General features: G+C 59.6%; 105 protein-coding genes and 2 tRNA genes (1 of these 107 only partly in view). 49 read left to right on the plus strand and 58 right to left on the minus strand.

All coding sequences use genetic code 11. From position 1 onward, the window contains the following. The 3 genes from QWI18_RS04310 to QWI18_RS04320 form a co-directional block, all read right to left on the minus strand. Positions 1-536, minus strand: the 5' portion of a protein-coding gene (locus tag QWI18_RS04310) for a hypothetical protein (protein WP_192130721.1). The gene continues 199 nt to the left of window position 1, outside the view; only the first 536 of its 735 coding nucleotides appear in the window; its start codon is at positions 534-536; the stop codon falls past the left edge of the window. Positions 537-774: 238 nt separating this feature from the next. Further along, entirely contained in the window at positions 775-1,902 is a 1,128-nt protein-coding gene (locus QWI18_RS04315) for a hypothetical protein (protein ID WP_192130722.1), read from the minus strand. A 128-nt stretch (positions 1,903-2,030) separates the two neighbouring features. Next, positions 2,031-2,834: a hypothetical protein gene (locus QWI18_RS04320; protein ID WP_296307749.1), complete on the minus strand. Its 804-nt coding sequence runs from the start codon at positions 2,832-2,834 to the stop codon at positions 2,031-2,033. A gap of 242 nt (positions 2,835-3,076) precedes the next feature. On the opposite strand from QWI18_RS04320, the gene QWI18_RS04325 reads away from it, so the two are divergent. Next, positions 3,077-5,008, plus strand: coding sequence for an ATP-dependent DNA helicase RecQ (locus QWI18_RS04325; protein ID WP_369318276.1), 1,932 nt, complete (start codon positions 3,077-3,079; stop codon positions 5,006-5,008). A 54-nt stretch (positions 5,009-5,062) separates the two neighbouring features. After that, positions 5,063-5,491, plus strand: coding sequence for a thioesterase family protein (locus QWI18_RS04330; RefSeq protein WP_065987427.1), 429 nt, complete (start codon positions 5,063-5,065; stop codon positions 5,489-5,491). 70 nt (positions 5,492-5,561) lie between these two features. Here the strand turns inward: QWI18_RS04330 and QWI18_RS04335 are convergent, their stop codons facing one another. The 5 genes from QWI18_RS04335 to QWI18_RS04355 all read right to left on the minus strand — a co-directional run bounded on the left by QWI18_RS04335 (position 5,562) and on the right by QWI18_RS04355 (position 11,601). Next, complete coding sequence (locus tag QWI18_RS04335) at positions 5,562-6,023, minus strand: glycine zipper domain-containing protein (RefSeq protein ID WP_065987426.1); 462 nt, start codon at positions 6,021-6,023, stop codon at positions 5,562-5,564. Positions 6,024-6,345: 322 nt separating this feature from the next. Further along, a complete protein-coding gene (locus QWI18_RS04340) occupies positions 6,346-6,933 on the minus strand; it encodes a hypothetical protein (RefSeq protein WP_369318277.1) in 588 nt (195 codons plus the stop codon). A gap of 513 nt (positions 6,934-7,446) precedes the next feature. After that, complete coding sequence (locus QWI18_RS04345; protein ID WP_369318358.1) at positions 7,447-9,777, minus strand: FdhF/YdeP family oxidoreductase; 2,331 nt, start codon at positions 9,775-9,777, stop codon at positions 7,447-7,449. 2 nt (positions 9,778-9,779) lie between these two features. After that, complete coding sequence (fdhD, locus tag QWI18_RS04350; RefSeq protein ID WP_065987424.1) at positions 9,780-10,619, minus strand: formate dehydrogenase accessory sulfurtransferase FdhD; 840 nt, start codon at positions 10,617-10,619, stop codon at positions 9,780-9,782. A gap of 94 nt (positions 10,620-10,713) precedes the next feature. Further along, positions 10,714-11,601 carry a LysR family transcriptional regulator gene (locus QWI18_RS04355; protein WP_296313504.1) on the minus strand — a complete coding sequence of 296 codons (888 nt, stop codon included), beginning with the start codon at positions 11,599-11,601 and terminating at the stop codon, positions 10,714-10,716. A gap of 171 nt (positions 11,602-11,772) precedes the next feature. Between QWI18_RS04355 and lysM the strand changes: the two genes are divergently transcribed. Continuing rightward, positions 11,773-12,219, plus strand: a complete 447-nt coding sequence (gene lysM / locus QWI18_RS04360; RefSeq protein WP_192130727.1) for a peptidoglycan-binding protein LysM — start codon at positions 11,773-11,775, stop codon at positions 12,217-12,219. A gap of 132 nt (positions 12,220-12,351) precedes the next feature. Here lysM and yrfG read toward each other — a convergent pair whose 3' ends face one another. Then, the gene (gene yrfG, locus QWI18_RS04365) at positions 12,352-13,014 is read right to left on the minus strand and encodes a GMP/IMP nucleotidase (RefSeq protein WP_369318278.1); all 663 of its coding nucleotides are present in this window, start codon (positions 13,012-13,014) and stop codon (positions 12,352-12,354) included. 96 nt (positions 13,015-13,110) lie between these two features. Here yrfG and nudE point away from each other — a divergent pair, with 96 nt between their 5' ends. Together nudE and cysQ are read left to right on the plus strand one after the other, a co-directional pair. Next, positions 13,111-13,677, plus strand: coding sequence for an ADP compounds hydrolase NudE (nudE, locus tag QWI18_RS04370; protein ID WP_074889934.1), 567 nt, complete (start codon positions 13,111-13,113; stop codon positions 13,675-13,677). Further along, positions 13,674-14,516, plus strand: coding sequence for a 3'(2'),5'-bisphosphate nucleotidase CysQ (gene cysQ, locus QWI18_RS04375; RefSeq protein WP_369318279.1), 843 nt, complete (start codon positions 13,674-13,676; stop codon positions 14,514-14,516). The genes nudE and cysQ overlap by 4 nt, the downstream gene beginning before the upstream one ends. Positions 14,517-14,680: 164 nt before the next feature. Here cysQ and QWI18_RS04380 read toward each other — a convergent pair whose 3' ends face one another. The 7 genes from QWI18_RS04380 to rfbB all read right to left on the minus strand — a co-directional run bounded on the left by QWI18_RS04380 (position 14,681) and on the right by rfbB (position 21,789). Continuing rightward, positions 14,681-15,148 carry a YiiD C-terminal domain-containing protein gene (locus QWI18_RS04380; protein ID WP_065987418.1) on the minus strand — a complete coding sequence of 156 codons (468 nt, stop codon included), beginning with the start codon at positions 15,146-15,148 and terminating at the stop codon, positions 14,681-14,683. Continuing rightward, on the minus strand, positions 15,141-16,517 hold the full coding sequence (locus QWI18_RS04385; protein ID WP_065987417.1) for a sigma-54 dependent transcriptional regulator: 1,377 nt from the start codon (positions 16,515-16,517) through the stop codon (positions 15,141-15,143). Before QWI18_RS04385 ends, QWI18_RS04380 begins: the two co-directional genes overlap by 8 nt. Then, positions 16,514-18,328: an ATP-binding protein gene (locus QWI18_RS04390; protein WP_296308832.1), complete on the minus strand. Its 1,815-nt coding sequence runs from the start codon at positions 18,326-18,328 to the stop codon at positions 16,514-16,516. The genes QWI18_RS04385 and QWI18_RS04390 overlap by 4 nt, the downstream gene beginning before the upstream one ends. 89 nt (positions 18,329-18,417) lie before the next feature. Further along, on the minus strand, positions 18,418-19,299 hold the full coding sequence (rfbD, locus tag QWI18_RS04395; RefSeq protein WP_369318280.1) for a dTDP-4-dehydrorhamnose reductase: 882 nt from the start codon (positions 19,297-19,299) through the stop codon (positions 18,418-18,420). Continuing rightward, positions 19,296-19,841 (minus strand): dTDP-4-dehydrorhamnose 3,5-epimerase, encoded by a 546-nt coding sequence (rfbC, locus tag QWI18_RS04400; RefSeq protein WP_192130733.1) that lies wholly within the window; start codon positions 19,839-19,841, stop codon positions 19,296-19,298. The genes rfbD and rfbC overlap by 4 nt, the downstream gene beginning before the upstream one ends. Next, positions 19,838-20,713, minus strand: a complete 876-nt coding sequence (gene rfbA / locus QWI18_RS04405; RefSeq protein WP_192130734.1) for a glucose-1-phosphate thymidylyltransferase RfbA — start codon at positions 20,711-20,713, stop codon at positions 19,838-19,840. Before rfbA ends, rfbC begins: the two co-directional genes overlap by 4 nt. Next, a complete protein-coding gene (rfbB, locus tag QWI18_RS04410; RefSeq protein ID WP_369318281.1) occupies positions 20,710-21,789 on the minus strand; it encodes a dTDP-glucose 4,6-dehydratase in 1,080 nt (359 codons plus the stop codon). The genes rfbA and rfbB overlap by 4 nt, the downstream gene beginning before the upstream one ends. Positions 21,790-22,085: 296 nt before the next feature. Here rfbB and QWI18_RS04415 point away from each other — a divergent pair, with 296 nt between their 5' ends. The 6 genes from QWI18_RS04415 to QWI18_RS04440 all read left to right on the plus strand — a co-directional run bounded on the left by QWI18_RS04415 (position 22,086) and on the right by QWI18_RS04440 (position 30,303). Next, positions 22,086-25,001 carry an aminotransferase gene (locus QWI18_RS04415; RefSeq protein ID WP_369318282.1) on the plus strand — a complete coding sequence of 972 codons (2,916 nt, stop codon included), beginning with the start codon at positions 22,086-22,088 and terminating at the stop codon, positions 24,999-25,001. Positions 25,002-25,171: 170 nt separating this feature from the next. Beyond that, positions 25,172-26,278, plus strand: coding sequence for an agmatine deiminase (gene aguA / locus QWI18_RS04420; protein ID WP_369318283.1), 1,107 nt, complete (start codon positions 25,172-25,174; stop codon positions 26,276-26,278). A 180-nt stretch (positions 26,279-26,458) separates the two neighbouring features. Next, on the plus strand, positions 26,459-26,689 hold the full coding sequence (locus tag QWI18_RS04425) for a hypothetical protein (protein ID WP_083233037.1): 231 nt from the start codon (positions 26,459-26,461) through the stop codon (positions 26,687-26,689). 242 nt (positions 26,690-26,931) lie between these two features. Continuing rightward, positions 26,932-28,200 (plus strand): OprD family porin, encoded by a 1,269-nt coding sequence (locus QWI18_RS04430; RefSeq protein ID WP_369318284.1) that lies wholly within the window; start codon positions 26,932-26,934, stop codon positions 28,198-28,200. Positions 28,201-28,343: 143 nt separating this feature from the next. Next, entirely contained in the window at positions 28,344-29,120 is a 777-nt protein-coding gene (locus QWI18_RS04435; RefSeq protein ID WP_369318285.1) for a helix-turn-helix transcriptional regulator, read from the plus strand. 223 nt (positions 29,121-29,343) lie between these two features. Continuing rightward, positions 29,344-30,303, plus strand: coding sequence for a zinc-binding alcohol dehydrogenase family protein (locus QWI18_RS04440; RefSeq protein ID WP_369318286.1), 960 nt, complete (start codon positions 29,344-29,346; stop codon positions 30,301-30,303). Between the two features lie 35 nt (positions 30,304-30,338). Here QWI18_RS04440 and QWI18_RS04445 read toward each other — a convergent pair whose 3' ends face one another. The 14 genes from QWI18_RS04445 to QWI18_RS04510 all read right to left on the minus strand — a co-directional run bounded on the left by QWI18_RS04445 (position 30,339) and on the right by QWI18_RS04510 (position 44,620). Beyond that, positions 30,339-30,995 carry a substrate-binding periplasmic protein gene (locus QWI18_RS04445; RefSeq protein ID WP_369318287.1) on the minus strand — a complete coding sequence of 219 codons (657 nt, stop codon included), beginning with the start codon at positions 30,993-30,995 and terminating at the stop codon, positions 30,339-30,341. A gap of 235 nt (positions 30,996-31,230) precedes the next feature. Next, entirely contained in the window at positions 31,231-31,551 is a 321-nt protein-coding gene (locus QWI18_RS04450) for a hypothetical protein (protein ID WP_065987406.1), read from the minus strand. A 171-nt stretch (positions 31,552-31,722) separates the two neighbouring features. After that, on the minus strand, positions 31,723-32,214 hold the full coding sequence (locus QWI18_RS04455; protein ID WP_369318288.1) for an AAA family ATPase: 492 nt from the start codon (positions 32,212-32,214) through the stop codon (positions 31,723-31,725). Positions 32,215-32,837: 623 nt separating this feature from the next. After that, on the minus strand, positions 32,838-33,911 hold the full coding sequence (locus QWI18_RS04460) for a hypothetical protein (RefSeq protein ID WP_369318289.1): 1,074 nt from the start codon (positions 33,909-33,911) through the stop codon (positions 32,838-32,840). Position 33,912: 1 nt separating this feature from the next. Further along, on the minus strand, positions 33,913-35,514 hold the full coding sequence (locus QWI18_RS04465) for a restriction system-associated AAA family ATPase (RefSeq protein ID WP_369318290.1): 1,602 nt from the start codon (positions 35,512-35,514) through the stop codon (positions 33,913-33,915). Then, positions 35,514-37,127, minus strand: coding sequence for a restriction endonuclease subunit S (locus QWI18_RS04470; RefSeq protein ID WP_369318291.1), 1,614 nt, complete (start codon positions 37,125-37,127; stop codon positions 35,514-35,516). The genes QWI18_RS04465 and QWI18_RS04470 overlap by 1 nt, the downstream gene beginning before the upstream one ends. Then, positions 37,124-38,653, minus strand: a complete 1,530-nt coding sequence (locus QWI18_RS04475; protein ID WP_369318292.1) for an N-6 DNA methylase — start codon at positions 38,651-38,653, stop codon at positions 37,124-37,126. The genes QWI18_RS04470 and QWI18_RS04475 overlap by 4 nt, the downstream gene beginning before the upstream one ends. Positions 38,654-39,130: 477 nt before the next feature. Continuing rightward, a complete protein-coding gene (locus QWI18_RS04480) occupies positions 39,131-39,421 on the minus strand; it encodes a hypothetical protein (protein ID WP_369318293.1) in 291 nt (96 codons plus the stop codon). A gap of 464 nt (positions 39,422-39,885) precedes the next feature. Then, positions 39,886-39,961 (minus strand) — tRNA-Thr (locus tag QWI18_RS04485). Positions 39,962-40,256: 295 nt separating this feature from the next. Beyond that, positions 40,257-41,462, minus strand: coding sequence for a methyltransferase (locus QWI18_RS04490; protein ID WP_369318294.1), 1,206 nt, complete (start codon positions 41,460-41,462; stop codon positions 40,257-40,259). 157 nt (positions 41,463-41,619) lie between these two features. Then, positions 41,620-42,309, minus strand: a complete 690-nt coding sequence (locus QWI18_RS04495) for an ABC transporter permease (protein WP_369318295.1) — start codon at positions 42,307-42,309, stop codon at positions 41,620-41,622. Continuing rightward, positions 42,306-43,001, minus strand: a complete 696-nt coding sequence (locus tag QWI18_RS04500; RefSeq protein WP_065987400.1) for an ABC transporter permease — start codon at positions 42,999-43,001, stop codon at positions 42,306-42,308. The genes QWI18_RS04495 and QWI18_RS04500 overlap by 4 nt, the downstream gene beginning before the upstream one ends. 67 nt (positions 43,002-43,068) lie before the next feature. Continuing rightward, positions 43,069-43,833: an ABC transporter substrate-binding protein gene (locus tag QWI18_RS04505; protein WP_065987399.1), complete on the minus strand. Its 765-nt coding sequence runs from the start codon at positions 43,831-43,833 to the stop codon at positions 43,069-43,071. Positions 43,834-43,846: 13 nt separating this feature from the next. Further along, positions 43,847-44,620 (minus strand): ABC transporter ATP-binding protein, encoded by a 774-nt coding sequence (locus tag QWI18_RS04510; RefSeq protein ID WP_192131027.1) that lies wholly within the window; start codon positions 44,618-44,620, stop codon positions 43,847-43,849. Between the two features lie 495 nt (positions 44,621-45,115). On the opposite strand from QWI18_RS04510, the gene gabP reads away from it, so the two are divergent. Next, positions 45,116-46,507 carry a GABA permease gene (gene gabP, locus QWI18_RS04515; protein ID WP_065987397.1) on the plus strand — a complete coding sequence of 464 codons (1,392 nt, stop codon included), beginning with the start codon at positions 45,116-45,118 and terminating at the stop codon, positions 46,505-46,507. Between the two features lie 106 nt (positions 46,508-46,613). Here gabP and QWI18_RS04520 read toward each other — a convergent pair whose 3' ends face one another. The 9 genes from QWI18_RS04520 to QWI18_RS04560 all read right to left on the minus strand — a co-directional run bounded on the left by QWI18_RS04520 (position 46,614) and on the right by QWI18_RS04560 (position 53,862). Next, positions 46,614-47,156, minus strand: a complete 543-nt coding sequence (locus QWI18_RS04520; protein WP_369318296.1) for a cytochrome b — start codon at positions 47,154-47,156, stop codon at positions 46,614-46,616. Positions 47,157-47,246: 90 nt separating this feature from the next. Next, on the minus strand, positions 47,247-47,741 hold the full coding sequence (locus QWI18_RS04525) for a hypothetical protein (RefSeq protein WP_369318297.1): 495 nt from the start codon (positions 47,739-47,741) through the stop codon (positions 47,247-47,249). 64 nt (positions 47,742-47,805) lie between these two features. Then, positions 47,806-48,465 (minus strand): hypothetical protein, encoded by a 660-nt coding sequence (locus QWI18_RS04530; protein WP_369318298.1) that lies wholly within the window; start codon positions 48,463-48,465, stop codon positions 47,806-47,808. Between the two features lie 140 nt (positions 48,466-48,605). Continuing rightward, positions 48,606-49,013, minus strand: a complete 408-nt coding sequence (locus tag QWI18_RS04535) for a hypothetical protein (protein ID WP_369318299.1) — start codon at positions 49,011-49,013, stop codon at positions 48,606-48,608. Continuing rightward, entirely contained in the window at positions 49,010-49,597 is a 588-nt protein-coding gene (locus QWI18_RS04540) for a DUF433 domain-containing protein (protein WP_369318359.1), read from the minus strand. Before QWI18_RS04540 ends, QWI18_RS04535 begins: the two co-directional genes overlap by 4 nt. A gap of 387 nt (positions 49,598-49,984) precedes the next feature. Next, a tRNA-Phe gene (locus QWI18_RS04545) sits at positions 49,985-50,060 on the minus strand. A gap of 102 nt (positions 50,061-50,162) precedes the next feature. Further along, positions 50,163-50,435, minus strand: a complete 273-nt coding sequence (locus tag QWI18_RS04550) for an oxidative damage protection protein (protein WP_192130801.1) — start codon at positions 50,433-50,435, stop codon at positions 50,163-50,165. Then, a complete protein-coding gene (gene mutY / locus QWI18_RS04555) occupies positions 50,432-51,499 on the minus strand; it encodes an A/G-specific adenine glycosylase (protein ID WP_192130803.1) in 1,068 nt (355 codons plus the stop codon). The genes QWI18_RS04550 and mutY overlap by 4 nt, the downstream gene beginning before the upstream one ends. A gap of 134 nt (positions 51,500-51,633) precedes the next feature. Continuing rightward, on the minus strand, positions 51,634-53,862 hold the full coding sequence (locus QWI18_RS04560; protein WP_296306434.1) for an AsmA family protein: 2,229 nt from the start codon (positions 53,860-53,862) through the stop codon (positions 51,634-51,636). A gap of 330 nt (positions 53,863-54,192) precedes the next feature. On the opposite strand from QWI18_RS04560, the gene QWI18_RS04565 reads away from it, so the two are divergent. From QWI18_RS04565 to hisF, 6 genes are all read left to right on the plus strand, one after another. Continuing rightward, the gene (locus QWI18_RS04565; RefSeq protein ID WP_065987389.1) at positions 54,193-55,854 is read left to right on the plus strand and encodes an OFA family MFS transporter; all 1,662 of its coding nucleotides are present in this window, start codon (positions 54,193-54,195) and stop codon (positions 55,852-55,854) included. Between the two features lie 287 nt (positions 55,855-56,141). Then, a complete protein-coding gene (gene hisB / locus QWI18_RS04570) occupies positions 56,142-56,735 on the plus strand; it encodes an imidazoleglycerol-phosphate dehydratase HisB (RefSeq protein ID WP_065987388.1) in 594 nt (197 codons plus the stop codon). Then, entirely contained in the window at positions 56,735-57,373 is a 639-nt protein-coding gene (hisH, locus tag QWI18_RS04575; RefSeq protein WP_369318300.1) for an imidazole glycerol phosphate synthase subunit HisH, read from the plus strand. Before hisB ends, hisH begins: the two co-directional genes overlap by 1 nt. Further along, positions 57,373-57,633 (plus strand): DUF2164 domain-containing protein, encoded by a 261-nt coding sequence (locus QWI18_RS04580; protein ID WP_037016295.1) that lies wholly within the window; start codon positions 57,373-57,375, stop codon positions 57,631-57,633. The genes hisH and QWI18_RS04580 overlap by 1 nt, the downstream gene beginning before the upstream one ends. A gap of 91 nt (positions 57,634-57,724) precedes the next feature. Then, positions 57,725-58,474 carry a 1-(5-phosphoribosyl)-5-[(5-phosphoribosylamino)methylideneamino]imidazole-4-carboxamide isomerase gene (hisA, locus tag QWI18_RS04585; protein WP_065987386.1) on the plus strand — a complete coding sequence of 250 codons (750 nt, stop codon included), beginning with the start codon at positions 57,725-57,727 and terminating at the stop codon, positions 58,472-58,474. A gap of 77 nt (positions 58,475-58,551) precedes the next feature. Next, positions 58,552-59,322, plus strand: a complete 771-nt coding sequence (gene hisF, locus QWI18_RS04590; RefSeq protein WP_065987385.1) for an imidazole glycerol phosphate synthase subunit HisF — start codon at positions 58,552-58,554, stop codon at positions 59,320-59,322. Between the two features lie 76 nt (positions 59,323-59,398). Here the strand turns inward: hisF and QWI18_RS04595 are convergent, their stop codons facing one another. Continuing rightward, positions 59,399-60,916 carry a serine protease gene (locus QWI18_RS04595; RefSeq protein ID WP_369318301.1) on the minus strand — a complete coding sequence of 506 codons (1,518 nt, stop codon included), beginning with the start codon at positions 60,914-60,916 and terminating at the stop codon, positions 59,399-59,401. Positions 60,917-61,115: 199 nt separating this feature from the next. Here QWI18_RS04595 and QWI18_RS04600 point away from each other — a divergent pair, with 199 nt between their 5' ends. Continuing rightward, the gene (locus QWI18_RS04600; protein WP_296306447.1) at positions 61,116-61,898 is read left to right on the plus strand and encodes an ABC transporter substrate-binding protein; all 783 of its coding nucleotides are present in this window, start codon (positions 61,116-61,118) and stop codon (positions 61,896-61,898) included. A gap of 34 nt (positions 61,899-61,932) precedes the next feature. On the opposite strand, the gene QWI18_RS04605 is transcribed toward QWI18_RS04600, so the two are convergent. The 4 genes from QWI18_RS04605 to gpmI form a co-directional block, all read right to left on the minus strand. After that, positions 61,933-62,733: a divergent polysaccharide deacetylase family protein gene (locus QWI18_RS04605; protein ID WP_296306449.1), complete on the minus strand. Its 801-nt coding sequence runs from the start codon at positions 62,731-62,733 to the stop codon at positions 61,933-61,935. A gap of 1 nt (position 62,734) precedes the next feature. After that, a complete protein-coding gene (locus tag QWI18_RS04610; protein ID WP_065987381.1) occupies positions 62,735-64,066 on the minus strand; it encodes a S41 family peptidase in 1,332 nt (443 codons plus the stop codon). Between the two features lie 30 nt (positions 64,067-64,096). Beyond that, positions 64,097-65,419 (minus strand): murein hydrolase activator EnvC, encoded by a 1,323-nt coding sequence (locus tag QWI18_RS04615; RefSeq protein ID WP_065987380.1) that lies wholly within the window; start codon positions 65,417-65,419, stop codon positions 64,097-64,099. Between the two features lie 138 nt (positions 65,420-65,557). Next, positions 65,558-67,093, minus strand: a complete 1,536-nt coding sequence (gene gpmI, locus QWI18_RS04620) for a 2,3-bisphosphoglycerate-independent phosphoglycerate mutase (protein WP_065987379.1) — start codon at positions 67,091-67,093, stop codon at positions 65,558-65,560. A gap of 161 nt (positions 67,094-67,254) precedes the next feature. Here gpmI and QWI18_RS04625 point away from each other — a divergent pair, with 161 nt between their 5' ends. From QWI18_RS04625 to secB, 3 genes are all read left to right on the plus strand, one after another. Next, positions 67,255-67,668: a rhodanese-like domain-containing protein gene (locus QWI18_RS04625; protein ID WP_065987378.1), complete on the plus strand. Its 414-nt coding sequence runs from the start codon at positions 67,255-67,257 to the stop codon at positions 67,666-67,668. Position 67,669: 1 nt separating this feature from the next. Continuing rightward, positions 67,670-67,924, plus strand: a complete 255-nt coding sequence (grxC, locus tag QWI18_RS04630) for a glutaredoxin 3 (RefSeq protein ID WP_065987377.1) — start codon at positions 67,670-67,672, stop codon at positions 67,922-67,924. Between the two features lie 76 nt (positions 67,925-68,000). Beyond that, positions 68,001-68,495 (plus strand): protein-export chaperone SecB, encoded by a 495-nt coding sequence (gene secB / locus QWI18_RS04635; RefSeq protein ID WP_065987376.1) that lies wholly within the window; start codon positions 68,001-68,003, stop codon positions 68,493-68,495. Positions 68,496-68,572: 77 nt separating this feature from the next. Here secB and QWI18_RS04640 read toward each other — a convergent pair whose 3' ends face one another. After that, positions 68,573-69,028: a tRNA (cytidine(34)-2'-O)-methyltransferase gene (locus QWI18_RS04640; protein ID WP_037016260.1), complete on the minus strand. Its 456-nt coding sequence runs from the start codon at positions 69,026-69,028 to the stop codon at positions 68,573-68,575. On the opposite strand from QWI18_RS04640, the gene QWI18_RS04645 reads away from it, so the two are divergent. Further along, on the plus strand, positions 69,027-69,467 hold the full coding sequence (locus QWI18_RS04645; RefSeq protein WP_192130818.1) for a hypothetical protein: 441 nt from the start codon (positions 69,027-69,029) through the stop codon (positions 69,465-69,467). The two genes, QWI18_RS04640 and QWI18_RS04645, sit on opposite strands and share 2 nt — an antisense overlap. 362 nt (positions 69,468-69,829) lie before the next feature. On the opposite strand, the gene tauD is transcribed toward QWI18_RS04645, so the two are convergent. From tauD to tauA, 4 genes are all read right to left on the minus strand, one after another. Continuing rightward, entirely contained in the window at positions 69,830-70,663 is an 834-nt protein-coding gene (gene tauD / locus QWI18_RS04650) for a taurine dioxygenase (protein WP_296311080.1), read from the minus strand. A gap of 68 nt (positions 70,664-70,731) precedes the next feature. Further along, positions 70,732-71,577 carry a taurine ABC transporter permease TauC gene (tauC, locus tag QWI18_RS04655; protein ID WP_369318302.1) on the minus strand — a complete coding sequence of 282 codons (846 nt, stop codon included), beginning with the start codon at positions 71,575-71,577 and terminating at the stop codon, positions 70,732-70,734. Then, a complete protein-coding gene (gene tauB / locus QWI18_RS04660) occupies positions 71,574-72,365 on the minus strand; it encodes a taurine ABC transporter ATP-binding subunit (RefSeq protein ID WP_369318303.1) in 792 nt (263 codons plus the stop codon). Before tauB ends, tauC begins: the two co-directional genes overlap by 4 nt. A gap of 81 nt (positions 72,366-72,446) precedes the next feature. Continuing rightward, complete coding sequence (gene tauA / locus QWI18_RS04665; protein ID WP_369318304.1) at positions 72,447-73,424, minus strand: taurine ABC transporter substrate-binding protein; 978 nt, start codon at positions 73,422-73,424, stop codon at positions 72,447-72,449. Positions 73,425-74,220: 796 nt separating this feature from the next. Between tauA and QWI18_RS04670 the strand changes: the two genes are divergently transcribed. The 6 genes from QWI18_RS04670 to QWI18_RS04695 all read left to right on the plus strand — a co-directional run bounded on the left by QWI18_RS04670 (position 74,221) and on the right by QWI18_RS04695 (position 79,626). Further along, the gene (locus tag QWI18_RS04670; protein ID WP_065987368.1) at positions 74,221-75,603 is read left to right on the plus strand and encodes an OprD family porin; all 1,383 of its coding nucleotides are present in this window, start codon (positions 74,221-74,223) and stop codon (positions 75,601-75,603) included. 142 nt (positions 75,604-75,745) lie between these two features. Then, positions 75,746-76,384 (plus strand): peroxiredoxin, encoded by a 639-nt coding sequence (locus QWI18_RS04675; protein ID WP_065987367.1) that lies wholly within the window; start codon positions 75,746-75,748, stop codon positions 76,382-76,384. Positions 76,385-76,772: 388 nt separating this feature from the next. Then, complete coding sequence (locus tag QWI18_RS04680) at positions 76,773-77,738, plus strand: sulfonate ABC transporter substrate-binding protein (RefSeq protein WP_065987366.1); 966 nt, start codon at positions 76,773-76,775, stop codon at positions 77,736-77,738. A gap of 26 nt (positions 77,739-77,764) precedes the next feature. After that, positions 77,765-78,553, plus strand: coding sequence for an aliphatic sulfonate ABC transporter permease SsuC (gene ssuC, locus QWI18_RS04685; RefSeq protein WP_122533999.1), 789 nt, complete (start codon positions 77,765-77,767; stop codon positions 78,551-78,553). After that, complete coding sequence (gene ssuB, locus QWI18_RS04690; protein ID WP_369318305.1) at positions 78,550-79,359, plus strand: aliphatic sulfonates ABC transporter ATP-binding protein; 810 nt, start codon at positions 78,550-78,552, stop codon at positions 79,357-79,359. The genes ssuC and ssuB overlap by 4 nt, the downstream gene beginning before the upstream one ends. Before the next feature lie 51 nt (positions 79,360-79,410). Beyond that, positions 79,411-79,626, plus strand: coding sequence for a molybdopterin-binding protein (locus QWI18_RS04695; RefSeq protein WP_037016233.1), 216 nt, complete (start codon positions 79,411-79,413; stop codon positions 79,624-79,626). 50 nt (positions 79,627-79,676) lie between these two features. Here the strand turns inward: QWI18_RS04695 and QWI18_RS04700 are convergent, their stop codons facing one another. Together QWI18_RS04700 and QWI18_RS04705 are read right to left on the minus strand one after the other, a co-directional pair. Beyond that, positions 79,677-80,315 (minus strand): TetR/AcrR family transcriptional regulator, encoded by a 639-nt coding sequence (locus tag QWI18_RS04700; protein WP_296313786.1) that lies wholly within the window; start codon positions 80,313-80,315, stop codon positions 79,677-79,679. 158 nt (positions 80,316-80,473) lie between these two features. Next, positions 80,474-81,850, minus strand: coding sequence for a glutamine synthetase family protein (locus QWI18_RS04705; RefSeq protein ID WP_065987362.1), 1,377 nt, complete (start codon positions 81,848-81,850; stop codon positions 80,474-80,476). A 651-nt stretch (positions 81,851-82,501) separates the two neighbouring features. On the opposite strand from QWI18_RS04705, the gene QWI18_RS04710 reads away from it, so the two are divergent. The 7 genes from QWI18_RS04710 (at position 82,502) to QWI18_RS04740 (ending at position 90,841) form a co-directional block, all read left to right on the plus strand. Then, positions 82,502-83,860 (plus strand): glutamine synthetase family protein, encoded by a 1,359-nt coding sequence (locus QWI18_RS04710; protein ID WP_037016227.1) that lies wholly within the window; start codon positions 82,502-82,504, stop codon positions 83,858-83,860. A gap of 71 nt (positions 83,861-83,931) precedes the next feature. Then, a complete protein-coding gene (locus QWI18_RS04715) occupies positions 83,932-85,296 on the plus strand; it encodes an aspartate aminotransferase family protein (protein ID WP_065987361.1) in 1,365 nt (454 codons plus the stop codon). 73 nt (positions 85,297-85,369) lie between these two features. Next, on the plus strand, positions 85,370-86,467 hold the full coding sequence (locus QWI18_RS04720) for a polyamine ABC transporter substrate-binding protein (protein WP_065987360.1): 1,098 nt from the start codon (positions 85,370-85,372) through the stop codon (positions 86,465-86,467). A gap of 276 nt (positions 86,468-86,743) precedes the next feature. Then, positions 86,744-87,838: a polyamine ABC transporter substrate-binding protein gene (locus tag QWI18_RS04725; RefSeq protein ID WP_065987359.1), complete on the plus strand. Its 1,095-nt coding sequence runs from the start codon at positions 86,744-86,746 to the stop codon at positions 87,836-87,838. Positions 87,839-87,894: 56 nt separating this feature from the next. Then, positions 87,895-89,037 carry a polyamine ABC transporter ATP-binding protein gene (potA, locus tag QWI18_RS04730; protein WP_065987358.1) on the plus strand — a complete coding sequence of 381 codons (1,143 nt, stop codon included), beginning with the start codon at positions 87,895-87,897 and terminating at the stop codon, positions 89,035-89,037. Next, positions 89,034-89,954 (plus strand): ABC transporter permease subunit, encoded by a 921-nt coding sequence (locus QWI18_RS04735; protein WP_065987357.1) that lies wholly within the window; start codon positions 89,034-89,036, stop codon positions 89,952-89,954. Before potA ends, QWI18_RS04735 begins: the two co-directional genes overlap by 4 nt. Then, the gene (locus QWI18_RS04740; protein WP_065987356.1) at positions 89,951-90,841 is read left to right on the plus strand and encodes an ABC transporter permease subunit; all 891 of its coding nucleotides are present in this window, start codon (positions 89,951-89,953) and stop codon (positions 90,839-90,841) included. The genes QWI18_RS04735 and QWI18_RS04740 overlap by 4 nt, the downstream gene beginning before the upstream one ends. A gap of 588 nt (positions 90,842-91,429) precedes the next feature. On the opposite strand, the gene QWI18_RS04745 is transcribed toward QWI18_RS04740, so the two are convergent. Then, a complete protein-coding gene (locus QWI18_RS04745; RefSeq protein WP_369318306.1) occupies positions 91,430-93,847 on the minus strand; it encodes a penicillin acylase family protein in 2,418 nt (805 codons plus the stop codon). Between the two features lie 165 nt (positions 93,848-94,012). On the opposite strand from QWI18_RS04745, the gene QWI18_RS04750 reads away from it, so the two are divergent. Then, positions 94,013-94,954: an alpha/beta hydrolase gene (locus QWI18_RS04750; protein ID WP_192130836.1), complete on the plus strand. Its 942-nt coding sequence runs from the start codon at positions 94,013-94,015 to the stop codon at positions 94,952-94,954. Between the two features lie 134 nt (positions 94,955-95,088). On the opposite strand, the gene QWI18_RS04755 is transcribed toward QWI18_RS04750, so the two are convergent. Further along, positions 95,089-95,829, minus strand: coding sequence for a DUF2059 domain-containing protein (locus QWI18_RS04755; protein WP_065987353.1), 741 nt, complete (start codon positions 95,827-95,829; stop codon positions 95,089-95,091). A gap of 195 nt (positions 95,830-96,024) precedes the next feature. Between QWI18_RS04755 and QWI18_RS04760 the strand changes: the two genes are divergently transcribed. Both QWI18_RS04760 and QWI18_RS04765 read left to right on the plus strand, forming a co-directional pair. Then, a complete protein-coding gene (locus QWI18_RS04760) occupies positions 96,025-96,663 on the plus strand; it encodes a 2OG-Fe(II) oxygenase (RefSeq protein WP_065987352.1) in 639 nt (212 codons plus the stop codon). 254 nt (positions 96,664-96,917) lie between these two features. Next, positions 96,918-97,280: a DUF4399 domain-containing protein gene (locus QWI18_RS04765; RefSeq protein ID WP_244656915.1), complete on the plus strand. Its 363-nt coding sequence runs from the start codon at positions 96,918-96,920 to the stop codon at positions 97,278-97,280. 104 nt (positions 97,281-97,384) lie between these two features. Here QWI18_RS04765 and serA read toward each other — a convergent pair whose 3' ends face one another. Then, on the minus strand, positions 97,385-98,614 hold the full coding sequence (serA, locus tag QWI18_RS04770) for a phosphoglycerate dehydrogenase (protein ID WP_065987350.1): 1,230 nt from the start codon (positions 98,612-98,614) through the stop codon (positions 97,385-97,387). A gap of 170 nt (positions 98,615-98,784) precedes the next feature. On the opposite strand from serA, the gene QWI18_RS04775 reads away from it, so the two are divergent. The 4 genes from QWI18_RS04775 (at position 98,785) to QWI18_RS04790 (ending at position 102,833) form a co-directional block, all read left to right on the plus strand. Next, positions 98,785-100,179, plus strand: coding sequence for an FAD-binding oxidoreductase (locus tag QWI18_RS04775; protein ID WP_192131029.1), 1,395 nt, complete (start codon positions 98,785-98,787; stop codon positions 100,177-100,179). A gap of 38 nt (positions 100,180-100,217) precedes the next feature. Beyond that, positions 100,218-100,886 carry a fumarylacetoacetate hydrolase family protein gene (locus tag QWI18_RS04780; RefSeq protein WP_065987348.1) on the plus strand — a complete coding sequence of 223 codons (669 nt, stop codon included), beginning with the start codon at positions 100,218-100,220 and terminating at the stop codon, positions 100,884-100,886. Then, positions 100,883-101,782 (plus strand): SdiA-regulated domain-containing protein, encoded by a 900-nt coding sequence (locus tag QWI18_RS04785; protein ID WP_192130842.1) that lies wholly within the window; start codon positions 100,883-100,885, stop codon positions 101,780-101,782. The genes QWI18_RS04780 and QWI18_RS04785 overlap by 4 nt, the downstream gene beginning before the upstream one ends. A 139-nt stretch (positions 101,783-101,921) precedes the next feature. Next, positions 101,922-102,833: an SdiA-regulated domain-containing protein gene (locus QWI18_RS04790; protein WP_296311403.1), complete on the plus strand. Its 912-nt coding sequence runs from the start codon at positions 101,922-101,924 to the stop codon at positions 102,831-102,833. Between the two features lie 107 nt (positions 102,834-102,940). Here the strand turns inward: QWI18_RS04790 and rpiA are convergent, their stop codons facing one another. Further along, positions 102,941-103,612, minus strand: a complete 672-nt coding sequence (rpiA, locus tag QWI18_RS04795) for a ribose-5-phosphate isomerase RpiA (protein ID WP_192130844.1) — start codon at positions 103,610-103,612, stop codon at positions 102,941-102,943. Positions 103,613-103,766: 154 nt separating this feature from the next. Here rpiA and ilvA point away from each other — a divergent pair, with 154 nt between their 5' ends. Together ilvA and QWI18_RS04805 are read left to right on the plus strand one after the other, a co-directional pair. Then, positions 103,767-105,281 (plus strand): threonine ammonia-lyase, biosynthetic, encoded by a 1,515-nt coding sequence (ilvA, locus tag QWI18_RS04800; protein WP_192130846.1) that lies wholly within the window; start codon positions 103,767-103,769, stop codon positions 105,279-105,281. A gap of 63 nt (positions 105,282-105,344) precedes the next feature. Beyond that, a complete protein-coding gene (locus tag QWI18_RS04805) occupies positions 105,345-105,773 on the plus strand; it encodes a DUF2269 family protein (protein WP_369318307.1) in 429 nt (142 codons plus the stop codon). Positions 105,774-105,855: 82 nt separating this feature from the next. On the opposite strand, the gene QWI18_RS04810 is transcribed toward QWI18_RS04805, so the two are convergent. Beyond that, complete coding sequence (locus tag QWI18_RS04810) at positions 105,856-106,512, minus strand: HAD family phosphatase (RefSeq protein WP_192130848.1); 657 nt, start codon at positions 106,510-106,512, stop codon at positions 105,856-105,858. Positions 106,513-106,678: 166 nt separating this feature from the next. Between QWI18_RS04810 and QWI18_RS04815 the strand changes: the two genes are divergently transcribed. Together QWI18_RS04815 and ptsP are read left to right on the plus strand one after the other, a co-directional pair. Beyond that, positions 106,679-107,158 (plus strand): RNA pyrophosphohydrolase, encoded by a 480-nt coding sequence (locus QWI18_RS04815; RefSeq protein WP_062379340.1) that lies wholly within the window; start codon positions 106,679-106,681, stop codon positions 107,156-107,158. A gap of 21 nt (positions 107,159-107,179) precedes the next feature. After that, on the plus strand, positions 107,180-109,459 hold the full coding sequence (ptsP, locus tag QWI18_RS04820; RefSeq protein WP_065986723.1) for a phosphoenolpyruvate--protein phosphotransferase: 2,280 nt from the start codon (positions 107,180-107,182) through the stop codon (positions 109,457-109,459). A gap of 190 nt (positions 109,460-109,649) precedes the next feature. On the opposite strand, the gene QWI18_RS04825 is transcribed toward ptsP, so the two are convergent. Beyond that, the gene (locus QWI18_RS04825) at positions 109,650-110,396 is read right to left on the minus strand and encodes an NRDE family protein (protein ID WP_369318308.1); all 747 of its coding nucleotides are present in this window, start codon (positions 110,394-110,396) and stop codon (positions 109,650-109,652) included. A gap of 266 nt (positions 110,397-110,662) precedes the next feature. Here QWI18_RS04825 and lgt point away from each other — a divergent pair, with 266 nt between their 5' ends. Then, positions 110,663-111,469, plus strand: coding sequence for a prolipoprotein diacylglyceryl transferase (gene lgt / locus QWI18_RS04830; RefSeq protein ID WP_065986720.1), 807 nt, complete (start codon positions 110,663-110,665; stop codon positions 111,467-111,469). 73 nt (positions 111,470-111,542) lie between these two features. After that, positions 111,543-112,376 carry a thymidylate synthase gene (locus QWI18_RS04835; protein ID WP_065986719.1) on the plus strand — a complete coding sequence of 278 codons (834 nt, stop codon included), beginning with the start codon at positions 111,543-111,545 and terminating at the stop codon, positions 112,374-112,376. A 474-nt stretch (positions 112,377-112,850) separates the two neighbouring features. On the opposite strand, the gene cadR is transcribed toward QWI18_RS04835, so the two are convergent. Next, entirely contained in the window at positions 112,851-113,309 is a 459-nt protein-coding gene (gene cadR, locus QWI18_RS04840) for a Cd(II)/Pb(II)-responsive transcriptional regulator (protein WP_192130852.1), read from the minus strand. Positions 113,310-113,322 lie beyond the last annotated feature (13 nt).

Consider the following 113,322-nt stretch of genomic DNA (forward strand, 5'->3'; position numbering starts at 1 on the left):
CCGATCAACCGATAGCGGTCGAGCAGTTTGTTGGGGGAGGTGAGTTTCTCGATTTTGCTGAAGACGAGCTGGACGTTGCTGTTGCCCCCACCCTTGTCCGTGTCGAAATACTGATAGTACGAACCGGTGTCGTAGGACGCGCTGTTTTCATCGTGGGCCACTTCGACGCGGCCACCCTGAAACATGATCGCTTTCTTCTCTTGATCAGGGTTGTCGAAAGAGAACCCGAGGATAGGGCCGATGCTCACCTCATTGCGGTCGCCTTCGGCTTCCTGATCCGCGCTGAGTGTCAGCCAGTTGGAGCCGGGCAGTTTGCCGGGCAGGAAGCCAACGGCTACTTGATCGCCTTTTGCCTCGTAGTGCAGGTTGAGCGCGCCACTGACGTCGACAATCATGCTCTTCTGAAGGGTCGACGCACTTGCGGTCGCCGTCCCGGCTGTCTTGGCTTCATCGCCGCAGCCCGAAAGAAGAGCGGCGGTGACTGCGAGTAACAGCGGTAGCAGGCGTGTATGGGTTCGCGGGGCTGCTTGAGGCATGTTGTTCCGTCCGTAATCGCTGCGGTTGTCTCTGACTCTAGCCTCCTATGACCGCAGAATGCGCCGGCGGGTCAATGAGGCGATGACAAAAAACGGAACGAAGAAACCGCCCTCAGTGGGGGCGGTTTCTTGGGGAATTCTTTTTCGCCAGCGCAGCGCTCAGCCAGGAGGGCGTTGGCGTTGATCCGTGCAGTCAGAAACCTGAACGGCGGGACGCGTTATGGCTGTGGATCGAACCTCAAGAGATATCTTTGTACGCGCTGGCTCCTTTCGCGAGGTTCGCCGCCAGTCCTTCCGCAGGTTTAAACGGCGTTCCCGCTACCATGCTGAAACCGGTTCCCTTGTCGGCATAACTGACATACCGCTCTGTTTTGTGGTCTTCAACCAAAACAGTGTATGAGTGGCTTCGCATCTTGATGAACTTGGCTTCATGCATAACGATACTTTGGTGCAGTTTGCCAATGTCGATGGCCGACAAGTTGAGTTTTCTTTGTAACTTCGTTCCCCATCGGGTCAGACACACTTCGGCGTAATGCCGCACCAACTTACCAGGCTCTGTCAGGTCACCTGGCCCACTCGCTCCCGAGAGCGACGCGTTACCCACCAGCGTCGCGTGACGTCCGGCCATGGGATAGATGCTGACTTTGGTCTTGGGAGCTGTTTTAGGAATGATGCAGGAAAATCCTTTAGAGCGTTCGTCGCGGGCGTAGAACGCCACATATTCTTTGACGTTGCTGCCGAGAGAAACTTTTTCAAGCTGATAATTAAAGGGGCCGGGCACCGGGTCCACCGCAAATATGTTGACCGGTATATGACGCGTGGCCGGATTAGCCAGCAGCGCATTGGCGAGCATGTGACAACTGACGCCGCCACGACTCCAGCCCACCAGATTGATTTGCTTTGGGATCAAGCCGCCTTTTCTCAGGTTCTTGATCAGCTGTTGCTGGAGTTCCTGCGGGCTGATGCGATTGCCGTAGTCGTACTGCCGCCAGAACCACGAGCCGTGCGCCTGGGCGTCGGGAATAGGCACATCGGCTCGCTTGAGGCGCTGGTAATCGGCTTCCGACAGCTTGGTTCTTTGCCAGTCGAATTTGCCCTGAATGATGTTGACGGCATGCTGCACATTCTCGTGCCAGCCTTTGCCGAAAGCGGGGCCAGTCCACCCGAATGCTTTGGGTTCGGTGAACAGCTCATCGGCCTGCATATTGCCGCTACCCGGCCCGTCAATGACGATCCACTCGGCGAACTCGTGACCGTCGATGTTATTGGCCAGCGTCGCGACCAGCTCACCGTTCCAGTAGTTCTTGTGCAGATGGTCGTATTTAGTCGAGCCCGTGCCGCAAAAGAAAATTGTAAAAGTTGTCATGTTTATAACCTCGTTGTTGGATAGGAATCACGAGGTTAGAAGACTGATTGTGGACGCGTCCGCTGTTGTTGTTACTTCATGTTCAGTGGAGCGCTAATGACTATCTGGTGACGTAAATTGTTTTTCCATCACGCTGAATAATCCCGGGCCGCTGTGCAGTACTGCTCTTGCGCCAGTTTGTTCTTGTCGCTCTTATCTTTGGCGACGCGTTTGCTCCAGTCGCTGCACATGTCTTTGAAGTAGGGTACGGCGGCGCGACGGCATTCACGGTGTTCGACACTGTCGGCCAGGAAGTTCATGCAGACACTGCTGGTTTCAATATGGTTGTTGGAAATGCGATAGCGGGCTTCATAGCGATTTCGCCCGTCTATTTCACGGATGAACACACCTGCTACTTCATAGCGCCGCGCGGGCTCGGTTTTGGGTTTGGCGGCGGCGGCCTTGTAGGTCGCCATGTAACGATCTGAAACCATGCCTTGGGGTCGAGTGGCTTGGGAGTCGTTGGCCTGAGCTTCACCGAAGCGGCAATTGATGACATCCCGGTCGATCACGTTGCCGTCTTTCAGGCAGGCGTCGAGCGGCCGCGCCGTGGCGGGTTGGGAGACTTCAACTTTGGGGGCGATATAAACCACTTGTTCGACGTTGCGCACCTGAGCGACGGGCTCTGGGTCAGTCTCACTGACCACCTCTGCGATGGGCGGCGCAGGAATGACCGTTGCTGCAGGCTTGGGCGTGCGAAACATTTGCGTGATCAGAAAGATAATCGCGATCAGCAGCGCGAGGCAGATCAGAACGCTACTCAGCGGCCAGTTGCCGTTGCCGGATGCGGCAGCTCGCCGGGCAGGATGCGAGCCGAGCACAACGTCGAATTGGCCGGGGGCCAGCCGTTGCATGGTAAGCCCGTCATCCTCGGGCTGTGGCGTGGATTGCATTGCCTCTCCTTGGCGAATCGTGTGTTGTCGACCGGTTTGCAGTCAATCGGGGTGGCTGACGTACAGCGCTTGAATACGCGTCGCGCGAGATTAATCCTCGGCATGACGTTTTGCCAGCATGGCGCGCGGTATTTGTCCGCGCTGTATCCTGTCCGATATTTCTGTAATGGTTTAGGTGTATTGCGCCCGGACCCACCGCGCTATGGTTCACGCCCTTGCGACGGTCAAAGGAGTGGCAGCACATGCATCAAACCCTTGAGCAGGTTTTCGGTTATCGGCAGTTTCGCGCCGGACAAGAGGCCGCCATCAGTGCCGTGTTGGCAGGGCGCTCCGCCGCAGCGATCTTTCCCACGGGGTCCGGTAAATCCCTCTGCTACCAGCTGCCGGCATTGCTGCTGCCGCATCTGACGCTGGTGGTATCACCGCTGTTGGCGCTGATTCAGGACCAACTGGCTTTCCTTCAGCGACACGGCATTGCGGCGGCGAGCATCGACTCCGCGCAAAGTCGTGATGACGTCGCCGACGTCATGGCCAGGGCGCGCTCCGGCGAGTTGAAAATCCTGATGATCTCCGTCGAGCGCCTGAAGAACGAGCGCTTCCGGCATTTCATCACTCAGGTGCCGATTTCGCTGCTTGTAGTGGACGAGGCCCACTGCATTTCCGAGTGGGGCCACAACTTCCGGCCTGATTATCTGAAGCTCCCTGACTACCAGCGCGAGTTCAATATCCCCCAGGCGCTGCTCCTGACAGCGACAGCGACGCCCCAAGTCATCAGTGACATGCAGAGCAAGTTCGGCATCGCCCTGGACGATGTGGTGACAACGGGTTTCTACCGGCCCAACCTCACGCTGCGGGTCGAGCCGGTTGCAGGCCGGGACAAGCGCCGGCGTCTGGTGGAGTGGCTTGGCGAACGGGCCGGTCAGCCGAGCATTGTCTACGTTACGCTGCAGAAGACCGCCGAGTTCGTGGCGGCTCACCTGTCGCAGAACGGCATCCCGGCGTACGCCTACCATGCCGGTCTGCCCCACGATAAGCGCGAGTCGATCCAGCGGCAGTTCATGGACGGGCGTCTGAACTGCATCGTCGCCACCATCGCTTTCGGGATGGGCATCGACAAGAGTGACATCCGCAACGTCGTGCATTTCGATTTGCCCAAATCCATCGAGAACTACAGCCAGGAGATCGGTCGTGCGGGCCGGGACGGGGCGACGTCGGAGTGTCTGGTGCTGGCCAATCGCGACAGCCTGAACGTGCTGGAGAACTTCGTGTACGGCGACACACCGGAGCAGGAAGGCATCCGGCTGGTGCTGGAAGATCTGCAGGGCGCGCGTAACGACAGTCAGTGGGAGTTTCTGCTGGCGCCCTTGTCGGACCTCAGCAATATCCGTCAACTGCCGCTCAAAACGCTGTTGGTGCAACTGGAGCTGCGCGGGATCATTGCGCCGCGTTATTCGTACTTCGCGGAATACCGCTTCAAATACCTGATTGAACCGCAGGTGCTGGTGCAGCGCTTTCAAGGCGAACGACGCGAATTCGTGCAGGCGCTGACCGAGACGTCAAGCCGGGCGCGGACGTGGGCAACCGTCAACTTCGACGCCATGTACCAGCAGTATCAGGCCGAGCGCGGGCGCGTGGTAACGGCGCTGGATTTCTTTCAGGAGAAGGGCTGGATCGAACTCGAAAGCAAGCAGATGACCGAGGTCTTCAGCCTGATCGCCGCCGACTTCGACGCCCAGGCCCTGAGCGAAGAGTTGCATGACTACTTCGTCCACCACGAAAAAACCGAGGTCGCGCGCATCCACGCCATGCTCGAGCTGTTTGCCAGCCAGCAGTGCCTCAGTCATCGTCTGGCTCAATACTTTGGCGACGACCGTGCGCCCGCGCATTGCGGCCACTGCTCGGTGTGTGAGGGGCATGTGGCGGTGCTCCCCGAGCCGCCAGCCTTGACGCCGTTGAGCGAGCAGGACTTCGCGGAGCTATGCAGCGAGTTCGTCGGCAAGCACCTCGAGGCCCGAGGGCATGAGCCGGGCGCGGAGTGCCTGACGCGGTTTCTGTGCGGGATCAGCGTGCCGATGTTTACCCGGCTCAAGGCCCGGAACATCGGCGGTTTCGCGGCGCTGGAGGCTTACCCGTATGCGGACGTGCGGGAATGGATTCAGCGCCAGATTCAATAGCGGTCACGGATTTCATCAACCAGGAAGCACAGCAGACAAACCGGAGGGAACCCCATGAACGACACCCCGCAGCGCGCCGACTATCGCCACTTCCAGCCAATCGTGACGCGTTGGCACGACAACGATGTGTACGGCCACATCAACAACGTCACGTACTACAGCTTCTTTGACAGCGCGGTGAATACCTACCTGATCGAACAGGGCGGACTGGATATCCATGACGGTGAAGCAGTGGGATTTGTGGTGAGTTCGTCGTGCGATTACTTTGCGTCGATTGCCTATCCGGAGCCGATCGAGGTCGGGCTACGGGTTGGCAAGCTGGGCAACAGCTCGGTGCAATATGAGCTGGCGGTGTTCAAGGCGGGGGAAGACGAGGCGCGGGCGGCAGGACGCTTCGTGCATGTATTCGTGGATCGGGCATCCAATCAGCCGGTGCCGATCCCTGCGGCGTTGCGGCAGGCGCTTGAGCGTTTGGTGGTCTGAAAGTGATACCGGCCGCTTTATGGGCGGCCGGTATTCATCGGGTCAGGTGCGCGAGTCGGGCTCGACGGCATCAGTCACGATGGTGTTTGCGATGACCATGCGCGTGACCGCGACCGTGTTTGTAGTCGCGGCGATCGCCACGGTAACCACGGCCTCGGTCGTCGTCACGGCGGCTTTCGTCGCCCATGTAGTTGCCGAGTGCGCCGCCCGCGCCGCCGCCTGCTGCTGCGCCAATCAGACTGCCGGTGCTGCCACCGACGCTGCGACCGACTACGTTGCCGCCAGCAGCACCCAGGCCGCCGCCGATGGCGGCTTCGGTACGGTTCCGGCGGTTTGCGCCCACTGCGCCACCAGCCGCGCCGCCAAGGCCGGCTCCGATTGCCGAACCTGTGCTGCCGCCGACCTGTTGGCCAACGACGGAGCCGAGTACCCCACCCAATGCGCCGCCCACGCCGGCCGTCACGTTATCGCCTGCTGAGGCAAAACCGCTGACCAGTGAGAACGATAACAACAGAATCGAGGAATACTTCATGTATTGATGCTCATAGGGATGACGCCGCGATCCTGCGATCATGAAGAAAATGTCACAATCTAAATCCGACGAATAACACGACCTGTATACAAAACGCTAACTTATTGTTTTGGCTTGGGAACCGAAGTCGTATTGGTGAGTCATACGCTACTTGATAAAGGCCCGAATCTCGCGATTCGGGCCTTTTTTGCTCGCCCGCGCATTCCGTTATTTTCCGTAAAGACTGCAAATTTGCCCGCGGGAACAGCGAGGCATCGGTAAAGGCGCTGAAGCTTTTAGAGATCTCAGCTTGCCGGTCTCAGCGAACTGAGACGGCGGTACATTATTGGACAACAATCATGGCCCCCAATGGCGTCCCCCACCCGCGCGCGTCGACGATATCCTGGAAGTGATTCATCCTCAGGCATTTGACGACGGACCCCGAATAATTAGGGGCGGCCCAAAACTCAAATACATTGCTGGGCCAGTTGGTCCCGTACATAGTGAGAATACTCTGGGCCTGGTCTGGATTGATCAACAAACCATTCCAGCCTCCCGCGGCGCCAGTCATCTGGCCCCAACCGGCCGAATTCATTTTTATTGAAAGCTCCCTTGCGCCGGTGACCGTAACCGAAAACTGGCCTGTTTGGTTAGATGCGTCTTGAACTGTAATTAACGCTGTTCCATTCCGCCTAGCGGTTATCCTGCCGTTATTGTCTATTCGCACGGAGTTGGTATTACTGCTGGTGTACGAGTAGGGAGGAACGCCTCCCGCAGCTACGCGTGTTTCTGAAGTCCCGGATGGCCAGTTAACAAGATTGACGTCATAGCCGTTTAGCCAGTAGAAGAGGCCGGTCAGGGTGACGGGGTTTGGATTGACGATAAGTTCAGGCGGCAGGGCTTCGACCCGGACTTTCCAGGAGTTCGACACAGTTGAGCCATCCAAAGAAGCTGCCTCAAATGTGTGCTCGCCCACGGCGAGATTAGGGATCGTCAGATGCCGTTGCCCTCGGCGTCAACGACTACGCTGTCCAGAGGTTTCCCATTGTCATTGATAGTTAAGACCGTTGGTGCCGTTGACCTGGCTGCACTGCTGTTATTCATGAGACCTCTCCCTGGCTTAATGAGCGAGCGTTCCAACCTGACCCAAGCTTAGCCGCGGTGGGACTTCCGTCAATGAACTCTCGATGGGTCGAGCATGTCGGTTTGAGTTATTGCTGGTAGCTGAAGCATAAGAAAAACAAAGAGTTGCGCTCTCATATCGCGAATGGTTCAGTGCGTTATGAAGAATTATTATTAGTTGCGCCAGGGAGTTGTGTTCATGAAAAGTCTGCCGGCTAGCAATCAAGTAGAGCGGTGTCTATAACACCGCTCTACAAGGCCTGCATTAAGCAGAGTCGCAATAAAGACCCTCTAGCTCAAGAACCTGACATTTGGCTCAATATCAAATAATCCGCGCTGTCTCCGTATGCCGTTCCAGCTTGATCGCCACGAACTTGGACGTCGGCGTGCTGCTGCCGTCGCCCACGCTTTCCAGCGGTACCAGCGGGTTCACTTCCGGGTAATACGCTGCAGCCTGGCCGGCCGGAATGTCGAACGGCAGCAGTGTGAAGCCCTTCACGCGACGTTCGATGGCATCGCCCCAGATCGACACGATGTCGACTTTCTGACCGGGTACGAAGCCCAGACGAATGATGTCGGCCTCGTTCACGAACATCACGTCACGCTGACCTTTCACGCCGCGGTAACGGTCGTCCAGGCCATAGATGGTGGTGTTGTACTGATCGTGAGAACGCATCGATTGCATGATCAGGTCCGGCACGATGCCTGTCCCGCGAATGCTTTCATGCACCAGGTCGCTCGGCAATACGTTCGCCTTGAAGTTGGCCCGCGCACTCGGCGTGTTCCAGCGACGGGAGCCTGCGGCGTTGCCCAGGTAGAAGCCGCCCGGGTTTTTGATCTTCTCGTTGAAGTTCTGGAATGACGGAATGGTGTCGGCGATCAGGTCGCGAATGCGGCTGTAGTCCGCCACCAGCCACAGCCAGTCCACCGGCTGCTTGCCCAGTGTTGCGTTGGCAATGCCCGCCAGGATCGCAGGCTCGGAACGCATCTGCGGCGACAGCGGCTTCAGCTGACCGTTGGACGCGTGGACCATGCTGAACGAATCTTCAACCGTTACCGCTTGCGGGCCTTCGGCCTGGATGTCGATGTCGGTACGGCCGAAGCACGGCAGAATCAGCGCTTCCTTGCCGTGGGCCAGGTGGCTGCGGTTGAGCTTGGTGCTGATCTGCACGGTCAGGTCGCAGTTGCTCAGGGCTTCGAAAGTGCGCGGGCTGTCCGGGGTGGCTTGAGCGAAGTTGCCGCCCAGACCGATAAAGACTTTCGCGCGGCCTTCGAGCATCGCGTGAATCGCTTCGACGACGTTATGGCCGTTTTCACGCGGCACCTTGAACTGGAAACGTTTCTCCAGCGCATCAAGGAAAAATGCCGGCGGACGTTCGTTGATGCCCATCGTGCGGTCGCCCTGCACGTTACTGTGACCGCGCACCGGGCACAGGCCTGCGCCTGGCCGACCGATGTTGCCGCGCAGCAGCATCAGGTTGGAGACTTCCTGAATGGTCGGCACCGAATGGCGATGCTGAGTGATGCCCATCGCCCAGCACATGATCACGTTCTTGCCTTTGGCGTACATCCGCGCGGCGAGTTCGATGTCGGTCAATGGCAGACCCGATTGCTCGACGATGAATTCCCACGAGGTGTCGTCAATGGCAGCGAGGTATTCCAGCACGCCATTGGTATGTTCGTTGAGGAAGGTGTGATCGAACACCGATGGCTCGTCGTTCGCCTGGGCTTCGCGTTCCCATTGCAGCAGGAACTTGGCCATGCCGCGCAGCAGGGCCATGTCGCCGCCCAGTGCCGGACGGAAATACGCCGTGTTGGTCGGCTCGGAGCCGTTGCTGAGCATTTCCAGCGGGTGCTGAGGGTGCTGGAAACGTTCCAGGCCGCGCTCTTTCAGCGGGTTGACGCACACCACTTGCGCGCCGCGTTTGACCGCTTCACGCAGCGGTTCCAGCATGCGCGGGTGGTTGGTGCCCGGGTTCTGACCGAGGACGAAAATCGCGTCCGCGTGCTCGAAGTCATCAAACGTTACGGTGCCTTTGCCGACGCCCACGCTTTGCGACAAAGCAACGCCGCTCGCTTCATGGCACATGTTCGAGCAGTCGGGGAAGTTGTTGGTGCCGAAGGCACGCACGAACAGCTGATACAGATACGCCGCTTCGTTGCTGGCACGGCCCGAGGTGTAGAACTCGGCCATGTTCGGGTTCGGCAGATTGTTCAGGTGCTTGGCAATCAGCGCAAAGGCGTCGTCCCAGGCAATCGGCTTGTAGCGATCGGTCTGGGCGTCGTAGACCATTGGCTCGGTCAGACGGCCCTGATATTCCAGCCAGTAATCACTTTGCTCAAGCAGCGAGCTGACGCTGTAGCGGGCGAAGAAGGACGCATCGACGCGGCGCTTGGTTGCTTCCCAGTTCACTGCCTTGGCGCCGTTCTCGCAGAACTTGACCATGCCGCTTTCCGGCGAATCACCCCACGCGCAACCCGGGCAGTCGAAGCCGCCGTTCTGGTTGGTCTTGAGCATCGTGCGGATGTTCTTCAGGGCGTTGTCGCTGGTCAGCCAGAAGTGGGCGACGCTGATCAATGCGCCCCATCCGCCGGCCGGGCCTTTGTAGGGCTTGTAGCGGGGGGTCGATACCTTGTCGGCTTCTTTATGCATGCTCACGCTTGATTCTCCAACGCAGGACTGTAAACCCGCGGCGCACTGTGTTTAGGCAGATGAATGAGGTTGAGGTTGTGGCGTCGGGCCCATTGCAGCGCCAGGCCGGTGGGCGATGACAGGCTGACGAGGGTCTGAATGCCGGCACGTAATACTTTTTGAATGAGCTCCAGACTGCAGCGGCTCGTGACAATGGCCAGACCGCCCGTGGTCGGGATGTCCTGACGAATCAGCGCGCCGATCAGCTTGTCCAGAGCGTTATGTCGGCCGATGTCTTCACGACCTAAAAGAATTTCGCCTCGAGCGTCCATAAACATCGCCGCATGGACCGCGCCGCAGTGTTCGCCCAACGGCTGAAATTGGCCCATACGCTCGCGCAGACCTTTCAGCCATTCGGCGGGGGGAAGGGGCGCGCCGGGCAGCACGTTGAGCTCGGGCAATGCCTGCTCGACGGCTTCGACGCCACAGAGGCCGCAACCGCTTGTGCCGGCCAGTTGCCGACGCTGGGTCTTGAGGTTCCAGAAGGCGCGGCTGGCGATTTCGACTTCTGCGGTCTGCGCAGAGCCGCAGCCACCGAGCTTGATGTCGTAGATCTCATCCGGTGATTCGATGAGGCCGCTGCCGACGCTGAAGCCGACGATGAAATCTTCCAGGTCAGTGGGCGTGACCAGCATGACCGCCTGGCTGATGCCGTTATAGGCAATCGCCAACGCGACTTCCTCGGCAAGCACATTGGGCTCGCTGACATCGTGTTCGAGGTTCGTATAGCTGTAGGACTGGCTTGCGGCGGGCGCGGGCAATTGTTGTGCGGGCGCCGTGATATCCATGTGCTTGGCGTGCATCGGGGGTGACCGGCAGATTGATTAGGCTTAAGCCTAGGCCTCCGGTCGGATTACGTCTAATCGCTAGTACTGATGCACCGATAGATGATGTCGATCAAGACGCCTCCATCATCGTGTGGTAAAGCGCCAGGCAGGCTTCAGCGAGTGCCGACCGCGGTGCCGAGCGGCGCATGATCAAGCCGAGCCGCGCCAGGGTTTGTGCCTCTTCAATCGGCTGCAGCCGAAGGTGCTCGGTCAGTGATTCAAGGCCGCCGTCCAGCGGCATGATCGCGCAGCAGAACCCGCCATGCACCGCTTGCAGCAGCTGATGGACCGCATCGGTCTGGATGATCGGCTGCGGATGAAGGCCGCGACTGTGAAAGTTGTGATCAATGGATTGCCGAAAATGCATGCCACTGGTGAGCAGCCCCAGGGGCAGTTCGGTCAGGCTTTCCCAGCTCGATGTCGCTTCGGCAAAACTGAAATAACGCTGGTCGTACATCACCCCCATGCGGGTTTCGGCCAGTTCCAATGAGTCGAAGCGCTCGGAGTCGAGTCGGTCGAGGTACGAAACCCCGAGGTCCAGGCGGTTGCTGGCGAGTTGATCGAGGATCTGCTCGGAGCTCAGCGATGAAAGCTCAAAGCGCATGCTCGGGTGCAGAGAATGCAGACGTTGCAGCAAGGGCAATGGATCGAAATTCGACAGCGGCACCACGCCCAGCCGTAATGTGCCGACCAGATTCCCGCGACAGGCGGCCGCTTCAGCCTGCAAACCGTCGTAGGCCGCCAGCACCGTGCGCGCCCATGCCAGGACGCGTTCGCCCGGGGCGGTGAATCCTTCGAAACGTTGGCCACGATTGACCAGCGGCAGGTCAAGCTCTTCTTCGAGGCTGCGCAGACGCATCGACAGTGTCGGTTGCGTGATATGGCAACGCGCAGCCGCTTGCCCGAAGTGACGGGTTTCGTCGAGGGCGATCAGAAATTTCAGCTGTTTAATGTCCATCTTCATTCCTTGAGGCACAGGCTGGCCCGGCGAAGTCTATCGCGACCGAACGTCCAATGGCTTGAAACCTTGAGACCCGGCCACGGGTCGGAGGTTTGTCGGGCAATGTCAGCGGAACAGATGTTGCGCGGGAAACCACAACGACACTACGACGTCACCAAGGAGAAACCCATGAGTCTGTTCAGTTTTGTGAAGGAAGCCGGTGAGAAGCTTATCGACCTGCTCACCCCAGGAAACGCCAACGCCAGCGAAGAGCTGAAAAAGCACATCGAGTCTGTCGGGCTGGGCAATCCCAACGTTCATGCGACGGTCGACGGCGACAAGATCACCTTGACGGGCGAAGTCGCCAGTCAGGAAGAGAAAGAGAAGATCGTGCTGGCTGCCGGTAACATCGCCGGTGTTGGCAGTGTTGATGATCAACTGACCATCGCGGCTGGGGCGCCTGCCGTGGTTGCTGCGACGTTGGTCACTGTGCAGAAGGGCGATACCCTCAGCGCCATCTCGTTGCGCGTGTATGGCGATGCCAACAAGTATCAGAAGATCTTCGACGCCAACAAGCCGATGCTGAAGGACGTAAACAAGATCTACCCAGGTCAGTCTCTGCGTATTCCTGAGTAACGCGGCGGTCTTACTGACCGTACGCCGACTCTTGCAGGAGCGCCCTTACCGGCGACATTCGGACATCCCGACCCATGTTTGGGTGGGGTGTGCGAGTTAAGCGGGCAAGCGTGCTCCTGATTCGTTTTGCGCTTATAACCCCTTCATCAACGCCCGATAATCCTCAACGGCTTCGAATTCTTCGGTGTCTTTGGGTCCTTTGCGGCTGTCCGGTTCGCGCACGGCCAGCAAGTGGCCGATACCGTATCGCCCAGCGCTGCGCAAGATCGGCAAGGTGTCGTCGATGAACAGGCTGCGCGCCGGGTCAAACTTGATGTCGTCCTGCAGCGCATCCCAGAACTGCGGGTGTTCCTTGGGATAGCCATAGTCGTGGGAGCTGATTAAACGTTCGAAGTAGGGCGCCAGTTCCAGTCTTTCCATCTTCAGCGACAGCGAGTCACGGTGAGCGTTGGTAATCATGATCACCCGTTTGCCGGCCTGCTTGATGGCGGCCAGAAACGTCTCGGCATCGGGGCGCAAGGCGATGAGGTGGGCGATCTCGACTTTCAGGTCTTTCACCGGCAGGTTCAGCTCCGAACTCCAGAAGTCGGTGCAGTACCAGTTGAGGGTGCCGGCGTTTTTTTCGAAGAGCGGCATCAGCTCCAGCTGCGCCATTGCCACGCTGACCCCGTGCACCTCGGCGTAGCGCCTGGGCAGATGCTCCAGCCAGAAGTGATTGTCGAAATGCAGGTCGAGCAGGGTGCCGTCCATATCCAGCAGAACGGTGTCGATATCGCGCCAGGGCAAAGAAGGCATGCAGGTCTCTCGGCGTTGGAGGGGTCGCGTGGGTTTGCGGCGAAGACATCCGCAAAAGCCACGGTATAGTAACCCGACTACGCCAAGGAGCTCGTCATGCAGCAGAAACCTACCGTCCTCTCTCGCGAAATCGTCGCGAGCAGCCGCCTGTTCCGCGTTGAAGAAGTGCAGCTGCGCTTTTCCAACGGCGTCGAGCGCACCTACGAGCGGCTGGTTGGCAGCGGCAGTGGCTACGGCGCGGTGATGATCGTGGCCATGCTCGATGCCGATCACGCCGTGCTGATCGAGGAATACTGCGGCGGCACTGACCAGTACGAGCTGTCGCTGCCCAAGGGCTTGATCGAGCCGGGCGAGGACGTGCTGGCCGCCGCCAATCGCGAGCTCAAGGAAGAAGCCGGTTATGGCGCGCGGACCTTGGTGCACCTGACCGAACTGTCGCTTTCGCCGGGCTACATGAGCCAGAAAATTCAGGTCGTGCTGGCCACTGATTTGTATGAAGAAACGCTGCCCGGCGACGAGCCTGAGCCGATGCGTGTGGACAAGGTCAATCTGCGCGAGCTTTCCGCTCTGGTTCAGAACCCGCAGTTCACTGAGGGGCGCGCGCTGGCTGCGTTGTACCTTGCCCGCGACCTGCTGGCCGAGCGTGGGGATTTCCTGCCATGAACCCGACATTTTCCCAATTGCCACACCCGCTGCTTGCCCCCGTGATCGAGCTTTGCCGCCAGGCAGGGGAAGTCATTCTGCCGTTCTGGCGCTCCGGCGTGGAGGTCGCCGTCAAATCGGACGACTCGCCGGTAACGGCTGCTGATCTGGCCGCCCATGAGCTGTTGGTGGCGGGGCTCAAGGCGCTGGATCCGAGCATTCCTATTCTGTCCGAAGAGGACGCGAATATTCCGTTGAGCGAGCGCAGTCAGTGGCAGCGCTGGTGGCTGGTGGACCCGCTGGATGGCACCAAGGAATTCATTGCCGGCAGTGAAGAGTTCACCGTCAACGTGGCGCTGATCGAGAGCGGTCGCGTGGTGTTTGGCGTGGTGTCGATGCCGACCAACAACCGCTGCTATTTCGGTGGCGCCGGGCTGGGCGCGTGGCGCAGTGACGATTCGCAGCACCTGGCGCCCATCAGCGTGCGCAATGAGCCGGGCGCGGGGGAAGCGTTCACCGTGGTCGCCAGCCGGCGTCACTCAAGCCTCGAGCAACAGAAGTTGCTGGCCGGTTTGTCGGAAGTGGTGGGTGAATTGGAGCTGGCCAATATCGGCAGCTCGCTGAAGTTTTGCCTGTTGGCCGAAGGGGCTGCCGATTGCTACCCGCGTCTGGCGCCCACCTCTCAGTGGGACACGGCTGCGGCCCAAGGTGTCGTGGAAGGCGCGGGCGGCGTGGTATTGAACCTGGACGGCACGACGTTCGAATATCCAGCGCGGGAGACGCTGCTGAATTCGTACTTCCTGGCGCTACCGGGGGAAGCCACGTGGCGCGACGCGTTGCTGGCGCTGGCGCTGACCTGAAGCTTTCGGTTCCCTCGTAGGAGCGTGGCTTGTCCCGCGATCGGCGACGCAGTCGTCGCAGATGCAGCGCTGGGTTTTCCAGAGCGAATTGCACCGATCGGATTTGCGACCGCTTCGCGATCGATCGCGGGACAAGCCACGCTCCTACAGGTGGAAGGATGTGTTCAGCGATGCAGCACGAACTGCCCGACGAATTCTACTGCCGTTTCTTCTGAATCTTCCGCCACGATCCGGGTGTGCAGCGCCAGTCGTGCGCGGCCGCGGCGTTGGTAGAGCTTCAGAAATTTCTCCCAGCTCGCTTCATCCGTTCCGTCGCAAATGGCGACGCCATCGCGGGTGACCGGCAGGGGATAACTGATCTGGCCGTCCTGGATCACGATGTGCCCGTCGTCGATCCCGGCTTCTTTGAGCCGCAAATACAACCAGCCCCATCCTGCCAGCACCGCGCCGCAATACAGGCTGCCGCCGAACAAGGTGTTCTTGTGATTGACGTTGGGCGCCAACGGCAGGTGTAGACGAAGTTGGTGCTCTCGCCAGCCCAGCACCTTGATGCCCATCTCCCGGGTGAGGGGGATGTCCCGGTGCAGCACCGCTTCCAGGTCTTCAGCAGACGAGCAACCCCGATCAGTCATTGTCGTCGGACCCCGCGCCGTTGAAGGTCAGTCCGTGCTTGCGCAGTTTGTCGTGCAGGGTTTTGCGTGGCAGGCCCAACGCTTCGGCGAGGCTACGGACCGAGGTGTGCGGGCGGGTCAATTCGGCGGCGATCAATGCTCGCTCGAACGCCTCGACCTGCTCGCTCAGCCCGCCATTGGACGCCACCAGATCTGGCTGCGCCTCGCCTTCCAGTTCCAGCTCAAGGCCCAAGGCGAAACGCTCGGCGGCGTTCTGCAGTTCACGCACGTTGCCCGGCCAGGTGTGACGCAGCAGCAGCGCACGATGCCCAGGCTGCAGTTCATGGCGTGGCAGGCCGTGGCGCAAACTGGCGGTGTCGGCGAAATGCTGGAACAGCACCAGTGCATCTTCGCCACGCTCGCGCAGCGGCGGAATGCGCAATGGGGCAACGTTGAGGCGGTAATACAAGTCGGGCCGGAAACGCCCTTGATCCGCGGCCTGGCGCAGGTCTTCCTTGGTCGCTGCGATCACCCGGATGTCCAACGGGATCTGCTGATTCCCGCCCAGGCGCTCGACCACGCGCTCTTGCAGCAAGCGCAGCAGCTTGACCTGAACGTCCATGCTCATGCTTTCGATTTCATCCAGAAACAGCGTGCCGCCGTTGGCGAATTCGAACTTGCCGATGCGCCGCTTTTGCGCGCCGGTAAAAGCCCCCGACTCGTGGCCGAACAGCTCGCTTTCCACCACCGACTCGGCCAGCGCCCCTGCGTTGATCGCCACGAACGGACCGTTTCTGCGATTGGACAAATCGTGAAGGGCGCGGGCGACCACTTCTTTGCCGGCACCGGTTTCACCGAGAATCAACACGTCGGCCTTGGTCGCGGCCAGCGCACCGATCTGATCGCGCAGGCGCTGAATGGGGGCAGACAACCCCACCAGTCGCGTGCTCAGTTGCTGACGATCGCTGAGCTCAAGGCGCAGGCTGCGGTTGTCCAGCACCAGCCGGCGCAGCGCAAGAGCCCGCCGCACGCTGTCGAGCAGTGCGTCGCTGGCGAAGGGTTTTTCCAGAAAATCGTAAGCACCCGCGCGCATGGCCTGCACTGCCAGCGGTACGTCGCCGTGGCCGGTGATCAGTAGCACCGGCAGCTCAGGATCCTGGGCGTGCAGCTGGTGGAGCAGTTCGAGGCCGTCAATCCCCGGCATGCGAATGTCGCTGACGATGACGCCCGGCCAGTCGCGCTCGATGCGCGCTTGCAGCCCTTTGGCGTCGCTCAGCGGCAGGATTTTCAGTCCGGCGAGGTCCAGCGTCTGGCTCAGCGCCTGGCGCAGGTGCGGGTCGTCGTCGATCAGCACCACCTGAATGCGGCTGTCGATGGCGTCGGTGCTCATGCAGATAAGTCCTCAGACGGTTGAAGGTTGACGCCCGAGGCGCCGGTGCGCATTCGCAACGTCAGCAGCGCGCCGCCTTCCGGGTGATTGGCGAACAGCAGCTCGCCACCCAAGGCGCGCATCAGCGTATCGCAGATCGCCAGGCCCAGGCCGAGTCCCTGTGTGCGTGTCTTGGTGGTGAAGAACGGCTCGCGGGCGTGCTCCAGTGCTTCTTGTGAAAAGCCCGGGCCGTTGTCACGAATGAACAGATTGACACCCTCGGCGTTGTACTCGGCGCTGATCCACAATTTGCGCGGCGGGCCTTTCTCGGTCAGTGCGTCCAGCGCGTTCGCCAGCAGATTGCCCAGCACCTGACGCAGGCGCGTCTCGCCGGCCTGCACCCACAAGGTGGCGGCGGGCAGGTCACGAATCAGTTCCACTTCCATCGCTCGCCGTCGCTTGGCAAGCAGGGCCAGTGCATCGTCCAGCGCCGGTTGCAACGCCACGCTTTCGGGCGCATGCCGATCGCGCCTTGCGAAGGCACGCAGGTGCGCAATGATCGAGGCCATACGACCGGTGAGTTCGCTGATCAGCTTGAGGTTGCCGCGGGCGTCCTCTGTGCGCTGATGGTCGAGCAGCACTTCGGCGTTTTCGGCGTAACTGCGAATCGCGGCCAGTGGCTGATTGAGTTCATGGCTGATGCTCGCCGACATCGTGCCCAGCGCCGACAGCTTGCCGGCCTGAACCAGTTCGTCCTGGGCGCGAAACAGTTCTTGCTGCGCCTGCTCGCGTTCGAGCACTTCCTGGCGCAGTCGCTGGTTGACGCCTTCCAGGTCACAGGTCCGCTCGGCGACTCGCACTTCCAGTTCACGGCGCGCCTTGGCCTCGAAGTTGATGCGATCCAGATAATGCCTGCGCCTCTGCATCATTAGCCCCAGCAGCAACATCAAGACCAGCAACGCCGCGCCGCCAATCGCCACGACGGTTCGAACAGGCCTCGACAGGAGCACCTTGGGCGCGAGGATGTTAACGCTCCAGCCGGTTTCGTCGATCTGCTGGGTTTGCGTCAGCCAGCCGTTTTCATCCAGCTGCAGCGGGCGCGGATCGCGGGTCGGGTAGGGCTGAATGGCGACGATGGCCTGCTTTTCTTCCTCGCTGAGCGGGCGTGTGGCGCGGAAACGCCAGTTGGGGTTGGAGGTGAGGATCACCACGCCGTTGTGGTCGGTGACGAGCAACTGCTCTGGCGTCTTGCCCCACAACGTTTCAGTGAGGTCCAGATCAACCTTGACCACCAGCACGCCAATCACGGTATCGCCGTCGCGCACGGCGGCGGCGAAGAAGTAGCCGCGTTTGGCCGACGTCGTGCCCAAACCGAAAAAGCGGCCGAGGTTGCCGGCCATGGCGTTGCTGAAATACGGGCGGAAGGCGAAATTGCGGCCGACGAAGCTGTCGCGTTTGTCCCAGTTCGACGCAGCGAGGGTCTCGCCATTGGGCGCCATCAGGTAGATCACCTCGGCGCCGGTCTGGCTGGCGGTGTTCATCAGCAGCAGGTTCGCTTGGGTCTGGGCCTGTTTGTCCTGCGGGTTCGCCAGCATGGCTCGCAGCCCGGGCAGGTCGCCGAGAATCTGCGGCAGCACTTCGTAGCGGTGCAACGTGCCCAGCAGGTTGGCAACGTACAGGTCGAGGGTCTGGCGATTCTGGCTCAGCAGCTCATTGCGGTAATAGTGTTCGGCCAGGCGTTCGAGCGGCCACAACAGCGGGGCAAGGATCAGCGCCAGCAGGGCAAGGCTGCGCCAGCGAGGACGGCGGGGAAGGGCGTTAGTGCTGATCATGGAATCGCCGGTGGGTGCGTTGCGATGCAGGGCGGTTGCGGATGAATCAGTATTCCGCAGCCGCTCAACATCGAGTCGGCCCATTATGCCTACCGCTGCTGCGCTAAGCACTCCAGCAACGCATCGTGCCAGTCGGGCTGGCTGACACCCCACTCGCGCTGCAACAGGCTGCAATCCAGGCGTGAATTGAGCGGACGTGCGGCCGGCGTCGGGTACGCGCTGGAAGCAATCGGCTCAAGTACTGCGCAGGGTTTGCCGCTGTTGATCAATTGCTGACCGATCGCTTCAGCGAACCCGAACCAAGACGTCTCGCCGCTGGTGGTCAGGTGATAAACACCCCAGGCGCCCGGCGCCCCATCACGCCAGCGTTCAATCAGCGCGCCGGTGCTGGCGGCGATGGTGCCGGCCCAGGTGGGTGCGCCGATCTGGTCGGCAACAATCGACAGCGTCTCGCGCTCTTGCAGCAAGCGCTGCATGGTCAGCAGAAAATTGCGCCCGGTCAGGGAGTAAACCCAGCTGGTGCGCAAAATCAGGTGCTGGCCGCCCGCTGCGGCGATGGCCCGCTCGCCCGCCAGCTTGCTGCTGCCGTAGACGCCCAGCGGGTTAGGCGCGTCCGATTCAACCCACGCGCCGGCCTTGCTGCCGTCGAACACGTAATCGGTGGAATAGTGAACCAGCGGAATGCCCAGCGCGGCGGCTTCTTCAGCAAACACACCGGGAGACGTCGCGTTAATGGCGAAGGCCAGGTCCGGCTCGCTTTCGGCCTGATCCACCGCCGTGTGTGCGGCAGCGTTGATGATCAGGTCAGGCTTGATGTCGCGAACCACCGGGCGGATGGATTCCGGCTGACTCAAATCCAGCTGATCGCGACCCAGCACGATCAGCTCGCCCATGTTCTGCAGGCGTTGCTGCAGCGCCTGGGACACCTGGCCCTGTTGCCCGCTGATCAGAATCCGCAGCGGCCCGCTCACGGAAACAGGTCCGCGTCTTTCAAGAGCTTGCCGACCTGATCCTTGGCCGACAGTTGAGGCGCTTCGCTCAAGCCCCAGTCGATGCCCAGCTCGGGATCGTCCCAGCGAATGCAGCGCTCGGCCGACGGCGTGTAGTAGTCGGTGGTCTTGTAGAGGAACTCGGCATAGTCGCTCAACACCACGAAGCCGTGGGCGAAACCCTTGGGAATCCACAGCTGACGAGCGTTCTCGGCAGACAGCTCCAGACCGAACCACTGGCCGAACTGCGGCGAGCTGCGACGGATGTCGACGGCGATGTCCAGCACGCGGCCAGTGGTCACGCGCACCAGTTTGCCCTGCGGGTTTTCGATCTGGTAATGCAGCCCGCGCAGGACGCCTTTTTGCGAGCGCGAGTGATTGTCCTGCACGAACTGATCGGCGACGCCGGTGGCCTCGGCGAAGGCCCGGGCGTTGAAACTTTCGTAGAAGAAGCCACGCTCATCGCCGAACACTTTGGGTTCGATGATGAGGACTTCAGGCAACTTGCTGGCAACCACTTTCACTGACTTTCCCCTGCGATCTTGAACAGGTACTGACCGTAGCCGGTCTTGCCGAAATAGTCAGCCCTGTTCAACAGGTGAGCGCGGTCAATCCAGCCGTTCTGGAAAGCGATTTCTTCCAGGCACGCGACTTTTAGGCCCTGACGATGCTCGATGGTTTGCACGTACTGCGACGCGTCCAGCAGGCTGTCATGGGTACCCGTGTCGAGCCAGGCGAAGCCGCGGCCAAAGCGCTCGACGCGCAGGTCGCCGCGCTTGAGGTAGGCGTTGTTGACGTCGGTGATCTCCAGCTCGCCGCGCGGGGACGGCTTGACGTCCTTGGCGATCTGAATGACTTCGTTGTCGTAGAAGTACAAGCCCGTCACGGCGTAGCTCGATTTAGGCGCCTTGGGCTTCTCTTCGATGGACAGCGCGTGGCCGTGCTCATCGAAATCGATCACGCCGAAACGCTCCGGATCCTTGACCCAGTAGCCAAACACGGTCGCGCCAGCGGTGTTGTCCGCCGCACGCTTGAGCTGCTCGCTGAAGTGCTGACCGTGGAAGATGTTGTCGCCCAGAATCAGGCACACCGAGTCATCGCCGATGAACTCTTCGCCAATCAGGAATGCCTGCGCGAGGCCGTCCGGCTTGGGCTGCTCCTCGTAATGAAAGCGCACGCCGAACTGACTGCCGTCACCCAGCAGCGCCTTGTATTGCGGCAGGTCCAGCGGCGTCGAGATGACCAGTATGTCTTTGATCCCGGCCAGCATCAGCACCGAGATCGGGTAATAGATCATCGGCTTGTCGTAGATCGGCAACAGCTGTTTGGAGACCCCGAGGGTGATCGGGTGCAGGCGCGTGCCAGAGCCGCCGGCCAGAACAATTCCTTTAGTCATGCAATCAGTTCCTTCACGTTGGTGCCCAGGCGTTCGCCCTGATAACTGCCGTCTTGCACGTTGCGGCACCATTCAAGGTTGTCGAGATACCACTGCACGGTTTTGCGCAGGCCGGATTCGAATGTCTCTTCCGGTGTCCAGCCCAGTTCGCGTTCGATTTTGCTGGCGTCGATGGCGTAGCGCATGTCATGGCCGGGGCGGTCGGTCACGTAGGTGATCAGGTCCGCGTAGTTCGCCACGCCTTTGCGCTGTTCCGGCGCCAGCTCTTCGAGCAGCGCGCAGATGCCGCGCACGACGTCGATGTTCTTTTGTTCGTTGTGGCCGCCAATGTTGTAGGTCTCGCCGACCTTGCCCTCGGTTACCACTTTGAGCAGTGCGCGGGCGTGATCTTCGACGAACAGCCAGTCACGCACTTGCAGGCCGTTGCCGTACACCGGCAGCGGCTTCCCGGCCAGGGCGTTGAGAATCACCAGCGGGATGAGCTTCTCGGGGAAATGGAACGGGCCGTAGTTGTTCGAGCAGTTGGTGACAACCACCGGCAGCCCGTAGGTGCGCTGCCAGGCGCGAACCAGATGGTCCGACGCCGCTTTGCTGGCCGAGTACGGCGAGCTTGGCGCGTAGGGCGTGGTTTCGGTGAACAGGTCGTCCACGCCGTGCAGGTCGCCATACACTTCGTCAGTGGAGATGTGGTGAAAGCGGAAGGCGGCGCGCTCGGCGTCGGGCAAAGTCAGCCAATAGCTGCGAGTCGCTTCCAGCAGGCTGTAGGTGCCGACGATGTTGGTCTGAATGAATTCCGACGGTCCGTCAATCGAGCGGTCGACGTGGGATTCAGCCGCCAGGTGCATGATCGCGTCAGGCTTGAAGCGCGCGAGGACTTTACTCACGGCGGCCTGATCAACGATGTCCTGTTGCACGAACTCATACCGAGTGTTCGTGGCGATGCTCTGCAGCGACTCAAGATTGCCGGCGTAGGTCAGCTTGTCGAAATTGAGAACGTCGTGATCGGTGTTGTTGATCAGATGACGGATCAGCGCAGAGCCGATGAAGCCGGCGCCACCGGTAACAAGTATTCGCATGGATAAACCTTCTTCCCTGGAAAAACGTAAGACGATAAAGGCGTAGGACGATGGAGCATAGCTTGTGGGGCCTTGCTGACTGGCGCAAGAAGCAATCCACCGACGAGCGATGATATTAATTGATGGCCCATCGTAATTAGCGCCATTAAACCGCCGCAGGTGTTGCACGAGTTTAACGCTTGGCCTATCTATCGGTCTCTCAAGGCATTTCTTGACTGGCGCAGGTCGCGGGGTTGCTTAACGGTCGCGCAACTGGCGATATTGTCGGCGTGCCTCTATCTCTCAGGACTCCTCCCATGTTGCTCGACACGTTGATTCGTCGCTCCAGCCTGCCATGCCCGGACGTCGACGCCGCGCAGGCCGCCGAATGGCTGACGACGTATTACGGGCTGTCGGGGACGTTGAAGGCGTTGGGCAGCCATCAGGACCGAAACTTCCTGCTCGACTGCGGTGACGGGCGACGTTTCGTCCTGAAGATCTGCCACGGTGCTTACTCAGCCACCGAACTTGCCGCGCAACATGCAGCGTTGCGGCATCTGGGCGCTGCGCCGCAAATGCGCGTTCCGGCAGTGATGCCGGCGCTGAAGGGTGAGGACTTGCTGTCCGTCGAGCACAACGGCAATGCCGTGCACCTGCGCGTTCTGGAGTTCATCGACGGGCAGTCACTGGCTCACGTCGCGCAGCTGAACCGGCACATCGTGACCGGATTGGCGCAGCTCTGTGCCCGTGTCGACGTGGCGCTGGCCGGGTTCGAGCACCCAGGCCTGGACCGTGTGTTGCAGTGGGACCCGCGTCATGCCTTCGCGTTGATCGAGCACCTGCTCCCGGTCATCGCCGATGCCGACAAGCGCGCCTGTATCGCCGAGGCCGCCGAGCAGGCCCAGGCCTATTTGCTGCCGCTGGTGGCGTCGCTGCCGGTGCAGGCCATTCACATGGACATCACCGAGTACAACGTGGTCTGGGCGAGAGATGCCCATCGCCAGTGGCAGCTTCAAGGGCTGATCGACTTTGGTGATCTGGTGCGCACGTGGCGCATCGCTGACCTCTCGGTGACCTGCGCCGCGCTGCTGCACCATGCCGAGGGCGATCCGTTTTTCATCCTTCCCGCCATTCAGGCCTATCACCGGATCAACCCGCTTCAAAGCGAGGAACTGCTGGCGCTGTGGCCATTGATCGTGGCGCGCTCGGCCGTACTGGTCTTGAGCAGCGAGCAACAGGCGAGCATTGAACCGGACAATGCTTACATCCAGGCCAATCTGGCCAGCGAGTGGAACATCTTTGACGTCGCCACTTCCGTGCCGATTGCGTTGATGGAAGCGGCGATTCTCGACGCGGTGGGTGAATGGGAAGCGGACAAAGAGGCCGAGCCGTTCTCGCCGCTGTTGCCGAGCTTGAGCGGGCAGGGTTTTGCTTTGGTCGATCTGGGTGTGCTCAGCGAGCATTTCGTCGCGGGCAACTGGGAACAAAGCGGCATCGACGAGCAACTGCTGAAAGAGGCGGCCGAACATGGTCTGGCCGCCAGTCGCTATGGCGAATACCGGCTGTCCCGCACCCTGCCAGACAGTGCAAAAGAGCCGGACACCTTCGCGCTGCATACCGAATTGCAGATCCCCCATGGCACCGCTGTTCATGCGCCATTTGCCGGCAGCCTGCGTCACACGGCCGACGGCGCGTTGCAGTTGGTGGGCGCCGAAGTGAATCTGCGTCTGTGGGGCGTGCGCTCTGACTTTGACGCCGGTGTCGAGTTCGGCGCGGGCGACGTGATCGGGCAGGGCGGCGGATCGTTGATCGTGCAGCTGTGTTCGGAGCCGGACGTGAGCCCGCCGCTGTTCACTACGCCTTCGCGAGCCGCAGCCTGGCGTGCGCTGTGTCCGTCACCCAAAGGGCTGCTGGGTTTCGATTGCGATGCCCCGACGTTGGCAGATTCTGCTGCGCTGCTTGCCCGTCGCGATGCCAGTTTTGCTCGGTCGCAAAAGCATTATTACCAGGCCCCGCCGCAGATCGAGCGCGGCTGGCGCAACCACCTGATCGACATGCAAGGCCGTTCTTACCTGGACATGCTCAACAACGTTGCGGTGCTCGGTCATGGTCATCCACGCATGGCCCAAGTCGCCGCGCGGCAATGGTCGCTGCTCAATACCAACTCACGCTTTCATTACGCGGCGATCGCCGAGTTTTCAGAGCGCCTGCTGAAGCTGGCGCCTGCCGGGATGGATCGGGTGTTTCTGGTGAACAGCGGCACCGAGGCGAATGACCTGGCGATTCGTCTGGCCTGGGCCTACAGCGGCGGGCGCGATGTCTTGAGCGTGCTGGAGGCTTATCACGGCTGGTCGGTGGCGACCGATGCTATTTCGACGTCCATCGCCGACAACCCGCAAGCGCTGAGTACGCGCCCGGATTGGGTGCATCCCGTGTTTGCGCCCAACACGTATCGCGGTGAGTTTCGTGGCGCGGACAGCACACCGCTCTACCTGCGCAGCGTGGACGCGCATCTGACTGCGCTGGCCGAGCAGGGGCGGCAAGTAGCGGGTTTCATCTGTGAACCGGTGTACGGCAACGCCGGCGGAATCTCGCTGCCGCCGGGCTATTTGCAGCAGGTCTACGACAAAGTCCGCGCCCAGGGCGGCGTGTGCATCGCCGATGAAGTGCAGGTGGGGTATGGCCGTCTCGGTCACTCCTTCTGGGGCTTCGAAGAGCAGGGCGTAGTGCCGGATATCATTACGATGGCCAAAGGCATGGGCAACGGTCATCCCCTCGGCGCCGTTATCACCCGTCGCGAAATCGCTGAAGCGCTGGAGGCTGAGGGCTATTTCTTTTCGTCGTCCGGTGGCAGCCCGGTGAGTTGCCGCATCGGCATGGCGGTACTCGACGTCATGGAAGAAGAAAAGCTGTGGGAAAACGCCCAAGTGGTTGGCGGCTATTTCAAGGAACGCCTGCTGGCGCTGATCGACAAACATCCGCTGGCCGGGGCCGTCCATGGTTCGGGGTTCTATCTTGGGCTTGAACTGGTCCGCAATCGAGAGACGCTGGAGCCTGCAACCGAGGAAACGACCTACCTGTGTGATCGTCTCCGTGAGCTGGGGATCTTCATGCAACCTACGGGGGATTATCTGAATGTTCTCAAGATCAAGCCGCCCATGGTCACCACCCGGCGAAGCGTGGACTTCTTTGTCGACAGCGTGTCGAAGGTGCTGAGCGAACTGGAGAGCTGAGTGGGCTCTTATCCGTCACGATTGGACTTTATTCCGATATATATCGGCGTTAGATGCCCGGATCTGCGCCGATTGCTTGATTAGTGTTTTTAAATCCGATTTTTATCGTCTATAACGTCTGTCTTCTTTTGCCGCAGACGCCCTCGTCGTTTCATGGAGTTCTGATTACTGTGACCACTCTCAACAGCACCCCCCGCGCCGATGGTTTCTACATGCCTGCCGAGTGGGCGCCGCAGACGCAAACCTGGATGATCTGGCCCGAGCGCCCTGACAACTGGCGTCTGGGCGGCAAGCCGGTTCAGAACGATCACGTTGCTGTGGCCAAGGCCATCGCCCGGTTTGAGCCTGTCACCGTCGGTGTTTCGGCTGCACAGTACGACAACGCCCGCGCACGCCTGAATGTGCCCAACATTCGCGTCGTCGAGATCAGCAGCAACGACGCTTGGGTGCGTGACAGCGGGCCGACCTTCGTCATCAACGACGCGGGCGAGGTCCGGGGTGTCAATTGGGGCTTCAATGCCTGGGGCGGTTTCGACGGCGGGCTTTACGCGCCGTGGAACCTGGATGAACAGGTCGCCAGCAAAGTGTTGGAAATCGAGCGCTGCCCCCGCTACGTCACCGAAGGTTTCGTGCTGGAAGGCGGCTCGATCCACGTCGATGGCGAGGGCACGCTGATCACCACCGAAGAATGCCTGCTCAATCACAATCGCAACCCGCATCTGTCGCGCGAAGACATCGAAGCCGTGCTGCGCGATCACCTGTCGGTCGAGAAGATCATCTGGCTGCCGGACGGTCTGTACAACGACGAGACCGACGGGCATGTGGATAACTTCTGCTGCTACGTGCGTCCCGGTGAAGTGTTACTCGCCTGGACAGATGATCCGAAAGACCCCAATTTCCCGCGTTGCCAGGCGGCTATGGCGGTGCTGGAAAACGCCCGCGACGCCAAGGGACGCCCGTTCGTCGTGCACAAGATGCCGATCCCGGGCCCGCTGTTTGCCACCGAAGAAGAGTGCGCCGGGGTGGATCAGGTGCACGGCAGTCAGGAGCGCAACCCATCGGTGCGCCTTGCGGGTTCCTACGTGAACTTCCTGATCGTCAACGGCGGCATCATTGCCCCGTGTTTCGACGATCCGATGGATGACACGGCCCGCCAGATTCTCCAACAGCTGTTCCCTGAACACGAGGTGGTCATGGTCCCGGGCCGTGAAATGTTGCTGGGTGGAGGCAACATTCACTGCCTGACGCAGCAGCAGCCGGCGCCCCACCGCAGCTGAGTTGGTTCGCTTCTTGCTGTTATCAAGCCCATCAGACGATGGGCTTTTTTATGGCTGGACGGTTTCAAGCCGGTCGTAGGAAGACGGGATCCCAGCAGCGCGTAAATGCCCTTGCGGGGTCGTCCGTCTGTAACAAAAGCTCCGTAGATTTCGCAGTCCACGACATAAGAGGTTGTCCTTATGAACGCAGGTCATGAGTTGCGAGTGGCTCGAGGTTTTTCTGCGAGCAGTGAAGCACGGCAGATGATGGCGGACTGGTTACGGACGACCCGGATCCCGCTGGTGCGCATGCAAGAGCTGCAGGCGCTGAAACAACGCGGTGATTTTCGCAAGATGCTGTCCAGGCGATACCCCAGCGGGCTGATCAATGACGCGGAAATCGAAGCGCTGCTGGGCGTGCTCCACAGCTGACGAAGGGTGAGAACAGGCACTGCAGAGCCTCCGTTTGACTCCCATCAAATTGACACCTTCCGCAGACGGGGGATAGCATTCGCGCCTCCACCGCCTGTGGCCTAGCGCCATGTACGTGCATCAGTCCTCCACTGTGATGATTTCGTGCGGGCTTCCGGGACTGTTTCAGAGCCGGAAGACGCAATTGCCCACACCGGGCATTTGCCACAGCGCGCGATTAATCCGCTCACAAGGACAACAAGATGAAACAGCGTATCGGCCTGCTCGCCCTGAGCATCCTCGCCGCCACTCACGCCATGGCGGACGGTCAGGCAGATTCCAAAGGATTTGTTGAAGACAGCAGCCTGAAGATCAACCTGCGTAACGCCTACATCAATCGCGATTACAAAAACGGACCACAGGACCGCGCGGAATGGGGGCAGGCGTTCATGGCCGGCTACACATCCGGTTTCACCCAAGGCGTGGTGGGCGTCGGCGTTGATGCTTTCGGCCTGTACGCAGCGCGTCTGGACGGTGGCAAGGGCAAGAGCGGCGCAGGCGGTATCGACTTCTTCAAGCAGGGCGACAGCGGCAACGCAGCGGACGACCTGTCGCGCTTTGGCGGTGCGGTCAAATTCCGGGTTTCCAATACCGAACTGAAGTACGGCGACATGATGCCCGAGCTGCCAGTGCTGACGTACGACGGCTCGCGCCTGCTGCCTGAGTCCTACACCGGCACCATGATTACCTCCAAAGAGATCAAGGGCCTTACCCTGGTGGCCGGCCGCTTCACCGCCGAAGCCCGCAAGAGCGCTGAAGGCCGCGACAGCGGTGATCTGAAGAGCATCAACGTGTACGGCGGCAGCTATAAATTCACCGAGGCCCTCAGCGCCGCGTTTTACGCCTCCGACGACGAAGACGTGCTGAAAAAGCAGTACGTGAACCTGAACTACGTCTGGGCGATGCCGAAAGATCAGTCGCTGACCTTCGACTTCAACGGCTACAAGACCAAGCTGGACAAGGACTTCGCCGTCGACGACGCCCGCGACAACAAGATCTGGAGCCTGGCGGCGACTTGGGCGGTGGGCATCCACTCGTTCACCCTCGCGCATCAGCGCAGCACCGGCGAAACCGGTTACACCTACGGCGGCTACCGCAACGCAGGCGGCACCGGCGATGGCGGCAACACCATCTATCTGGCGAACTCGTACTGGTCGGACTTCAACGGCAAGGACGAGCGTTCGTGGCAGGTGGGCTATGGCGTGAACCTGGGCACCGTCGTGACGCCAGGCCTCAGCTACCGCGTGGCCTACGTGCGCGGCGACAACATCGACGACGGCAGCGACCGTGGGCGTGGCGAAGAGCGTGAACTGTTCAGCCAGTTGACCTACGTGGTCCAGAGCGGCCCGGTCAAAGACCTCTCGGTACGCCTGCGCAACTCGTTCCTGCGCGTCTCCAACGATGTGGACCAGTACAACGTCGGCGGTAACGAAACGCGGATCTTCGTCGATTACCCGATCAACGTGTTTTGATGTCGAACGGCTGAAGAGCTGACGGCTTCACCCAGACGCCCCGGTCGCAAGATCAGGGCGTTCGGGTATGAGGGTTGACTGAACTGGTGATCCTGCCCGCTCTCCCGCTACCATCGCCGCATCCCACTCCAGCCGGTTTCACCATGGCAATCGCCGCGCCGCCCGACCTCTCCAATACCGCCGTCCCCGTGCAGCCTCTGTCACGGACGTATCCCCGCGGGTTGTACATCGAGCCCCACGAGCACGAGTGGGGGCAGGTGCTGTATGCGATGTCGGGCGTGATGTGGGTCGAGACGCCCCATGAGGCGCTGGTCGTGCCGCCGCAGCGCGCGGTGTGGTTGCCGCCCGGCGTGCCCCATGGCATCCGCGTGGTCTCGGACTTGGAAATGCGCAACATCTACCTGCGGCCGGCGCTCGCCCGAACCCTCGACGCCACCGTTCAGGTACTGGAAGTCGGCCGATTGCTGCGCGAGTTGATCGTCGGTCTGGTCGCCGAGCAGGACAAGGAGTCGGACTACTACGACGCCGTGGTGAAACTGGCGTTGCTCGAACTCAAACGCGCCCGGCGTTCGCTGCTGAGAGTGCCGATGCCCGATGACAGCGACCGCAGGCTGATGAGCGTTTGTCAGGCGGTGATGATCGAGCCATCCATCGACGTGTCATTCGAGCAGCACGCGGAAAACGCCGGCGCCAGTGTGCGAACGTTGTCCCGGCTGTTTCAGGCGGTGCTCGGCATGGGCTTTGCTGAGTGGCGGCGGCAGGTGCAACTGGCGACCTCGGTGGCGGAGATCATTCAGGGCGTGCCGGTCAACGCCATCGCTCGTTCAATGGGGTATTCGCCGAGCAGCTTCAGCGACATGTTTCGCCGCGAACTGGGCATGGCGCCCTCGCAGTACCCGGTCGTTGATCCATCCCACTAACGCCTGCGTCGACTCTGTCCGAAATTCAGAAGCTCTTGGCCGGTAGACCTTGCCGGCCCCCCTTACACTCTGGTCATCGCTTAACGCCGTCGCGCCTCTGCTCGCAGTGGTTGGCCTGTTCGGCATGCACGCCGGTGAATGGCTCTGGCGTGGGCAAGCAGTTCTTCTCCCATCTGGCCTCCTGAACCGACGGCCCCCTTTCCCCACTCTGGATGAATCCATCATGAAAGCACTGCAATTCTCCCGCACCGGCGACCTGGCTGCGCTGGAAGTCGTCGATCTGCCCACGCCCGTCCCGGCAGCCGGCGAAGTTCTGGTGCAGATAAAAGCAGCGGGCCTGAACCCCAGCGACGTCAAAAACGTCCTGGGCCGCTTCCCCTACACCACGATGCCGCGCATTCCGGGTCGTGATTTTTCGGGCGTGGTCGTCGAAGGCCCGCAGGCACTGATCGGCAAAGAAGTGTGGGGCACCGGCAAAGAAATCGGCTTTGTCCGCGACGGCTCCCACGCCGGCTACATCACGCTGCCGGCCAAAGGCGTGGCGATCAAGCCTGCATCGCTGAGCTTTACTCAGGCCGCCAGTCTGGGCGTGCCGTACACCACGGCGTGGGACGCGCTTGAGCGCAGCCTCGTGCAGGCCGGCACCCGATTGCTGGTCATCGGCGCCAATGGTGCAGTGGGAAGCGCCGCCATCGCACTGGCGAAAGTGCGCGGCGCTCAGGTGCTGGCAGCGGTGCGTAAGCCGGATCAGCTGAAAGCGCTGCAAGAGCAAGGCTTCAACGCGATCCAGCTCGACAAACCGGAAGACCTGGGTGCTCAAGTGAACGCTGTTTTTCCAGGCGGCGCCGACGTGATCTTCGACACCACGGGCTTCTGGCTGCCGGCTTCTGTGCCTGCGCTGGCCCAGTTCGGTCGCATCGCAATCATCGCCGCGCCGGTGGACGGCCACGTGCAATTGCCCGCGCTGGCGCTGTACCGCAAGGGCGGTTCGGTGGTGGGGATCAACTCGCTGCTGTACGGCGTCGAAGCCTGCGCACGGATGCTGGAGCAGTTCGGTAAACAGTTCGACGACGGCACCTTGCCGCTGCCAACCGGGCTGATTGAGTCGCCGCTGGAAGAAGGCCTGGCACGTTACGCGGAAGTGAATCAGGGCGGCGCCGACAAGGTCATTCTGCTGCCGTGACAGGAGAGCACGAATCTTGGGGCAGGGCTGCCGGATTACTGGACGGGTAGCCCTTTGAGGTAGTCATGCTGGACGCGTTTGATCGAGCCGTTTGACCGCAGCGTCTCGATCGCGGTTTTCAGCTTCTCGACCATCTGGGGGTCGCAGTCCTTCGAGCACGCCAGATACAAATCGGCAGTCATCAATGCCCGGCTCATCATCAGCGGGCGATCACTGATTTGCTTCCAGATATAAAGCGTCTCCGGCACGCCGTTGAACCATGCATCCACCCGGCCCTTGAGTAGCATCAGCGCCGGGTTCTCGCCAATCTTCAGCGGATAAATCTGCGCGGCTGAAAAACCTTCGTCACGTAGACGCGTCTCCTGCGCCGAGCCACTGCCCACGGCAATCATCTTGAAGGCCTTGCGCGCCTCCTCAAACGTCTCGACGTGACGATCAAGGCTGAAAAATGCCCGATCCATTGTCATCACCGGCGCGATCCAGATGAAGTTGTCTTCGCGACTTTGCGTGCGGGTCAGCGGCGCGATGAGCTTGTTGGTGCCAAGCTCCACATCCCGCTGCGCCCGTGGCCACGGCGGCGACAGCAGGTGGGCGGAATACCCGGCCATCGCCATGGCCTGCAGGGTGATGTCGCCCGCGATCCCGTGATGGTCGCCTTGACTCACCATGGTCAGCGGCGGCGCTTCGGCCACGTACACGTCAACGACCGGCAGCGCAGATGCCGCTGACGAGCACGCCAACAGCGCGCTGGCCGCGTAACGGGTACAACAGGAAATCCATTTCATGGCAGTTATGCTCAGGGGAAATAAGGCGCCAGGACAGCCCTTGTGCCAGGTTTGTTATCCAGCCTGGCATCGATCTTCATTTCTGCCGGTCGCAGTGCGCGTCCTGCGTCTACTGCAGAGAACATACTCAGGTGGCGGCGACTCAGGTCTTGTTGTGCTCATTGGTGTAGCGACCGCTCATCTCCCAGCCGCACTCCACCAACATCTCGATCCAGTCTTCGTACGAGTCATCCACATCCAGCAAGTTCATGAATTGATCTTCGATATGGCACCGAAAGGTCTGCTCCTCGACGTTCCACTCCACATCCCGAATACGCCAGACGCGCTGCATCGGCAACTGAATGTTCAAGCCATGGAAAGGGACGAACGGCAGCTCCACTTCGTAGAGCAGCTTGGACCATTCAGACGAAATCTCCGGGGTCTGGTGGGTCCAGACGTACTTGATCAATCGGACTTTGTGCACGGTTGGGCCTTCTGTCGTGTTTCTGATGACGGGTCGCTGTCCTGACGCAGACGCGAGGGCCCGTTGGATGGGTATACGTTACTCGATGGGGGCGGGATGGGGGAGGGGGCGCTCTGAATCTTAGGGCGCCGTTTGAGCATGATGGTTTAGTTCTCTCCGGGTGGCAGCCGTTTAGGAGCGATCCTGGTGAATGACTACGTTGAGCCCTTCTTCATTGTCTGGGGCTTGGAAGTAGCTGGTGATTAAATCGAATTCAGCGTCGGTTGCCGCGAAGTCATGCTCGCCACGCTCGTTTCTGAGGTGCAGCCGGGCTCGGCAGGTTTCGTCGGCGGCGTCGAGGAAGTGAAGGCTGTGAGAGGCCTGGGCGGTATCCGCCAGGCTGCGTAACCAGTGGCGGTCTGCTGGAGTGTTGGCGGGGAAATCGAGAACCACATTGATCCCGGCCTGCAGCATGTCGATGACCAAAGGGCCGACGACATCTCGGAGTCTTCTTGAGAGTGTTACGTAGTCGGCGACCGAGTGGATCTGGTCTGGGTAGAGTCTTGAGAGCCAATGGTCTTCGGTCAGCAGGATTGCTGCTTGTTCAGCTTTTAGGGCGTTCGCTAGGGTGGATTTCCCGGATGCGATCTTGCCGCATAGGAGGTGGAGTGTGGGCTTGGCCATGGGGACGCGTCCTTGTGTCGAGCCACGATGATGCCCGTGGATTGAGTCCGGGACAATGAGGGATGTGTTGGGATGGCTGAGGCTTTCAGTATGTAGATGTGTGCCGCAACTCCTACTCTGAAACGCCCAAACAAAAAAGGCCCATCTTTCAGTGAGCCTTTTTGCTAAATCTGGTGTCGGCACCAGACGAACGGTAGCTTTCGGCGAGACGAGGTTTCCCGCAGGTCTGGAGGTCGGTTGTAAATTTGGCATACCCCATTGGTAACTATAAATAAATCAGATAGTTATGGCCTTCTACACCCGCCATCTACATACGCAACCCTTAAGCGACAGACTATAGAGGGATCAGGCCTCGAATTGCCACCCATCCGCTGTTCCTTATCTGACCCGAGGAAGTCTCGCTCGCGAGAGGCGGCACTTTATCTGGGTTGATCTGCGCTGGATTGCAGCGCTCGGCGCGGAGTTTCATCAGAGCCGGCTGAAAATACTGTGGGAAGCTTCAGTGAAGCCGGAAACAAAACAGACAGCCAAAAGGTGGGTTTTTCGGAAGTTTCAGGAATATATGAAAATTTGATGCTCTATCAGTTTGTGACGAGGCGCGAAAGCCAAATAACGTAAATAAATTATATTTTTTTTAGTGCCGCTATAAAATTGTGCATTCGATTTTCTTCTAATGGGTGATTTAACTCTGTCTCAATCAATTCAAAAAAATCCCCCTTGAGCCGAGCGATCGCTGGGAGGGTTTCGAATGCGCAGGTTTTTTTAAACTTCCTCACTGCGTCGATTGCCGACTCTTTATTTGATATGTCGAAGGCATGTTCATGCGCATATTGAGCATACTGCTCTAGCCAGGTTTTATATTGCTTTTCAAGTATATTTACCCGGAAGCGCTGCTCAATTTTGAATACGCGCCGCCAGTTCCGTGATTTGACGTCGGGATTGAATGTCAACCTCCAAGTCGGCCCTCTTCCACCACTAGGTAAGAGGATTGTGCCGTTTAGAGATATGGTGACGTGTTCGTCTGCATAAGGGTCTATGCAGTCGGCTTTCCGATTTAGCTCATCCAATAAGATATCACTAGCACCTTTATAGGATCGATTGCATGTTGTCCCCATGGCTGTGAGATTTAGGAGGTTTGCGCCAGCGAAAGGGTACTTAGATACCGCTAAGTAATGATCTAGATCAGGATCAACAAGATCGGGGTCGGGAGCTTCTAAAAGTTCTAATCCACAAAATGGGCAGCAGCCTTTTTCTAGATGCGAATAAACAATTTCATGGTAGTCAGCTCGAATTGTAAGGTTAGATCCTGGTGTCTTGAGATCTGAAAGCTTCAAAAAAGCATACTCAAATAAGGCCCTCGTGGCCTTATGAACTGCGGGGAGTGTCTCTGCTATGGTTGGGCAAGTTTCATTCATAGAATAAACGCCGGGAAAGTGATTCTGCCCCGATAATGCTGTCAGTATAAGGTGTTGTTGATGCTCTTCCAAATTTCGACACTCGTCAAGGAGCACGTTGTAAAGCTCTACAAACTTCTTCCCGCGAGAAAACTGCTCTTGGTATACCTCTGGAATTGTCTCGAGGAATACGAGTGGCTCGTTACCCTGCTGCAGCGCCTCCAATGCTGTTTGAAGCGCGTTGAGCAAAGTTGTGCTGATCCAATTATTAGCTGTAGCGGCTATCGGATAATTGAAAAGCATTCTAGTTCTTTCTTTTCAATTCAAACAGGTGATCTGCGAGCAACGCTTTTTCGACAGATGAACCTATACGGAGCATTTCTCGTTCAATCTCTTCTGCCGAAGCAGTTCTTTTCAGTTCTTCCATTTTCTCTAGAGCCAACTGCGAGATTGGAGGGTCAACGCGAAAGCAATGACTCAAGATGGAGTCATAAGTCGCACCAAATGTTTCTATTTCAGGTTTGCAAGCAGAGAGTGTCTCGTCTTCTTTGGTGAAAATTCTTATTTGCTCTCGATGCATGTCTGACGGAACGAATGGCGCGTGGGTAGTAAGAATTATTTCTTGTTTGCTCAGCCCTTGTACAGGCAACTCAGTAAGCCTCGTAATAAGTTTGGCACGCCACTGTGGGTTGAAGTGGGACTCAGGCTCATCTAAAAGAAATAAAGTGTTGCTTGCTCTAAACATCGCGATGATGCCAAAAATTTGTGCCTGCTGATGCTCTCCGTCAGATAAGGAAACGTAATCGACGTTTGATGTACTTCCAGAAATTGAGGCTTTGTGGAATCGCACCTCCTCTATCTTGAAAACTTTCATCTCGTCCTGAGGCTCGGGTAGTTTAGATGCAAACTTTCTAGTGTTGATATTCTTGCGTACGCGCTCTCTTGCGCTTTTAGGGATCATCAAGTCATTTAGCATGGCAAGCTTGTGTAGTGAACGATATAGATCTGCCGCGGTTTTCCAGAATGATCCAAAGGCCTTTCTGTTTTCATCGTTTACAAAGTAGTCGAGTGTATAAACTTCATGGTGCGGCTCGTATTCCCAGCAAGTTGCAGAATTGCAGAGTTGATCGATATAACGTTCGAGCTCTTCCGTTAGCTGGATGCCTTTTCGATCAGGGTTCTTTCCTCGAACTTTCGGAGCTTTGGGGTGATTGAGCTGTATTACTAGTCGGAAAGAATGAAGCGAGGATAGATTGGCGTGCCTTACTAATTCATGCCGAAGCTTATCCGATCCAAGGGTGACATTTGAAACTAGAACTTCTAAGTGTGTTGAGTAATCTAACATGACTAAACGATTGTTCGGGACAACTTTTTTAGCATTGGTTCGTGCTGCTGATGTAACGGAAGAAGCATAACTTGAGCGGCTGAAGTAAAACGGAAGGCTGAGAGTTTCGTTGTCTCCAGAGGTATACGCGACGATCAGCGGCGGAAGGTAGGCACCGAATTCGGGCGCGCTATTATCTGAAATGGCTTCATATTCACTTCCGACTTTTACCTCCATAATGACCTTGTCAATTCGTCCGGAAGTTTCTCTGCTCCTGCTTAGCCTAATTCGCTTGATTTCATCATTCTTTAAAGTGATTTCATAGATTATTTCGAACAATAGTTCTGGATTAGCCGCTGTCATTTCTTCCGAGGGGCTATGCTCATGCCAAGCGGCTTGGAAAATTTCCGCGAGTATCTGGAGGAACTGAGACTTACCCGTCCCGTTCCTGCCTAGAAGGCACACTGGTAGGAACTCTGCGTTTCCCTCAATATTTCTAGGGCGAAGTAGTTCTATATCCATCCCATCAAGTAGCCCACCGCAGCTTGCCGCCTCGGAAATTTTTATCCTAATGATTCGCATCAGGCACTTTTCCTGATTATCATCGCAGAGTGTGTTTTTTCGAATACCTGCTGTAGCAGAGGATTCTCACCTGACAAAAACGCAAAAACTGCATCCTTTAGGTCTTCATAATCTCCAGGGAATTGCTTTCTCAACTCCTGAAAATTAATACCTTCGGCTGGCCATTGTTTTAGTTTTATAGTCAGGAACTCTGTGGCAGTTGGCATGACCGTCTCTCGCTTGGTTTTACCGTTTTTTTTCTGTGGCATGGACTCGTGATTAGTCTGCATGCGTTTTAGCAAAACACTCGCAGATTCGTCATCTTCCTCTTGCGACACGAGGTCACCCCGAAAAGCTTTTGCGAGAATAGCTTCATCTAATTTGTCCGCTAGCTTTAAGGTGCGTTTCACATGAACAGATAACTGCTCGATATTTGCGAAGGCAGATTTTATAAGGTTAACTATTTCGTGTTGTTCTACCAGTGGGGGCAACGGTACAGGGTATCTGGCTAGGCCAGATCGTCCAATGTGTTGTATGTTGACTCCTTGCGAGCGTGAGGCGAAACCTCCAGTCATCGCAGTGTAAAGGAAGTAGAAGTAGAGATACTCAGATGTGCAGAGCTTAGGTTGAACCCGCAAAACAGTATTTTGATAACAACAATCCGGGATTTCCCCCCGCCAGATCGCTGGCTTCCCGACCTCTCGCGCGCTCCCAGATCCTTCATTCAACAAGACGTCGCCGATAACTAATTTGAAACGCTCAAAGTCGGCGGCTTCGAAATTCATTTCTTTAACGTCAGTGGTGTTGACGCCTTGCCAGGTGATGTTCGCAGATCTGATGTAGGGACGCATGGACGAGCCAGTGTGATTTTCCGGCGAGCGCTGACGCCCTAATCCAACATTCCCTATTTGATCGGTGCGATACCAGTTCCAAGAGTCGGGGGTGGGCCATAGAGTTTTTTGAGAAATTGATTTAGATATCGGCATATTGTCAAGAGAGACTTGCTTGCGAGATGTCAGCCTGCCCTCGAATGCGCATTTCAATGTATTTATTTTAAATTGTTCGATTAGCTTTTGAGTTCTTGAAAGTTCAGATCGCGCACGAAATGATTTCGTTTTTAGCGCATCGAGCTTAGATACGATACGTTTTTGTTCGGCTAAAGGAGGGACTGGCACACTGAATCCCTCAATCATAGCTTTCGTCAAAGCTTGGCGGGTTGCACCATAATTTTCTCGGTTGATAAAGTCTTGCATTGCAGGAGAGGCCAAGAAACCTCTAACGTAATCCGGCATTACTCCTTCCATCAATCGGATGATGCTAACGTGTTGATTAACGCGCGCGCCGTCGTAGCATAAAGGCGCAACAGCAACTCTACCGATTGATGCACCTGTGATGTTCAAGAGAACATCTCCTTCTTGTACGATCACATTATCTAATCTTGCAGCCTGTTGCGTATCTATATACGCCAAACCTTTCTTTCGGACTCCATCAAAGTGAACGTTCAAAGACCGGATTAATGGTATTCCAGATGTTTTGTATGATTGCTCTCCTCCTTTTGGAGTAGAGCCACTTCCTATCTTCTTGGCTATCTTGCCAAGACCGACATTTACCCATCCTGTTGGCAGTTTGGTCATTCATAAGCTCCAGGTATGCCGAGCTCCGCTGTGAGTGCATCAATCTCTATCATGGCGGCCTGAAGATGACCAAGAATGGCGGCCGTAATATCTTCTGGTTCAGTCAGTCCCTCTTCAACATCCTCCTCTGTTTCCCTCAGCCATGAAATATCGAGATTGTCGCCGCGAGCTGCGATCTCCTCGCGGCTGAACCTGCGCCAACGGCCTGCCTCCCCCTCATCAGGTCCACGCTCAGTGCCCAAGGGGCTCGTCCCGAAGGCCTTTTCAAAGCGGTCAAAGTGCGCTGCAGTTATAGGAGTCGTTTTGCCGAACCTGGGCATTCCAGTGCGCAGGTCATAGATCCAAACAAATTTAGTATTGTTTTTTTCACTTTTCCCGCGGTTGAGGAAGATGACGTTTGTCTTCACACCTTGTGCATAGAAGATCCCCGTCGGGAGGCGAAGAATAGTGTGCAAATTACACTGGTCCATCATCATTTGCCGAAGCGCTTTACCGCGCCCTTCGTCAAAGAGCACGTTGTCAGGTACGACAATGGCCGCTCGGCCATCGAATTCCAGCGCCCGAAGACAGTGTTCCACGAAAGGAAGCTGATAAGAGGATACGGTAGCTGTGATAGAGAGATCGTCCCGAGTGGGCACGCCACCAGCTGGGCCGAAGGGTGGATTGGTTAGGATCAGGTTCGCACGCCCGAGTGCTTTGCCTTTTTCGGAAAGTGTGTCGCCGAGATCAACATGGCTGCTATCAATGTTGTGCAGGTATAAATTCATCAGAAGCAGGCGCAGCGTGCCTGGGACATTTTCCATTCCACGGATTGCATGAATCTTCTGGAAGTCCTGTTCTTGAGCACTCAGCATAAAATAGTCATTCGTACGCGCACGCATATAGCGGTCAGCCGCGACCAAGAAGCCTCCGGTGCCTGACGCGGGGTCTTGGATCACCTCGCCAGGTTTCGGTTGCATCAGCCTTACCAACAGCTCAATCAACACGCGCGGCGTAAAATATTGACCCGCACCACGTTTAGTTTCTTCTGCGTTCTTTTCCAGCAGTCCCTCGTATAAGTCGCCAAATTGATCACGTTCTTCGGAGAACCAGTTGAGCTCGTCTATGGCTTTAACTAGCGTCGTGAGGTTCTGCGCTTCGCGGATGAAAGTGGAGGAGCCTTCGAAAATTTTTTGAACAAGGTCAGGCATGGGGCGGGCTTGGGCGTAACGTTTGCACTCTGAAGCCGATGCATGTTCACCGGGAGTCATAACGATAATGTCGTCCTTACCCAGCCGTGTGCTCAACGAACCGAATGTGAGCAGCGTCGTACGGTAAAGATCTAATTTAGCTATGCCGTTAGCTTGGACAAGATCCGCCCAGCGCATAGTCTTAGGCAGACTACCCGTCTCGCGGTTGCGCTCGGCCATCATCTTAAGAAACAAGAGATAGGTGAGCTCGGTGACATATTGCTGGTAGGTGATCCCATCTTTCCTGAGAACAGTACAGAGGCGCCAGAGTTTCTGGACGATGGCATTTGCATTCATGGCGGCATTCTTTCTTATCGCGGGATGGGTGATGCGTTTGCAGCGACTTGAGGTGCTGAACTCAGGCAGAAGGGTAGAGCAACCGAGAGAATAGCGCCCCATCGTTCATTTTCCCAGTCTTCAATCTCGCCCCGATGGGGCGTCATAAAGCCAGTATCGAGCATGAGCTCACCTCAGTTCCTCTCAGGTGGTCTCAGTGCTCTAGGATGCTCCCTTACCAAGTGATTCGATGACTGAGGCATGCCTGACTGTCAGTCAGGTGCAGTCCATTCCTTGGGCTGCGGCACCATCATCTGCATCGCTGTTGCTGGCGACTTCGGGGTTTGTCACGCCGATTGTCACGAGGGGGGAATGCCGCAAAGCCTTTTACGAGTTGGGCTGCAGCAGCGGTAGGAGCGCGCGTCTCTTTCCGGGAGAAAGAGACGGGCGCAGGTTGGCGCAAGGAAATGCCTACTCGAATAGAACGCAGCAGGGCAGCTACAAAGACGAACCCCCCACCTTGGCGATCGACACCTCAATCAACGCCCGCGCCGCATCAAGCTGATGCACCACCGAGCGCGCCAACGGGCGGAATTCCAGCGTGCAGTTATCTGCGACTTCGTAAGCGGTGGCTGCGGCGCAGGCGAGGTATTCGGAGGCGGTGAGCAATGCGTCCTCAGCTCTGACGCCGGGCTTGACCGAGAACAGGCTCAGGTTGCCGAGGTTGGCGTTAGTGCAGGTTGATTGTGGGGCGGGTGTTTCGGGTGGGTGAGGGGTGGATCTAATCATGTTGTCTCTCCTGACTTGGATGAGACCGACACCGTTCGCGACTAAACGAATAGGTGGCGGCTGTACGCGGGTTAGTCGACCGGGAAGTCAGGCACCCGGTGCACCCGAAGGTGCCCCTCGTACAGCCACCATAAAAGGACAGAACCGATGTCGATGACAGCGGCTCAGGTTATGGGGCGTTACGCGCCTGACGTGTTCGGGCGACTAAACCCGGTCGTTGTTTGCAACGACACCCGGGAAGGTAGTCGCCGGATCAGACACGTTCAAGCGGTCGGGAGGATATCGCTTAATTTCAGAAGCGTCCTACGGGATTTCGGACTTTTTGTGTGGGTTGGGCGGGGAGGTAGGGCGGTAGTGCGGCGGAGGGGGCTTTCGCGGGCAAGCGCGCTCCTACGGGGATTGGCGGTGTGGCATTTGGCACAAACAAAAAAGGCTCACCTTTCGGTGAGCCTTTTTGCTAAATCTGGTGCCGGCACCAGGAGTCGAACCCGGGACCTACTGATTACAAGTCAGTTGCTCTACCAACTGAGCTATACCGGCGTTGTGGGCGCTGATTATAGGGATTTGATCTGGCGAGTAAAGCCCTAATTTCAGTTTTTTCGCGGCCCTTATGCCGGAAGGTAATTACCGTTATTCACAATCCGCACAAACCGAAGGCGACGATCGGTCAGATTCACGAACCATTCTCAATCCTTCGCAAGCTACTGTTTTAGCGCCAATTTTACGCTGACCAAAAAATGAACAAATGATTACATCCCTCCCAAAGCAGGATTTCCGGGCGTTCGCTGGGATTTCATCAACAGACTTATCCACAGGCGCGCGCGTCAAAAAAAGCTCACGGCCGTTCTGCGAGAATGAGCAGATTCCGCGGAGTGACTTGGCTGTCGCAGAAGGTGCCGATGCGTACGTCGTACCCGCACTCAGTCAGATAAAGCGCGCGGTCGAGGATGAGCCACATTTCCAGCGGCCGGCGGAAGAGGTTGCGCAGCAATTCGAGGTTGCGCACTTCGGCCAGACGCGCCCAGCCCGCGGCTTCAAGGGCGGTCCAGTCCTGAATGCCGGGGGAGGGCAGTTGCTTGAGCTCGGCGAGGTCGCGGCAGTAGTCGGCGAAGGGTTTGGCTAGCCAGGCGCTGGGGAGCGAAGGCGTTGGCAGGTAGTCGTCGACGCCGCGTAGCGCTCGCTGCAGCAGGTCGAAGCCGAGGCGTCGAGCCATGGAGGTGTCGCGCTGGCGGCGTACGCGGGCGCCGGCGGTGACGGTTTCGCTGAGGGGCAGGCCGAGGTCATCGATGGAGAGCGTAAGCGCGGACGCTTTGCCCTGCTCGGAGATCGGCACGTAGTGCTCGCCGGCGATGCGGTTGTAGCAGCAGGGCGCGATCGCCAGTTGTTGGCAGCGGGCGTCGCTGGCGAGGTGCATGAGGCGCACATGAAGGTCGCCGCAGGCGTGGAGGGCGACGGGCGTGTGATGGGCTTCGAGGCGCGCGCCGGCATCGTCGGCCATGACGTCTTGATGCAGATGGTTTGCGGTGATGCCCAGTTTGTCGCTGAGCTGCCGTCCCGATTCAACCAGGTGCGCATCGTATTCCAGGCAGGTCAGCGCTTGGCCGCTATGGGCAAGGCGCCGACCGAGGTGGCCTTTGCCCGAGCACCAATCCAGCCAGTGGGTTGGCTGTCGCTGAAAGCTTAAACGGCTGGCGAAGGCTTCGATCTGTTGCCACTTGCGGCCGGGCACGTCGACGCTCATGCGCGATGACACGGGCTCCAGGCTGACGGGAGGCAGCGGGTCGATCTCGCTTAATGCCTTCGACTGTAAAGCTAGTTGAGCAAAGGGCTGAGGCGCACTGAGCTGTTCGGGATGGTTGTGCGCAGCTTCTGCCTCTTCGAGCGAGCGTTGTCGCAACCAGCGTGACAGCTCGGGGTGCTGGGACTCCCACGGCAGGTGGCGATGGGTGAAAGGTCGTGGCCGCCACAGGGCCTGATGCTCCAGGAAGAAGGCATCGAGCGCGGCGAATCGGGATTGGAGTTGCGCGGGTGTGAGTGGCATTGGGTTATGGCAGTTGAGCGGTGATGTGCAGCATACGGTGAATCAGTGCCTGAGCGCGTTTATCAGGCTCGGCAATCTTCGGCGGCTGAAATGCCGCTTTCGCGAGCAAGCTCGCTCCCACCTGGACCGTGTTCTCTGCGGGAGCGCGCGGCGATCCTCAGCGCCCTTGGCTGGCGTCCACTCGCAAATACCGCTCAAGCAGTTTGAAGCCTTGCACCAGCACGAACGACATCACCAGGTAGATCAACCCGGCGATGAGGAAGGTCTGCTCCGGCATGTAGGTCCGCGCGTTGATGGTGCGGGCCATGCCGGTGATGTCGAGCAGGGTCACGGTGCTCGCCAGTGCGCTGGCCTTGAGCATCAGAATGACTTCGTTGCTGTAGGCGGGGAGGCCGATGCGTGCGGCGCGGGGCAGGATGATGTACAGCAGCGCTTTGCCTTTGGACATGCCCAGTGCACGGGCCGCTTCGATTTCACCGGGTGGCACGGCCTGAATGGCGCCGCGCAGGATCTCCGCGATGTAGGCGGTGGTGTGCAGCGTCATGGTCAGCGCCGCGCAGAAGAACGGGTCGCGCAGGTAAGGCCACAGCGGACCCTTGGTGACGGCGTCGAATTGCGCCAGGCCGTAATAGACCAGAAACAGCTGGACCAGCAGCGGTGTGCCACGAAAGAAGAAGATGTAGGCGTAGGGCAGCGCCCGGACATAGGCGTTACGTGAGGCGCGGGCGATGCCCAGCGGAATGGCGAGAATGAGGCCGGCAATCACCGCGACGGCGACCAGCTCCAGCGTCACGGTGGCGCCGTGCAGCAGTTTCGGCAGCCATCTGAGGACGAATTCCCAACTCATGACGCGCTCCTCGCAAAGCCCACCGACGCGCGTTTCTCCAGCCACGCCAGGCCGATCATCGACAGCGCGGTCATGCACAGGTACATCAGCGCCGCGACCATATAGAAGGTGAAAGGCTGCTTGGTGGACGTGACGGCGATCTGCGCGTGGCGCATGACCTCTTCAAGCCCGATGACCGAGACCAGCGCCGTGTCCTTCATCAGGATCATGAACAGGTTGCCGAGCCCCGGCAGCGCAATGCGCCACATCTGCGGCATCACCAGTTTGAAGAAGATGCGCGATCGCGACATGCCCAGCGCCAAGCCGGCCTCGCGATGACCTTTCGGGATCGACAGCATGGCGCCGCGAAACACCTCGGTCGCGTAAGCGCCGAAGCACAGGCCCAGGGCAATGACGCCAGCCGCGAACGCACTCAGTGACAGGTTCGGAATATCGAACAGCTTGCCGATCGCCCGCATCGAGCTGACCGTGCCGAAGTAGATCAGCAACACCCACAGCAATTCAGGGATGCCGCGAACCAGCGTGGAATACGTGCCGCCCAGCCACTGCAAGGCACGATTCGGCGAAGTCTTCGCCAGCGCACCGAGCAGGCCGAGCACCAGCCCCAGGCAGAGGGCCGACAGCGCAAGTTGGAGGGTCATCAGCATGCCGGCGGCCAGGGCCGGGCCGAATCCATAGAGATCGAAGTTCATGGCGTTGTTTGTCTAGAGGACAGACGCCACCGTCTGCGCGGGCAAACGGCGGCGATGGTCAGGCAGGTCAGAGGATGCTGAACGGGAAGTACTTGTCGTTGATCTTCTTGTAGGTGCCGTCGGCGATGATTTCTTTCAAGGCTTCGCTCAGCTTGTCGCGCAGCGGGTCGTCTTTGCGCACCGCGATGCCGATCTTGTCGTCAACCGGAAGGGCGTCACCTTTGAACTCGAAGCTCTGGCCTTCCTTGCCTTTCAGCCACTCGTAGCTCGCGTATTTGTCGCCGAGCAGTGCGTCGAGGCGGCCCGACGCCAGGTCGAGGAAGGCGTTTTCCTGGGAGTCGTACAGCTTGACGGTCACGTCGTCGCCCCAGTTGTCTTCCAGCCACGTCCCGGACAGGGTCGCGCGTTGGGCGCCGATGGTCTTGCCCTTCAACGTTTCCTTGATGGCGGCCAGGTCGCCGCTGAGGTTCGTAGTCTTAGGCGCGACAAATTGCAGTTTGTTGGAGTAGTACGGAATGGTGAAATCCACGGCCTGCTTGCGTTCTTCGGTGATCGACATCGACGAGATCAGGAAGTCGAACTTCTGCGCATTCAGGGCTGGAATGATGCCGTCCCAATCGGAGGTGACGGTCTCACAGGTCACTTTCATCTTGGCGCACAGGGCGTTGCCGATCTCCACGTCAAAGCCCACCACCTGACCGCTGGCGTCTTTGTTGTTGAACGGCGGATAGGCGCCCTCGATGCCCATTTTCAGGGTGTCGGCAGCAAAGGCGCTGGAGGCCATGGCCAGGGTGGCGGCAGCGGCCAACAGAATGTTTCTCAGGGTCTGCATCGATGTTGCTCCGTTAGCGATTGCTGGACATGAATTGTTTGCAGCGCGCCGACTGCGGGTCATCGAAGACCTGGTCTGGCGAACCTTGTTCTTCTATCAGCCCTTGGTGCAGGAAGATCACTTCGCTGGACACCTGCCGGGCGAAATTCATTTCGTGGGTCACCATCAGCATGGTCCGGCCTTCGTCGGCCAGGCCACGAATAACACTAAGCACTTCCTGCACCATCTCGGGATCGAGGGCAGACGTGGGCTCATCGAACAGAATGACCTTGGGCTGCATCGCCAGCGTGCGCGCAATCGCGGCACGTTGCTGCTGACCGCCCGACAACTGTGCCGGATACGCATGACGCTTGTCGGCGATTCCCACTTTGGCCAGCAATGCTTCGGCAACTTCGGTGGCCTCGGCCTTGCTCTGCCCCAGCACGCGGCGCGGAGCCTCGGTGATGTTATCGAGGACGGTCATGTGCGGCCAGAGATTGAAATTCTGAAAGACAAAGCCGATCTCGCTGCGCAGGCGGTTGATCTGACGGTTGTCGGCAGCGATCAGTTCACCTTTGCGGGTGGCTTTGAGCTTGAGCTCTTCGCCGGCCACGAGAATCTGCCCCTGATGCGGGTTCTCCAGCAGATTAATGCAGCGCAGCAGCGTCGACTTGCCTGAGCCAGAGGAACCCAGAATCGAGATCACGTCGCCATCGCGCGCACTCAGCGAGATGCCCTTGAGCACGTCGAGTTCGCCGTAGCGCTTGTGCAGATTGCGGATTTCCAGGGCGGGCGTGGCCTCGGCCATGTTCAGTCCTCGTGTATTCGGTGGGCTCATCGGGTTGTCGAGTGGACGCAACCTGGCGGCGGCAGCAGCGATGCTGCGCGAGGCCTTTTGAGGATGAGCTTGATGAGCGCCGGCGCAGAATGCCGTTGCGCAAAAAGGGCGCGATGGTGCCAGCTTTAACCGCCGTGGGGAAGGGTGTTCCGGCCATTGCGGGGATTGATGGCCGTTAATGTGCGCTTATTTGGTGCTATTTCATCTTGAGTGTGTATTTTCGGTGCGGCTAATCGTCACCCTCCTGTTGCTTCAGGTAACGTTTCCTACATGAATGGCGAATTGCTATTGCATTCATGGACTTGCGTAAAAGGTCTAGAGCGGGCGTATCCCGCTGCGACGTCGTATCTGAAACATCCTGGCGTAATTCTTGCGTAAAAAATAAATAACAGAGCTGTTGTGTTCTCTTTACGAAGAGCCGCCACGCGTCCTGATCCGTACAGAAATCCTTCTAAGGTTGGTTCCATGAGCAGTACACCCAACGCTTCAAACCTTGAACAAGGGCTCAAACCGCGGCACATCACCATGCTGTCCATCGCGGGCGTCATCGGCGCCGGCCTCTTCGTCGGCTCCGGCCACGCGATTGCCGAAGCCGGGCCGGCTGTGCTTCTGGCCTACGGCGCCGCGGGTACGCTGGTGGTGCTGGTGATGCGCATGCTGGCGGAAATGGCCGTCGCTTCGCCGGACACCGGTTCTTTTTCGACCTACGCCGACCGCGCGATCGGGCACTGGGCCGGCTTCACCATCGGCTGGTTGTACTGGTGGTTCTGGGTGCTGGTCATCCCGCTGGAAGCCAACGCCGCCGCAACCATCCTGCACGCGTGGTTCCCGAACGTGGCGATCTGGGCGTTCACGTTAGTGATCACTCTGCTGCTCACCGCGACCAACCTCTTCAGCGTGAAGAACTACGGAGAGTTCGAGTTCTGGTTCGCGCTGATCAAAGTGCTCGCGATCATCGGCTTTGTGGTGCTGGGCATTGCGGCGGTGATGGGTCTTCTGCCGAACAGCCAGGTCAGCGGCGTCAGTCATTTGTATGACACGCAGGGTTTCCTGCCTAACGGCATGGGGGCGGTGCTGGCGGCGATGCTGACCACCATGTTCTCGTTCATGGGGACGGAGATTGTCACCATCGCGGCGGCAGAATCGAAGAATCCCGGCCAGCAAATCACCAAGGCCACCAATTCGGTGATCTGGCGGATCTGCCTGTTCTATCTGCTTTCGATCTTCCTCGTCGTCTCGCTGGTGCCTTGGAACGATAGCCGTCTGGCTGAAGTGGGTTCGTACCAGACCGTGCTCGATCTGATGGGCATTCCGAACGCCAAGCTGATCGTCGACATCGTCGTGCTGGTCGCCGTGACCAGTTGCCTGAACTCGGCGCTGTACACGGCTTCACGCATGCTCTTTTCCCTCGGCAAACGTGGCGACGCCCCTGCTGTTTCCCAGCGCACCACCAAAGCCGGCACGCCTTACTGGGCGGTGCTCCTGTCGACCGGCGCTGCGTTTGCTGCCGTGTTCGCCAACTACGTCGCACCTGCGGCGGTGTTCGACTTCCTGCTCGCAAGCTCGGGCGCCATCGCACTGCTGGTGTATCTGGTCATCGCCGTGTCTCAGCTGCGTATGCGCCGCAAGCGTGAAGCAGAAGGCCAGGCCGTCGACTTCCGCATGTGGCTGTTCCCCGGCCTGACCTGGGCAGTGATCGTGTTCATCGTCGCCGTGCTGACCATCATGCTGTTCCAGGAAGGCCACCGCATGGAGATCATTGCCACCGGGCTGCTGAGCCTGATGGTCGTGGCTGCTGGCCTGATCGTGTCGAGCCGTCGCAAAGCGGGGAAGGCAGGCAAGGTTGTGCTGAATTGATGGAGCAGTGAGTCGGTTGTGACCGACCGCTGTCGAGAAGCCGCTATCAGGGATGATGGCGGTTTTTTTTCGTCCCGATGATCGGGTCGCGGTGGGGGTCAGTGTCTCAGCGCATCCTGCGCAGCACCGATTTCCCCCGCACTTGATGCAGCACCACTGCGGCCAGATGCAGCGCCACCAACCCTGCCAATGCCGCGCACAGGACGTGATGCAACTGATGCAGCTCCAGCAGCGCGATTTTTGAATGGATGAGCTGTGGCAGCGGCACCAGCGCCAGCAGCATGACCGGGTGGCTCATCATCAGCACCCCGGTAATCAACACGCCGGCTACTGCCCCGTAGATCGCTTTGTGCGCAGCGCTGGCCAGTCGCGCCTGGACGTTTTTAGCGGAGGGCCGCGCAGGGGCTTTCACCGCCAGCCACAAACGCCAGGCAAAGAACGGAATAAACAGGCTGGTCAGTTGGGGATTAAACGACTCGACCCATTGCCGAAACGGGTCGCTCTGGTCGAGCAATGCCACGCCGAAGCCGCTGAATGTCGCCCACAGGATGACGGCTGCGGACAGCCAATGCAGGAAAATTCGGGTTCGGGAGTAAGTGCTCGTTTCGCCTGACGTCGGTGCCGGCAAAGCGGTGTTTAGAGGTGTCAAAACGGCCAGCCTTTAGTTGAGAAGGAGTTGCATTCTCGTAATGGCGCAAAGCTACCGTTTTGACCGGGGTCATGTAAATCAAAAAACGTTTTAAGAACGCCCGCCTGCACCTTTCGCGTTCTTTTTCTGCAGAATCACGGACGCTTCGTTGTAGGCAGTCTGGAAGGCGTCGCTGCCGATCCATTTAACGGCCGAGTCTTCATCTTCCTCGTGGAACAGCCCGCGGTAGGTGATCAGCAGGCCCATCATGAAGTCGGTCGCCGGCTCTTCGTCTTCTTCGGCAATCACCAGCTCCAGCACCGGGTATTGCAGGAAGACCACGCACAGCGCCAGCAAGCTTACTGATTCGGCCTGCTTCATTGCTTCGAACAGGTCGTCGAAATCCGCAGGGTCGAAACCGTTTTCTTCGATGTCTTTGAAATCAAACGTGCTCAGGTCGATCTCGACGTCATCGAAAGGCTCGTTGACGAAGGCATGGTTGAGCACCGGGTGAATAACGCTCGGCCGGGCCTTGCCGGAACGGTTCTGCTTGGCTTTGGCCTTTGCACGCTGGGCGCGTTTTTGCTGTTTGTCGGGGGAGGCCATTACGGCGGTTCCTTGTGCGGTGCAGCCATTCGCATGGCCCAGGATCATCGGGCGCGTATTGTATTCAGTCTTGCGCCGGTTCGTCGTGCTTGTTGCGGTCGATCCCCAGCATCTCCATCGTGGATTCCATCTCGATCTCGTCGAGAATCGCGCGGAAGGCCTCGTAGAAATCATCGTCGTGAATGCGCGCCCTGACGGTAGCCTCATCCAGTCCGTGGGCCCACATCAAGTAAGCGCCAAGCGTTTTCACCAGCACGTCGAGGTAGTCGTCGAAGTCGATGTCGTAGAAAGCGTGGGCGGCTATGGGACCTCTGGCAAAGGCATCGAGCAGATCGAGGAACCCTTGCTGCTCGGCAAGCTTGAGCACTTCGTAATGCGCGAGGCGTTGCTCCTGAGAAGGCTCCGGCGCAGGGGAGTGATACACCTCCGCTATCAGCATTTCGTCCTCAGTGATCGACATCTCGTCGGACTCGCCTCTTATCACCGCCGCCATCGCCTCCCGCTCTTCTTCGTCCATGGTTTCAAGGATGTCCGGCTCTACGAAATTCTTCAGCAGGGTATCGTCGTCCAGCAGCGCTGCGTCGTCGTCCGAGAAGAAATCAGGCATGAAGTAATCCGGGACGATCGGGTTGGGAGTCTGCGGATGCTGGCGATCGACACGCTGCTCTTTGGCTTTGGTCTTGGCGCGCTTGGCTCGTTTTTGTTGCTTGCTGACAGATGCCATCACGAAGCTTCCTTGGTTAGCTCAAGCCTGCGATGTTAATAAATTGCGCCCAATAAAAAACCCCTGAATCTTTCGATGCAGGGGTTTTCGGTATTTATGGTGCCCAGAGACGGGATCGCAGGGGCAAGTCTGATGCGAGGCTACATTTTCAATTGCTCAAACTTCCCGGGCGCTGAAAATTTCCAGACGACCTTGAATGCCGCACCGCCCGAGATCAGCTCCGCCTGCCGAATGATGGCAGGCCACCACCGGACAAGATTTTCAGCCTTACTCCAGTAGCTCGTTTGGCCCCATTGCCTCGCGAGGCAGAAAACCGGTAGCCCGCATTCTATGAAGGCCTGCCGCTCGGCGTTTCCCTTGGAGAACTTGTCTTGTGACACCACGGCCCACCCGCCTTCGGCAGTGAGGTCGGTAATCCAGTGGATGTCACTTGTGTCCGCTGGAAACCTGTCCCTAAGTGGGATTACGACATGGCCTTCGCCTCTGCATAGCTCGTGCAAGGCTCTGGCAATGGACGGTGGAAGATTGTTATCGATCAGAAAATTCAAGCAGCGATCCTATGCTCAAAGGTCACCGCAGCGTCCACTGCTGCGGTCGGAATTTCGAAAATCACGGACACACGTTTTGCGTCTTGGCCTTCAGCCAGGTAAGCCTGATAAATCGACGCCGTATCGATACCAGCGGCGGAGAGCACCGGTTTTCCAAAGTTGCGGTTCGGGTCCAGCACGATTGCCCTGCTTCGCTTGACTGGATACCAACGCTGCGCCTTTCCCTCGCCCGTATAGTCAATGCCCTCATACAGCGCAGGGGCGATTACTTGCCTGAATGCATACTGACGTTTCGCCAGATCCAGGATCGCCTCGTCGCCAGTTTCATCAAAAACGGTAGCGAATATGCTCCTGCCGTCAGTCTGGAATCTTCTGCAGGTGAACGGATAGTGCTGGTCAAAAATTTCCTTGGCTTGCCTGGATGCTGCGCGAATAGCTTGAAGGCTCACGCCGTGCTTTCGGAAGGCATCAACAAATCTGATCTCAAGCAGGTCGTGGAAGCCAAGCAGCTTCTCGTCTCCGACATCCAGCTCAGGAAGCCACAAACCGGAGTGCTCCACACCATCCGCCTTATAGCCGAACAGCCATCTGCGAATGTCCTTGGCGGGTATGCCTGTGTAAAGGGCTGCTTCTGAGGGCGTGTACACGCCGACCCCAATGAGGCGGCTCGACGATTCGACAGTCTTCATGCACACCCCCCGTGTCCGTGGCTGCTCAAAAAAATGCATTCTGAGGTTGATCAGGGTCTCGTTCAACTGATCTTGGGCGGATGCTCAGGGCAAAATTGTAAAGAAGGTGGGGGCGCGGACGGGTGAAAGTTTGATGATCCCGTGCTGTGCCTGGAGTGGCGACGCTTAACAAATCCATTCGTAGCAGGCGTCTGTACGGCTGAGATCTCCGAGGGCACCCTAGTTATTCGCGCCCAATAAAAAACCCCTGAATCTTTCGATGCAGGGGTTTTTCGGTATTTATGGTGCCCAGAGACGGAATCGAACCGCCGACACGGGGATTTTCAATCCCCTGCTCTACCGACTGAGCTATCTGGGCAACGGGGCGCATTAAACGTGTTTTTCAGGAGGTCGTCAAGCGGGGTGTCGAAAAAAATCTGAATTATTTCCTCCGCTTACGACGAACACTGTCTGCGAAGGGTTATTCGGCAGGGGGAACATAGCCGTCGGCCTTGGCGTATTCCTCGCCGGACAGGTATTTGTCCATCTCGGTCTGCAGGAATTTGCGATCTTCGGCGTTCATCATGTTCAGACGACGCTCGTTGATCAGCAGGGTCTGGTGTTTCTGCCAGTCGCCCCAGGCTTTCTGCGAGACATGGTTGTAGATGTCTTCACCTTTGGCGCCCGGATACGGCGGACGGTCCAGGCCAGGCAATTCTTCTTTGTATTTGCGGCACATCACGGTGCGGGTCATGAGGACTCTCCTGCATTCAATACGTCGGCTGCGTTTTTCAGCAGTTTCTTCACCGGGGCGGCAAGGCCCAGGCGCGGCGGGGTGGCGAGGTTATACCAGAGCCAGTCGTCCTCGGCCACGTGATGGGCGGACGCGCGGACCCGGACCAGCCAGGGTTCGATGCTTAGCTGAAAGTGGCTGAACGTGTGGATCAGGCCCGGCAAGGCTTGATGCTCGCCCAGCTCAAGGGCGTGCTGGTTGGCCAGATGCTGCATGTCGTTGAAGTCGTCCAGTTCCGGCAAGCTCCATAGCCCGCCCCACAGCCCGGTCGAAGGGCGGCGATACAGCAGAATCGCGCCTTCGCCGTTGGCAAAGATCGGCATCAAGGTGCGCTTTTGCGGCACGACCTTGCGCGGCTTAGGAATTGGATAACGGGTTTCCTGGCCCAGCATGTGGGCTTCGCAGCCACGCTCGAGGGGGCAGAGCAGGCAGCTGGGTTTGGTCCGGGTGCAGAGCGTGGCACCCAGATCCATCATCGCCTGGGTGTAGTGATTGACCCGGCTGTGCGGCGTGTAGCGCTCGGCCGTGGTCCACATCTGCTTCGCCACTTTGGGCTCGCCGGGATAGCCTTCCTGGGCGGTGAAGCGGGCGAGTACGCGCTTGACGTTGCCATCAAGGATCGGCGCGCGCAGGCCCATGCTGATGCTGGCAATCGCGCCGGCCGTTGAGAGGCCGATACCCGGCAGCTCGACGAGCTTTTCCACGTCGCGGGGGAATTCTCCGCCGTGCTCGGCCACCACGATTTTCGCGGCCTTCTGCAGGTTGCGCGCGCGGGTGTAGTAACCCAGCCCGGTCCACAGATGCAGGACCTCATCTTCCGGCGCGTCGGCCAGAGCCTGCACGGTAGGCAGCGCTTCCATGAACGTGTCGAAATAGCCAAGCACGGTGCTGACCTGGGTTTGCTGCAGCATGATTTCCGACACCCACACGCGGTACGGGGTGATGTCGTGTTGCCAGGGGAGGTCGTGACGGCCGTGGCGGTCGTACCAGTCGAGAACGGCGGAGGAGAACTGCTCGGGTTGCATCAAGGGTTCCGGTGATCAAAGAAGTTGGGTTGCTATATCCGCAGCCAGACGCCGCGCTGTCGGCGGCCAGTCAAAATGAATGTGGGAGTGTGCTCACTCCCACCACTTAACTGCGCGGCGCCTGTTAGTCAGGCTTAACGCTTGAACAATCCCTTGATCGCGTCCTTAAGCTCGGGACTGACCTTGTCCCCCAGCTTTTCATCGATCTTGTCGCCAATCCGGTCGCCTGCCAGCTTTGCAGCGACCTTGCCCAGGCCGTCGTTATCCAGACGACAGGCCTTCGCGCCCATTTCCAGCGGGCCACGGCAGAGCACCGGCCATTCGATGCCGACAAAGCGCGGGTTCACTTCGCAGGCAGGGTCCGGCATGTCGCTCTTGTCGCCTTCGATGATCACCCCGACGCGATAGTTCATGCCCATGACGCGCAGGTCGATGTCGCCATCGCCGTTGACGGTCAGGCCCGGGGTACGGACTTTCAGGTCCGGGTTGCTGGCCACGCCGTTGCGGAACACCAGATTGCCATTCAACTGCTGGAAGGGCGTGTCCTTGCCACGCGGCTCGCCGCTCAAGCTCTTGCGGTTGAGCGTCGAGATGCCGCGGCAGAGCTGCTGCTCGAGGTTAGCGTTGACCAGCACGCCGTCGTTCAGCGCAAAACTGGCAGTACCGTTGAGGCTCTCGACCAGCGCCTTCTCGCTATTGCCTTTGGCGGTCACATCGCTGGTGAGGTTGAGCAGGCCCCGCAGAGGCGGCGTGGTGCCCTGGCTCTGAATGAAGTGTTCCACCGGCACTTTGGCGATACGGGTCTGCACGCTGGCCAACGGCACTTCTGGACGCGCGTCGAGATTGCCCTTGACCTCGAAATTACCGTTGTACAGATCGCCGCGCAGGCTGTTGACGGTTATCACGCCATCGAGCGCCGAGGTTTTCAGCGCCGCATTCTGGATCGGCAGTTTCTCCAGGGTCAGTTTGCCGAAGCTCAGATCGGCGTCGACATCCAGTTTGCGCAGGCGCTCAAGCGGCAGCAGCTTCGCGTCGCTCCAGGCGCCTTGGGTCGGCTGATTCGGCAGAGGCGAGGTGCCTGAGGCCACCATGGCTTCGGCCTCGGCGCCCTGAACTTCGGCTCTGCGAGCGGCGCCCGCGCTCTTCGCCTGCTCGCCTTCGGGCTTGCGATAGCGGTCGGCGTCGAACGTGTCGGCCTTGAGTTGCAGGCGCAGGGATTGCTTGGCGAAGTCCTCCACGGCGATGTGGCCGCTGATGGTGCTGTCGTCGAGTTTCACCGTGAGGTCGTCCAGCGCCACGCTGTTCGGCGTCGCCGCGATGCGGGTGACCAGTTCCAGTTTGTTCAGACTGCCGTCACCAAGGGTCGGCGCAGGCTGGCCGATGTTGTCGAGGAAGTCGCGCAGGTTGAACTGCGCAATCGAAACGCCCCCCGTGAGCTGCGGGGTCTTGTCCAGGTCACGCACATGCAGCTCGCCGATGGCGCGCAGCTGGTTGGCGGATAGCTTCAGGTTGGTCCATTCCGCGACGTTGGCGGACATGTCTGCCAGCAACTGGCCCTGGGCCGAGAACGTCAGCGTCTTGCCCTGAAGTGGATCGCCCGTCACATCACCCGAGAAACGCATGTCGTCGAGCTGATAACGCTTGAGGGCGCGATCAAAGCGCAGCTTGCCCGTCAGTTCGGTTTTAGTGCGCACGACGGGTTGATTGGTGCTGAGGAATGCGGTCAGTTTCAGCGGGATATCGGTCGCGTTGTGGATCGGGCCGGTGCTCAGCTGAATGCTCTCGGCGGTGAACTGCCGGGCCTTGGGAATATCGTTGAAATCGATGCGCGCGTTGTTCACGGTCAGGCTGTCGATGTCCAGCTTGAGCGGCTGCCACGGCTTGTCGGGCTTGGCCGACGCGGTATCAGTTGGCGCATCCGGCGTGGCGGGGGGCTGGGCTGGATTGGCCGCGGTCGCGGGTATTTTGCCGATGTCTTCCCAGTTGCCGTGGCCGTTTTCATCGCGGGTCAGCGTCAGGTTCAGGCCCTCGACGCGCACGTCGCTCATCTGAACTTCTTTGCGCAGCAGCGGCAGCACGCGCACGGACAGCCCGAGCATCTGCAGATCGGCGAAAGGCTTGGACGGCTCGCTCAAGGTGGCAACGCTGGCGTCGTGCAGCTCCAGGCCAAGCCATGGAAACAGGCTCCAGCCGATGTCGCCATTGAGCGTCAGCTCGACATGGGCGCGATCACGAACCAGTTTTCGAATCTCGTCTTTGTAGTCGTTGGGATCAAAAAAGTGGGTCAGGGCAAAGCCAAGAGCCACGATGATCAGCAACAGCCCGAGAAGGGTGAGCCCCAGGATTTTGCCGAACGCTTTCATGGGCGAGTCCTTGTGTCGAGTCGTTCAAAATTTAGCCCGCGAGTATAGCGTTCTCACGCAAGCACCGGGTTTTGGATCGCCATAGACGTTGCCGATCGAGTTGGCGGCGATCTGCACAGTGACAGACGGCACTAAAAAGGTAGTAGCAGAATGCTTTCTTTTAGGCCGCAAATGGTAATCTCGCGCCATTCGCCAGCCGTGCTGCGTCGAATTGTCACGTAAAGAGATGTCCTGCCGATAAACCACCGAGGCCTGCGTGCTTTAAGAGTGGTGGTGGGGCTATGTCGCTGTTCTTGCGGGATACAACTATAAATTGGGGGCAACAATAAGATGACTACGAGCACTGCTCTGGGCGGTACTGCCGCTCAGCCTGCGTTCTTGTCCAAAGAGCGCATTATCGCCAAGCGCGGTTTCAACCGTTGGCTGGTTCCGCCAGCTGCATTGGCAATCCACTTGTGTATCGGCATGGCCTATGGCTTCTCGGTGTTCTGGCTGCCGCTGTCCAAGGCAATCGGCATCAAGACCGCTGTCGCCTGCCCGGCTGACATGGGTTTCTTCGAGCAAGTCATTTCGTCCAGCTGTGATTGGCCGATTTCCATGCTCGGCTGGATCTATACCCTGTTCTTCATTTTCCTGGGTTGCTCCGCAGCGATCTGGGGCGGCTGGCTGGAACACGCAGGCCCGCGCAAGGCCGGTGTTGTATCGGCACTGTGCTGGTGTGGTGGTCTGCTGATCTCGGCGCTGGGCGTTTATACGCACCAGATCTGGCTGATGTGGATCGGCTCGGGCGTGATCGGCGGTATCGGTCTGGGCCTGGGTTATATCTCGCCGGTCTCGACGCTGATCAAGTGGTTCCCGGACAAGCGCGGCATGGCGACCGGCATGGCGATCATGGGTTTCGGCGGTGGCGCGATGGTTGGCGCTCCGCTGGCAACCGCACTGATGAGCCACTTCGCCACGCCTGACAGCGTCGGTGTCTGGCAGAGCTTCGCGGTGATGGCGGTGATTTACTTCGTCTTCATGATCGGCGGTGCACTGTCCTATCGCGTTCCGCCGACCGGCTGGAAACCTGAAGGCTGGACCGCTCCTGCGAAGAAAGCCAACAGCGCGATGATCACCAACCGTCACGTGCACGTCAGCGTTGCGTGGAAGACCCCGCAGTTCCGTCTGGTCTGGCTGGTGCTGTGCCTGAACGTTTCGGCAGGTATCGGCATCCTGGGCATGGCTTCGCCCCTGCTGCAGGAAGTGTTCGGCGGCAAACTGCTGGGCAACGATCAGCCTTTCGGGCAGTTGGATGCCTCGCAACTGGCGGCCATCGCGGCGATCGCAGCGGGCTTCACCGGTCTGCTGAGCCTGTTCAACATCGGCGGACGTTTCTTCTGGGCATCTTTCTCGGACTACATCGGCCGTAAAGCCACTTACTTCGTGTTCTTCGCGCTGGGCTTTTTGCTCTACGCATCGGTACCGACACTGGGTCACCTGGGCAGCGTTGCGCTGTTCGTGGCGGCGTTCTGCGTCGTGCTGTCGATGTACGGCGGTGGTTTCGCAACCGTTCCGGCGTACCTGGCCGACCTGTTCGGTACGCAAATGGTCGGCGCGATCCATGGTCGTCTGCTGACCGCCTGGGCTGCCGCTGGCGTGCTCGGTCCGGTGCTGGTGAACTACCTGCGTGAGTATCAGCTGAGCCACGGCGTTGCACGCGCCGATGCTTACGACATCACCCTGTACATCCTCGCGGGTCTGCTGGTATTGGGCTTCATCTGCAACCTGCTGGTGCGTCCGGTGGCCGACAAGTACTTCATGACTGACGAGCAGTTGAAGGCTGAGCAAGCTTTCGGTCACGATGTCGGTGCCGATCACAGCACTTCGCTGGAATGGAAAGCCGATCCAAGCACCAAGCCACTGGCGATTCTGGCCTGGCTGGCAGTTGGCATTCCGTTGGCGTGGGGCGTGTGGATCACTCTGCAGAAGACTGCGGTGTTGTTTCACTAAAGCTGATCGAGGCAGCCTGAGATGTATCAGGCTGACCTGAAACCTGTGGGCGTGAGCTTGCTCGCGAAGACGGTCTAACAGTCGACGGAGATGTCGAACGTCAGGGCCTATTCGCGAGCAAGCTCGCTCCCACATTTTTTTGCCTGAATGTATTCGCTTGTACACACATGTCTATCGCATGCGGCCGGCATTTCCCTCGGTCCGGCATTGCTCGCTTCATGTTTCTGTTTCCCCGCCACACGCCTATAATGGCCGCCTTTTCGCCCAATGATTTAGCGGAGCTGGTGATGGCCGAACGTATGGTGTTCGTCGAGCGCGACACCCTGGAAACCCAGATCAAAGCCTCGATCAACCTGGATGGCACCGGAAAGTCCCGATTTGATATCGGCGTTCCTTTTCTTGAACACATGCTCGACCAGATCGCCCGTCACGGGCTCATCGATCTGGACATCGAATGCAAAGGCGACCTGCATATCGACGATCACCACACCGTGGAAGATGTCGGCATCACGTTGGGTCAGGCGTTCAGCAAAGCTATCGGCGACAAAAAGGGAATCCGTCGCTACGGCCACGCCTACGTCCCGCTGGATGAAGCGCTGTCGCGCGTGGTCATCGACTTCTCCGGTCGGCCTGGCCTGCAGATGCACGTCCCGTACACCCGCGCCACCGTCGGCGGCTTTGATGTGGACCTGTTCCAGGAGTTCTTCCAGGGCTTCGTCAACCACGCCAATGTCACGCTGCACATCGACAACCTGCGCGGCCACAACACCCACCACCAGATCGAAACCGTCTTCAAGGCGTTCGGCCGTGCATTGCGCATGGCAGTAGAGCTTGATGACCGCATGGCTGGCCAGATGCCTTCGACCAAAGGCGTGCTGTAATGCAGACCGTCGCTGTTATCGACTATGGCATGGGCAATCTGCACTCGGTGGCCAAGGCGCTGGAGCACGTCGGCGCCGGCCGCGTGCTGATCACCAGCGACGCCGACGTCATCCGTGAAGCCGACCGTATCGTGTTTCCCGGGGTCGGCGCGATTCGTGACTGCATGGCTGAAATCCGCCGCCTGGGCTTCGATGCCCTGGTGCGTGAAGTCAGTCAGGACCGTCCGTTTCTCGGCATCTGCGTGGGCATGCAGGCGCTGATGGAGCGCAGCGAAGAGAGTGGCGGCGTCGATTGCATCGGCGTATTGCCCGGTCAGGTGCGCTTTTTCGGCAAGGATCTTCACGAAGACGACCAGCATCTGAAAGTCCCGCACATGGGCTGGAACGAGGTGGCGCAGGCCGTGGATCACCCGCTCTGGGCCAACATTCCGGACATGGCGCGGTTCTATTTCGTACACAGTTACTACATCGAATCGCCCAACCCGCAGCAGATTGTCGGCCGTGGCCATTACGGTCATGACTTCGCCGCCGCCTTGGCCGATGGCTCACGTTTCGCCGTGCAATTCCACCCCGAGAAGAGCCATACCCATGGCCTGCAGTTACTGCAGAACTTCGCGGCGTGGGACGGCAGCCGGTAATGAGCAAGAAGACCAAACCGCCGATCCTGACCCTCACTCCCGAGCAGGAGAGCGAGGCGTGCCACACGATCAAGCGGTTCATGGAAGACCGTTTCGAGCTGGACCTGGGTTCGTTCGAGGCGGCTGAAATTCTGGAATTGTTCACCCGCGAGATCGCACCGCATTACTACAACCGGGCGATCTTCGATGTTCAGACGCACCTCAAGGAGCGTTTCGAAAGCATCGAAAGCGACCTGTGGGCGTTGGAGAAGAGCAGCTAGAAGCGTCAAGCCTCAAGCTGCAAGAATTAGTAGAGATGCGACTTGCAGCTTATGGCGTGCGGTTCGCGGCTTTTAGACGAAGGAAAAGCTGATGCTCATTATTCCCGCGATCGACCTTAAAGACGGCGCATGTGTACGTCTGCGCCAGGGTCGGATGGAAGATTCCACGGTGTTCTCCGATGATCCGGTGAGCATGGCTGCCAAGTGGGTCGAAGGCGGTTGCCGTCGCTTGCACCTGGTTGACCTGAACGGCGCATTCGAAGGCCAGCCGGTCAATGGTGATGTCGTGACCGCGATTGCCCGTCGTTACCCGAACCTGCCGATCCAGATCGGCGGCGGTATCCGCTCGCTGGACACCATCGAGCACTACGTCAAAGCCGGCGTAAGTTACGTGATCATCGGTACCAAGGCGGTCAAGGACCCTGACTTCGTCGCCGAAGCCTGCCGCGCGTTCCCGGGCAAAGTGATCGTGGGCCTGGATGCCAAAGACGGCTTCGTCGCCACCGACGGCTGGGCTGAAGTCAGCACCGTGCAGGTGATCGACCTGGCCAGGCGCTTTGAAGCAGACGGCGTCTCGGCCATCGTTTATACCGACATCGCCAAAGACGGCATGATGCAGGGCTGCAACGTCCCGTTCACCGCCGCGCTGGCTGCCGCGACCCGCATTCCGGTGATCGCTTCGGGCGGCATTCATAACCTGGGCGACATCAAGGCGCTGCTCGACGCAAAAGCACCGGGCATCATCGGCGCAATCACTGGCCGTGCGATCTATGAAGGCACGCTGGATGTGGCTGAAGCCCAGGCGTTTTGTGACAGCTACGCAGTCAGCTCCGAGCAGTAAGCTTCAAGCTGCAAGCTGACCTCGATCCGCTTCTACTTGCAGCTTAAAGCTTGAAGCTTGTTACTTAAGGACTAACCATGGCCCTCGCCAAACGCATCATCCCTTGCCTGGACGTCGACAACGGCCGCGTGGTCAAGGGCGTGAAGTTCGAGAACATCCGCGACGCCGGTGATCCGGTCGAGATCGCCCGGCGTTATGACGAGCAGGGTGCCGATGAGATTACCTTCCTCGACATCACCGCCAGCGTCGACGGCCGCGACACCACGCTGCACACCGTCGAGCGCATGGCCAGTCAGGTGTTCATCCCACTGACCGTGGGTGGCGGCGTGCGCACGGTGCAGGACATCCGCAATCTGCTCAACGCCGGTGCCGACAAGGTCTCGATCAATACCGCTGCGGTGTTCAACCCCGAGTTCGTCGGCGAAGCCGCCGCCCGCTTCGGCTCGCAGTGCATCGTCGTGGCCATCGACGCCAAGAAGGTTTCGCTGCCCGGCGAAACCCCACGCTGGGAAATCTTCACCCACGGCGGTCGCAAGCCGACCGGCCTGGACGCGGTGATGTGGGCGAAGAAGATGGAAGACCTCGGTGCCGGCGAAATCCTGCTGACCAGCATGGACCAGGACGGCATGAAGAGCGGCTTCGATCTGGGCGTGACCCGGGCGATCAGCGATGCCCTCGGCATCCCGGTCATTGCTTCCGGTGGCGTCGGCAATCTGCAGCATCTGGCAGATGGCGTGCTGGAAGGTCATGCCAGCGCGGTGCTGGCAGCGAGCATTTTCCACTTCGGCGAATACACCGTGCCAGAAGCCAAGGCGTTCATGGCCAGGCAAGGGATTGTGGTTCGCTGACCCTGATGCGCTGGCTGACCATAGCCTGGTCAGCCAGCGCCACTTCCTTGATCCAGCTTACTCGGCGACTCTCCGATCAGGGCAGCAATAGATCGGTGCGCGGCGACGATGCCTGACTGGCCATGTCGTAGGCCTTGGAGCACAGCTTCATCGGTGATGGTGTCGCCTCGATGATCATCACCTCGTCGAATTCAGGTCTGTAGCCCTGCGGGTCATCGCACTGCACAGTGTCAGCCGGGCCGGATTTGAACGTGTACACCCAAAGCGTCGGGTTGGAGTAGTACGGCAGCACTTTGTAGCCGCCATCGGCCATGCGCTCGATGGTCAGTTCCGGCATTCGGGGCGGACCCGGCGGCGCGATTTCCATTGCCACAATCACCGGCTTGTTCATCATCTCTTGCGCGGGTCGCTGGTCAGGAGAGTCCACACCGATGATGCACAGAAAATACAGGCCGGCCTCCGGGCCTACGCGATCATCGATCAACGCCTGCGTGGCGCCCTGGGCGTTGCTGTAGTGATGCGGGCTTTCACATTCCGTCGGCGTGCGAACGGCTTTGTAGCGGTAGAAAGGGGTGTCCAGCGAGAACGGCCACGACCACGTGGGCAAAACGGTACGGCCCTGATCGTCAAGGGTTACCCGGCTATAGGGGTTTGGCGAGTAGCTCGCCCCCAATGTCATCTTGAGCGTCGATTGCAATGTGCATTCAATGTCCAGCGGGTTGAATACGCCTTGGCTGAAGCAGGTCTTGAGGCCCAGCGCCGGGCTGGAATAAGAGGTGTCTGGGGATAGCACCGGTAGCCCGTTGTTGATCTCGCAGGGCGCGTTCGGCTGGCAGCGATTTTCCTCTTTGACGCCCTTCGTGGACGTGCTGAGTACGCCAACGATCTGATTGGAAACCCTGTCCAGGACGGGGCTGCCGGAACTTCCCGGCGCCACACCCCGGCAGCGATGTTTATGAAATCCGCGGAAGACATACACATCCTCCAGCAGGTCCGCGCTACCTTCCAGTGGGCATGCCGACAGGCGTAATGCAGGTGCGTCTTCGTGGCCTGAAGGGACGCCGACGATCACCAGATTCACGCCATTGCCAGGTGCATGGGTACTGATGCTCAGTGGCTCGATGCCTTTGTCGAGCAGCGACTGCAGCGATGTGTCCAACTCGATAATGGCCAGGTCTGCACCACGGGTGGTCGCTCGCACCAGTCTTTTCAACCGGGAACGCTCGGTGTTTTGCAGGTTGCCCAGAAAGTAATCGAAATCGATATGGCCATCCACAGGGATGTCGCTCGAGATATTCATGGCGTCCTGACTCACGCAATGGCCACTGGTGAGGATGTAAGCAGGCCCTGATGCAACCGGACTGCCGTTGCGTGAATCAATCAAGGACGCGCTGCAATGGATGTCGGGCCTCTCTTTGCTGGGTTGCAGACGGCCTACCGCCCTCCATGGGGCGTGACGGTTTTGCGCGTTATCGAGAGGGATGGCCGCCGAGTCATTCTCCAGTCCCTGGCCATAATCGTTTGCCTGGGTAACGCCTGCGCCCATGAGGCTGATGAGCGCGACGCTGCACACAGTATGTGTGAGATTTTTCATTGAATACCTGTCTGGTCTGTTGGCGCCCGCGTCTGGTGCGGGCCGTTGGAAAGAGGCCGTCAGGTAGTCAGATAAAATGCGCTCGGGTCACATACATATTTATGGCTTCAGCGACAAAGCACGGCTGCCGGCCGAAGGCTCTGGACAACGGTGCGGAGGGCCTGCACCCTGTGCGAAGTCATGGATAGAGATGAGTCAAATGCTGAGAATTTCAGCTTTTCTTTTTGCGCTGTTCGGTTGTGTTGCAAGCGCAGTGATTCATGCAGAAGAGCTGAACGGCTCTGCTGGCGGAAGCACGCGGGCGGACACCTCGTTTGTCCTGCTGACAGAGAACTTCCCGCCTTACAACATGGCCACGGACGGGAAAAACTTCGCCCAGGAAAGCAACATCGAGGGCATCGCCGTCGAGGTGGTGCGCGAGACCTTCAAGCGCGCCGGTATCGGCTACAACCTGACCCTGCGCTTCCCCTGGGATCGCATCTACAAACTGGCGATGGAAAATCCCGGCTACGGCGTGTTCGTGACCGCGCGATTGCCCGAGCGCGAAAAGCTCTTCAAGTGGGTCGGACCGATCGGCCCCGACGACTGGATTTTGCTGGCGCGGGCTGACAGCCCAATCCAGCTGAGCACGCTTGAAGCCGCGCGGTCTTATCGAATCGGCGCCTACAAGGGCGACGCCATTGCGATGGAGCTTGCGCGTCAGGGCATGAAGCCGATCACGGTGCTCAGCGACAAGGATAACGCCCGGAAGCTGGTCGACGGTCAGCTCGACCTGTGGGCCACCGGCGATCCGGCGGGGCGATACCTGGCGCGGCAGGAAGGCATCACGGGATTGAAAACCGTGCTGCGCTTTAACAGCGCCGAACTGTTTCTGGCATTGAACAAAGACACCCCGGATGCAGTAGTCCAGCGGCTGCAACGTGCGCTGGATCAGCTGCGCAAGGAAGGCGTGGTCGATTCGATTTTCGCCGAATATCTCTAAGGACTGCCAGCACCTCTGGCGAAGCGCCTTCGGCCTAGCGATAACGCCCGTTCTTGCCATGGCCGGCCATCGCCTCATTTCCGCGCTCAGTGACCATGTGGCGGATCTCGATCAGCTCTATAGCTTGGGATTTAAGCTTGGGCAGCTCGCGCTCGAGCACATCGAGCGTCACTGGATAGGGGTGGCCGATCATCACGGCCGAGCCCTGCTTGTGCGCCAGTTTGATCGCCGTCTGGAGCTGGCCGCTAATGGCCTCTGCGGTGCGCTCGTCGTCCAGGAAGACGTCGCGGGACACGCTGGCGAGACCGATCTTCTGCGCCTCGGCAGCGGCAACGGTTTTGGCGCTGGTGCGGCTGTCGACCAGAAACAGATGGCGGCGCTGCAATTCGCCCACTAGCCAGCCCATGGCCACCGGCTCTGCCGTCATGCGGCTGCCCATGTGGTTGTTGATGCCAGCGGCAAAAGGGACTTTCAGCAGCGCGGCGTTCAGACGCGATTCGAGTTCGGGGAGTGGCAATTCGGGATGCCAGGCGTACGGCCCGGTCGCGGGGTCCATGGGCATGTGCAGCATGACGGTCTTGCCAGCCTTGTGCGCCTGACGGGCAAACTCGGTGGCGTGGGGCGTGTCAGGCATGATTGCCAGCGTCACGGGGCCGGGAAGGGCCAGCGCGCGGCTGTCCCGATCAGGGTTCTGTCCGAGATCATCGATGATCAAACTGAGATAGGCGACCTTCGGCGCTTTGCCGACGGTCGCTGAGGACTCGGCGGGCGCTGCATGTGCAGCACCCGTTGTGAAGGCCAGGGCGCAGATCAGCCCGGTCAACCAGACGCGCATCTCAATTGCCGCGCGTGACACTCAAACCCTTGAGCAAGCTGAGGGCCTGGTTCATCTGGTAGTCATCGTCCTGCGGACGCGCCTTGCCAGCCTTCGCCTTGGTGGTCGGCTTGTCTGCGCCGCCGTTGCCGTTGCCCAGGTGGCCGAGCAGATCGGCCTCTTTGTAGTTGTCGCCATCGGCTTCGGCGGTGAGCTTGGCGCGTTTGACTTCGATGTCCGGGTTGATCCCCTGGGCCTGAATCGAGCGACCGTTAGGCGTGTAATACAGCGCAGTGGTGATCTTCAGCGCACGGTCGTTGGCCAGCGGCAGAACGGTCTGCACCGAGCCTTTGCCGAACGTATCGGTACCCATCAGGATGCCGCGCTTCTGGTCTTGCAACGCGCCGGCGACGATTTCAGACGCCGAGGCGCTGCCGCCGTTGATCAGCACAACCAGAGGCACGCCCTCGCTGGCGTCGGCCGGGTCTGCCGAGAAGCGCAGTTCGGAATTGGCGATGCGGCCTTTGGTGTAGACGATCAGGCCCTTGGTCAGGAAGTGGTCAGCCACTTCAACTGCCGCCTGCAATACACCGCCCGGGTTGTTGCGCAGGTCGAGGATCAGGCCGCTCATCTTTTTGCCGTTGTCTTTGCGCAGCTTGGCCAGTGCCTTGCCGACTTCTTCACCCGTTTTGACCTGGAACTGGGTGATGCGGATATAGCCGTAACCCGGCTCCAGCATCTGCGCTTTCACGCTTTTGACCTGAATGGTGGCGCGCGCCAGTGTCACGTCGAACGGGTTGCCGCCGTCACGCACCAGTGTCAGGGTGATTTTCTCGCCCAGCTTGCCGCGCATCTTGTCCACGGCTTCCTGCATCGTCTGGCCCTGGGTCGGCGTGCCGTTGATCTTCACGATCAAGTCTCCAGCCTCGATACCAGCCTTGGACGCAGGGGTGTCATCGATGGGGGAGACGACTTTTACAAAGCCGTCTTCGACGCCCACTTCGATACCCAGCCCGCCGAACTCGCCGCTGGTGCTTTCCTGCAGCTCCTGGAAATCTTCCGGACCCAGGTAGGCGGAGTGCGGGTCGAGGTTGCTGAGCATGCCCTTGATGGCGTTTTCCAGCAGAGTCTTGTCATCAACGGGCTCGACGTAAGCCGCTTTGATCCGGTCCATGACCTCGGCGAAAGTGCGCAGCTCGTCGAGCGGCAGCGGCGCCTTGATATTCGCGGCGTTGGCGGGCGCAGTGGCGGCAGGCACAGCAGCCGGGGTGGCGCCGGCAGCCTGGGCCAGAGGAGCGCCGATAACCACGGCGATAGTCAGGGCCAGCGAGGTGAGGCGGGACGAAAACAGCATGTCTTACGAACTCCTGAGTGAGGTGTCGACTTATCCTTGAGTGCGACACCATTGGGCCGGATCACTAGGGCGACCCTGCTGACGAATAGCGAAATACAACGCCGGAGTGTCCTGACCGCCACCACTGTTACCGACAGTGGAGATCGCTTCTCCGGCTTTTACGACGTCACCGGCCTCTTTCAACAGGCTCTGGTTGTGACCGTACAGACTCAAATAACCATTGCCGTGGTCGAGGATGACCAGAAGCCCGGCGCCGCGCAACCAGTCGGCGAAGACCACCCGACCACCGTGCACCGCGCGGACCTGGCTGCCTGCAGCCGCACTGATCAACACACCGTCCCACTTGGTGCGCTCGTCATCGCCACGGCTTTCGCCGAATCGCGCCAACAATCGACCATCGACGGGCCAAGGAAGTTTTCCCCTTGCTTGCTCAAAAGCGCCGCCATAGGACTGACCGGCGCTGGAAACCATCGCGCCGGGCGCCTTGGTCGGGCGCCGAGGGGCCACATCGCTGTCGTCCTTCGCGTCGTCTTTCGCGCGGTTTTTCGCCAGCGCTTCTTGCTCGCGTTGCCGTTTCTCGGCTTCTTGCTGCGCCAACAGCGCTTTCTGACGCGCCTCTTCGGCTTCGCGGGCCTGACGGGCGAGGGTTTCTTCAATGGTCTTGAGGACCTTGGTCAGGTCGGCCTGATCCTGCTGCCGCGACTGCAGCTTCTGATCGCGGGCTTTGTAATCCTGATTCAGCTTGGCCAGCGCCACCTGACGTTCCTGGCGGACGGTGTCGAGCTGGGCTTTCTGGTCATCCAGCGAACTCTTCTGCACCAGAAGCTGCGCTTGCTGCAGGTCGATGTCTTTCTCGACGCCGGCCAGCTGGCGCAGGGTTTCGTTGAAGCTGCGCAACTGCTCCAGGCGTGCCTTGCTCAGGTAATCGTAATAGGTGAGGGTGCGGGCGAATTTTTCAGGGTTCTGCTGATTGAGCAGCAGTTTGAGGTATTCCTGGCGGCCGCTCTGATAAGCAGCGCGGGCCTGGATGGCGATCAATCGTTGTTGTTCAACGCGTGCGCTCTGGAGTTTTTTTTTCTCCTGGTCGAGCCGTTGCAGCTCGCTTTCACTCTTTTTTAGTTCCTTTTGCAGGGCCTCCACCTGCTTTTCCAGCTTGCCCATCTCGGTTTCAGTGGAGCGCAGGTCTTTCTGGACCCCGGACTTTTCTTCTTGCAACTGGCCCAGCGCTTTCTTCAGTTCGGTGATGTCCTGACGCGTGGCATCCAGCTGTTTCTGCGTTTGTGCGCGATCATCGTCGGCGAAGGCCGGATTGAGCAGGCAAATCAAGGCGAGGGTGATCAGGGCGCGAAGCATGAGGTTGGGCGATACCAGGAGTAAAGACGGGCCTAGTATGCCCGGCGGTGGCTGCAAAAAAAACGCTCGGACGACGTGGCCGTCAGACATTTCATACAAAACCGGCCCGCCAGCGACTGGCGGGCCGGTTCAAGGGGCTTACTTGGCGACCAGAATCGGGGTGCCAGTCATCTCTTGCGGGATTTCCATGCCGAGCAGCATCAGCATGGTCGGTGCCACGTCGGCCAACACGCCGCCTTCGCGCACCTTCAGGTCACGCTTGCCGACATAAACGAAAGGCACCGGCTCAGTGGTGTGAGCAGTGTGAGGCTGGTGGGTCTCCTCGTTGGTCATCTGTTCGACGTTGCCGTGGTCGGCCGTGATCAGCGCTTCGCCGCCGACTTTTTCCAGCGCCTGGGTGATGCGGCCGACGCAGACGTCCAGGCACTCGACTGCCTTGACCGCTGCTTCCATGATCCCGCTGTGGCCGACCATGTCGCCGTTGGCGTAGTTGACGACGATCACGTCGTAACGCTGATGCTCGATGGCGTCGACGATTCGGTCGGTGACTTCCGGCGCGCTCATTTCCGGCTGCAGGTCGTAGGTCGCGACTTTCGGTGACGGGATCAGGATGCGTTCTTCGCCGGGGAAGGGTTCTTCACGGCCGCCCGAGAAAAAGAACGTCACGTGGGCGTACTTCTCGGTTTCGGCGATGCGCAGCTGCGTCTTGCCGTTGTTCGAGAGGTATTCGCCGAGCACGTTGTGCAGGCCGGCTTTTTCGAACGCCGCGGGTGCGTCGATGTTGGCGGCGTACTTGGTCAGCGTCACGAAGCCGGCCAGTCTGGCCTGACGACGACGGGCGAAGTCTGCGAAATCGTCTTCGACGAACACGCGGGTCAATTCGCGGGCACGGTCGGAGCGGAAGTTCATGAACACCACCGCGTCGCCGTCCTCCACTGTCACCGGCGCGCCAATGCGGGTGGCTTTGACGAATTCGTCGTTTTCGCCGCGCTCATAGGCAGCGTCCAGCGCGGCCTTGGCGGTGTCGGCGTGGAATTCCGACGTGCCGTCAACAATCAGGTTGTAGGCCGACTCGACACGGTCCCAGCGATTGTCGCGGTCCATGGCGAAGTAACGGCCGATGATCGTGGCGGTGCGACCTTTGCCCAGGCGCGCGTAAGCGGCTTCCATGGTGGCGAGGTATTGATGGGCGCTGCGCGGTGGCGTGTCGCGGCCATCGAGGAAGGCGTGCAGGTAGATCTTGTCGGCGCCGCGCTGGGCCGCGAGCTCAACCATCGCCACCAGGTGATCTTCATGGCTGTGAACGCCGCCGTCGGACAACAGGCCGAGGATGTGCACGGCCTTGCCAGCGCCCACGGCCTGATCGACGGCTTTGCAGATGGCGGGATTTTCGAAGAACTCACCGTCGCGGATCGCTTTGGTCACGCGGGTGAAGTCCTGATACACCACTCGGCCGGCGCCCAGGTTCATGTGGCCGACTTCGGAGTTGCCCATCTGCCCGTCAGGCAGACCGACATCCATGCCGGACCCGGAGATCAAGCCGTTTGGCATGGTCTGGTACAGGCGATCGAAGACCGGCATCTTCGCTGCGTAGACCGCATTGCCGTGGTGGCTGTCGCTGTGACCGAAGCCGTCCAGGATGATCAGAACCAAAGGTTTAGGCGTGGTAGTCATGAATCCCACTCTTGGCTAATAGGTGAAGTAGAAAAAAGATCGACAGTTTAGGGACAAGTTCAAATCAGCGACAAGCTAAACGGAGTGACTGCCGTACGGGCTTTGGCCCACCTTGGGGGCTGTGTATACTGGCCGACATTTTAACGCCCTGGAACCTGATGATGGTTGCTCACCTGATTGAATTTGCCACGAACCACTATTTGCTGACGGGTGCTTTCGTCATCCTGCTGGGCCTGCTGATCGCAACGGAGCTTAGCAAAGGTGGCCGCAGCCTGAGCACCGGTGAACTGACCGCCATGGTCAACCGCGATGAAGCCGTTGTTATCGACGTGCGCGCCAAGAAAGACTTCACGGCTGGCCACATCGTCGGTGCCGTGAATTTCCCTCAGGACAAAATCCTGACCCGCACCGCGGAGCTGGAGAAATTCAAGCCTAAAACACTCATTATCGTTGATGCCGCTGGCCAGCACGCCGGCCACACCGCCCGTGAGCTGCTGAAAGCGGGCTTCAACGCCGCCAAACTGTCCGGTGGTGTCTCATCATGGCGCGGCGACAACCTGCCGTTGGTGAAGTGACATGACCGACGTCGTCGTCTACTCCAGCGATTACTGCCCATATTGCTCCCGCGCCAAGTCGCTGCTGGCGGGCAAGGGCGTCGGCTTCCAAGAGATCAAGGTCGACGGCAAGCCACAGATTCGCGCTGAAATGACCAAAAAATCCGGGCGTACCTCGGTTCCGCAGATCTGGATCGGCTCGGTCCATGTGGGCGGTTGCGACGACCTGTTCGCCCTGGAGCGCGCCGGCAAGCTGGATAAGCTGCTGAGCGCCTGAATTCGAGCCGGGATGTGGAAGCGATGGTTCGTCGCACAGCCCGGAAGCCTACAAGACCTCAATGTAAGGATTTGAGATGACTGATCAACCGAATAACGGCGCCATTTCCAACGAAGAAGAAGCACCGCAGTTTTCCCTGCAGCGCATCTATGTTCGCGACCTGTCGTTCGAAGCGCCAAAAAGCCCGGCGATCTTCCGTCAGGAATGGACCCCGAGCGTCAGCCTGGACCTGAACACCCGCCAGAAGCAGCTGGAAAATGACTTCTACGAAGTCGTGCTGACCCTGTCGGTCGAAGTGAAGAACGGCGAAGAAATCGCCTTCATCGCTGAAGTGCAGCAAGCCGGTATCTTCCTGATCAAGGGCCTGGATGCCAGCTCGATGAGCCACACCCTGGGCGCGTTCTGCCCGAACATCCTTTTCCCGTACGCTCGCGAAACCATCGACAGCCTGGTTGTCCGTGGCTCGTTCCCTGCGCTGATGCTGGCCCCGGTGAACTTCGACGCCTTGTACGCGCAAGAACTGCAACGCATGCAGGAAAGCGGCGAAACGCCAACGCCTACCGTTCAGTAAGCGTTGTCGCTGCAATGAAAAAGCGCCTGTGATGGGCGCTTTTTTGTGGGCGGCGTATGACTTTCGGCGCGTAACGGCTACTTGAACCCCAACTGCCGCCAGCCCTCATACACCGCAACCGCCACGGTATTCGACAGATTCAGACTGCGGCAGCCTTCGCGCATCGGCAGGCGCAGGCGTTGATCGCTCGACAGCGGATCCAGCACCTCCGGTGGCAGGCCTCGGCTTTCCGGGCCGAAGAGAAAGGCATCACCCTCCTCAAATTGCGCATCGTGGAAAACCCGTGAGCCCTTTGTGGTAAAAGCGAACAACCGCGGATGGCCGATGCTTTCAAGGCAGCTCGGCAGGTCAGCGTGACGATGCAGCGTGGCGTATTCGTGGTAATCAAGGCCGGCTCGACGCAGGCGCTTGTCATCCAGCTCGAAGCCCAGCGGCTCGATCAAATGCAGGCTGCAGCCGCTGTTGGCGCAGAGCCTGATGATGTTGCCGGTATTCGGCGGAATTTCTGGTTGAAAAAGGATCACGTGAAACATGCACGGCTCCGAACGAAAGGACGGGATGCATTCTACCCCTGAAGAAGACCCCAGACCGAAGCTGTGGCCCAAGTTTCTGGGCTCGGTGGCGATCGTCGGCGTCATGGTCGGGCTGATGATCGGCCGCGTGACGACCCCGGACCCCATTCAGCTGCAAAGCATCGAAGTGTTACCCAGCGGCGTTGCCGTGTGGTTCAACCGCGAGCCGCAGCTCCACGGTGAACACATCGATGGCGCGGTGGCGTTGCTGTTCAACGCCCAGGGTCAGCCGCAGAAGGGCGAACTGAAGCTCAACGGCAAAGACGTGCGCTGGAGGGTGCAACGAAGCGATAAGGGATTGTTGCTGAACCTGCTGGCTGCCCGTCCTCTGCACGGCGACTGGCGCGGTGCAACCCAGGACGGGCGCTGGAGACTGGAGGTCAGTCTCCGAGAGGAATAAAAGAGGGGAATCCCCGGCCTGCCTGTACCAAGGTCCCCAAAACTGGTGATGTATAACCTATTGCAGCCTGCGTGCCAGTTTTGAGAAAAGTCTGTAGGAATATTCGTAATGTCCCGCAGGCGTCGGGTTTAGGGCCTTGGAGACCGTGCCTTTTCAATGCCTGTATGGAGCTGAGGTTCGAATCGGCTTTCGGAGTTGGACGTTTGATGAGCGTTTTTGCACGCTATTCGCGCATTTACCCGTGTCAAGTGACCAAAGTGATGCACGCCCTAAATCAGCCGCAAATCTATAGCGCACTCACCGGCCTCTTCCCGGCTGAAGCCGGTCCCACTAAAAGCATCAGCGCATCTGCCGGCCTTTTATCAGAACGGCGCATCACCCAGGATCGTCGCACGGTGCATCACACGGCGCTGCGGGCGGTAATCGTCCACCGCGTAATGCTGGGTCACGCGGTTGTCCCACATGGCCACGTCGTTTGCCTGCCAGCGCCAGCGCAGGGTGAACTCCGGGCGCGTCCCATGGGCGAACAGCAACTTCAGAATCGCCTCGCTTTCAGCAGCTTCCAGTTCATTGATCCGGGTGGTGAAACCGTCGTTCACGAACAACGCTTTGCGACCGCTGACCGGGTGCGTGCGAATGACCGGGTGCGACAGCGGCGGGTTCTTACGGCGCGTCTCCTCCCAGCGCGCGAGGTCTTCAGCCGTGTTGCCAAAACGCTCCAGCGGAAATGACCGGGTGAAGTCATGGGTCGCGGTCAAGCCGTCGAGCAAGGTCTGCATCGGCCCGGACAGCGCTTCGAACGCGGCGATGCCGCTCGCCCACAACGTATCTCCACCGTAAGCCGGGACCTGCTTGGCGCTGAGCACCGCACCCAGCGCAGGCGTCGGCAGAAAGGTGACATCGGTGTGCCAGATGGCGTTGTCGCGCACGTCGGTGACCGCGGTGTCGAGAACCAGCACTTCAGGCTGTTCCGGCACGTTCGGGTAGATCGGATGAATGTGCAGGTCACCAAAGTTGGCGGCGAAGCGTGCTTGCTGCTGCGGCGTGATCGGCTGGTCGCGGAAGAACAGCACCTGATGATCAAGCAGCGCCTGTTCGATAGCGTTGCGTTGTTCGCCGGTCAGGTCGCGGCTGAGGTCAACGCTGCTGATCTGTGCGCCCAGTGCCGGGCTGAGCGGGTGGATGTCGATGCTCATGATGGTCTCGAGTGTGCTCGTGTGTTCGGCGCCGAGGTGTCGGCGTAGTCAGTCATAAGGTTGTCGATTCAGTGGTTCTGGCCATGCCAGGGCACGAGCTTGCGTTGCAGCGCGCGCAGGCTCATTTCCAGCGCGAAAGCGATCAGCGCGATGACCAGAATCCCCAGCACTACCACGTCGGTCACCAGAAATTGCGCGGCTGACTGGACCATGAAACCCAGGCCACTGGTGGCGGCGATCAGCTCGGCAGCCACCAGCGTCGACCACCCCACGCCGAGGCCGATGCGCACGCCGGTGAGGATGTCGGGCAGGGCGCTGGGCAGAATGACGTAGCGAATGAGTTGCCAGCGGGTGGCACCCAGGGATTGAGCCGCGCGCAGTTTTGCGCTGTCGACCGTGCGCACACCGGTGGCGGTGGCAATGGCGATCGGCGCGAAGATCGCCAGATAAATCAGCAGGACTTTGGAGAATTCGCCAATGCCGCACCAGATCACGATCAACGGCAGGTAGGCCAGCGGCGGCACCGGACGATAGAACTCGATCAGCGGGTCGAAAATGCCTCGCGCGATTCGGTTGTGACCAATGGCGATGCCGATGGGGATGGCCGTCAGCACGGCGAAGAAAAGCGCCAGGCCGATGCGCTGCAAACTCGCGCCCAAGTGCTGCCAGAGCGTGGAGTCCATATAGCCCTTGGTCATCAGCAACCAGGCTTTTTCCAGCACAGCGGCGGGCGGCGGCAGAAACAGCGGTTCGACCCACTCAAGGGCTGTGATCACCCACCAGCCGCCCAGCAGGACGGCGAGGGTAAGGGCGCTGATGGTGCGCGTGCTCAGATAAAAAGAAGAGGGCTGATGGCGTGCGGTGTTTGCCGGCGCGCGGGTGAGCGCCGGCTCCGGCGATTGATAAAGACTCATGCCCGTTGCTCCCGAACGCTCTGCCGCTGGGAAAATACCCGTGCCAACACGTGCTCGCGGGTTTCGATGAAGCGAGGGTCGGACTTGATGGCGCGGGCCGATTCACCTGCGCTGTAACGCTGACCGAAGTCGAGCTTCAGGTGCTCGACGATGTGACCGGGGTTGGGCGCAAGCAGAATCAGATCGGTCGACAGGAACACCGCTTCCTCAATGTCGTGGGTGATAAGGAAGACCGGCTTGGCGCTGCGTTGCCAGACCTGCAGCAGCAGCTCTTGCATCTGTTCACGGGTAAAGGCGTCCAGCGCGCCGAAAGGCTCGTCCATCAGCAGCACACGTGGGTCGGCCGCCAATGCGCGGGCGAGGCCCACACGTTGTTTCTGCCCGCCTGACAATTCCCAGATACGCCGCTTCTCGAAGCCGGCGAGATCGACCAGCGCCAGCATATCGCGCGCTTTGGCCTCGCGTTTTTCACGGGCGATGCCCGCCAGCTCCAGCCCGAATGCGACGTTGGCCAGTACATCCTGCCAAGGCAGCAGAGCGTCATCCTGAAACACGACGCCACGCTCGGCGCTCGGCCCGCTCACCGGCACGCCATCGAGGGTAATGCGGCCTGCGCTGGGCGCGACGAACCCGGCAATCAGGTTCAGCAACGAAGTCTTGCCGCTGCCGGATGGGCCCAGGGCAGCCAGCAGTTGCTGCGGACCGAGGGTCAGGGAAATATCCGACAGCACCGGCGAGGCCGCACCGGGATACTGTGCGCTGATGCGCTCCAGTTGTAACAGGGCCATGGCATGGACTCCGCTTCTGATAGATGTGCATGAACGGCCATGGCTGTCGAAGCCGGCGCGGTACCCGGATGACGCTTGCGCTTACGGGGTGACGAACTTCGCGCTCACATAAGGGCTGTAATCGGCCAGCACGGCGTCGACCTTGCCCTGTTCCTTGAGAAACGCGGCGGTCTTGGTGATCGCGTCGGTGGTTGGCGCGCCCAGCTCACTGACCTGATCGGCCGCCAGTGGGTAGACGTTGCTCTGCAACAGGCCGGGGATGTCGCCCGGTTTGGCGCCGGACAGCTTCACCAGTTTGTCGACGTTGCTCGCGTTGGCCAGCCAGGCCGCTGGATCCTTGCGGTAGGCGGCGTAGGCGTCCAGGGTGGTTTTGGCGAAGGCTTTGACGACCTCAGGATGCTTGTCGGCGAAGTCTTTGCGCACGATCCACGCATCAAAGGTCGGCGCGCCGAGTTCCGCCAGCTCGCCCGACGTGATGAGCACCTTGCCTGTCTCCTTGGCGACGCCGAGTGCCGGGTCCCAGACGTAAGTGGCGTCGATGTCACCGCGTTTCCACGCCGCCGCAATGGCCGGTGGGGCGAGGTTGAGAATGGTCACTTTTGCCGGGTCGATCTTCCAGTACTTAAGGGCGGCGAGCAGGCTGTAGTGGCCGGTCGATACGAACGGCACGGCGATCTTCTTGCCGATCAACTCCTGTGGGCTGTTGATGCCGGAGCCATTACGCGCAACCAGCGCCTCGGCAGCGCCGATCTGGGTGGCAATCAGGAACGTCTCCACGGGTACTTTTCGCGTGGCCGCCGCGGTGAGAGGGCTGGAGCCGAGATAGCCGATCTGTACGTCACCCGACGCGATCGCGGTGATCACGTCCGCCCCGTTATCGAATTTACGCCATGAAATCTTTGAGCCCGTCGCCTTTTCATAGGCGCCATCGGCCTGGGCGACCTTTGCCGGGTCCACGGTGGTCTGGTAGGCGACCGTAAAGTCGGCGGCCTGAACGAACAGCGCCGAGCCGGCGAGCGATAAGGCCGCGAGGACGCGTAGGGGCTTGAGCAATTTCATGGTGACGCTCCGTGGCAAGGCACACCGCCTTCGAATGGCGCAGAGCGTAAATGATCTAAGAAACTCGAAATAAATAACCTTTTGGAATGGGCTTAGCGTTTATTTCCATACGGGTAGGTGTCTTCCCCCGCATGGAGTCCTTGAGAAAGCGCCTGCTGCGATGGGAGGTCATCGAATCGTCACAATTTGTAAATACGATCGCGACGCCTGTTTAAGGATGTGCTGCGGGGATGTGTGGTCGTCTTGTGAGCAGATTTAGACGGCTGATCAGCGCAATGGGTGAATGAGGGGGCTGAATGACGCGCTTTATCCATTTTTCTGCGGCGTCAGCGGAAAAGTGACGGACAGCAGGGTGACAACTGCAATGTTTGCGTCTACTGCACATGAAATCTCATTGTTTTCAGTGAGTTAGGAAGGCAGTTCTCACCCAGTTTCGCAGGCGGACCGTGACTTGCCGGTCAAGTTCCGGTTGTACGACAGCACTAAACCTATCGATCTGACGAACGGCACTGAAATATGTTTTGGGAATTAGGGATTCGGGCCGATACACTCCGCAACGGACGGCTGAAACGGCTTGTGACATATAACTGCTTGGCATAAAAGCAGGTCTAACAAGTCTTTTTGGGTTTAAAGGATTTACCTTACCTTGCAGCCAGCTGTAACGCGGTCTAGTCAATTAGTCTTGGGGCCATTGACTCGCCGAGTCAGGTCCGGCGCTAATCGCGCATCCTCGGCTTTGAGCCTTACGCTCGGGCCCGGGAACTACAAAAATTAGATTCATGAGGAGCGATACACAATGAAGAAGTCCACCCTGGCCTTGGCCGTATACGCAGGTGTCTTGGCTACTCAGGCTGGTGCAGCTGGTTTCCTGGATGACAGCAAAGCGACACTCAGTTCCCGTACCCTTTATTTCGAACAAGATCCGCGTGAGAACCCGGCTACCGGTAAAGCGCAGGATCAGCGTCAGACCGCCCAGGGTTTCCTGTTCAACTTCATCTCGGGCTACACACCGGGCACTGTTGGTTTCGGTCTTGACGTTCAAGGCATGTACGGCATCAACCTGGGTGGCGGTATCGATAACCGCAACCCTAACGGCAGCACGGCGAACACTGTTTCTCCGACTTCTTCCGACGGTACGCCGGTGGCTGACTGGGCTCGCGCTGGCGCCAACGCCAAGGTCAAACTGTCCAAGACCGAGCTGAAAGTGGGTAACGCTCTGCAGCCTAACCTGCCGATTCTGGTCTCGAACGACGGTCGTCTGCTGCCGCAGACCTTCCAGGGTGGCATCGTTACTTCCAAGGAACTCGACGGTCTGACACTGACTGCCGGTAAGCTGACTCAGGCAGCAGGTCGTGCATCCAGCAACTACGCTGACATGTCCCTGGCCGGTGGCTACAAAGGTTCGAACAACTTCCAGTTCGCTGGCGGCGACTACAAAGTCACCAAAGACCTGACTGTTCAGTACTACTACGCGAACCTGGAAGACTACTACAAGCAGCACTTCCTGGGCCTGGTGCACATTCTGCCGATCGCGGAAGACCAATCGTTCAAGACTGACCTGCGTTACTTCCACAGCACTTCTGATGGCAAAAACGCCCACCAGGAAGTCAACAGCGGTTACCGCTTCGCCAACGGCTACAGCAAAGATGGTCAGGGCGAAGTTGATAACGACACCTGGACTGCAATGTTCACCTATACCCTGGGTGGCAACGCATTCCTGTTGGGTTACCAGTCCGTGAGCGATGACGGCGGCATGCCGATCATGAGCAACGGCAACGTCACCCGTAATAACCTCTCCAACGGTCGTAACGAAGGTGAAGGCGGTAACAGCGTTTACCTGTTCACCGACAGCATGATCACCAACTTCACCCGTGCCGGTGAGCAGACCAAGTTCGGTCAATACTCGTACGACTTCGCACGCCTGGGCGTTCCTGGTCTGAAAGCTGCCATTGCTTATCTGTATGGCGATCAGATTCGTCTGCAGAACGCATCGCTGGGTCGTGGCTCCGAGTGGGAACGTGACATGCGCGTCGACTACGTGTTCCAGGACGGTCCTATGAAAGGCTTTGGTGTGACTCTGCGTCGCGCCAACCTGCGTTCTGACTCCGACCTCTACGCCAGCCAGCAAGACACCGACCAGACTCGTCTGATCTTCAACTACACCTACGCCTTCAAATAAGCGTGATGTGTTGAAAAGAGCCCCGCTTCGGCGGGGCTTTTTTATGCCCGAAATAATGTTATCCAGCACCAATCGTTCCTTTTGTTTTCAGATGCTGGGATGCACAGTGATTGATAACTCATTATCCAAGGAGCACGACTCAATGGGCCTTAAACTCGGCGACATCGCACCCGACTTCGAACAGAACTCCAGCGAAGGACCGATCAGGTTTCACGAATGGCTGGACGGCAAATGGGCGGTACTGTTTTCGCACCCCGCCGACTTCACGCCTGTCTGCACCACCGAGCTTGGCTTCACCGCAAAACTCAAAGACGAATTCGACAAGCGCAACGTCAAGGCGATTGCCCTGTCCGTTGACTCGGCCGAATCCCACACCAAGTGGATCGGTGACATCAACACCACACAGAACACCCTTGTGAATTTCCCGATACTGGCGGACGAAGATCGCAAGGTTTCCGAGCTTTACGACCTGATTCACCCGAATGCCAGCGAAACCCTGACCGTACGCTCGCTGTTCGTGATCGACCCGAACAAGAAGGTCCGCCTGACCATCACCTACCCGGCCAGCACCGGGCGCAACTTCCACGAGATCCTGCGTGTAATTGATTCGCTGCAGCTGACCGACAACTACAAAGTCGCCACGCCGGCAAACTGGAAGGACGGTGAAGACGTCGTGATCGTGCCGTCGATCAAGGACGAAGCGGAGATCAAGGAGCGCTTCCCCAAAGGCTACACAGCCGTTACGCCGTACCTGCGCCTGACGCCACAGCCGAATCGCTGATACACCCGCTTTGAGCACTACATGAGGGCCGATTTATCGGCCCTTTTTTTATGCTGTGAACGCCATCCACGAAGGAATTCCCACCTATGTGGGAGTGAGCTTGCTCACGAAGGGGCCGGGGCATGCAGCCACCTTCTCTGGAGAATGAAAGTCAGTCTTCGCGAGCAAGCTCGCTCCCACGGGATCGCGTATTACCGAAGAACTTAGCAATCTATATATTCCTTTTGGTGCTAACCAAATGAATAAATATGATTTTAGAGAATAAACATCCCCTGTTATGGTCTCTCCGTTCTGGCGAGATTGCCGGCCATGAATCCCTTTCTGCCTTACTGGTCCGCCATCGGACGAGCAGGTGCCACCTCTTAGCTACACACCAAAGGAGCGTGCCATGGGCACCGTTATTTTGCGTCGAGGCCTGGTCGCTCTGTTTGCTGCGGCGGTTTCCTTCGGCGTCGTTACTCAGGCCCAAGCCGATACCTTGCGCATCGGTTACCAGAAATACGGCACGCTGGTGCTGCTCAAGGCCAAAGGCTCGCTCGAGAAAAAACTCGCCGATCAAGGCGTGCAAGTCCAGTGGACCGAATTTCCCGGTGGCCCGCAGTTGCTTGAAGGCCTGAACGTGGGCTCGATCGACTTCGGTGTGACGGGCGAAACCCCGCCCGTGTTTGCCCAAGCCGCTGGCGCTGATCTGCTGTATGTCGCCTCCGAACCGCCGGCGCCGACCAGCGAAGCGATTCTGGTGCCCAAGGATTCGCCGATCTCTTCGGTCAAAGACCTCAAGGGCAAGAAAGTCGTTCTCAATAAGGGCTCGAACGTGCATTACCTGCTGGTGCGCGCGCTGGAAGAAGCCGGCTTGAAGTACACCGATATCCAGACCGTTTTCCTGCCGCCCGCCGATGCCCGTGCCGCTTTCGAGCGTGGCAGCGTCGATGCCTGGGTGATCTGGGATCCATACCAGGCCGCCGCCGAACAGCAACTGCAGGCACGAACCCTGCGCGACGGCAAAGGCATCGTCGACAACAACCAGTTCTACCTGGCGACCAAACCCTATGCGCAGCAGCACCCCAAGGTGATCCAGACCCTGGTGGAAGAAGTGCGCGCTGTCGGCGAATGGTCCAAGGCCAACCCGGAAGAGGTCACCAAGCAGGTCGCGCCGTTGCTCGGCCTGCCAGAAGACATCACCCGCCTGTCGGTGAAGCGTCAGGGCTATGGGGCGTTGTTCATCACGCCTGAAACCGTCGCTGCGCAACAGAAAATCGCCGACACCTTCTACCAGCTCAAGCTGATCCCTAAACCATTGCGCATTGCTGATGTGATCTGGACGCCACCCGCTGCTGTCGCGAAAGCCCAGTAAGCCCGGCATTGGAAGGAGACAACTCCATGAGCGTGGAAAGAATCACCCACAGACTGGCGCCCTGGTTGCTACCGGTCCTGCTGTTGGCGATATGGCAACTGGCGGTCAGCGCGGGCTGGCTGTCAACCCGCATTCTGCCGGCGCCTAGCGCTGTGATTGAGGCCGGCGTTACGTTGGTACGCAGCGGAGAAATCTGGACCCATCTGGCGATCAGTGGCTGGCGTGCCGGTATCGGCTTTGCCATCGGCGGCGGGATTGGTTTGGCGCTCGGCTTCATCACAGGGCTGTCGAAATGGGGCGAGCGCCTGCTCGACAGCTCTGTGCAGATGATCCGCAACGTGCCGCATCTGGCGCTGATTCCGCTGGTCATCCTGTGGTTCGGCATCGATGAGACCGCGAAGATATTTTTGGTCGCGCTGGGCACGCTGTTCCCGATTTACCTGAACACGTATCACGGCATTCGCAACATCGACCCGGCGCTGGTGGAGATGTCCCGCAGCTACGGTTTGAGCGGCTTCGGGCTGTTCCGCCACGTGATTCTGCCGGGCGCGATGCCTTCGATTCTGGTCGGTGTGCGGTTTGCCCTGGGCTTCATGTGGCTGACCCTGATCGTCGCGGAAACGATTTCCGCCAGCTCCGGCATTGGCTATCTGGCGATGAACGCCCGGGAGTTTCTGCAGACCGACGTCGTAGTGCTGGCAATCGTGCTTTATGCCGTCCTCGGCAAACTGGCAGACCTCGCGGCGCGTGGTCTGGAACGGGTTTGCCTGCGTTGGCACCCGGCGTATCAAGTGGCTAAAGGTGGCGCGCAATGAGCAATCTCCAACAACCGGCAAACCTGTTGCGCGGGATTCCCTTGCAGGTCCGCAAGCTCAAGAAGACCTTCGGCTCGCGGGAGGTATTGAAAGACATCGATCTGCACATCCCGGCCGGGCAGTTCGTCGCCGTCGTGGGCCGAAGCGGTTGCGGCAAGAGCACCTTGCTGCGCCTGCTGGCGGGCCTCGATCAGCCATCGAGCGGCCAATTGCTGGCCGGTAACGTCTCGCTGTCGGATGCGCGGGAAGACACGCGACTGATGTTCCAAGAGGCGCGCTTGCTGCCCTGGAAAAAGATCATCGACAACGTCGGCCTTGGCCTCACCGGCGACTGGCGCGGCAAAGCACTGGAAGCGCTGGAGGCAGTGGGTTTGGCGGAGCGCGCCAATGAATGGCCGTCGGCGTTATCGGGTGGGCAAAAACAACGTGTGGCGCTGGCCCGCGCGCTGATTCACCAGCCGCGCTTGTTGCTGCTCGACGAGCCCCTTGGTGCGCTGGATGCCCTGACCCGAATCGAGATGCAGCAGCTGATCGAAAACCTGTGGAAGAAACACGGCTTCACCGTATTGCTGGTCACCCACGACGTCAGCGAAGCGGTGGCCATTGCCGACCGGGTCTTGCTGATCGAAGAAGGCCGCATCGGTCTTGATTTACAGGTTGATCTGGCCCGTCCAAGGGCGCGTGGCTCTTACCGACTGGCCGCGCTGGAAACCGAAGTGCTCAACCGCGTGTTGTCGCTGCCCGGCAACCCGCCCGACCCCGAACCGACTTCACCGCTGCCCACGCAATTGCGTTGGGCCAACTAACTCCAGAGGCAATCACGCCCCCGGAACTGATCTCACAAAGGAAGCCTTACCATGACTATCAAAGCCATCAACGTGCGTAACCAGTTCAAAGGCACCATCAAGGAAATCGTCACCGGCGACGTGCTGTCCGAGATCGACGTGCAAACCGCTTCGGGCGTCGTCACTTCCGTCATCACCACCCGCTCCGTGAAAGAGCTGGAACTGGTGGTCGGCAGCGAAGTGATCGCCTTCGTGAAGTCCACCGAGGTGTCGATCGCCAAGCTGTGATCGGTGCTGAATCGCAAGCGCGCTCCTACGCAGCGCTCAATGGATGCACGTTATTGCTCTATTGAGCGCTTCGGCAAATACGGCGGCAGGTACAAACCCAGATACGCATCAAACACCCGCAATCCTTCCTCGGCCATGCGCGGGGTAATCGCGTTGTGCAGTTGCACCGAGCGCGCGTACACCCGATCTGCAAGTTCCAGCGCCAGGGCAAACACTTCGACATCATCGGGCAGCGTCGGCAGTTGAAAATGCCGGGCGAACAGCTCATGCATGAGGTTGCCCAGTTCAATGTCGTGCTGGCGATCCGCCTGGGTGACTTCGGTCAGACCGTGCTGGGCGAGGATCAACTGCCGCGCGGCGGCGTCGTCGCTGTAGATCGCGAGCATGCGCGATTCCACCACGTGCGACAGGTCACGCCACTGATTCAACCGATCATGATCGATGGGCTGCTGCAGGCTTTCGCGAAAGGCCTCGTGGACATCGGCCGTCAGCGCTTCGAGCAGCGCGGGAACGCTGGCGAAGAAGTGATACACGGAAGAAGGCGGTATTTCGGCGCGCTCGGCGACGCTGTAGATGGAGAGGCTCGCCACGCCGTCCGAGGCCAGCAGCGCACGTGCGGCATCGAGGATCGAGTCGATCCGCGCCTGACTGCGTGCACGAGGTTTGCGGGGCGGGGCAAGGCGGGTCATCAGTGCTCTCTCGGTCGGGGCCGACGGCATTCTACAGTGGCAGCCGGGAGATTGCCTTCCCGGCTGAAGCCGGTCCCACAGGGTGTCCGCGCAGCTCATGAATGAAAAACGCCACCGATTCTCTCGAAAAGGTGGCGTTTTCTTAACCCGTGCAGCCATCAAACCGTGTGCAGATACCAGTTGTACTCGAGGTCAGAGATGGAGTGCTCGAACTCCTCCAGCTCACTTTCCTTGCACGCAACGAAGATATCGATGTACTTCGGATCGATGTACTTGGCCATGACTTCGCTGTCGTCCAGCTCGCGCAGTGCATCACGCAGGTTGTTCGGCAGGCTTTGCTCGTTCTGCTCGTAGGAGTTGCCTTCCACGGGCGGGCCGGGCTCGATCTGGTTGGTCAGGCCGTGGTGAATGCCTGCCAGCACCGATGCCATCAGCAGATACGGGTTGGCATCCGCACCGGCAACCCGGTGTTCAATACGGACCGAATCGGCGGTACCAGTCGGTACGCGCACGGCCACGGTCCGGTTATCCAGGCCCCAGCACGGCGAGTTCGGAACGTAGAACTGAGCACCAAACCGGCGGTACGAATTGACGTTCGGGCAAAGGAACGCCATCTGCGCGGGTAGGGTCTCGAGCACACCGCCGATCGCATGACGCAATGCGGCGTTCTGCTCGGGATCCTCACTGGTGAAGATGTTTTTGCCATCACGATCAAGGATCGAAATGTGCACGTGCAAACCGTTGCCTGCCTGGCCTGGGTAAGGCTTGGCCATGAAGGTGGTGTCCATCTCATGGTCGTAGGCGATGTTCTTGATCAGGCGCTTGAGCAGCACCGCGTAATCACAGGCTTTCAGCGCGTCGGCGGTGTGGTGCAGGTTCACTTCGAACTGCGCCGGAGCACTTTCCTTGACGATCGCGTCGGCAGGGATGCCTTGCTCTTTCGCACCTTCCAGAATGTCCTGGAGGCAGTCGACGTACTCGTCCAGATCGTCGATCAGGTAAACCTGTGTCGAGTGCGGACGTTTGCCGGAAATAGGCGAGCGCGGCGGTTGCGGGCGGCCGTTCACGTTTTCCTGATCGATCAGGTAGAACTCAAGCTCGAATGCAGCGCAGATGGTCAGGCCCATCTCGTCGAACTTGCTGACAACCTGGCGCAGCACTTCGCGCGGATCGGCAAAGAAGGGCGTGCCTTCCAGCTCGTGCATGGTCATCAGAAGTTGTGCGGTAGGACGCTTCTGCCAGGGCTCATTGCAGAGAGTGTCGGGGATTGGATAGCAGATTCGGTCAGCGTCACCGATGTCCAGACCCAGACCGGTGCTTTCCACCGTCGAGCCGTTGATATCCAGTGCGAATAGGGAAGCTGGGAGGTTGATGCCTTTCTCGTAAACCTTATGAAGGCTGGTGCGTTCGATGCGCTTGCCGCGCACCACTCCATTCATATCTGCAATCAGAAGGTCAACGTATAGAACCTCAGGATGTTCCTTAAGGAACGCGTTCGCTTCGTTGAGCTGAACGGCACGCGGGGGTACCGACATGATGCAACACCTTTGTTGTTGAAAATATCAATCATCGAGCATTACGGGTTTCAGTCAATCCGAAAGGCCAGACGAAGTCAAGGGAGCCCTGATTTGCCCTAAAAGGGCGCCAAAAAGCCATTTTCGCCGCACTTTAGGGCAAATGTGAGGCACCTAACGTGATGCAAACTGCGGGTTTGAGCAGGGCGTGTTTTATTTTTTACGGGCGTGTTGTGGAAAAAAATGAACAACGCTAAGCTCGATTGCAACCCATAACAGCAATAATACCGGGGGTCCCATGCTTCGCCTTCCGCTGATCGGCCTTACCGCCTGCACTCAGCCATTCGGGCACCGGCTTTTCACTTCACACGCTTTCAGTGTAGCGGTCCAGCCAGCGCGGCGGGCGCTGCGCATGTCTCTGCGTGGCACCTCGACACCTTACTCTTTATCCACGCCCCCATTCCACCGGGCGCGTCTTTTGCTTCGGCTGACTGACCCGGCCCAGGCTGTCTGCGGCATCCGCGACCGCGCGTTTTGCACAAGCACGACTATCTTTGAGTCTTCCAGGCATTTGGCGATGCCTGAATTCAACATGCGACACCCTGACGCCAGCGCTTCAAAGAACGCCTGACCGCCATGACGGCGACCAGGAATTAAAACCCTGAGGTATTTATGAGTACCAACCTCGACCAGCTCACCGATTGGTTGAAAGAACACAGGATTACCGAAGTCGAGTGCATGATCGCCGACCTCACCGGTATCACACGGGGCAAGATTTCACCGACCAACAAGTTCATTGCCGAGAAGGGCATGCGCTTGCCGGAAAGTGTATTGCTCCAGACCGTGACGGGCGATTACGTCGAAGACGACATCTACTACGAATTGCTGGACCCCGCAGACATCGACATGTTTTGCCGTCCTGACCAGAGCGCGGTGTTTCTGGTGCCCTGGGCCATCGAGCCGACTGCGCAGGTGATTCACGACACCTACGACAAGCAAGGCAACCCCATCGAGCTGTCCCCGCGCAACGTCCTCAAGAAAGTGCTCAAACTCTATGCCGACCAAGGCTGGCAGCCGATCGTGGCGCCGGAGATGGAGTTCTATCTGACCAAGCGCAGCGACGACCCCGACTACCCGCTGCAGCCACCGGTGGGTCGCTCGGGTCGTCCGGAAACCGGTCGTCAGTCTTTCTCGATCGAGGCCGCCAACGAATTCGACCCCCTGTTCGAAGACGTCTACGACTGGTGTGAACTGCAGAACCTCGACCTGGACACGCTGATTCACGAAGACGGCACGGCGCAGATGGAGATCAACTTCCGTCACGGCGACGCCCTGTCTCTGGCGGACCAGATTCTGGTGTTCAAACGCACCATGCGCGAAGCCGCCCTCAAGCACGATGTGGCCGCGACCTTCATGGCCAAGCCCATGACCGGCGAGCCCGGCAGCGCCATGCACTTGCACCAGAGCATCATCGACATCGAGACCGGCAAAAACATCTTCTCCAATGAAGACGGCACGATGAGTCAGCTGTTCCTGCAGCACATCGGTGGCCTGCAGAAGCTGATCCCCGAGCTGTTGCCGCTGTTCGCGCCCAATGTGAACTCGTTCCGCCGCTTCCTGCCGGACACCTCTGCGCCGGTAAACGTGGAGTGGGGCGAAGAAAACCGCACCGTTGGCCTGCGTGTGCCCGATGCCGGCCCGCAGAACCGTCGCGTGGAAAACCGTCTGCCCGGCGCCGATGCCAATCCGTATCTGGCCATCGCCGCCAGCCTGTTGTGCGGTTTCATCGGCATGGTCGAGGGCCTCAACCCCAGCGCTCCCGTGGTCGGTCGTGGTTACGAACGCCGCAACCTGCGCTTGCCGTTGACCATCGAAGACGCGCTGGAGCGCATGGAAAACAGCAAGACGGTCGAGAAGTACCTCGGCAAGAAATTCATCACCGGCTATGTCGCGGTCAAGCGCGCCGAGCACGAGAACTTCAAGCGTGTGATCAGTTCGTGGGAGCGGGAATTCCTGCTCTTTGCCGTCTGACGTCCCGGGGCGTCGCCGGACTCCCAGTGAGTCGACGGCGCTCCACACGCGATACCACAATGGAGTGATTCATGAGTTCCAACAACCCGCAAACCCGCGAATGGCAAGCCCTCAGCAGTGATCATCACCTGGCGCCGTTCAGCGATTTCAAGCAGTTGAAAGAGAAAGGCCCGCGCATCATCACCAACGCCAAGGGCGTTTACCTCTGGGACAGCGAAGGCAACAAGATCCTCGACGGCATGGCCGGGCTCTGGTGTGTTGCTATCGGGTACGGTCGCGAAGAACTGGCGGATGCTGCCAGCAAGCAGATGCGCGAACTGCCCTATTACAACCTGTTCTTCCAGACCGCTCACCCGCCGGCACTGCAACTGGCCAAGGCCATTTCCGACATTGCCCCCGAGGGCATGAACCACGTGTTCTTCACCGGTTCAGGCTCCGAAGGCAACGACACGGTGCTGCGTCTGGTGCGTCACTACTGGGCGATCAAGGGGCAGCCGAGCAAGAAAGTCATCATCAGCCGCGTCAACGGTTACCACGGCTCGACCGTCGCCGGCGCGAGCCTGGGCGGCATGACCTACATGCACGAGCAGGGCGATTTGCCGATTCCGGGCATCGTGCACATTCCGCAGCCTTACTGGTTCGGTGAAGGCGGCGACATGACCCCCGACGAGTTCGGCGTCTGGGCGGCCGAACAGCTGGAGAAGAAGATTCTCGAACTGGGCGTGGACAATGTCGGCGCATTTATCGCCGAGCCGATTCAGGGCGCCGGCGGAGTCATCGTTCCGCCCGACACCTACTGGCCGAAGATCAAAGAGATCCTGGCCAAATACGACATCCTCTTTGTGGCCGACGAAGTCATCTGTGGCTTTGGCCGCACCGGCGAATGGTTCGGCAGCGACTTCTACGACCTCAAGCCTGACCTCATGACCATTGCCAAGGGCCTGACCTCCGGCTACATCCCCATGGGTGGCGTCATCGTGCGCGACGAAGTGGTCAAGGTGCTGAACGAGGGCGGCGACTTCAACCACGGTTTCACCTACTCCGGTCACCCGGTGGCGGCAGCAGTGGGGCTGGAGAACATTCGCATTCTGAGTGAAGAAAAGATCGTCGAACGGGTGAAGTCTCAAACGGCACCCTATTTGCAAAAGCGTCTGCGCGAGCTGAGCGATCACCCGCTGGTGGGTGAGGTGCGGGGCGTCGGCATGCTGGGCGCTATCGAACTGGTGAAGGATAAGGCGACTCGGGAGCGCTATGTCGGCAAAGGAGCAGGCATGATTTGCCGCACTTTTTGCTTCAACAATGGCCTGATCATGCGGGCCGTGGGCGACACCATGATCATCTCGCCGCCGCTGGTGATTACCTCCGCCGAGATCGACGAGCTGATTGAAAAGGCGCGCAAGTGCCTGGACCTGACGCTTGAGTCATTGCAGGGCTGAATTTTTATCGGGAAATTGCCAGACTGTCCGCCGTCTAGACGCCGCTTACATAAAAAACACTGGAGCCGTACGAATGAAGAAATTTGGCAAAACCCTCCTGGCCTTGTCCCTCATGGGCGCAGTGGCCGCCGCTGCACACGCCGATGACAAAGTCCTGCACGTCTATAACTGGTCCGATTACATCGCACCCAACACCATCGCCGATTTCGAGAAAGAGTCGGGCATCAAAGTGGTGTACGACGTGTTCGACAGCAACGAGACCCTGGAAGCCAAGTTGCTGGCCGGTAAGTCGGGTTACGACATCGTCGTACCGTCGAACAACTTCCTGGCCAAGCAGATCAAGGCCGGCGTCTACCAGGAGCTGGACAAGTCCAAGCTGCCAAATTACAAAAACCTCGACCCTGCCTTGTTGAAAGCTGTGTCGATCAGCGACCCGGACAACAAGCACGCATTCCCGTACATGTGGGGCTCGATCGGCATCGGCTATAACGCTGAAAAGGTCAAAGCCGCCCTGGGCGCTGATGCACCGGTCAACTCGTGGGACCTGCTGTTCAAGCCGGAAAACGCTGCCAAGCTGAAAGGCTGCGGGATCAGCTTCCTGGACTCGCCAACCGAAATGCTGCCAGTGGCGCTGCATTACCTGGGCCTGCCGACCGACAGTCAGAAGAAGGAAGACCTGCAGAAGGCCGAGGATCTGTTCAAGAAGATTCGTCCTTCGATCACCTACTTCCACTCGTCCAAGTACATCTCGGACCTGGCCAACGGCAACATCTGCGTCGCCGTGGGTTACTCGGGTGACATCTACCAGGCCAAGGCGCGCGCTGAAGAAGCGGGCGGCAAGGTCAAAGTCAGCTACAACATTCCGAAAGAAGGTGCAGGCAGCTTCTACGACATGGTCGCCATCCCGAAAGATGCCGAAAACGTCGAAGGCGCCTACAAGTTCATGAACTTCATCCTGCAACCGAAGGTAATGGCTGAAATCACCAACTCCGTTCACTTCCCGAACGGCAACAAGGCGGCCACCGAGTTCGTCGACAAGGACATCACGTCTGACCCGGGCGTATACCCGCCAGCGGACGTTCTGGCCAAGTTGTACGCGATCGCCGACTTGCCGGCGGCGACTCAACGCCTGATGACCCGCAGCTGGACCAACATCAAATCGGGTAAATAAGCCTGACCGGGTGCGCCGTCCTGTACGGCGCACCCGTGGGAGCGAGCTTGCTCGCAAATGCTGACTGCTTCAAATGAATGCAGGGCTGACACACCGCAATCGCGAGCAAGCTCACTCCTACAGGTTTTGCGTCAGCCGTCCTGACACCCGCGTCACAAAAAGTTTTTTTGCGAGAAGGGTTTATCGAAGGTAAGTTGCGCGCCGGATGTGTCACAGGCAGTCGTCACTGTCATCGGTACGGGCAACAGGCCCACCTACTAAAAAAGGACTGCACACGTGTCTATTTCTTTATTTTCAAAAGGCTTGCTACTCGGGGCCGGGCTTACGCTCGCTGCCGGTGCCTACGCGGATTCCACCGTTCGCATTTATAACTGGTCCGATTACATCGGCACCACAACGCTGGAGGACTTCACGTCCAGCACCGGGATCAAGACCAAGTACGACGTCTTCGACTCCAACGAAACCCTGGAAGGCAAGCTGCTGGCGGGCCACACCGGGTATGACGTGGTTGTGCCGTCCAATCACTTCCTCGGCAAACAGATCAAGGCCGGGGCGTTTCAGAAGCTCGACAAATCGCAGCTGCCCAATTACGCCAACCTCGACCCGGAACTGCTCAAGCGCCTGGAGAAGAACGACCCGGGCAACCAGTACGCCGTGCCGTACCTGTGGGGCACCAACGGCATCGGCTACAACGTCGACAAGATCAAGGAAGTGCTGGGCGTCGACACCATCGATTCCTGGGCCACGCTGTTCGAGCCCGAGAACATCAAGAAGCTGCAGAAATGTGGCGTCGCGTTCCTCGACTCGGCTGACGAGATGCTGCCCGCAGTCCTCAACTACATGGGGATGAATCCGAACAGCACCGACGAGAAAGACTACAAGGCGGCCGAAGCCAAGCTGCTCAAGGTCCGCCCGTACGTGACCTATTTCAACTCGTCCAAGTACATTACTGACCTGGCCAACGGCGACATCTGCATCGCGGCCGGTTTCTCCGGTGACGTCTTCCAGGCCAAGGCCCGTGCCGCAGAAGCCGGTAAGGGCGTCAAGATTGCCTACTCGATCCCGAAAGAGGGCGGCAACCTGTGGTTCGACATGCTCGCCATTCCTTCGGATGCGCCGGACGTGAAGGCCGCTCATGCGTTTATCAACTACATCCTCAAACCCGACGTGATCGCCAAGGTCAGTGACCAGGTGGGTTACGCCAACCCGAACCCGGCTTCGGGCGCTTTGATGGATCAGGACATTCGCAACGACGAGGCGGTTTATCCTTCGAAGGACATACAGGCGCGCCTGTACGTCAACTCCGAGCTGCCGCCCAAGATCCAGCGCATCATGACGCGCAGCTGGACGAAGATCAAAACCGGTAAATAAAGACCTTGGCGCCCGACCCCATTGGCCGGGCGCAAAAACAGTTGGGAGTTTCACCCATGGCAGTTGCCTCCGGCGCCTACAAGAAATCCCTTGAGGGTGGTCAGCAACCGAAACAGGTGCTGGTCAAAATCGATCGGGTCACGAAGAAGTTCGATGAGACGATTGCTGTGGACGACGTGTCTCTGCAGATCAACAAGGGTGAAATTTTCGCCCTGCTCGGCGGCTCCGGCTCGGGGAAATCGACCCTGCTGCGCATGCTTGCCGGCTTCGAACGCCCGACCGAAGGGCGCATTTACCTCGACGGCGTCGACATCACCGACATGCCGCCGTACGAACGTCCGATCAACATGATGTTCCAGTCCTACGCGTTGTTTCCGCACATGACTGTGGCACAGAACATCGCTTTCGGTCTGCAGCAGGACAAACTGCCCAAGGCCGAGATCGAAGCGCGGGTCGCCGAGATGCTCAAACTGGTGCAGATGACCCAGTACGCCAAGCGCAAGCCGCATCAGTTGTCCGGCGGTCAGCGTCAGCGTGTGGCACTGGCGCGTTCGCTGGCGAAGAAGCCGAAACTGCTGCTGCTCGACGAGCCCATGGGCGCGCTGGACAAAAAACTGCGTTCGCAGATGCAGCTGGAATTGGTGGAAATCATCGAGCGCGTCGGCGTGACCTGCGTGATGGTGACCCACGACCAGGAAGAGGCCATGACCATGGCCGAGCGCATCGCGATCATGCACCTGGGCTGGATCGCGCAGATCGGCAGCCCAATCGATATCTACGAAACGCCGACCAGCCGCCTGGTGTGCGAGTTCATCGGTAACGTCAACCTGTTCGACGGTGAAGTCATCGAAGACATGGAAGGCCACGCCCTGATCAGCAGCCCTGAGCTGGAGCGCAAGATCTATGTCGGCCACGGCGTCACCACGTCAGTGGAAGACAAGCGCATTACCTACGCGCTGCGCCCTGAAAAGCTGCTGGTGACTACCGAACAGCCGTCGTTCGAGCACAACTGGTCCCGGGGCAAGGTACACGACATCGCCTATCTGGGCGGTCACTCGGTGTTCTATGTGAAGCTGCCGTCGGGCAAGCTGGTGCAGTCGTTTGTCGCCAACGCCGAGCGCCAGGGCACACGGCCGACCTGGGACGACGAAGTCTTCGTCTGGTGGGAAGACGACAGCGGCGTGGTGTTGCGCTCATGAAAATCCGAAAGATAAAACGGGCTTTCAATCGAATAAAACCCACCGGGCGCCAGGCCGTTATCGGCGTGCCGTTCCTTTGGCTGTTTCTGTTTTTCGCGCTGCCGTTTCTGATCGTTATCAAGATCAGCTTCGCTGAAGCCGATGTGGCGATTCCGCCGTACACCGAGATCTTCACCTTCGTCGAGCAGAAGCTCGACATCGTGCTCAACTTCGCCAACTACGCGCTGCTGACCAGTGACGACCTGTACATCTCGGCGTATCTCGGCTCGTTGAAGATGGCGTTCATCAGCACGGTGTTGTGTTTGTTGATCGGCTATCCGATGGCGTACGGCATCTCCATCGCCCGCAAAGAAATACAGACGGTGTTGCTGCTGTTGATCATGATGCCGACCTGGACCGCGATCCTGATCCGCGTCTACGCATGGATGGGCATCCTCAGCAACAACGGCCTGCTCAACGCTTTCCTGATGTGGCTGGGCGTGATCAGCGAGCCGTTGCAGATCCTGAACACCAATCTCGCGGTGTACATCGGCGTCGTGTATTCGTATCTGCCGTTCATGATCCTGCCGCTGTACGCAAATCTGGTGAAGCACGATCAAAGTCTGCTGGAAGCCGCATCGGACCTGGGTTCGAGCACCTTCAACAGCTTCTGGAAAATCACCGTACCGCTGTCCAAGAACGGCATCATCGCTGGCTGCATGTTGGTGTTCATTCCGGTGGTGGGCGAGTTCGTCATCCCCGAACTGCTGGGCGGCCCCGAGACGCTGATGATCGGTAAAGTGCTGTGGCAGGAATTCTTCAACAACCGTGACTGGCCGGTAGCGTCGTCGCTGGCGGTGGTGATGCTGTTGATCCTCATCGTCCCGATCATTCTGTTCAACCGCAGTCAGGCCAAAGAGCTGGAGGGCAAGGCATGAGAGGCTTCCGATTCTCGAACCTGATGTTGGTGCTGGGCCTGATCTTCATCTACGCGCCCATGGTCATTCTGGTGATCTACTCGTTCAACGCCTCCAAGCTGGTAACGGTCTGGGGTGGCTGGTCGGTGAAGTGGTATGTCGGGCTGCTCGACAACACGCAATTGATGAGCGCGGTCATGCGCTCGCTGGAAATCGCCCTCTACACGTCAATCGCTGCCGTGGCGCTGGGCACCATGGCGGCGTTCGTGCTGACGCGCATCACCCGATTCAAGGGCAAGACGTTCTTTGGCGGCCTGGTCACCGCGCCACTGGTGATGCCGGAAGTGATTACCGGTCTGTCGCTGTTGCTGCTGTTCGTGGCGATGGCGCAGTTGCTCGGCTGGCCCGAGGAGCGTGGCATCGTCACCATCTGGATCGCTCACACGACGTTCTGTGCGGCGTATGTAGCGGTGGTGGTGTCGGCGCGTCTGCGTGAGCTGGACATGTCCATCGAAGAAGCGGCAATGGACCTGGGTGCACGGCCATGGAAGGTGTTCTTTTTGATCACCATTCCGATGATCGCGCCATCGCTGGCAGCCGGGGCGATGATGTCCTTCGCGCTGTCGCTGGACGACCTGGTGCTGGCGAGCTTCGTCTCCGGCCCGGGCTCGACAACCCTGCCGATGGAAGTGTTCTCGGCAGTGCGCCTGGGCGTGAAGCCTGAGATCAACGCGATCGCTAGCTTGATTCTGCTGGCGGTGTCGATTGCGACCTTCCTGGTCTGGTTCTTCAGCCGCCGCGCGGAAAACAACCGCAAACGCGCGATCCAGCAAGCCATCGAAGAAGCCGCAGCAGACGGCTGGAAACAGCCGGACATACGCCGTGCGAAGGTGGTCGAGTCGGTTTGATAGTAGGACCGGCTTCAGCCGGGAAGAGGCCGGTGTGTTCGCTATAGATTTGCAGCGTAACGCCCAATGCCTTCCCGGCTAAAGCCGGTCCCACAAGCTGGCGTTCCAGCCGGCCTCGCTGGATGCACGCGATGCTGTTAGTGGGACCGGCTTCAGCCGGGAAGAGGCCGGTGAGTGCGCTATAGATTTGCAGCGTAATGCCCAACGCCTTCCCGGCTAAAGCCGGTCCCACAAGTAGGCGTTCCAGCCGGTCTCACCGGATGCACGCGATGCTGTTAGTAGGACCGGCTTTAGCCGGGAAGAGGCCGGTGAGTGCGCTATAGATTTGCGGCGTAACGCCCAACGCCTTCCCGGTTAAAGCCGGTCCTACAAGTTGGCGTTCCAGCCGGTCTCGCTGGATGCACGCGATGCTGTTAGTGGGACCGGCTTCAGCCGGGAACAGGCCGGTGAGTGCGCTATAGATTTGCAGCGTAACGCCCAACGCCTTCCCGGCTAAAGCCGGTCCCACAAGTTGGCGTTCCAGCCGGTCTCGCTGGATGCACGCGATGCTGTTAGTGGGGCTCCAGTCGGGTCTACAGGTCTCATGGGTTATCGCCCTGGCACCAGCTTCAATACTTCCTTGCTGTTGCCCGCCACATCCCCTTCACTGAACCGCTCCGGCACGTACTCGCCGTTGACGTAGCGTTGCGCCTGATCGGCGTAGTGCTGGTCGAACAGCACGCCGCTCTGGCCCACCGGGTTAATGCCCAGAGCATGGGCCGGGTCGGCGAAGTCGATGAGGCGGCGCGTCGATGGCCCGTACGTCACCGGCCACGGCGCGGGGCCCAGGCTCGCTGACAGGTTGTTCGGCACCTCATGGGTACCGGGCGCCGCGAACGGCCCGACATTGAACAGCATGTCCAGCGGCGGCTGTTTGCCCAGCGGATGTTCGTGGGTCAGCGTGTGCGCCTTGCCCCACGTCCATTCATCCGGGTTCTGCCCGTACAGCGATTTCAAATGCGAGACCGCGGCATGCCAGGCGACCTTCACCGTGTTGTCGCGGCTCTCGGGCTCTCGAGAGTGGCGATTGTTCCACCACGGCGAATTCGCGTCGGCCGCCAGTCGCGGCAGCGCCAGGTCAATGAGGCGGGTCGACAGCAGCGTGGTGAACAGCCCGTCGCTCAGCTCGTCATGGAAAGCCTCATCGGTCAGGTTGAACAGGAACTGATTGAACAGCGTCGCCCCCACCGAATCCACTGAGTAGTCACCGTTCCACGCCGCCATGCGCTCCAGCAAGTCGTGCTCCTCCGGCTCGCTCACCACCCGGCGCAGCACCGGAATCAACGGCGTGAGCATCTGTGCGGCGTAATCCGTCCGGGTGCCGAGCTGCAGCGCTTTGCTGTTCTCCAGATTCCATTTCACCTTGTCGTTGCTCAGTTGGTTATTCAGCTGACGACCGCGTTCGGGGAGATTGTAATAGCCCGGAATCTCCATCCCCGTAGGCGACACCGGCTGGAAGTTCGCCGAGACGATATAACCCCGTGTCGGGTTCTCTTCCTGCGGGTTTGCGCTGAAAGGGTAGAAGCCATTCTTGTCAGCCTGCTCGGAGGCGCCGTCGAGAATGAACGTCGGATTCACCCCCGCAGGCCGCTTCGGCAGTTGCGCCGCAGCCCACCAGCCGATATCGCCCCTGGCATTGGCGTAAACGATGTTCAGGCCCGGCGACTGGATCTTCTCGGCGGCGCTGCGCATCTTGTCCAGCGTGTCGGCGCGGTTGGCTTCATAGAAGCCCTGGAGGATCGGGTTGTCCGACTCGAGAAACGACCACCACATCGCAATCGGCGTATCGCTCGGCTGTTGCGCCCCATTGCCACCCATCGCGTCGTTGACGATCGGGCCGTGGGGTGACTGCCGCAGGGTCAGGATGACGGGAGATTCGCCCTTGACCTCGATCTGTTCGGTGCGGGAGGTCATGTCCACCCAGGCGCCGTGATACCAGACTTGATCGGGATTGTCGGGGTTGGTTTTCTCGGCGATCAGGTCCAGATCATCGTTCTGGAACATGGTCAGGCTCCAGCCGAAGTCCAGGTTGTGGCCGAGCAGGGCGAAGGGGTTGAGCGCCTGAAAATGCCCGTATAGCTCAAAGCCCGGCGCCGTAAGCTGCGCTTCGTACCAGACTGCCGGTACCGAGAAACGAATGTGCGGATCACCCGCCAGCAGCGGTTTGCCACTCTGGGTGCGGCTGCCGGAGACCGCCCAGGCATTGCTACCCTCGAACTGCGGCAGGCCGGCTCTCTCCAGTGCCTGCTGGCTGAGCAGCGCCAGGTCATTGAGGCCTTCCCAGTCGTTGCCGGTCAGCGCAGGCGTTTGATTGCCCCCGGAAGACTGCCCAAGCGCGCCTTTGGGCTGCCAGTCCAGATTGAAGATTTTCAAGTATTCCGGGCCCAGTTGATCCCGCACATAGGTCATCAACGGCTCGGTGCGAAAAGCGGCCGCGAAGCTGTACGCCAGATACCCGCCGACGCTGAGGGTGTCTTGCGCCGTGAACGGCCGCTCGCGAATGCCCAGCACGTCGAACTCGATCGGTTTGGGATGCGTCGCCTGGTATTGATTGATGCCGTCCAGATACGCCTGCAGCGCCTTCCACGCCGGCGTGTTTTTATCCTGGCGCGCGACGTAGGCATCGGCGTGTTCGCGGATGCGCAGGCTGCGGAACAGCTTGTCGGTGTTGACCAGCTTGGGGCCAAGGACTTCAGCGAGCTCCCCGCGCGCCAGCCTGCGCAGGATTTCCATCTGGAACAGGCGGTCCTGAGCGTGGACGTAGCCCAGCGCGCGGTACAGATCGTCCTGATTGTCGGCGCGAATATGCGGCACGCCCCGCTCGTCGTAACGCACGGTGACCGGGGCCTGCAGCCCGGTGAGGCTCATCTCGCCATCGCGGACCGGCTGCTTGCCGTGGATGTACCACGCGCCTGCGCCCCCGATGAGCACCAACACTGCGACGACGACGTAAAGGCTGCGTTTCATCCGGGGGCTCAAATGAGAATCGGGAAGGTTTTGCAGGCTACAGATTTGTCTCGCGACTGGGTAGACGGAGCGCCCATGGATTTAAGTGGCGCAACTTGCCACGCCGCTGCGGACAGATGACACTTCCGTGCGGCCGCTTCCTACACTCCCCCATCTGGAATTCCGATGTCCGACACGTTCGACCCCGACCATTTGCGTGCTGAGCTCTTGCCGCTGAGCACGTTGCAGGCGCCATCTGAAGAGGCCCAGGCTTATCAGCGTTTCTACGGTTTGAATGCGCTCGGGCCCAATGGCGCGACCAGTAGCCGGATCGGGCGCGTTGAAGTGGGCGGCTACGACATCGTCGCGCAGATGTGGATGCCTGATCAGCCGGTCGGGACGCTGGTGCTGATGCACGGCTTTTACGATCACGTCGGGCTGTACCGTCACGTCATCGACTGGGCGTTGGGGCTTGGGCTGGCGGTGATTGCCTGCGACTTGCCGGGCCATGGACTGTCCAGTGGGGCGCGGGCGAGCATTACCGACTTCGCGGAGTATCAGGCGGTGCTGGATCGGCTGTTTGTCGAAGCCGAGCGCCTCACGCTGCCCAAGCCGTGGCACTTGTGCGGGCAAAGCACTGGCGGCGCGATTGTCATCGACCACTTGCTTCATCATGGCGACGCCAGCCCGGCGCAGGGTCAGATCATCCTGCTGGCGCCGCTGGTGAGACCGCGTGGCTGGGCCTTGTCGAAACTCAGCTATTACCTGCTGCGCGGCTTCGTCAAAGCCATCGACCGGCGCTTCAGCGAAAACTCAAACGCCCCGACCTTTCTGCCCTTTCTGCTCGCGGACCCGTTGCAGCCGCGACGCTTGCCAACGGTGTGGGTGGGCGCGCTGGCGAAATGGATCGAGCGCATCGAACGCGCGCCGCGCAGCCGCCGCAGCCCGCTGATCGTGCAGGGCGAGTCAGACATGACAGTGGACTGGAAACACAATCTGCCGGTGCTCAAGGACAAGTTCGCCGAGCCGCAGATCTTCATGTTGCCCGAAGCGCGTCACCATCTGGTCAACGAGTCACCGGAGCTGCGCGCGCGGTTTTTTGAGTTTCTGACCCAGCGGATGGGGTAGGGCTCCAAGGCCGGCTTGCCGGCTGACAGAACGAATGCAGGACCGGCTTTAGCCGGGAAGGCCTGAGTCGTCACACCGGAGGATGGAGGGTGTGCCAACAGTCACCTTCCCGGCTGAAGCCGGTCCTACCAACGTCATTTGACCGTCTGCCCGACCGCCAATCCCGCGCGAACGGCTGCCAGCGCCGCCTTGTAATAGGCCTTGCCTTCGTTGGACTCGGCAAAGGTCGCGAACTCGTCCAGCTCGCCGTCCGACAGGTCGCGGTACACATAAAGCAGCGTGTTGTTCACGTCCTTGCCGATCTGCCCCATGAGCCGCTGACGCTGACTGTCGAGCATCGCCTGGGTCGTTCCGCCACCCATCAGGCCTGGAATCATCGAACTCAGACTGTCGGCAGCGACGCCAGCAATCGCCATGCTGACCTCGGCGCCGGCTTCCTTGGCGGGAAGGGCGTTGGCCAGGTGGCCGATGATCAGCAGACGATTGTCATCCGCCTGAATGTGCGGCAGGCCTTGGGCGTTTTTGGCCAGTTGGTCCGGGCGCGTGGCGGTGAGCTCGGCATTGACGATCTTGCGGCCAAGGGGCGACTGGAAAAACTGCAGCGCCGGGTTCGGGTCCTGCAGCGTCTGGCGCAGCATTTGCTCCCCGCGCTGGTCCATCGCCTGCGGCGCGAAACGCTGATTGCTGTTGCTCACCAGAGCGTCGAACACGGCCGGTGGAAGGCTGTTGCGGTAACGCTGCTGGGCGGCTTTGAGGGCATCGACAAAATGAGCGCGTTGTTCCGGCCAGCCGGCGAGCGTGTACAGCTGATCGTGGCCGTCTGCCCAGGCGGGCAAAGTGCAGAACATCAACAGCAGGAAAAACAGACGGCGCATTAGAGACTCCTGTCGGCAGGCCGCCATTCTCGGTGGGGCAGCGGGGATTTGTCGAGTTAACACTTGCCAGACTCCGCTAAAAACCTCAGGTTCGATCAGCGGTAGGGCAAAACCGCCGGGCGTATTCAAACCCGTAAAAATATTCCTCATTCGCCGGACTGCAGGCCCTGTCGGATTAATCGGCGTATGGATACTATGCGCGCCATGCGCATATCCCCTGATCACCCGCTGCTGTTGCGAATCGTCGACGACTTGGCCGAGCGTGGCTGGTCGCAGCAGAACATCTTCCTGCCCGACACCCTGACCCGCGAGCTGGCGCTTGAATGCCGCACGCGTGCCGTTCAGGGCGAGCTCGCGCCTGCCGCAGTGGGGCGCGGGCCGGCGCAGGAGGTTCGCGAGGGGATTCGTGGCGATCACATTCAGTGGCTGGAAGCGGGGCAGGCCGAGCCGTGCGATCGCTATCTGGACCTGATGGAGAGCCTGCGTCAGGCGCTGAACCGAGGCCTGTTTCTCGGCCTTGAGGACTACGAAAGTCACTTCGCGCTCTATCCGCCGGGGGCCTTCTATCTCAAGCACGTGGACCGTTTTCGCGATGACGACAAACGCATGGTCTCGGCGGTTGTTTATCTCAACGACGGCTGGTTGCCGGAGCACGGCGGCCAGTTGCGGATGTACCTCAAGGACGGCGTCGAGTATGACGTGCAGCCCACCGGCGGCTGTCTGGTGGTGTTCCTCTCGGGCGACATGCCCCACGAAGTCATGCCGTCCACCCGTGAGCGGCTGTCGCTGACCGGTTGGTTCAGGCGGCGCGGGAACGAGCCGTTCGAGTTGTAACTGGCTTGCTGTCCGTCTGCATCCGCCCAACATGAAATCTTCTACATCCCGCCACTCAGCGAAATACTTCGCGTCCAACCGCAGCTAAGGTAAAGGTCGTTCCTGAGCGGTTGGCTGTCGGGATGAAGAGGCTTCAAGCCCCGAGCCCGCCAGCCGCACATCGATAAAACGGAGAAATCATGAAGACGTTATTCGCGAGAACTGCCCTGACCGGACTGCTGTTGGCGGCGAGCTTGCTGGCCCAGGCCGCCGACATGCCGCGTACTGCCTCCCCAGCGGGCGCAGAGGTTTACATCATCTCGCCGAAGGACGGCGCGACCGTCAACGGCGCATTCAAGGTGCAATTCGGTCTCAAGGGCATGGGCGTCGCCCCGGCCGGTGTGGACGTCCCGGACACCGGTCATCACCACCTGCTGATCGACGTCAAGGATCAGCCCGACATGACCGCGCCGCTGCCGACCACCGACAACATCCGCCACTTCGGCAAAGGCCAGACCGAAACCGAGCTGAACCTCACGCCGGGTCAGCACACCCTGCAACTGCTGGTCGGCGACAAGAACCACGTTCCGCTGAATCCACCGGTCGAGTCGCAGAAGATCACCATCACGGTGAAATGACACGTTGCAGAAGGGCGTCTTGCGCACAGCCGGCGTGTTGCCTGATTCGCGCACAAAAAAAGGAGACCCGAAGGTCTCCTTTTTATCACCCTGAAACCAACGTCCTAGAACAGAACGCGGCTACGGATGGTGCCGTTGATGTGCTGCAGTTTCTCTTGCGCCAGATCGGAGTACTCGGCGTCAACGTCGATGACCACGTAACCGACTTTCTCGTTGGTCTGCAGGAACTGACCGGAGATGTTGATACCGTTTTCAGCGAAGACCTTGTTGATCTCCATCAGTACGCCCGGGATGTTCTGGTGGATGTGCAGCAGGCGGTGCTTGCCCGGGTGAGCCGGCAGGGCCACTTCCGGGAAGTTGACGGAAGAAACCGACGTACCGTTGTCGCTGTACTTGACCAGTTTCTCTGCCACTTCCAGACCGATGTTGGCCTGGGCCTCAGCGGTCGAGCCGCCGATGTGCGGGGTCAGGATCACGTTGTCCAGGCCGCGCAGCGGGCTTTCGAACACGTCGTCGTTGGAGCGGGGCTCGACCGGGAACACGTCGATGGCCGCGCCGATCAGGTGCTGATCCTTGATCGCTTCAGCCAGGGCGTCGAGCTCGACCACCGTGCCGCGCGCTGCGTTGATCAGGATGGCGCCCTTCTTCATCGTGCGAATTTCTTTCTCGCCGATCATCCACTGGGTTTCGTTGGTTTCCGGAACGTGCAGGGTGACGATGTCGGACATGCCCAGCAGCTCGTTCAGGCTGGATACCTGAGTGGCGTTGCCCAGCGGCAGCTTGGTCAGGGTGTCGTAGAAGTACACCTGCATGCCCAGGCCTTCAGCCAGGACCGACAGCTGAGTGCCGATCGAGCCGTAGCCGATGATGCCGAGCTTTTTGCCACGAATCTCGAACGAATTGGCCGCGCTCTTGATCCAGCCACCGCGATGGCAGGAAGCGTTCTTCTCCGGGATACCGCGCAGCAACAGGATGGCCTCGGCCAGCACCAGCTCCGCCACCGAACGGGTGTTGGAGTAGGGGGCGTTGAACACAGCGATGCCGCGTTCGCGGGCTGCGTTCAGATCAACCTGGTTGGTACCGATGCAGAAGCAGCCGACCGCGACCAGTTTCTTGGCGCTGTCGAACAGTTCTTCAGTCAGTTGGGTGCGGGAACGAATACCGATGAAATGAGCGTCGGCAATCTTTTCCTTCAGTTCGGCTTCCGGCAGAGACTTGGTGTGGTACTCAATGCTGGTGTAACCGGCGGCCTTGAGGACGTCGACCGCGGACTGGTGGACGCCTTCGAGAAGAAGGAACTTGATCTTGCTCTTGTCGAGGGAAGTCTTGCTCATCTGCGTAAACCTGTGTCCCGGAGAGAAATGGCAGTAAGTGAAGCGCGCGCCAATCGGCCGAAAGCTCGATTGGCGGGGGGCGTATGCTAGCATATGCACCCCGCGAAACACCCCATTCCTGGACGTGAGCCGTTCTCAGGATGACCATGAATTGTTCGAGAGTTCTGTTGATGACCCATCCTGCGCTGATAGATGAGCTGAAGACCCTGGTTGAGCCCGGCAAGGTCCTGACCGACGCCGATTCCCTCGAAACCTACGGCAAGGACTGGACCAAACATTTCGCCCCGGCGCCCACCGCCATCGTCTTTCCGAAGACCACCGAACAGGTGCAGGCGATCGTCCGCTGGGCCAACGAACGCAAGGTTGCGCTGGTGCCGTCGGGTGGTCGCACCGGGTTGTCCGCCGCCGCCGTTGCCGCCAACGGTGAGGTGGTCGTCAATTTCGATTACATGAATCAGGTGCTCGAACTCAACCTGACAGACCGCACTGCCATCTGCCAGCCAGGCGTGGTCACCAAGCAGCTGCAGAATCTCGCCGAAGAAAACGGCTTGTATTACCCGGTGGACTTCGCGTCTTCAGGCTCCAGTAATATCGGCGGCAACATCGGCACCAACGCCGGCGGGATCAAAGTGATTCGTTACGGCATGACCCGCAACTGGGTCGCGGGCCTCAAAGTCGTCACCGGCAAGGGCGACCTTCTCGAACTGAACAAAGACCTCATCAAAAACGCCACCGGCTATGACATGCGCCAACTATTCATTGGCGCTGAAGGCACGCTCGGGTTCGTGGTCGAGGCGACCATGCGTCTGGACCGCGCGCCGAAAAACCTCACCGCGATGGTCCTCGGGACCACCGATTTCAACGCCATCATGCCGGTGCTGCACGCGTTCCAGAGCAAGCTGGACCTGACCGCATTCGAGTTCTTCTCGGACAAGGCGCTGGCCAAGGTCATGGCCCGCGGTGACGTGCCGTCCCCGTTCGAAACCGAGTGCCCGTTCTACGCACTGCTGGAATTCGAAGCGACCACCGAAGAAGTGGCCAACCACGCGCTGGAAACCTTCGAGCACTGTGTTGAGCAGGGCTGGGTGCTGGATGGCGTGATGAGCCAGAGCGAACAGCAACTGCAGAATCTGTGGAAACTGCGCGAATACATTTCTGAAACCATCTCCCACTTCACGCCGTACAAGAACGACATCTCGGTCACCGTTTCGAAGGTCCCGGCGTTTCTTGCTGAAGTGGACGCGATCGTTGGCCAGCATTACCCGGATTTCGAAATCGTATGGTTCGGCCATATCGGCGACGGCAATCTGCACCTGAACATCCTCAAACCGGAAAACCTGAGCAAGGACGAGTTCTTTGCCAAGTGCGCAACGGTGAACAAGTGGGTGTTCGAGATCGTCCAGAAGTACAACGGCTCGATCTCCGCAGAACACGGCGTCGGTATGACCAAGCGTGACTACCTGCACTACAGCCGTTCGCCGGTGGAAATCGAATACATGAAGGCCGTCAAAGCGGTGTTCGACCCGAACGGCATCATGAACCCCGGCAAAATCTTCGCGGTGTAAGCGGTTCCCCCATTACAACAAGCTTCTCAGGAGCGCTCATGAGCTATCAGCACAAGTACGTCGACGGCACCAAGGTTCACTTTCCGCTCGGTAAAGTCGTTTGCATCGGCCGCAATTACGCCGAGCACGCCAAGGAACTGGACAACCCGGTACCGACCGAGCCATTGCTGTTCATCAAACCGGGCAGCTGCGTGGTCGGTATTGAGGGGGGCTTCAGCATTCCTCAGGACCGGGGTTCGGTGCACTACGAAGCCGAGATTGTCGTGCTGATCGGCAAGCCGCTGAGCAAGAACCCGAGCCGCGAAGAAGTCCTCGACGCAATCTCCGGCTTCGCCCCGGGCCTGGACCTGACGCTGCGTGACGTGCAGTCGAAGCTGAAAGAGAAGGGCCTGCCCTGGGAAATCGCCAAGTCGTTCGACGGCGCGGCGGTCATTGCGCCGTTCGTATCCGCTGACGCCTACCCCGATCTGACCGACATCGCCATCCGCCTGACCATCAACGGCGAAGTCCGCCAGGACGGCAACAGCAGCCACATGCTCAACCCGATCGTGCCGATGATCCAGCACATGGCCTCGCAGTTCTCGCTGCAGGCCGGCGACCTGATCATGACCGGCACGCCCGCAGGCGTAGGACCGTTCACTGTTGGCGATGAGATCGTGCTGGAGCTGACTGGCCAGAGCCGTTTCGAAAGCGACGTTCGCGGATGACACAGCGTAAAAGCCGTGCGCGTTTCCGCTGGTGGTGGTTGCTCGTTGCAGCGCTGGTGATTTTGGCCGGTCTGTCTTATGCCTGGCACTGGGACGATCGCGGCCTGTTGTGGCTGCGCGAGCGCAACGTCACGCAGGCCGAGCGCGCAGCGGGCATCTGGCTGCCGGATTACAAGGTCGACATCGACGCCAAGCCGCTGGCCGGCATGGAAGAAGACGAGGCCTCGGACCTGTCCTACGACCCGGCGACCAAAACCCTGTATTCGGTGATGGGTAAAAACCCTTTCCTTTCCGAGATCACGCTGACCGGCGACGTCATTCGCAAAATCCCGCTTGTAGGCTGGGGCAACCCTGAGGGTGTAGCCGTTCTGGGCGACGGCCTGATTGCCATCGTCGATGAGCGTCAGCACCTGATGACCATCGTCCACGTCACGCCTGAAACCAAAACCCTCAACATCGCCGACTTCCCCAAGTACGACCTGGGTCCGTCGAAGGATCAGAACAAAGCCTTCGAAGGCATCGCCTGGGACCCTCGGGATCAGCAGTTCCTGTTTGGCGAAGAGCGTCCGCCGGCGTTGTACAGCTGGAAGGCCGACGGCAGCAGCGAAGTGAAGGGCGAGAAGCGCAAGCTGATCAACGACAACCTGATCGTGCGCAATCTGTCGTCCCTGTACGCGGACCAGAGGACCGGGCATTTGCTGGTGCTGTCCGCCGAGTCGCACATGCTGCTGGAACTGGACGGCAAGGGGAATCAGGTCAGCTTCATGACGCTGCTGCATGGTTTCAACGGGCTGAGCCAGACCATCCCGCGCGCCGAAGGGGTGGCGATGGACGAGAACGGCACCATTTACATGGTCAGCGAGCCCAACCTGTTTTACACCTTCAAGCGGCAGTGACGCCGGGCCGGTTTCGACTTGATGGTCTGCCCACTTTCGCTTGAGCTCTGAAAAGGTGGAACGAGATGTCACATCGCTTTCAGTTTGGCTTCAGAATACGGTGATATTAAAGCCGCCCCACTGAAGTCGAGCCCCCTGCATGCGTCGTGTGTCCCCGTTCCAGAGCGTCCTGCTCACGTTACTTGTCCTGTTGATACTGACCGCGTCCTTTTTCGTGGCGCGCGAATACCGGGTCATCGAGCGGCTCTGGTTCAACTGGTACGTGTTCTGGCAATCCAGCGACGCGCAAGCGCTGGGCCTCGACGCCTATGAGGTCGAGATTGAGGCGCGGGCCATCGACGGCCTGACGGCTAACGTCTCGGCCCTCAGCTTCGATCCGCAACGCAAGACCCTCTTTACCGTGACCAACAAAAATCCCGAGCTGGTCGAGCTGAGCCTGGAAGGGCGGATTCTCAGACGAATTCCCCTTACCGGGTTCGGAGACGCTGAAGCGGTCGAATACATCAGCCCCGGGATTTACGTCATCAGTGACGAGCACAGTCAGCGGCTGATCAAGGTCCACGTGGATGACGACACGACATTCCTCGATGCCGCCGATGCCGAGCAGTTGACCCTGGGCATGGATGCCGGCGGCAATAACGGCTTCGAAGGCCTGGCCTACGATAATCAGGGCCGCCGTTTGTTCGTCGCCAAAGAGCGGCGGCCGGTGCAGATCATCGAAGTGCGCGGCTTTCCTGACGCCGGAACCCATTCCCCGAACATCCTGGAAGTGACGTCCAGCAAGCAGCGGGATGCCGGCCTGTTCGTCCGTGACCTTTCCAGTCTGCAGTTCGATGAGCGCAGCGGGCACTTGCTGGCGCTGTCGGATGAGTCGCGGCAGATTCTCGAGCTGGACACTGAGGGCAAGCCCGTCGCTAACGTGTCACTGACCAAGGGCAGCATGGGCCTGAGCAAAAGCGTGCCCCAGGCTGAAGGCATCGCCATGGGGGACGACGGCACGTTGTACGTTGTCAGTGAGCCGAACCTGTTTTATGTGTTCAAGAAACGCTAACCCGGCGCTGGATGTGGCGAGGTTGGGAGAGCTGCGCATCACGGGTGGGCGTGACCGAGATCCCCAGCCCACCGCTGTCCAGCAAAATCAGCCTTGCCCCGCAACAATCAGCGCTTGAGGGTTTTCACGCCTTCTTGGGTCCCCAGCAGCAGCAGATCCGCCGGGCGCGCGGCGAACAGGCCGTTGGTGACGACGCCGACGATGTTGTTGATCTGCGCTTCCGCTTCCACCGGGTTGGTGATGTTCATGTTGTGCACATCGAGGATGATGTTGCCGTTGTCCGTCAGCACGCCCTCGCGGTAGACCGGATCGCCGCCCAGCTTCACCAGTTCTCGGGCCACGTGGCTGCGGGCCATCGGGATCACTTCCACCGGCAGGGGAAACGCACCCAACACCGGCACCAGCTTGCTGGCGTCGGCGATGCAGATGAAGGTTTTGGCCACGGCGGCGACGATCTTCTCCCGGGTCAGGGCTGCGCCGCCGCCTTTGATCAGGTTCAGGTGCTCGTCGCTTTCATCGGCGCCGTCGACGTAAAACTCCAGGTCGCTGACCGTGTTCAGCTCATACACCGGAATGCCGTGGCCCTTGAGGCGTGCGGCCGTTGCGTCGGAGCTCGCCACCGCGCCGTCGAACGCGCCTTTGTGCAGGGCCAGTGCGTCGATGAAGCAATTGGCGGTAGAGCCGGTGCCCACGCCCACGACGCTTTTGTCGTCGAGCTTCGGAAGGATGAAATCGACGGCGGCCTGGGCAACGGCCTGTTTGAGTTGATCCTGGGTCATGCGAGGTGGGCTCCGGTTACAGGGAATAGCGATAGGTCCGAGGGCCGGCAGTATAACGACATGCCGTGGCCAAAGCCTGAGTCTTGATATGGTCGTGCGCCGGGACGAGGGGTAGACTTCCGGGTCTTGCCCCTTCGCCAGCGATTCTTCCCCGATGCTCGAGCACTACGTCAAAAAGATCCTTAACTCCCGCGTGTACGACGTTGCCGTGGAAACCCCGCTGCACGCCGCCCGCCAGCTCTCCCAACGTCTGGGCAACAACGTGCTGCTCAAGCGCGAAGACTTGCAGCCGGTGTACTCCTTCAAGATTCGCGGCGCGTACAACAAGCTGGCGCAGCTGAGCCCGGAAGAACTGGCGCGGGGCGTGGTGACGGCGTCGGCGGGCAACCATGCCCAAGGCCTGGCGCTGGCGGCGAAGACCTTGGGCGTGTCGGCCACCATCGTGATGCCGAAGACCACCCCCGAGATCAAGGTCGAAGGCGTGCGCTCCCGGGGTGGAAAGGTCGTACTGCACGGCGACTCGTTTCCCGAAGCGCTGGCGTATTCGCTGAAGCTGGTCGAGGAACACGGCTACGTCTACGTCCACCCCTACGACGACCCTGACACCATTGCCGGGCAAGGCACCGTGGCGATGGAAATCCTGCGCCAGCATCAGGGCCCGCTGGACGCGATCTTTGTCCCGGTGGGCGGCGGCGGGCTGATCGCCGGCATTGCGGCCTACGTCAAATACCTGCGCCCGGAAATCAAGGTGATCGGCGTTGAGCCGGATGACTCGAACTGCCTGCAACAGGCCATGGCCTACGGCGAGCGGGTGGTGCTGCAGCAGGTCGGGCTGTTTGCCGATGGCGTGGCGGTGGCGCAGATCGGGCAGTACACCTTCGACATCTGCAAGGATTACGTCGACGAAGTCATCACCGTCAGCACCGATGAAATCTGTGCGGCGATCAAGGACATCTACGACGACACCCGATCGATCACCGAGCCCGCCGGCGCGCTGGGCGTGGCCGGGATCAAGAAGTACGCCGAACAGTACGAAGTCGCCGGGCAGACCTTCGTTGCCATCGACTCCGGCGCCAACGTCAACTTCGACCGCCTGCGCCACGTCGCCGAGCGCGCCGAACTGGGCGAAGGCCGCGAGGCGATCATTGCCGTGACCATCCCGGAACAGGCGGGCAGCTTCAAGGCCTTCTGCGAGGCCATCGGCAAGCGGCAGATCACCGAATTCAACTACCGCTACCACACCGACCGCGAGGCGCACATCTTCGTCGGCGTGCAGACCCACCCCGACACGGATCCCCGCAAAGCCCTGATCGCGAGCCTGACGGAACAGGGTTTTCCGGTGCTGGACCTGACCGACAACGAACTGGCCAAGCTGCATTTACGGCACATGGTCGGCGGGCATTCGGAGCGGGTCAGCGATGAAGTGGTACTGCGCTTTGAATTCCCGGAGCGGCCGGGTGCGCTGTTCAACTTCCTGAACAAGCTCGGCGGGAAATGGAATATTTCGATGTTCCACTACCGCAACCACGGTGCGGCGGATGGCCGAGTGGTGGCGGGATTAGTGGTGCCGGAAGATGAGCGACATCTGGTGCCCCAGGCGCTGGCGGAGATTGGTTATCCGTATTGGGACGAGACCAAGAACCCGGCGTACAAGCTGTTTCTGGGATAACGGCAGCGGCATGCAACCGGCTGCTAATCTTCAAGCACCGCCAGACACAGGGACACGAACACAATGGAACACTTCGCTGCACTGAAAATTCTGCATGTCGTCAGCACGGTGCTGCTGTTCATCTGCGCGCTGGGGCTGATCGTGTGGATCGTGCGTGGCCGTCGGGCCGGCGATGCGACGGTGCAGAACCGCGCCATGCAACGGCCGTGGGCATTTGTCTGGGTGCTGATGGGCGTGTGCCTGTTAACCCTGCCGGTCAGCGGCTGGTGGCTGGTCCACTACGCCGGTTGGCCGCTCGGACAGACCTGGCTGCTGGCGGCGAGCGTGCTGTATCTCTTCGGCGCCTTGAGCTGGGCCTGGCTGGCGGTGCGGGTGAACCGCCTGCGCCGGCCGGTGATCGTGGGCAATTCCCGCTTCACCCTGGCCCTGGCCATCTTCAGTGTCGTTTGCTTCGTGGCGATCGCCGGTCTGATGGGCGCCAAACCGGTTTAACCCCCGGTCATCAAAGCTGGCGGCACCGAAGCTCAACCTGCCGACAAAGAACAGTGGGAGCGAGCTTGCTCGCGAAGGCTTTTCAACCGCGCAGTGAAATCACCGGCCAGCCGCGACGGGTGGCTTCGGCGCGCAGCTTTTCATCAGGATCGACTGCGACCGGATTGGCCACCTGCTCCAGCAGTGGCAAATCGTTCATCGAATCGCTGTAGAACCAGCTGTCGTCCAGGTTGAAGCCGTTTTCTTCGATCCAGCGATTCAGACGGGTGACTTTGCCTTCGCGGAAGCACGGCACGTCAGTGGTGCGCCCGGTGTAGCGACCGTCGACGACCTCGCACTCGGTTGCCAGCAACGTGTCGATACCCAGCCGGGCCACGATTGGCGCGGTCACGAAACGGTTGGTCGCCGTGATCACCACCAGCTTGTCGCCCGCGTCGCGGTGTTTGGCGATGAGGGCCATGGCCTTCAGCAGGATCAGGGGTTCGATGCAGTCGCGCATAAATTCCCGGTGCCATTCGTCGAGCTGCGCCATGTCAGTGCGCCCGAGGATTTCCAGGCTGAAATTCAGGTAGTCGGTCAGGTTTAGCGTGCCGGCCAGATAGTCCTGATAGAAAGCGTCGTTGCGTGCCTTGTACGCAGCACCGTCCAGGATGCCTCGCTCGCACAGGTAATCGCCCCAGGCGTGGTCGCTGTCGCCGCCGAGGAGGGTGTTGTCGAGGTCGAAGAGGGCCAGACGCATGGGCTTTACTCGCTGAAATATCAGAAAAAAGAGCACAAGAATACGAGGTTTGCCCGAGAGATCGCATCTATTAATGCAGTTGTCACGATAAGCTGTCGCAGCCTCGTTGCTGCCTTCACGATCTTTGTGGAACAATGCGGCGACATGCGTTTGCGAGGTTGTGGCCGTGATCGACCCCGATGGTTTTCGCCCTAATGTCGGGATAATTCTGACAAATGATGCTGGCCAGGTCTTATGGGCTCGGCGCATCAATCAAGACGCCTGGCAGTTTCCACAGGGGGGTATCAACCCTCAGGAGACCCCGGAAGACGCGCTTTACCGTGAATTGAATGAAGAAGTCGGGTTGGAACGGCATGATGTTGAAATTCTTGCCTGCACCCGGGGTTGGTTGCGCTATCGTCTGCCGCAACGTTTGGTCCGTACCCACAGCCAGCCGCTGTGCATCGGCCAGAAGCAAAAATGGTTTCTCCTGCGCCTGATCTCCAACGAGCAGCGGGTGCGGATGGATTTGACCGGCAAACCGGAGTTCGATGGCTGGCGTTGGGTCAGTTATTGGTACCCGCTGGGCCAGGTGGTGACATTCAAGCGCGAGGTATATCGCCGCGCACTCAAAGAGCTTGCCCCGCGCCTGTTGGCGCGCGACTGACACGGAGTTCGACCCCGAGCCATGCTCAATACGCTGCGCAAGATCGTCCAGGAAGTTAACTCCGCCAAGGATCTCAAGGCGGCGTTGGGCATTATTGTATTGCGCGTAAAAGAGGCCATGAGCAGCCAGGTCTGCTCGGTCTATCTGCTCGATCCTGAAGCGAACCGCTTCGTGCTGATGGCCACCGAAGGCCTGAACAAGCGCTCGATCGGCAAGGTGAGCATGGCCCCGAACGAGGGCCTCGTGGGTCTGGTGGGTACGCGTGAAGAACCGCTCAACCTTGAAAACGCCGCCGATCACCCTCGTTATCGCTACTTTGCCGAAACCGGCGAAGAACGCTACGCCTCGTTTCTCGGTGCGCCGATCATCCACCACCGCAGGGTAGTGGGCGTCCTGGTCATCCAGCAAAAGGAGCGACGTCAGTTCGACGAGGGCGAAGAAGCCTTCCTTGTGACGATGAGCGCGCAGCTCGCCGGCGTTATCGCCCACGCAGAAGCCACCGGCTCCATTCGCGGGCTCGGTCGGCAGGGCAAGGGCATTCAGGAAGCCCGATTCGTCGGCGTGCCAGGTTCGCCGGGAGCCGCCGTCGGTACCGCGCTGGTCATGCTGCCGCCGGCCGACCTTGAAGTCGTGCCGGACAAAACCGTCACTGACATCACCGCCGAACTCAAACTGTTCCAGACCGCCCTTGAAGGCGTGCGCAATGACATGCGCACCCTTTCGGCGAAGTTGGCCACACAGTTGCGCCCAGAGGAGCGCGCGTTGTTCGATGTGTACCTGATGATGCTCGACGATGCGTCGCTGGGCAGCGAAGTCACCAACGTCATCAAGACCGGCCAGTGGGCCCAGGGCGCGTTGCGTTCGGTGGTCAACGAGCACGTCAAACGCTTCGAGCTGATGGACGACGCCTACCTGCGTGAGCGTGCATCGGACGTCAAAGACCTCGGTCGCCGCCTGCTCGCCTACCTTCAGGAAGCGCGCCAGCAAACACTGGTCTACCCCGACAACACCATCCTGGTCAGCGAAGAGCTGTCGCCCGCCATGCTCGGCGAGGTGCCGGAAGGCAAGTTGGTAGGCCTGATTTCGGTACTCGGCTCGGGTAACTCCCACGTCGCCATTCTGGCCCGGGCCATGGGGATCCCCACGGTCATGGGCGTTGTGGACCTGCCGTACTCGAAAGTCGACGGCATCCAGTTGATCGTCGACGGCTACCACGGCGAAGTCTTCACCAATCCGTCCGAGATCCTGATCAAACAGTATTCCGTCGTCGTCGAAGAGGAGCGCCAGCTCTCTCAAGGCCTCGACGCGCTGCGTGAATTGCCCTGCGTAACCCTCGACGGCCATCGCATGCCGCTGTGGGTCAACACCGGTCTGCTGGCAGACGTTGCTCGCGCGCAACAGCGAGGCGCGGAAGGCGTCGGCCTGTACCGCACCGAAGTCCCGTTCATGATTCAGCAGCGGTTCCCGAGCGAAAAGGAACAGCTCGCCATCTACCGTGAGCAATTGGCGGCGTTTCACCCGTTACCGGTGACGATGCGAACGCTGGACATCGGCGGCGACAAGTCGCTGTCGTACTTCCCGATCAAGGAAGACAACCCGTTCCTCGGCTGGCGCGGCATTCGCGTAACGCTGGACCACCCGGAAATCTTCCTGGTGCAGACCCGCGCCATGCTCAAGGCCAGCGAGGGCTTGAACAACCTGCGGATTCTGCTGCCGATGATCTCCGGCACCCACGAGACCGAAGAAGCGCTGCACCTGATCCACCGGGCATGGGGTGAGGTGCGCGATGAAGGCACCGACGTGCCGATGCCGCCAGTGGGCGTGATGATTGAAGTGCCAGCAGCGGTCTACCAGACCCGCGAGCTGGCGCGTCAGGTGGATTTCCTGTCTGTCGGCTCCAACGACCTGACCCAGTATTTGCTGGCGGTCGACCGCAACAACCCGCGGGTGGCGGATTTGTACGACTACCTGCACCCGGCGGTGCTCCAGGCGTTGCAAAGCGTGGTGCGCGATGCCCACGCCGAAGGCAAGCCGGTGAGCATCTGCGGCGAAATGGCCGGTGATCCTGCGGCGGCGGTGCTGCTGATGGCGATGGGTTTCGACAGCCTGTCGATGAACGCCACCAACTTGCCGAAAGTGAAGTGGATGCTGCGTCAGATCAACCTGAGCATGGCCAAGGACCTGTTGGCCCAACTGATGAAGAACGATAACCCGCAAGTCATCAGCAGCTCGCTGCAGCTGGCGCTGAGGAATCTGGGCCTGTCGCGGATGATCAATCCGGGGTCTGTGAAGGGGCACTAAGGGCTGGCGCTGCGCTGCTCTTAGTGGGACCGGCTTCAGCCGGGAAGAGGCCGGTTTGAATAACCCAGATGTTGGGTGTTACACAGAACGCTTTCCCGGCTGAAGCCGGTCCTACAAGGGTAAGCCCGCCGCACCAGCCGGCGCGCAGCAAATTTATTGTAGGACCGGCTTTAGCCGGGAAGAGGTGGAGTCAAATCTGCAGGTCCACCTCACCCAATCTCCCGCCATACGGCCCAAAGCTACGCTCGATCAGCCGCCGGCTGCCATCCGCATTCACCCGCAACACCGTGCTCGCCCGCGTGCCGTAATTGGGGCTGGCGATGAACACGCTCGATAGCAATTTCTCCGTCGCAAGCCCAACGCCGGTGCTTGGCAGTTCAGCGTCCGGCGCAGGCGCGTGATCGCTGAGAAAGCCAAATAACGCGTCGGGGTCAGGATTGTTCAGCTGTTCGGACAGCGCGGCTTTGGCTTTCACCAGCTTAGGCCACGGCGTGTCGAGCCCGGCGTTGGACACACCGTAAACGCCTGCTTCCAAGCAGCGGGGTGTCGAATCGTTGCCGTTGAGGAAGTGCAACTGCTGACGATCACCCACCAGCAGATTGAACCCGCCGTATTCCGTTGATCTCGCTGCGATCTCACTCAGGTACTCATCTATGGACACATCGCTGGTCAAAAAACGAGCAACCAATTCGCCCCGCGAACGACGGCCAGGCGGCTTGCCCGGCTCGCGGATGTTGGTAAGCGCTGCGAATCGTCCGCCAGCGTTGATACCCAGCCACGTTCCACCCGCTTCTAGATCGCGCCCGGCATACACCTGCGGCGCGTCTTCCCACTGGGCCAGCGGCAGAGTAGGACGGGCGTAGAACTCGTCACGATTGGCCGCCAGAATCAGCGGCTGAGCGTGCGTCGGCCGCCAGGCGAAGACGATAAGACACATGGATGACTCCTTTTTGCGCCACTTTACCCACCCCGCACGCCGACATCCATCGCACGCTGCTAGAGCGGATCGGCGCGGTCCGGTAACATGCCGCACTGTTTTTGAGAGATGTCCGTGCTAGTGAGAGCGGCATCGTCGGCGTGCGAGGCTTTCATCGCGGTCGCTCTTACACCAGATTTCATCATTATTGGGTGGCACGACCTGCTGCCGCCGCCGCATAGTTCTGCTTCGTCGCTCAATGAGCGCTTCTATTTCAAGGAGTCGCAATGCTGCCTTACCCGCAGATTGACCCGGTAGCCGTGGCCATCGGTCCGCTGCAAATCCATTGGTACGGCCTGATGTATCTGGTCGGTATCGGCAGTGCCTGGTACCTGGCATCCCGTCGCTTGAATCGCTTTGACCCGACGTGGACCAAAGAAAAGCTCTCGGACATGATTTTCTGGGTCGCCATGGGCGTCATCGTCGGTGGACGGCTGGGCTACGTACTGTTCTACGATCTGCCCAACTACATCGCCAACCCGTTGCTGATCTTTGAAGTGTGGAAGGGCGGTATGGCGTTCCACGGCGGCTTCATCGGCGTGATGATCGCGACGTACTGGTTCGGCAAGCGCAACGGCAAGTCGTTCTTTCAGCTCATGGACTTCATCGCGCCCATGGTGCCGATTGGTCTGGGTGCCGGGCGCATTGGCAACTTCATCAACGCCGAACTGTGGGGCAAGCCGACTGATCTGCCCTGGGCCATGGTGTTCCCCACCGACCCTGCGCAGCTGCCGCGCCACCCATCACAGCTCTACCAGTTCGCGCTGGAAGGCGTGGCACTGTTCGTCATTCTCTATTTCTTCTCCCGCAAGCCGCGTCCGACCATGGCTGTTTCCGGGATGTTCGCGCTGTTCTACGGCATCTTCCGCTTCGTGGTGGAGTTCGTCCGCGTGCCGGATGCCCAGCTCGGTTATCTGGCCTGGGGCTGGGTCACCATGGGGCAGATCCTCAGCCTGCCGATGATCATCGGCGGCCTGGTGCTGATCTGGCTTGCTTACCACCGCGCGCCCGCTGCCAACAACGCTGCGGTGTGACGCGCCGGGTACATCTGCTGAACGCCGGACCTTGTGGGTTCGGCGGATTCACCGAAACAGAGGGCCTCTGGTCATGAAGCAATACCTTGAACTGCTGCAGGACGTCATCAACAACGGCACCCGCAAGGGCGACCGCACCGGGACCGGCACCACGGCCGTGTTCGGTCGGCAGATTCGCCACAACCTGGCCGATGGCTTCCCGCTGCTGACCACCAAAAAGCTGCACTTCAAAAGCATCGCCAACGAGCTGATCTGGATGCTCAGCGGGAACACCAACACCAAATGGCTCAACGAAAACGGCGTGACCATCTGGGACGAGTGGGCCACTGAAGACGGCGATCTGGGCCCGGTGTACGGCGCGCAGTGGACTGGCTGGCCGACCAAGGACGGCGGCAAGATCAACCAGATCGACTACATGGTCGACTGCCTGAAGAACAACCCGAACAGCCGCCGCATTCTGTTTCACGGCTGGAATACCGAATACCTGCCAGACGAGAAGCTGTCGCCGCAGGAGAACGTCAAGGCCGGGCGCCAAGCGCTTGCGGTGTGCCATTTGCTGTACCAGGCCTTCGTGGCCGACGGCAAGCTGTCGATGCAGTTGTACATCCGCAGTTCCGACGTCTTCCTCGGCCTGCCGTACAACATCGCCGCGCTGGCGCTGCTGACCCATATGCTGGCTCAGCAATGCGACCTGATCCCCCACGAGATCATCGTCAGCCTGGGCGACACTCACGCTTACTCCAACCACGAGGAGCAGATCGCGACGCAGCTCACCCGCACCCCGCGACAGCTGCCGCAGCTGAGCATCAAGCGTCGCCCTGAAAGCATCTATGACTATCGATTCGAAGATTTCGAGATCGTGGGTTATAACGCGGATCCGAGCATCAAGGCGCCAGTGGCTGTTTAAGCGCTGATCCGAAGCCATTCGCTAGACCTGCAGGAGCGCGCTTGCCCGCGATTGCGATTTGCCTGCGCCTCGACATTGCCTGACACACTGCGTTCGCGGGCAAGCGCGCTCCTACGCCCATCCTGACAGTGGGACCGGCTTTAGCCGGGAAGGCGTCGTATGCCACACCGCGAAAGTGACGGTGTGCAGACTGGCCTCTTCCCGGCTAAAGCCGGTCCTACTAAAGCATTCGCGTGCATTCAATAGGACTGGCTGGAACGCCGACTTGTAGGACCGGCTTTAGCCGGGAATGCGTCAGGTGCCTCACCGCAAAAGTGATGGTGCTCAGACGGGCCTCTTCCCGGCTAAAGCCGGTCCTACTAAATCATTCGCGTGCATTCAATGGTCTGGTTGGCGCCCTGACTTGTGGGACCGCGTATCCATCGTAGGACCGGCTTTAGCCGGGAAGGCGTCGTATGCCATACCACAAGCCGTTCAATGCCCGTGGCTGCGCCCTACGTGAGAGTGTTCGACATCGGCAGCCACGACACTCCCGCTGATTTCCAGTCGATCCAGAATCCCGCAGTGATCCGGCGCGCCTTCGCTGCAGCGTTGGCGCAGGTCGACCAGTTGCTCCTGCAACGCTTGCAGGCTCGCGACGCGGGCGTTCACGTGCTGGATGTGTTCGTCGATCAGCGCGTTGACGTTCTCGCACTGGTCTCGCGGACTGTCGCGCAACGCCAGCAGGCTGCGGATCTCGTCGAGCGTCATGTCCAGGCTGCGGCAGTTGCGGATGAAGGTCAGGCGCTCGACGTGCTCTTGGGTGTACAGCCGATAGTTGCCCTCGCTGCGTGCAGGCTCACTGAGCAGTCCTTCGCGCTCGTAATAGCGGATGGTTTCCACCGGGCAGTCCGTCATTTTCGCCAGTTCGCCGATTTTAAATGAAGGATTCATGCGCAAGACCTCA

Source organism: Pseudomonas sp. W2Oct36 (assembly GCF_041060465.1).
In the GTDB taxonomy this organism is placed as follows: domain Bacteria; phylum Pseudomonadota; class Gammaproteobacteria; order Pseudomonadales; family Pseudomonadaceae; genus Aquipseudomonas; species Aquipseudomonas graminis_B.

Excerpts from the sequence above, each read along its gene's own strand:
- QWI18_RS04315 (WP_192130722.1), bottom strand. The coding sequence starts at position 1,902 with ATGACAACTTTTACAATTTTCTTTTGCGGCACGGGCTCGACTAAATAC.
- QWI18_RS04320 (WP_296307749.1), bottom strand. The coding sequence starts at position 2,834 with ATGCAATCCACGCCACAGCCCGAGGATGACGGGCTTACCATGCAACGG.
- QWI18_RS04325 (WP_369318276.1), top strand. The coding sequence starts at position 3,077 with ATGCATCAAACCCTTGAGCAGGTTTTCGGTTATCGGCAGTTTCGCGCC.
- QWI18_RS04330 (WP_065987427.1), top strand. The coding sequence starts at position 5,063 with ATGAACGACACCCCGCAGCGCGCCGACTATCGCCACTTCCAGCCAATC.
- QWI18_RS04335 (WP_065987426.1), bottom strand. The coding sequence starts at position 6,023 with ATGAAGTATTCCTCGATTCTGTTGTTATCGTTCTCACTGGTCAGCGGT.
- QWI18_RS04345 (WP_369318358.1), bottom strand. The coding sequence starts at position 9,777 with ATGCATAAAGAAGCCGACAAGGTATCGACCCCCCGCTACAAGCCCTAC.
- fdhD (WP_065987424.1), bottom strand. The coding sequence starts at position 10,619 with ATGCACGCCAAGCACATGGATATCACGGCGCCCGCACAACAATTGCCC.
- QWI18_RS04355 (WP_296313504.1), bottom strand. The coding sequence starts at position 11,601 with ATGGACATTAAACAGCTGAAATTTCTGATCGCCCTCGACGAAACCCGT.
- lysM (WP_192130727.1), top strand. The coding sequence starts at position 11,773 with ATGAGTCTGTTCAGTTTTGTGAAGGAAGCCGGTGAGAAGCTTATCGAC.
- yrfG (WP_369318278.1), bottom strand. The coding sequence starts at position 13,014 with ATGCCTTCTTTGCCCTGGCGCGATATCGACACCGTTCTGCTGGATATG.
- nudE (WP_074889934.1), top strand. The coding sequence starts at position 13,111 with ATGCAGCAGAAACCTACCGTCCTCTCTCGCGAAATCGTCGCGAGCAGC.
- cysQ (WP_369318279.1), top strand. The coding sequence starts at position 13,674 with ATGAACCCGACATTTTCCCAATTGCCACACCCGCTGCTTGCCCCCGTG.
- QWI18_RS04380 (WP_065987418.1), bottom strand. The coding sequence starts at position 15,148 with ATGACTGATCGGGGTTGCTCGTCTGCTGAAGACCTGGAAGCGGTGCTG.
- QWI18_RS04385 (WP_065987417.1), bottom strand. The coding sequence starts at position 16,517 with ATGAGCACCGACGCCATCGACAGCCGCATTCAGGTGGTGCTGATCGAC.
- QWI18_RS04390 (WP_296308832.1), bottom strand. The coding sequence starts at position 18,328 with ATGATCAGCACTAACGCCCTTCCCCGCCGTCCTCGCTGGCGCAGCCTT.
- rfbA (WP_192130734.1), bottom strand. The coding sequence starts at position 20,713 with ATGACTAAAGGAATTGTTCTGGCCGGCGGCTCTGGCACGCGCCTGCAC.
- rfbB (WP_369318281.1), bottom strand. The coding sequence starts at position 21,789 with ATGCGAATACTTGTTACCGGTGGCGCCGGCTTCATCGGCTCTGCGCTG.
- QWI18_RS04415 (WP_369318282.1), top strand. The coding sequence starts at position 22,086 with ATGTTGCTCGACACGTTGATTCGTCGCTCCAGCCTGCCATGCCCGGAC.
- QWI18_RS04425 (WP_083233037.1), top strand. The coding sequence starts at position 26,459 with ATGAACGCAGGTCATGAGTTGCGAGTGGCTCGAGGTTTTTCTGCGAGC.
- QWI18_RS04430 (WP_369318284.1), top strand. The coding sequence starts at position 26,932 with ATGAAACAGCGTATCGGCCTGCTCGCCCTGAGCATCCTCGCCGCCACT.
- QWI18_RS04435 (WP_369318285.1), top strand. The coding sequence starts at position 28,344 with ATGGCAATCGCCGCGCCGCCCGACCTCTCCAATACCGCCGTCCCCGTG.
- QWI18_RS04440 (WP_369318286.1), top strand. The coding sequence starts at position 29,344 with ATGAAAGCACTGCAATTCTCCCGCACCGGCGACCTGGCTGCGCTGGAA.
- QWI18_RS04455 (WP_369318288.1), bottom strand. The coding sequence starts at position 32,214 with ATGGCCAAGCCCACACTCCACCTCCTATGCGGCAAGATCGCATCCGGG.
- QWI18_RS04460 (WP_369318289.1), bottom strand. The coding sequence starts at position 33,911 with ATGCTTTTCAATTATCCGATAGCCGCTACAGCTAATAATTGGATCAGC.
- QWI18_RS04465 (WP_369318290.1), bottom strand. The coding sequence starts at position 35,514 with ATGCGAATCATTAGGATAAAAATTTCCGAGGCGGCAAGCTGCGGTGGG.
- QWI18_RS04470 (WP_369318291.1), bottom strand. The coding sequence starts at position 37,127 with ATGACCAAACTGCCAACAGGATGGGTAAATGTCGGTCTTGGCAAGATA.
- QWI18_RS04475 (WP_369318292.1), bottom strand. The coding sequence starts at position 38,653 with ATGAATGCAAATGCCATCGTCCAGAAACTCTGGCGCCTCTGTACTGTT.
- QWI18_RS04480 (WP_369318293.1), bottom strand. The coding sequence starts at position 39,421 with ATGATTAGATCCACCCCTCACCCACCCGAAACACCCGCCCCACAATCA.
- QWI18_RS04490 (WP_369318294.1), bottom strand. The coding sequence starts at position 41,462 with ATGCCACTCACACCCGCGCAACTCCAATCCCGATTCGCCGCGCTCGAT.
- QWI18_RS04495 (WP_369318295.1), bottom strand. The coding sequence starts at position 42,309 with ATGAGTTGGGAATTCGTCCTCAGATGGCTGCCGAAACTGCTGCACGGC.
- QWI18_RS04500 (WP_065987400.1), bottom strand. The coding sequence starts at position 43,001 with ATGAACTTCGATCTCTATGGATTCGGCCCGGCCCTGGCCGCCGGCATG.
- QWI18_RS04505 (WP_065987399.1), bottom strand. The coding sequence starts at position 43,833 with ATGCAGACCCTGAGAAACATTCTGTTGGCCGCTGCCGCCACCCTGGCC.
- QWI18_RS04510 (WP_192131027.1), bottom strand. The coding sequence starts at position 44,620 with ATGGCCGAGGCCACGCCCGCCCTGGAAATCCGCAATCTGCACAAGCGC.
- gabP (WP_065987397.1), top strand. The coding sequence starts at position 45,116 with ATGAGCAGTACACCCAACGCTTCAAACCTTGAACAAGGGCTCAAACCG.
- QWI18_RS04525 (WP_369318297.1), bottom strand. The coding sequence starts at position 47,741 with ATGGCCTCCCCCGACAAACAGCAAAAACGCGCCCAGCGTGCAAAGGCC.
- QWI18_RS04530 (WP_369318298.1), bottom strand. The coding sequence starts at position 48,465 with ATGGCATCTGTCAGCAAGCAACAAAAACGAGCCAAGCGCGCCAAGACC.
- QWI18_RS04550 (WP_192130801.1), bottom strand. The coding sequence starts at position 50,435 with ATGACCCGCACCGTGATGTGCCGCAAATACAAAGAAGAATTGCCTGGC.
- mutY (WP_192130803.1), bottom strand. The coding sequence starts at position 51,499 with ATGCAACCCGAGCAGTTCTCCTCCGCCGTTCTCGACTGGTACGACCGC.
- QWI18_RS04560 (WP_296306434.1), bottom strand. The coding sequence starts at position 53,862 with ATGAAAGCGTTCGGCAAAATCCTGGGGCTCACCCTTCTCGGGCTGTTG.
- QWI18_RS04565 (WP_065987389.1), top strand. The coding sequence starts at position 54,193 with ATGACTACGAGCACTGCTCTGGGCGGTACTGCCGCTCAGCCTGCGTTC.
- hisB (WP_065987388.1), top strand. The coding sequence starts at position 56,142 with ATGGCCGAACGTATGGTGTTCGTCGAGCGCGACACCCTGGAAACCCAG.
- hisH (WP_369318300.1), top strand. The coding sequence starts at position 56,735 with ATGCAGACCGTCGCTGTTATCGACTATGGCATGGGCAATCTGCACTCG.
- QWI18_RS04580 (WP_037016295.1), top strand. The coding sequence starts at position 57,373 with ATGAGCAAGAAGACCAAACCGCCGATCCTGACCCTCACTCCCGAGCAG.
- hisA (WP_065987386.1), top strand. The coding sequence starts at position 57,725 with ATGCTCATTATTCCCGCGATCGACCTTAAAGACGGCGCATGTGTACGT.
- hisF (WP_065987385.1), top strand. The coding sequence starts at position 58,552 with ATGGCCCTCGCCAAACGCATCATCCCTTGCCTGGACGTCGACAACGGC.
- QWI18_RS04595 (WP_369318301.1), bottom strand. The coding sequence starts at position 60,916 with ATGAAAAATCTCACACATACTGTGTGCAGCGTCGCGCTCATCAGCCTC.
- QWI18_RS04600 (WP_296306447.1), top strand. The coding sequence starts at position 61,116 with ATGCTGAGAATTTCAGCTTTTCTTTTTGCGCTGTTCGGTTGTGTTGCA.
- QWI18_RS04605 (WP_296306449.1), bottom strand. The coding sequence starts at position 62,733 with ATGCGCGTCTGGTTGACCGGGCTGATCTGCGCCCTGGCCTTCACAACG.
- QWI18_RS04610 (WP_065987381.1), bottom strand. The coding sequence starts at position 64,066 with ATGCTGTTTTCGTCCCGCCTCACCTCGCTGGCCCTGACTATCGCCGTG.
- QWI18_RS04615 (WP_065987380.1), bottom strand. The coding sequence starts at position 65,419 with ATGCTTCGCGCCCTGATCACCCTCGCCTTGATTTGCCTGCTCAATCCG.
- gpmI (WP_065987379.1), bottom strand. The coding sequence starts at position 67,093 with ATGACTACCACGCCTAAACCTTTGGTTCTGATCATCCTGGACGGCTTC.
- QWI18_RS04625 (WP_065987378.1), top strand. The coding sequence starts at position 67,255 with ATGGTTGCTCACCTGATTGAATTTGCCACGAACCACTATTTGCTGACG.
- grxC (WP_065987377.1), top strand. The coding sequence starts at position 67,670 with ATGACCGACGTCGTCGTCTACTCCAGCGATTACTGCCCATATTGCTCC.
- secB (WP_065987376.1), top strand. The coding sequence starts at position 68,001 with ATGACTGATCAACCGAATAACGGCGCCATTTCCAACGAAGAAGAAGCA.
- QWI18_RS04645 (WP_192130818.1), top strand. The coding sequence starts at position 69,027 with ATGCACGGCTCCGAACGAAAGGACGGGATGCATTCTACCCCTGAAGAA.
- QWI18_RS04640 (WP_037016260.1), bottom strand. The coding sequence starts at position 69,028 with ATGTTTCACGTGATCCTTTTTCAACCAGAAATTCCGCCGAATACCGGC.
- tauD (WP_296311080.1), bottom strand. The coding sequence starts at position 70,663 with ATGAGCATCGACATCCACCCGCTCAGCCCGGCACTGGGCGCACAGATC.
- tauC (WP_369318302.1), bottom strand. The coding sequence starts at position 71,577 with ATGAGTCTTTATCAATCGCCGGAGCCGGCGCTCACCCGCGCGCCGGCA.
- tauB (WP_369318303.1), bottom strand. The coding sequence starts at position 72,365 with ATGGCCCTGTTACAACTGGAGCGCATCAGCGCACAGTATCCCGGTGCG.
- tauA (WP_369318304.1), bottom strand. The coding sequence starts at position 73,424 with ATGAAATTGCTCAAGCCCCTACGCGTCCTCGCGGCCTTATCGCTCGCC.
- QWI18_RS04670 (WP_065987368.1), top strand. The coding sequence starts at position 74,221 with ATGAAGAAGTCCACCCTGGCCTTGGCCGTATACGCAGGTGTCTTGGCT.
- QWI18_RS04675 (WP_065987367.1), top strand. The coding sequence starts at position 75,746 with ATGGGCCTTAAACTCGGCGACATCGCACCCGACTTCGAACAGAACTCC.
- QWI18_RS04680 (WP_065987366.1), top strand. The coding sequence starts at position 76,773 with ATGGGCACCGTTATTTTGCGTCGAGGCCTGGTCGCTCTGTTTGCTGCG.
- ssuC (WP_122533999.1), top strand. The coding sequence starts at position 77,765 with ATGAGCGTGGAAAGAATCACCCACAGACTGGCGCCCTGGTTGCTACCG.
- ssuB (WP_369318305.1), top strand. The coding sequence starts at position 78,550 with ATGAGCAATCTCCAACAACCGGCAAACCTGTTGCGCGGGATTCCCTTG.
- QWI18_RS04695 (WP_037016233.1), top strand. The coding sequence starts at position 79,411 with ATGACTATCAAAGCCATCAACGTGCGTAACCAGTTCAAAGGCACCATC.
- QWI18_RS04700 (WP_296313786.1), bottom strand. The coding sequence starts at position 80,315 with ATGACCCGCCTTGCCCCGCCCCGCAAACCTCGTGCACGCAGTCAGGCG.
- QWI18_RS04705 (WP_065987362.1), bottom strand. The coding sequence starts at position 81,850 with ATGTCGGTACCCCCGCGTGCCGTTCAGCTCAACGAAGCGAACGCGTTC.
- QWI18_RS04710 (WP_037016227.1), top strand. The coding sequence starts at position 82,502 with ATGAGTACCAACCTCGACCAGCTCACCGATTGGTTGAAAGAACACAGG.
- QWI18_RS04715 (WP_065987361.1), top strand. The coding sequence starts at position 83,932 with ATGAGTTCCAACAACCCGCAAACCCGCGAATGGCAAGCCCTCAGCAGT.
- QWI18_RS04720 (WP_065987360.1), top strand. The coding sequence starts at position 85,370 with ATGAAGAAATTTGGCAAAACCCTCCTGGCCTTGTCCCTCATGGGCGCA.
- potA (WP_065987358.1), top strand. The coding sequence starts at position 87,895 with ATGGCAGTTGCCTCCGGCGCCTACAAGAAATCCCTTGAGGGTGGTCAG.
- QWI18_RS04735 (WP_065987357.1), top strand. The coding sequence starts at position 89,034 with ATGAAAATCCGAAAGATAAAACGGGCTTTCAATCGAATAAAACCCACC.
- QWI18_RS04740 (WP_065987356.1), top strand. The coding sequence starts at position 89,951 with ATGAGAGGCTTCCGATTCTCGAACCTGATGTTGGTGCTGGGCCTGATC.
- QWI18_RS04745 (WP_369318306.1), bottom strand. The coding sequence starts at position 93,847 with ATGAAACGCAGCCTTTACGTCGTCGTCGCAGTGTTGGTGCTCATCGGG.
- QWI18_RS04750 (WP_192130836.1), top strand. The coding sequence starts at position 94,013 with ATGTCCGACACGTTCGACCCCGACCATTTGCGTGCTGAGCTCTTGCCG.
- QWI18_RS04755 (WP_065987353.1), bottom strand. The coding sequence starts at position 95,829 with ATGCGCCGTCTGTTTTTCCTGCTGTTGATGTTCTGCACTTTGCCCGCC.
- QWI18_RS04760 (WP_065987352.1), top strand. The coding sequence starts at position 96,025 with ATGCGCGCCATGCGCATATCCCCTGATCACCCGCTGCTGTTGCGAATC.
- QWI18_RS04765 (WP_244656915.1), top strand. The coding sequence starts at position 96,918 with ATGCCGCGTACTGCCTCCCCAGCGGGCGCAGAGGTTTACATCATCTCG.
- serA (WP_065987350.1), bottom strand. The coding sequence starts at position 98,614 with ATGAGCAAGACTTCCCTCGACAAGAGCAAGATCAAGTTCCTTCTTCTC.
- QWI18_RS04775 (WP_192131029.1), top strand. The coding sequence starts at position 98,785 with ATGACCCATCCTGCGCTGATAGATGAGCTGAAGACCCTGGTTGAGCCC.
- QWI18_RS04780 (WP_065987348.1), top strand. The coding sequence starts at position 100,218 with ATGAGCTATCAGCACAAGTACGTCGACGGCACCAAGGTTCACTTTCCG.
- QWI18_RS04785 (WP_192130842.1), top strand. The coding sequence starts at position 100,883 with ATGACACAGCGTAAAAGCCGTGCGCGTTTCCGCTGGTGGTGGTTGCTC.
- QWI18_RS04790 (WP_296311403.1), top strand. The coding sequence starts at position 101,922 with ATGCGTCGTGTGTCCCCGTTCCAGAGCGTCCTGCTCACGTTACTTGTC.
- rpiA (WP_192130844.1), bottom strand. The coding sequence starts at position 103,612 with ATGACCCAGGATCAACTCAAACAGGCCGTTGCCCAGGCCGCCGTCGAT.
- ilvA (WP_192130846.1), top strand. The coding sequence starts at position 103,767 with ATGCTCGAGCACTACGTCAAAAAGATCCTTAACTCCCGCGTGTACGAC.
- QWI18_RS04805 (WP_369318307.1), top strand. The coding sequence starts at position 105,345 with ATGGAACACTTCGCTGCACTGAAAATTCTGCATGTCGTCAGCACGGTG.
- QWI18_RS04810 (WP_192130848.1), bottom strand. The coding sequence starts at position 106,512 with ATGCGTCTGGCCCTCTTCGACCTCGACAACACCCTCCTCGGCGGCGAC.
- ptsP (WP_065986723.1), top strand. The coding sequence starts at position 107,180 with ATGCTCAATACGCTGCGCAAGATCGTCCAGGAAGTTAACTCCGCCAAG.
- QWI18_RS04825 (WP_369318308.1), bottom strand. The coding sequence starts at position 110,396 with ATGTGTCTTATCGTCTTCGCCTGGCGGCCGACGCACGCTCAGCCGCTG.
- lgt (WP_065986720.1), top strand. The coding sequence starts at position 110,663 with ATGCTGCCTTACCCGCAGATTGACCCGGTAGCCGTGGCCATCGGTCCG.
- QWI18_RS04835 (WP_065986719.1), top strand. The coding sequence starts at position 111,543 with ATGAAGCAATACCTTGAACTGCTGCAGGACGTCATCAACAACGGCACC.
- cadR (WP_192130852.1), bottom strand. The coding sequence starts at position 113,309 with ATGAATCCTTCATTTAAAATCGGCGAACTGGCGAAAATGACGGACTGC.